Source organism: Pseudomonas sp. WHRI 8519, from assembly GCF_040224055.2.
GTDB lineage: Bacteria > Pseudomonadota > Gammaproteobacteria > Pseudomonadales > Pseudomonadaceae > Aquipseudomonas > Aquipseudomonas putida_X.
This window is the reverse complement of sequence record NZ_CP167996.1, coordinates 570,178-682,196: the sequence shown is the minus strand read 5'-3', so window position 1 is coordinate 682,196 and position 112,019 is coordinate 570,178. Positions and strand designations below refer to the sequence as shown.

The 112,019-nt window shown below is 63.1% G+C and carries 111 protein-coding genes, 1 tRNA gene, 3 pseudogenes and 1 riboswitch (2 of these 116 only partly in view); of the genes and pseudogenes, 54 read left to right on the top strand and 61 right to left on the bottom strand.

Features of this window, described 5'->3' with window-relative positions; translation table 11 throughout:
- The 3 genes from yedA to ABRP30_RS03160 form a co-directional block, all read right to left on the bottom strand.
- On the bottom strand, positions 1-230 hold the 5' portion of the coding sequence (yedA, locus tag ABRP30_RS03170) for a drug/metabolite exporter YedA (RefSeq protein WP_267820765.1). Its footprint begins 691 nt before the window's first position; only the first 230 of its 921 coding nucleotides appear in the window; its start codon is at positions 228-230; the stop codon falls past the left edge of the window.
- Between the two features lie 145 nt (positions 231-375).
- Positions 376-855 carry an NYN domain-containing protein gene (locus tag ABRP30_RS03165; RefSeq protein WP_012312588.1) on the bottom strand — a complete coding sequence of 160 codons (480 nt, stop codon included), beginning with the start codon at positions 853-855 and terminating at the stop codon, positions 376-378.
- Between the two features lie 63 nt (positions 856-918).
- Positions 919-1,671 carry a DUF2076 domain-containing protein gene (locus ABRP30_RS03160; protein WP_349975248.1) on the bottom strand — a complete coding sequence of 251 codons (753 nt, stop codon included), beginning with the start codon at positions 1,669-1,671 and terminating at the stop codon, positions 919-921.
- A 153-nt stretch (positions 1,672-1,824) separates the two neighbouring features.
- Between ABRP30_RS03160 and ABRP30_RS03155 the strand changes: the two genes are divergently transcribed.
- Both ABRP30_RS03155 and ABRP30_RS03150 read left to right on the top strand, forming a co-directional pair.
- Complete coding sequence (locus ABRP30_RS03155; protein WP_267820761.1) at positions 1,825-2,481, top strand: YciC family protein; 657 nt, start codon at positions 1,825-1,827, stop codon at positions 2,479-2,481.
- Between the two features lie 76 nt (positions 2,482-2,557).
- Positions 2,558-3,052: a hypothetical protein gene (locus tag ABRP30_RS03150; protein ID WP_267820759.1), complete on the top strand. Its 495-nt coding sequence runs from the start codon at positions 2,558-2,560 to the stop codon at positions 3,050-3,052.
- Positions 3,053-3,096: 44 nt separating this feature from the next.
- On the opposite strand, the pseudogene ABRP30_RS03145 reads toward ABRP30_RS03150, so the two are convergent.
- Positions 3,097-3,339 (bottom strand): annotated as a pseudogene (locus tag ABRP30_RS03145) (BrnA antitoxin family protein); the annotation flags it as partial.
- Positions 3,317-3,441 (bottom strand): annotated as a pseudogene (locus ABRP30_RS03140) (BrnT family toxin); the annotation flags it as partial. The pseudogenes ABRP30_RS03140 and ABRP30_RS03145, both read right to left, overlap by 23 nt.
- 253 nt (positions 3,442-3,694) lie before the next feature.
- On the opposite strand from ABRP30_RS03140, the gene ABRP30_RS03135 reads away from it, so the two are divergent.
- Together ABRP30_RS03135 and ABRP30_RS03130 are read left to right on the top strand one after the other, a co-directional pair.
- Positions 3,695-4,792 carry a type IV toxin-antitoxin system AbiEi family antitoxin gene (locus ABRP30_RS03135; RefSeq protein WP_349975247.1) on the top strand — a complete coding sequence of 366 codons (1,098 nt, stop codon included), beginning with the start codon at positions 3,695-3,697 and terminating at the stop codon, positions 4,790-4,792.
- Between the two features lies 1 nt (position 4,793).
- Positions 4,794-5,711, top strand: a complete 918-nt coding sequence (locus ABRP30_RS03130; RefSeq protein ID WP_349975246.1) for a hypothetical protein — start codon at positions 4,794-4,796, stop codon at positions 5,709-5,711.
- A gap of 175 nt (positions 5,712-5,886) precedes the next feature.
- On the opposite strand, the gene hrpB is transcribed toward ABRP30_RS03130, so the two are convergent.
- Positions 5,887-8,412, bottom strand: a complete 2,526-nt coding sequence (hrpB, locus tag ABRP30_RS03125; protein ID WP_349975245.1) for an ATP-dependent helicase HrpB — start codon at positions 8,410-8,412, stop codon at positions 5,887-5,889.
- A 116-nt stretch (positions 8,413-8,528) separates the two neighbouring features.
- Here hrpB and ABRP30_RS03120 point away from each other — a divergent pair, with 116 nt between their 5' ends.
- Together ABRP30_RS03120 and ABRP30_RS03115 are read left to right on the top strand one after the other, a co-directional pair.
- A complete protein-coding gene (locus ABRP30_RS03120) occupies positions 8,529-8,948 on the top strand; it encodes a polyribonucleotide nucleotidyltransferase (RefSeq protein WP_241803920.1) in 420 nt (139 codons plus the stop codon).
- Between the two features lie 25 nt (positions 8,949-8,973).
- Positions 8,974-9,843: a cation diffusion facilitator family transporter gene (locus ABRP30_RS03115; RefSeq protein WP_241803921.1), complete on the top strand. Its 870-nt coding sequence runs from the start codon at positions 8,974-8,976 to the stop codon at positions 9,841-9,843.
- A gap of 3 nt (positions 9,844-9,846) precedes the next feature.
- Here ABRP30_RS03115 and ABRP30_RS03110 read toward each other — a convergent pair whose 3' ends face one another.
- Positions 9,847-10,686 carry a DUF6515 family protein gene (locus ABRP30_RS03110; protein ID WP_267820749.1) on the bottom strand — a complete coding sequence of 280 codons (840 nt, stop codon included), beginning with the start codon at positions 10,684-10,686 and terminating at the stop codon, positions 9,847-9,849.
- Positions 10,687-11,080: 394 nt separating this feature from the next.
- Between ABRP30_RS03110 and ABRP30_RS03105 the strand changes: the two genes are divergently transcribed.
- Positions 11,081-11,557: an Lrp/AsnC family transcriptional regulator gene (locus ABRP30_RS03105; protein ID WP_003249795.1), complete on the top strand. Its 477-nt coding sequence runs from the start codon at positions 11,081-11,083 to the stop codon at positions 11,555-11,557.
- A gap of 30 nt (positions 11,558-11,587) precedes the next feature.
- The gene (locus ABRP30_RS03100; protein ID WP_241803924.1) at positions 11,588-11,791 is read left to right on the top strand and encodes a DUF2788 domain-containing protein; all 204 of its coding nucleotides are present in this window, start codon (positions 11,588-11,590) and stop codon (positions 11,789-11,791) included.
- A gap of 100 nt (positions 11,792-11,891) precedes the next feature.
- Here ABRP30_RS03100 and ABRP30_RS03095 read toward each other — a convergent pair whose 3' ends face one another.
- The 4 genes from ABRP30_RS03095 to ABRP30_RS03080 all read right to left on the bottom strand — a co-directional run bounded on the left by ABRP30_RS03095 (position 11,892) and on the right by ABRP30_RS03080 (position 17,888).
- On the bottom strand, positions 11,892-12,521 hold the full coding sequence (locus tag ABRP30_RS03095) for a pseudouridine synthase (RefSeq protein WP_267820747.1): 630 nt from the start codon (positions 12,519-12,521) through the stop codon (positions 11,892-11,894).
- 6 nt (positions 12,522-12,527) lie between these two features.
- The gene (gene amn / locus ABRP30_RS03090) at positions 12,528-13,991 is read right to left on the bottom strand and encodes an AMP nucleosidase (protein WP_267820745.1); all 1,464 of its coding nucleotides are present in this window, start codon (positions 13,989-13,991) and stop codon (positions 12,528-12,530) included.
- Positions 13,992-14,059: 68 nt separating this feature from the next.
- Positions 14,060-15,712, bottom strand: coding sequence for an acyl-CoA dehydrogenase family protein (locus tag ABRP30_RS03085; RefSeq protein WP_349975244.1), 1,653 nt, complete (start codon positions 15,710-15,712; stop codon positions 14,060-14,062).
- A gap of 184 nt (positions 15,713-15,896) precedes the next feature.
- Positions 15,897-17,888: a 7TM diverse intracellular signaling domain-containing protein gene (locus ABRP30_RS03080; protein WP_349975243.1), complete on the bottom strand. Its 1,992-nt coding sequence runs from the start codon at positions 17,886-17,888 to the stop codon at positions 15,897-15,899.
- 265 nt (positions 17,889-18,153) lie between these two features.
- On the opposite strand from ABRP30_RS03080, the gene ABRP30_RS03075 reads away from it, so the two are divergent.
- From ABRP30_RS03075 to ABRP30_RS03060, 4 genes are all read left to right on the top strand, one after another.
- Positions 18,154-18,951 carry a hydroxymethylpyrimidine/phosphomethylpyrimidine kinase gene (locus tag ABRP30_RS03075; RefSeq protein WP_241804121.1) on the top strand — a complete coding sequence of 266 codons (798 nt, stop codon included), beginning with the start codon at positions 18,154-18,156 and terminating at the stop codon, positions 18,949-18,951.
- A gap of 14 nt (positions 18,952-18,965) precedes the next feature.
- Positions 18,966-19,589 (top strand): thiamine phosphate synthase, encoded by a 624-nt coding sequence (thiE, locus tag ABRP30_RS03070; protein ID WP_241803929.1) that lies wholly within the window; start codon positions 18,966-18,968, stop codon positions 19,587-19,589.
- Between the two features lie 17 nt (positions 19,590-19,606).
- Positions 19,607-20,890: a glutamate-1-semialdehyde 2,1-aminomutase gene (gene hemL / locus ABRP30_RS03065; protein ID WP_012312573.1), complete on the top strand. Its 1,284-nt coding sequence runs from the start codon at positions 19,607-19,609 to the stop codon at positions 20,888-20,890.
- 185 nt (positions 20,891-21,075) lie between these two features.
- The gene (locus ABRP30_RS03060) at positions 21,076-21,621 is read left to right on the top strand and encodes a tetratricopeptide repeat protein (RefSeq protein WP_241803930.1); all 546 of its coding nucleotides are present in this window, start codon (positions 21,076-21,078) and stop codon (positions 21,619-21,621) included.
- Between the two features lie 6 nt (positions 21,622-21,627).
- On the opposite strand, the gene ABRP30_RS03055 is transcribed toward ABRP30_RS03060, so the two are convergent.
- On the bottom strand, positions 21,628-21,954 hold the full coding sequence (locus tag ABRP30_RS03055; RefSeq protein WP_241803931.1) for a DUF1820 family protein: 327 nt from the start codon (positions 21,952-21,954) through the stop codon (positions 21,628-21,630).
- A 163-nt stretch (positions 21,955-22,117) separates the two neighbouring features.
- Here ABRP30_RS03055 and ABRP30_RS03050 point away from each other — a divergent pair, with 163 nt between their 5' ends.
- From ABRP30_RS03050 to lnt, 4 genes are read left to right on the top strand one after another with little or no spacing between them, the layout of a single operon-like run.
- Complete coding sequence (locus tag ABRP30_RS03050; RefSeq protein ID WP_241803932.1) at positions 22,118-23,116, top strand: PhoH family protein; 999 nt, start codon at positions 22,118-22,120, stop codon at positions 23,114-23,116.
- The gene (gene ybeY, locus ABRP30_RS03045) at positions 23,109-23,582 is read left to right on the top strand and encodes an rRNA maturation RNase YbeY (protein WP_241803933.1); all 474 of its coding nucleotides are present in this window, start codon (positions 23,109-23,111) and stop codon (positions 23,580-23,582) included. The genes ABRP30_RS03050 and ybeY overlap by 8 nt, the downstream gene beginning before the upstream one ends.
- 25 nt (positions 23,583-23,607) lie before the next feature.
- Positions 23,608-24,447, top strand: coding sequence for an HlyC/CorC family transporter (locus tag ABRP30_RS03040; protein ID WP_241803934.1), 840 nt, complete (start codon positions 23,608-23,610; stop codon positions 24,445-24,447).
- Between the two features lie 8 nt (positions 24,448-24,455).
- Positions 24,456-25,973, top strand: a complete 1,518-nt coding sequence (gene lnt, locus ABRP30_RS03035) for an apolipoprotein N-acyltransferase (protein WP_349975242.1) — start codon at positions 24,456-24,458, stop codon at positions 25,971-25,973.
- A 47-nt stretch (positions 25,974-26,020) separates the two neighbouring features.
- On the opposite strand, the gene ABRP30_RS03030 is transcribed toward lnt, so the two are convergent.
- Positions 26,021-26,782 (bottom strand): YdcF family protein, encoded by a 762-nt coding sequence (locus ABRP30_RS03030; protein WP_349975241.1) that lies wholly within the window; start codon positions 26,780-26,782, stop codon positions 26,021-26,023.
- Between the two features lie 134 nt (positions 26,783-26,916).
- On the bottom strand, positions 26,917-27,231 hold the full coding sequence (locus tag ABRP30_RS03025) for a hypothetical protein (RefSeq protein ID WP_241803937.1): 315 nt from the start codon (positions 27,229-27,231) through the stop codon (positions 26,917-26,919).
- Between the two features lie 226 nt (positions 27,232-27,457).
- Between ABRP30_RS03025 and leuS the strand changes: the two genes are divergently transcribed.
- The 5 genes from leuS to ABRP30_RS03000 all read left to right on the top strand — a co-directional run bounded on the left by leuS (position 27,458) and on the right by ABRP30_RS03000 (position 33,467).
- On the top strand, positions 27,458-30,064 hold the full coding sequence (gene leuS, locus ABRP30_RS03020; protein WP_349975240.1) for a leucine--tRNA ligase: 2,607 nt from the start codon (positions 27,458-27,460) through the stop codon (positions 30,062-30,064).
- Between the two features lie 61 nt (positions 30,065-30,125).
- Positions 30,126-30,731, top strand: a complete 606-nt coding sequence (gene lptE, locus ABRP30_RS03015) for an LPS assembly lipoprotein LptE (RefSeq protein WP_349975239.1) — start codon at positions 30,126-30,128, stop codon at positions 30,729-30,731.
- Between the two features lie 37 nt (positions 30,732-30,768).
- The gene (gene holA / locus ABRP30_RS03010) at positions 30,769-31,806 is read left to right on the top strand and encodes a DNA polymerase III subunit delta (protein ID WP_241803940.1); all 1,038 of its coding nucleotides are present in this window, start codon (positions 30,769-30,771) and stop codon (positions 31,804-31,806) included.
- Positions 31,807-31,925: 119 nt separating this feature from the next.
- Positions 31,926-32,090, top strand: a complete 165-nt coding sequence (gene arfA, locus ABRP30_RS03005) for an alternative ribosome rescue factor ArfA (protein WP_241803941.1) — start codon at positions 31,926-31,928, stop codon at positions 32,088-32,090.
- Between the two features lie 60 nt (positions 32,091-32,150).
- Entirely contained in the window at positions 32,151-33,467 is a 1,317-nt protein-coding gene (locus ABRP30_RS03000; RefSeq protein ID WP_349975238.1) for a lytic murein transglycosylase, read from the top strand.
- Between the two features lie 32 nt (positions 33,468-33,499).
- On the opposite strand, the gene ABRP30_RS02995 is transcribed toward ABRP30_RS03000, so the two are convergent.
- The 13 genes from ABRP30_RS02995 to ABRP30_RS02935 form a co-directional block, all read right to left on the bottom strand.
- Positions 33,500-34,438, bottom strand: coding sequence for an LD-carboxypeptidase (locus tag ABRP30_RS02995; protein ID WP_349975237.1), 939 nt, complete (start codon positions 34,436-34,438; stop codon positions 33,500-33,502).
- A gap of 86 nt (positions 34,439-34,524) precedes the next feature.
- The gene (gene lipA, locus ABRP30_RS02990) at positions 34,525-35,541 is read right to left on the bottom strand and encodes a lipoyl synthase (RefSeq protein ID WP_027592615.1); all 1,017 of its coding nucleotides are present in this window, start codon (positions 35,539-35,541) and stop codon (positions 34,525-34,527) included.
- Positions 35,542-35,543: 2 nt separating this feature from the next.
- Positions 35,544-36,191 (bottom strand): lipoyl(octanoyl) transferase LipB, encoded by a 648-nt coding sequence (gene lipB / locus ABRP30_RS02985; protein ID WP_241803944.1) that lies wholly within the window; start codon positions 36,189-36,191, stop codon positions 35,544-35,546.
- The gene (locus tag ABRP30_RS02980; RefSeq protein ID WP_012312556.1) at positions 36,191-36,466 is read right to left on the bottom strand and encodes a DUF493 domain-containing protein; all 276 of its coding nucleotides are present in this window, start codon (positions 36,464-36,466) and stop codon (positions 36,191-36,193) included. Before ABRP30_RS02980 ends, lipB begins: the two co-directional genes overlap by 1 nt.
- 72 nt (positions 36,467-36,538) lie before the next feature.
- The gene (locus ABRP30_RS02975; protein WP_349975236.1) at positions 36,539-37,699 is read right to left on the bottom strand and encodes a D-alanyl-D-alanine carboxypeptidase family protein; all 1,161 of its coding nucleotides are present in this window, start codon (positions 37,697-37,699) and stop codon (positions 36,539-36,541) included.
- A gap of 309 nt (positions 37,700-38,008) precedes the next feature.
- Positions 38,009-39,007 (bottom strand): septal ring lytic transglycosylase RlpA family protein, encoded by a 999-nt coding sequence (locus ABRP30_RS02970; RefSeq protein ID WP_267820715.1) that lies wholly within the window; start codon positions 39,005-39,007, stop codon positions 38,009-38,011.
- The gene (mltB, locus tag ABRP30_RS02965) at positions 39,007-40,017 is read right to left on the bottom strand and encodes a lytic murein transglycosylase B (RefSeq protein WP_267820713.1); all 1,011 of its coding nucleotides are present in this window, start codon (positions 40,015-40,017) and stop codon (positions 39,007-39,009) included. Before mltB ends, ABRP30_RS02970 begins: the two co-directional genes overlap by 1 nt.
- 17 nt (positions 40,018-40,034) lie before the next feature.
- Complete coding sequence (gene rodA / locus ABRP30_RS02960) at positions 40,035-41,138, bottom strand: rod shape-determining protein RodA (protein WP_349975280.1); 1,104 nt, start codon at positions 41,136-41,138, stop codon at positions 40,035-40,037.
- Positions 41,139-41,176: 38 nt separating this feature from the next.
- Complete coding sequence (mrdA, locus tag ABRP30_RS02955) at positions 41,177-43,066, bottom strand: penicillin-binding protein 2 (protein WP_267820711.1); 1,890 nt, start codon at positions 43,064-43,066, stop codon at positions 41,177-41,179.
- A gap of 16 nt (positions 43,067-43,082) precedes the next feature.
- Positions 43,083-43,550 carry a 23S rRNA (pseudouridine(1915)-N(3))-methyltransferase RlmH gene (gene rlmH, locus ABRP30_RS02950; RefSeq protein WP_008090421.1) on the bottom strand — a complete coding sequence of 156 codons (468 nt, stop codon included), beginning with the start codon at positions 43,548-43,550 and terminating at the stop codon, positions 43,083-43,085.
- 9 nt (positions 43,551-43,559) lie between these two features.
- Positions 43,560-43,982, bottom strand: a complete 423-nt coding sequence (gene rsfS / locus ABRP30_RS02945) for a ribosome silencing factor (protein WP_267820707.1) — start codon at positions 43,980-43,982, stop codon at positions 43,560-43,562.
- 45 nt (positions 43,983-44,027) lie between these two features.
- A complete protein-coding gene (gene nadD / locus ABRP30_RS02940) occupies positions 44,028-44,720 on the bottom strand; it encodes a nicotinate-nucleotide adenylyltransferase (RefSeq protein WP_241803951.1) in 693 nt (230 codons plus the stop codon).
- Positions 44,689-45,960: a glutamate-5-semialdehyde dehydrogenase gene (locus tag ABRP30_RS02935; protein ID WP_267820703.1), complete on the bottom strand. Its 1,272-nt coding sequence runs from the start codon at positions 45,958-45,960 to the stop codon at positions 44,689-44,691. The genes nadD and ABRP30_RS02935 overlap by 32 nt, the downstream gene beginning before the upstream one ends.
- Before the next feature lie 204 nt (positions 45,961-46,164).
- Here ABRP30_RS02935 and ABRP30_RS02930 point away from each other — a divergent pair, with 204 nt between their 5' ends.
- Positions 46,165-46,857, top strand: coding sequence for a DNA-3-methyladenine glycosylase (locus ABRP30_RS02930; RefSeq protein ID WP_267820701.1), 693 nt, complete (start codon positions 46,165-46,167; stop codon positions 46,855-46,857).
- 3 nt (positions 46,858-46,860) lie between these two features.
- Positions 46,861-48,177 carry a bifunctional DedA family/phosphatase PAP2 family protein gene (locus ABRP30_RS02925; RefSeq protein WP_267820699.1) on the top strand — a complete coding sequence of 439 codons (1,317 nt, stop codon included), beginning with the start codon at positions 46,861-46,863 and terminating at the stop codon, positions 48,175-48,177.
- 173 nt (positions 48,178-48,350) lie between these two features.
- On the opposite strand, the gene ABRP30_RS02920 is transcribed toward ABRP30_RS02925, so the two are convergent.
- From ABRP30_RS02920 to ABRP30_RS02910, 3 genes are read right to left on the bottom strand one after another with little or no spacing between them, the layout of a single operon-like run.
- The gene (locus ABRP30_RS02920) at positions 48,351-48,941 is read right to left on the bottom strand and encodes an LON peptidase substrate-binding domain-containing protein (RefSeq protein WP_267820697.1); all 591 of its coding nucleotides are present in this window, start codon (positions 48,939-48,941) and stop codon (positions 48,351-48,353) included.
- Between the two features lie 9 nt (positions 48,942-48,950).
- Positions 48,951-49,667 carry an LrgB family protein gene (locus ABRP30_RS02915; RefSeq protein ID WP_349975235.1) on the bottom strand — a complete coding sequence of 239 codons (717 nt, stop codon included), beginning with the start codon at positions 49,665-49,667 and terminating at the stop codon, positions 48,951-48,953.
- Positions 49,664-50,026 carry a CidA/LrgA family protein gene (locus ABRP30_RS02910; RefSeq protein ID WP_267820693.1) on the bottom strand — a complete coding sequence of 121 codons (363 nt, stop codon included), beginning with the start codon at positions 50,024-50,026 and terminating at the stop codon, positions 49,664-49,666. The genes ABRP30_RS02915 and ABRP30_RS02910 overlap by 4 nt, the downstream gene beginning before the upstream one ends.
- A gap of 144 nt (positions 50,027-50,170) precedes the next feature.
- Here ABRP30_RS02910 and ABRP30_RS02905 point away from each other — a divergent pair, with 144 nt between their 5' ends.
- The 3 genes from ABRP30_RS02905 (at position 50,171) to ABRP30_RS02895 (ending at position 53,125) form a co-directional block, all read left to right on the top strand.
- On the top strand, positions 50,171-50,626 hold the full coding sequence (locus ABRP30_RS02905; RefSeq protein WP_241803958.1) for a MaoC family dehydratase: 456 nt from the start codon (positions 50,171-50,173) through the stop codon (positions 50,624-50,626).
- Between the two features lie 93 nt (positions 50,627-50,719).
- Complete coding sequence (locus ABRP30_RS02900; RefSeq protein WP_267820691.1) at positions 50,720-52,453, top strand: C13 family peptidase; 1,734 nt, start codon at positions 50,720-50,722, stop codon at positions 52,451-52,453.
- Positions 52,454-52,480: 27 nt separating this feature from the next.
- Positions 52,481-53,125, top strand: coding sequence for an oxidoreductase (locus tag ABRP30_RS02895; RefSeq protein ID WP_012312540.1), 645 nt, complete (start codon positions 52,481-52,483; stop codon positions 53,123-53,125).
- 46 nt (positions 53,126-53,171) lie between these two features.
- Here the strand turns inward: ABRP30_RS02895 and ABRP30_RS02890 are convergent, their stop codons facing one another.
- From ABRP30_RS02890 to ABRP30_RS02875, 4 genes are all read right to left on the bottom strand, one after another.
- Positions 53,172-53,459, bottom strand: coding sequence for a YceK/YidQ family lipoprotein (locus tag ABRP30_RS02890; protein WP_267820689.1), 288 nt, complete (start codon positions 53,457-53,459; stop codon positions 53,172-53,174).
- Positions 53,456-54,085: a flavin prenyltransferase UbiX gene (ubiX, locus tag ABRP30_RS02885; protein WP_039603651.1), complete on the bottom strand. Its 630-nt coding sequence runs from the start codon at positions 54,083-54,085 to the stop codon at positions 53,456-53,458. Before ubiX ends, ABRP30_RS02890 begins: the two co-directional genes overlap by 4 nt.
- Positions 54,082-55,431, bottom strand: coding sequence for a UDP-N-acetylmuramate:L-alanyl-gamma-D-glutamyl-meso-diaminopimelate ligase (gene mpl / locus ABRP30_RS02880; RefSeq protein WP_267820686.1), 1,350 nt, complete (start codon positions 55,429-55,431; stop codon positions 54,082-54,084). Before mpl ends, ubiX begins: the two co-directional genes overlap by 4 nt.
- A gap of 66 nt (positions 55,432-55,497) precedes the next feature.
- Positions 55,498-57,465, bottom strand: a complete 1,968-nt coding sequence (locus tag ABRP30_RS02875; RefSeq protein ID WP_349975234.1) for a sigma-54-dependent Fis family transcriptional regulator — start codon at positions 57,463-57,465, stop codon at positions 55,498-55,500.
- 256 nt (positions 57,466-57,721) lie between these two features.
- Between ABRP30_RS02875 and ABRP30_RS02870 the strand changes: the two genes are divergently transcribed.
- The 9 genes from ABRP30_RS02870 to ABRP30_RS02830 all read left to right on the top strand — a co-directional run bounded on the left by ABRP30_RS02870 (position 57,722) and on the right by ABRP30_RS02830 (position 66,926).
- A complete protein-coding gene (locus ABRP30_RS02870; protein WP_267820682.1) occupies positions 57,722-59,242 on the top strand; it encodes an aldehyde dehydrogenase family protein in 1,521 nt (506 codons plus the stop codon).
- A gap of 242 nt (positions 59,243-59,484) precedes the next feature.
- Complete coding sequence (gene eat, locus ABRP30_RS02865) at positions 59,485-60,933, top strand: ethanolamine permease (RefSeq protein ID WP_241803964.1); 1,449 nt, start codon at positions 59,485-59,487, stop codon at positions 60,931-60,933.
- Between the two features lie 48 nt (positions 60,934-60,981).
- Positions 60,982-62,376, top strand: a complete 1,395-nt coding sequence (locus ABRP30_RS02860; RefSeq protein ID WP_267820680.1) for an ethanolamine ammonia-lyase subunit EutB — start codon at positions 60,982-60,984, stop codon at positions 62,374-62,376.
- An 8-nt stretch (positions 62,377-62,384) separates the two neighbouring features.
- Positions 62,385-63,200 (top strand): ethanolamine ammonia-lyase subunit EutC, encoded by an 816-nt coding sequence (gene eutC / locus ABRP30_RS02855; RefSeq protein ID WP_349975233.1) that lies wholly within the window; start codon positions 62,385-62,387, stop codon positions 63,198-63,200.
- A gap of 107 nt (positions 63,201-63,307) precedes the next feature.
- A complete protein-coding gene (locus tag ABRP30_RS02850) occupies positions 63,308-63,766 on the top strand; it encodes an N-acetyltransferase (protein WP_012312531.1) in 459 nt (152 codons plus the stop codon).
- Positions 63,767-63,957: 191 nt separating this feature from the next.
- On the top strand, positions 63,958-64,605 hold the full coding sequence (locus ABRP30_RS02845; protein WP_267820676.1) for a DedA family protein: 648 nt from the start codon (positions 63,958-63,960) through the stop codon (positions 64,603-64,605).
- An 8-nt stretch (positions 64,606-64,613) separates the two neighbouring features.
- Positions 64,614-65,429 (top strand): zinc-dependent peptidase, encoded by an 816-nt coding sequence (locus ABRP30_RS02840; protein ID WP_267820674.1) that lies wholly within the window; start codon positions 64,614-64,616, stop codon positions 65,427-65,429.
- Positions 65,430-65,522: 93 nt separating this feature from the next.
- Positions 65,523-66,050 carry an inorganic diphosphatase gene (gene ppa / locus ABRP30_RS02835; protein WP_003255365.1) on the top strand — a complete coding sequence of 176 codons (528 nt, stop codon included), beginning with the start codon at positions 65,523-65,525 and terminating at the stop codon, positions 66,048-66,050.
- Between the two features lie 168 nt (positions 66,051-66,218).
- Entirely contained in the window at positions 66,219-66,926 is a 708-nt protein-coding gene (locus tag ABRP30_RS02830; protein WP_349975232.1) for a S24 family peptidase, read from the top strand.
- A 238-nt stretch (positions 66,927-67,164) separates the two neighbouring features.
- Here the strand turns inward: ABRP30_RS02830 and ABRP30_RS02825 are convergent.
- From ABRP30_RS02825 to ABRP30_RS02815, 3 genes and pseudogenes are all read right to left on the bottom strand, one after another.
- Positions 67,165-67,275 (bottom strand): annotated as a pseudogene (locus tag ABRP30_RS02825) (DUF3077 domain-containing protein); the annotation flags it as partial.
- Positions 67,276-67,489: 214 nt separating this feature from the next.
- Complete coding sequence (locus tag ABRP30_RS02820) at positions 67,490-67,732, bottom strand: hypothetical protein (protein WP_267820670.1); 243 nt, start codon at positions 67,730-67,732, stop codon at positions 67,490-67,492.
- A gap of 346 nt (positions 67,733-68,078) precedes the next feature.
- Entirely contained in the window at positions 68,079-70,253 is a 2,175-nt protein-coding gene (locus tag ABRP30_RS02815; RefSeq protein ID WP_267820668.1) for a TonB-dependent siderophore receptor, read from the bottom strand.
- A 192-nt stretch (positions 70,254-70,445) separates the two neighbouring features.
- Here ABRP30_RS02815 and ABRP30_RS02810 point away from each other — a divergent pair, with 192 nt between their 5' ends.
- From ABRP30_RS02810 to ABRP30_RS02775, 8 genes are all read left to right on the top strand, one after another.
- Positions 70,446-71,138 carry a response regulator transcription factor gene (locus tag ABRP30_RS02810; protein WP_241803972.1) on the top strand — a complete coding sequence of 231 codons (693 nt, stop codon included), beginning with the start codon at positions 70,446-70,448 and terminating at the stop codon, positions 71,136-71,138.
- Complete coding sequence (locus ABRP30_RS02805) at positions 71,138-72,484, top strand: sensor histidine kinase (protein WP_267820666.1); 1,347 nt, start codon at positions 71,138-71,140, stop codon at positions 72,482-72,484. The genes ABRP30_RS02810 and ABRP30_RS02805 overlap by 1 nt, the downstream gene beginning before the upstream one ends.
- Positions 72,485-72,566: 82 nt before the next feature.
- A complete protein-coding gene (locus tag ABRP30_RS02800) occupies positions 72,567-73,457 on the top strand; it encodes an alpha/beta hydrolase (protein WP_267820664.1) in 891 nt (296 codons plus the stop codon).
- 156 nt (positions 73,458-73,613) lie between these two features.
- A riboswitch (FMN riboswitch) is annotated at positions 73,614-73,755 on the top strand.
- Positions 73,756-73,835: 80 nt separating this feature from the next.
- The gene (gene ribB / locus ABRP30_RS02795) at positions 73,836-74,486 is read left to right on the top strand and encodes a 3,4-dihydroxy-2-butanone-4-phosphate synthase (protein WP_267820662.1); all 651 of its coding nucleotides are present in this window, start codon (positions 73,836-73,838) and stop codon (positions 74,484-74,486) included.
- 243 nt (positions 74,487-74,729) lie between these two features.
- The gene (locus ABRP30_RS02790) at positions 74,730-74,972 is read left to right on the top strand and encodes an exodeoxyribonuclease VII small subunit (protein ID WP_054900824.1); all 243 of its coding nucleotides are present in this window, start codon (positions 74,730-74,732) and stop codon (positions 74,970-74,972) included.
- Entirely contained in the window at positions 74,969-75,856 is an 888-nt protein-coding gene (ispA, locus tag ABRP30_RS02785; RefSeq protein WP_267820658.1) for a (2E,6E)-farnesyl diphosphate synthase, read from the top strand. The genes ABRP30_RS02790 and ispA overlap by 4 nt, the downstream gene beginning before the upstream one ends.
- 108 nt (positions 75,857-75,964) lie before the next feature.
- Positions 75,965-77,860: a 1-deoxy-D-xylulose-5-phosphate synthase gene (gene dxs / locus ABRP30_RS02780; protein WP_267820656.1), complete on the top strand. Its 1,896-nt coding sequence runs from the start codon at positions 75,965-75,967 to the stop codon at positions 77,858-77,860.
- A 120-nt stretch (positions 77,861-77,980) separates the two neighbouring features.
- Positions 77,981-79,855: a TonB-dependent receptor domain-containing protein gene (locus ABRP30_RS02775; RefSeq protein WP_267820654.1), complete on the top strand. Its 1,875-nt coding sequence runs from the start codon at positions 77,981-77,983 to the stop codon at positions 79,853-79,855.
- Here ABRP30_RS02775 and ABRP30_RS02770 read toward each other — a convergent pair.
- From ABRP30_RS02770 to nrdR, 12 genes are all read right to left on the bottom strand, one after another.
- Positions 79,833-80,645 (bottom strand): cobalamin-binding protein, encoded by an 813-nt coding sequence (locus ABRP30_RS02770; RefSeq protein WP_267820652.1) that lies wholly within the window; start codon positions 80,643-80,645, stop codon positions 79,833-79,835. The genes ABRP30_RS02775 and ABRP30_RS02770 overlap by 23 nt on opposite strands.
- Positions 80,645-81,064 (bottom strand): MFS transporter, encoded by a 420-nt coding sequence (locus ABRP30_RS02765; RefSeq protein WP_349975231.1) that lies wholly within the window; start codon positions 81,062-81,064, stop codon positions 80,645-80,647. Before ABRP30_RS02765 ends, ABRP30_RS02770 begins: the two co-directional genes overlap by 1 nt.
- The gene (gene ribA / locus ABRP30_RS02760) at positions 81,061-81,678 is read right to left on the bottom strand and encodes a GTP cyclohydrolase II (RefSeq protein ID WP_241803981.1); all 618 of its coding nucleotides are present in this window, start codon (positions 81,676-81,678) and stop codon (positions 81,061-81,063) included. Before ribA ends, ABRP30_RS02765 begins: the two co-directional genes overlap by 4 nt.
- Before the next feature lie 134 nt (positions 81,679-81,812).
- On the bottom strand, positions 81,813-82,556 hold the full coding sequence (locus ABRP30_RS02755; RefSeq protein WP_267820648.1) for an ABC transporter substrate-binding protein: 744 nt from the start codon (positions 82,554-82,556) through the stop codon (positions 81,813-81,815).
- 16 nt (positions 82,557-82,572) lie between these two features.
- Positions 82,573-83,076 (bottom strand): phosphatidylglycerophosphatase A, encoded by a 504-nt coding sequence (locus ABRP30_RS02750; protein ID WP_241803983.1) that lies wholly within the window; start codon positions 83,074-83,076, stop codon positions 82,573-82,575.
- A complete protein-coding gene (gene thiL / locus ABRP30_RS02745) occupies positions 83,073-84,032 on the bottom strand; it encodes a thiamine-phosphate kinase (protein ID WP_267820646.1) in 960 nt (319 codons plus the stop codon). The genes ABRP30_RS02750 and thiL overlap by 4 nt, the downstream gene beginning before the upstream one ends.
- A gap of 18 nt (positions 84,033-84,050) precedes the next feature.
- A complete protein-coding gene (gene nusB / locus ABRP30_RS02740; protein ID WP_012312511.1) occupies positions 84,051-84,551 on the bottom strand; it encodes a transcription antitermination factor NusB in 501 nt (166 codons plus the stop codon).
- The gene (ribE, locus tag ABRP30_RS02735) at positions 84,548-85,024 is read right to left on the bottom strand and encodes a 6,7-dimethyl-8-ribityllumazine synthase (protein ID WP_008092356.1); all 477 of its coding nucleotides are present in this window, start codon (positions 85,022-85,024) and stop codon (positions 84,548-84,550) included. Before ribE ends, nusB begins: the two co-directional genes overlap by 4 nt.
- 91 nt (positions 85,025-85,115) lie before the next feature.
- Complete coding sequence (gene ribBA / locus ABRP30_RS02730) at positions 85,116-86,207, bottom strand: bifunctional 3,4-dihydroxy-2-butanone-4-phosphate synthase/GTP cyclohydrolase II (RefSeq protein ID WP_241803985.1); 1,092 nt, start codon at positions 86,205-86,207, stop codon at positions 85,116-85,118.
- 18 nt (positions 86,208-86,225) lie between these two features.
- The gene (locus ABRP30_RS02725) at positions 86,226-86,891 is read right to left on the bottom strand and encodes a riboflavin synthase (RefSeq protein WP_349975230.1); all 666 of its coding nucleotides are present in this window, start codon (positions 86,889-86,891) and stop codon (positions 86,226-86,228) included.
- Positions 86,892-86,933: 42 nt separating this feature from the next.
- On the bottom strand, positions 86,934-88,064 hold the full coding sequence (gene ribD, locus ABRP30_RS02720) for a bifunctional diaminohydroxyphosphoribosylaminopyrimidine deaminase/5-amino-6-(5-phosphoribosylamino)uracil reductase RibD (RefSeq protein ID WP_267820641.1): 1,131 nt from the start codon (positions 88,062-88,064) through the stop codon (positions 86,934-86,936).
- Between the two features lie 2 nt (positions 88,065-88,066).
- Entirely contained in the window at positions 88,067-88,531 is a 465-nt protein-coding gene (gene nrdR / locus ABRP30_RS02715) for a transcriptional regulator NrdR (RefSeq protein WP_008092351.1), read from the bottom strand.
- Positions 88,532-88,637: 106 nt separating this feature from the next.
- Between nrdR and ABRP30_RS02710 the strand changes: the two genes are divergently transcribed.
- Genes ABRP30_RS02710 through trxA form a run of 3 tightly spaced genes read left to right on the top strand, consistent with a single transcriptional unit; the run spans position 88,638 to position 90,654 of the window.
- On the top strand, positions 88,638-89,090 hold the full coding sequence (locus ABRP30_RS02710; RefSeq protein WP_349975229.1) for a YbaY family lipoprotein: 453 nt from the start codon (positions 88,638-88,640) through the stop codon (positions 89,088-89,090).
- Positions 89,091-89,750: a 50S ribosomal protein L11 methyltransferase gene (locus ABRP30_RS02705; RefSeq protein ID WP_349975228.1), complete on the top strand. Its 660-nt coding sequence runs from the start codon at positions 89,091-89,093 to the stop codon at positions 89,748-89,750. It abuts the gene before it with no gap.
- Between the two features lie 31 nt (positions 89,751-89,781).
- Positions 89,782-90,654 carry a thioredoxin gene (gene trxA / locus ABRP30_RS02700; protein WP_241803990.1) on the top strand — a complete coding sequence of 291 codons (873 nt, stop codon included), beginning with the start codon at positions 89,782-89,784 and terminating at the stop codon, positions 90,652-90,654.
- Between the two features lie 57 nt (positions 90,655-90,711).
- Here the strand turns inward: trxA and ABRP30_RS02695 are convergent, their stop codons facing one another.
- Complete coding sequence (locus ABRP30_RS02695; RefSeq protein WP_349975227.1) at positions 90,712-91,056, bottom strand: hypothetical protein; 345 nt, start codon at positions 91,054-91,056, stop codon at positions 90,712-90,714.
- 132 nt (positions 91,057-91,188) lie between these two features.
- Here ABRP30_RS02695 and ABRP30_RS02690 point away from each other — a divergent pair, with 132 nt between their 5' ends.
- The 5 genes from ABRP30_RS02690 to ABRP30_RS02670 all read left to right on the top strand — a co-directional run bounded on the left by ABRP30_RS02690 (position 91,189) and on the right by ABRP30_RS02670 (position 95,055).
- Positions 91,189-91,764: a DUF2796 domain-containing protein gene (locus ABRP30_RS02690; protein WP_349975226.1), complete on the top strand. Its 576-nt coding sequence runs from the start codon at positions 91,189-91,191 to the stop codon at positions 91,762-91,764.
- Positions 91,765-92,475: an ABC transporter ATP-binding protein gene (locus ABRP30_RS02685; RefSeq protein WP_241803993.1), complete on the top strand. Its 711-nt coding sequence runs from the start codon at positions 91,765-91,767 to the stop codon at positions 92,473-92,475.
- Positions 92,475-93,740: an ABC transporter permease gene (locus tag ABRP30_RS02680; RefSeq protein ID WP_241803994.1), complete on the top strand. Its 1,266-nt coding sequence runs from the start codon at positions 92,475-92,477 to the stop codon at positions 93,738-93,740. The genes ABRP30_RS02685 and ABRP30_RS02680 overlap by 1 nt, the downstream gene beginning before the upstream one ends.
- 9 nt (positions 93,741-93,749) lie before the next feature.
- Complete coding sequence (locus tag ABRP30_RS02675; protein ID WP_349975225.1) at positions 93,750-94,265, top strand: DUF3299 domain-containing protein; 516 nt, start codon at positions 93,750-93,752, stop codon at positions 94,263-94,265.
- 109 nt (positions 94,266-94,374) lie between these two features.
- A complete protein-coding gene (locus ABRP30_RS02670) occupies positions 94,375-95,055 on the top strand; it encodes an OmpW family outer membrane protein (protein ID WP_349975224.1) in 681 nt (226 codons plus the stop codon).
- 357 nt (positions 95,056-95,412) lie between these two features.
- On the opposite strand, the gene ABRP30_RS02665 is transcribed toward ABRP30_RS02670, so the two are convergent.
- Together ABRP30_RS02665 and ABRP30_RS02660 are read right to left on the bottom strand one after the other, a co-directional pair.
- Positions 95,413-96,345, bottom strand: a complete 933-nt coding sequence (locus tag ABRP30_RS02665) for an NAD-dependent epimerase/dehydratase family protein (protein ID WP_349975223.1) — start codon at positions 96,343-96,345, stop codon at positions 95,413-95,415.
- Positions 96,338-97,222, bottom strand: coding sequence for a sugar nucleotide-binding protein (locus ABRP30_RS02660; protein ID WP_267820626.1), 885 nt, complete (start codon positions 97,220-97,222; stop codon positions 96,338-96,340). Before ABRP30_RS02660 ends, ABRP30_RS02665 begins: the two co-directional genes overlap by 8 nt.
- A 494-nt stretch (positions 97,223-97,716) precedes the next feature.
- On the opposite strand from ABRP30_RS02660, the gene ABRP30_RS02655 reads away from it, so the two are divergent.
- Positions 97,717-98,502 carry a TSUP family transporter gene (locus tag ABRP30_RS02655; protein ID WP_349975222.1) on the top strand — a complete coding sequence of 262 codons (786 nt, stop codon included), beginning with the start codon at positions 97,717-97,719 and terminating at the stop codon, positions 98,500-98,502.
- Positions 98,503-98,634: 132 nt separating this feature from the next.
- Here the strand turns inward: ABRP30_RS02655 and ABRP30_RS02650 are convergent, their stop codons facing one another.
- On the bottom strand, positions 98,635-99,444 hold the full coding sequence (locus ABRP30_RS02650) for an XRE family transcriptional regulator (protein WP_349975221.1): 810 nt from the start codon (positions 99,442-99,444) through the stop codon (positions 98,635-98,637).
- Between the two features lie 177 nt (positions 99,445-99,621).
- Between ABRP30_RS02650 and ABRP30_RS02645 the strand changes: the two genes are divergently transcribed.
- On the top strand, positions 99,622-101,064 hold the full coding sequence (locus ABRP30_RS02645; protein WP_267820621.1) for a sodium:alanine symporter family protein: 1,443 nt from the start codon (positions 99,622-99,624) through the stop codon (positions 101,062-101,064).
- Positions 101,065-101,136: 72 nt separating this feature from the next.
- On the top strand, positions 101,137-102,126 hold the full coding sequence (locus ABRP30_RS02640) for an asparaginase (RefSeq protein ID WP_349975220.1): 990 nt from the start codon (positions 101,137-101,139) through the stop codon (positions 102,124-102,126).
- Positions 102,127-102,135: 9 nt separating this feature from the next.
- Here the strand turns inward: ABRP30_RS02640 and ABRP30_RS02635 are convergent.
- The 8 genes from ABRP30_RS02635 to ABRP30_RS02600 all read right to left on the bottom strand — a co-directional run.
- Positions 102,136-102,231, bottom strand: a tRNA-Sec gene (locus ABRP30_RS02635).
- A gap of 6 nt (positions 102,232-102,237) precedes the next feature.
- Positions 102,238-104,160 carry a selenocysteine-specific translation elongation factor gene (selB, locus tag ABRP30_RS02630; RefSeq protein WP_349975219.1) on the bottom strand — a complete coding sequence of 641 codons (1,923 nt, stop codon included), beginning with the start codon at positions 104,158-104,160 and terminating at the stop codon, positions 102,238-102,240.
- A complete protein-coding gene (selA, locus tag ABRP30_RS02625) occupies positions 104,157-105,584 on the bottom strand; it encodes an L-seryl-tRNA(Sec) selenium transferase (RefSeq protein WP_349975218.1) in 1,428 nt (475 codons plus the stop codon). The genes selB and selA overlap by 4 nt, the downstream gene beginning before the upstream one ends.
- Positions 105,585-105,694: 110 nt before the next feature.
- The gene (gene fdhE, locus ABRP30_RS02620; protein ID WP_349975279.1) at positions 105,695-106,621 is read right to left on the bottom strand and encodes a formate dehydrogenase accessory protein FdhE; all 927 of its coding nucleotides are present in this window, start codon (positions 106,619-106,621) and stop codon (positions 105,695-105,697) included.
- Positions 106,622-106,625: 4 nt separating this feature from the next.
- Complete coding sequence (locus ABRP30_RS02615) at positions 106,626-107,282, bottom strand: formate dehydrogenase subunit gamma (RefSeq protein ID WP_349975217.1); 657 nt, start codon at positions 107,280-107,282, stop codon at positions 106,626-106,628.
- Complete coding sequence (fdxH, locus tag ABRP30_RS02610; protein WP_349975216.1) at positions 107,279-108,235, bottom strand: formate dehydrogenase subunit beta; 957 nt, start codon at positions 108,233-108,235, stop codon at positions 107,279-107,281. The genes ABRP30_RS02615 and fdxH overlap by 4 nt, the downstream gene beginning before the upstream one ends.
- A complete protein-coding gene (gene fdnG, locus ABRP30_RS02605; RefSeq protein ID WP_349975215.1) occupies positions 108,235-111,303 on the bottom strand; it encodes a formate dehydrogenase-N subunit alpha in 3,069 nt (1,022 codons plus the stop codon). The genes fdxH and fdnG overlap by 1 nt, the downstream gene beginning before the upstream one ends.
- A gap of 128 nt (positions 111,304-111,431) precedes the next feature.
- Positions 111,432-112,019, bottom strand: the 3' portion of a protein-coding gene (locus ABRP30_RS02600; protein WP_349975214.1) for an SDR family NAD(P)-dependent oxidoreductase. 174 nt of this gene lie beyond the right edge of the window; only the last 588 of its 762 coding nucleotides appear in the window; its start codon lies off the right edge, out of view; the stop codon is at positions 111,432-111,434.

Genomic DNA, 112,019 nt, shown 5'->3' with positions numbered 1-112,019 from the left:
CCCACCGCACCTGCCGCACGCCATTGCGGCCAGGTCGGCGCCGGCACCCCACGCCAGCGCAAAAACCCATAGAGCAGGCCCCCGGCGATAAGGAATCGCACCCCGGCCATCAGCATCGGCGGCCAGGACGCCACACCGATGCGGATGAAAAGGTAGGTGGAGCCCCAGACCAGGTACAAGGCCAGGAAAGCACCGATCAACACTATCGGGAAGCGGCGGGAGGCAGGCATGGCAAAACTCGAAATCCGTTTACGGGGGAATGAGTTTAGGGAGCCTCGCCGCCAAGATTAAGTTACAAAACAGGATTAATTGGGCGGCACAATTTGCGTCATGGCAGGGGCATGCGGCGCAATGGCGCTCAGGCGCCAGTAACCCTCAATGCTTCAACAGCAAACGCCCTTCGATCGGCACATAGCGGCTGGCCGCTCTTATCAGCGACATGGCGGTCAAACCCGGCACGCCGTAGACCACCGCCTCGGCGCCATGGCGCTGAATCACTCGCTCCAGCAGCAGGTCGAAATCACCATCACCCGAAGCCAGCACCACCTGGTCGACACGGCTGGCGGCATCGATCACATCCAGGGTTATCCCCACATCCCAGTCACCCTTGGCCGATCCATCGCTGCGCTGGATGAACGGCTTGAGGCGCACGTCGAAACCAAGGTTGCGCAGGATCTGCTGGAACTGCTGCTGTTTGCTGTCCCCCCGGTCGATGGCATAGGCCACCGCCTCGACGATCTCACCCTCGCGGCTGACTTCCGACCACAGCGCGGTGTAGTTGAAGTGGCAGCCATGGGCCTGGCGCACGGTGTAGTAGAGGTTTTGCACATCGGCGAACAGTGCGATTTTCTTCACTACATACCCTCGGCTGAGGAGGCGCAGTGCGCCCCCGGAAATGCCAGCAGTATGCCAGAGCGATCAGACGAAGGTGTCGTCGTCCGAGAAGAAGCCGCCATCATCGCTGCCGTAATCGGTATCGGCGTACCCACCTTGATCAGCGCCCCAGCCACCGTTGTCGGCCACCTGCTGCTGCGCGTCCTGGTCATTCCAGCCACCGGTATCACTGGCCGGCGCCGGCTCTTCCTTGATCACCTCGACCACCTCTTCAGGCTGCGAGTGGTGGTTGAACAGGCTGCTGATGCCTTGTGCCAGCAACACACCACCGGCCACCCCGGCAGCTGTCTGCATCGCACCGCCAAGGAAGCTGCTGGCACCACCCCGAGCCGGCGCGGCGCCAAAACCCGGTTGCGCAGCCTGCGGCTGGGAGAAACCCGGTGCATTCGGCTCACGCCAACCGCCTGCCGAAGCGACCGGCGCGGCAGGCCGCTGGGGCTGCTGCGATGCTTGGGCAGGCTGGGGGTCACGCCCGCTGTTGCCAAAGATGCTGGAGAGGAAGCCACCACTGCTGGCGCTGCTGTTGCGAGAAGCCTCTGCCTGGGCACGAGCCTGCTTGAGCTCGGCTTCCAGTTGCTTGTTCTGTTCATCCAGGCGCTTGAGCGCAGCCTCCTGAACCAAAATCGCCTGGGCCATGTAGTAAGGCGCCGCCGGTTGCTCGCGCAGGTGTTCCTCGATGCGCGCCTGGGCCTGGGCATCACGCGGCTGGCTGGGGTCTTCGGCTTGTTTGATGCGGCCAAACAGGCCATCGATCAGGGTTTGCTCTTCAGTGTTCATTGGCTACCTCATGGGAAGCGGGACATCGGACATGTCAAAGATGGGGCGCGCAGGCAGCGGATTCAATCACTGGCACGGTGAAACTTTTTTCAGCAAATGGCTGCTCTGGGCTAAAGTTAGGCCCCTGCTTTTACTGCCATGCGATGTTGACCGATGAATCCGCTGAGCGTTTTTCGCGACTCCCTGTACTTCTTCCGCCGCCACCTGGCAAACATCATTGCGCTGTGCTTGCCGCTGATCGTACTCGAAGCCCTGGTGACCCAACTGATGATGCGGCAGCTGGGCGACCAGGCCTCACTGTCCTACAGCATGCTGGTGAGCCTGCTGTTCTATCCGCTTTACAGTGCAGCGCTGATTCTTTACCTCGATACCCGCAGCAACGGCCAGGACATCCCCAAGCGTGAGCTGTTTGCCCGCGCCATGCAGCTATGGCCGCAGATGGCGCTGCTGATCATGATCAGCTCGCTACTGATCTTGGCGGGGCTGATGCTGCTGGTCTTCCCGGGGGTCTGGATCATGATCAACCTGGTGTTCGCCGAGTACCTGCTAGTGCTGCGCGGCCTGCCGGTGGTGCAATCGATGCGCGAAAGCGCACGCATGACCACTGGGCATTTCATGCGCATCATGCTCTGCGTGTTTGGCGTGCTGGCACCGATCTGGCTGATCGACGGGCTGCTGCTGATTGCCTTCCCCGAGCCAGCTCCCGCTCTGGAGCTGGCCACGGCCAGCCTGCTCGGCTTCCTGCAGTTGTTCAGCACGGTGGTGCTGTACCGCCTGTTCATGCTGCTGGAGAGCAAGAGCGACACCTGAAGGAAAGCGTTCAGACTCCAGCGTGGCCTGCCCGGGAGATTAAGGTGCCGATCCCACCCACCTTGGAGGTTCGCACATGGACCCGGAAATTCAGAGCAGGTACGCCAGGTCGTTCAGTGGCCATCTGTACGCAATGGCCACCGACAGGTATGTCCCCCTTCGCTTGAGCACCCGCCGCGACAAATGGCACTGGGGGATCACACCGCAGGACGACTGGCTCATGGCTGGAGGCGACCAGGCCTCCATACGCCTGGACTTCACCTTCGACTCGAGCACGCAAGACCGTCTGCACCATCACATCAGCCTCAGCGGCCCGGCGCAGCCCCCCAAAAAGCTTGGCCTGAGCCTGAACGGATACCTGGGCTTCTACCAGCGGGCAGAAGTCACCGATTACTGGAAGATCGAACCGCTGGAGCTCACGGAACATGGCTTGATCTGCTACCTGCGTGATCACCAGGGCTACCGTGCCGGCGCGATCGCGGACACCCCTCATCACAGCAGGCATCCCATGTACCTGATCAACACGAAAGAGGGCGAAACGCTCACGTTCCTCCTCCAGCAGGTTGCCTGAGCCTTGATCGTCAGGTACCAGGGGGGCGTCCGGTCCAGTAGGCTCTGTTGGGCCTGCATGTCGCGGTGTAGCAGTTGGTTGATGCGCGTCTGGTAGCCCGCGCCTTGCCCCTTGAACCACTCCAGCACATCGGCATCCAGGCGGATGGTCACCGCCTGTTTCACCGGCACGCGCAGCTCGGCGCGGCGAAAGAAATCATCGCCCAACTCGGGCATGTCGCCGGTGTCGATGTCCTGATCGTCCAGCTTGGCCAGGCGTTCCCAGTCAGTTTTCGATGCTTTCGACATAGCGTTTGGCCTCCTGTTTGGTGGCCTTCGGGCGGAGGTGATGCGGACCACATCGCCCCGCCGCTCGGTGTAAACAACCACGCCGATCACAAACGTTAACCATATCGTTCTTTAGATTTTCTTGATTTCCTGTACAGGAAAAATAGCCAATGCACGGAATCAAGACGTCATTTCACTTGATTTCCTGATCAGGAAAATAGGTAAAATGCCGAATCCAAGGCTCATTTCGCTTGATTTCCTGCTCAGGAAAAATGAGCCAAAAACCGAACCAAGCGTTGATTTTTTTAAAATCTAGAGTAGCTTTGAGCTAAGAAATGGACGGAGGCTCGTCCAAGCTTTCGGCGCAGGGGTAGCAATGAATTACGATTTCGAAAAGCATGAACCGCTGATGAGCGCCTTCGCTGAGGCATTTGAGGAGGCCACAGGATCAGCGCTGTCAGCTATCAAGATCAATCCCGAGGGCGAGCCTTGGGAGCCGGATGCCATGGGTCACCTTAATACCCCCGAGGGCGACTGGCGTCTAGTATTCGCCATCAAGAAAGAAGCGTATCCACGGGACATCAAGGATGCACTGTGGGATCTGCATGGGCATCAGAGCCGGACGAAGAATGCTTCTGACATGGTGCCCATTTTCCTTGCCGAACACATCAGCAAAGGAGCGCGGGACGAACTCAGAAACCGTGGAGTGAGCTTCTTTGATGCGAGTGGCACACTGTTCTTCAAGCATCGAAACTGGCTAGTCAACATCGAAAAAGGTAAGTCTGCGACCAAAGGCGCACTCCGAGAAGTGGATGTGTTCAAAGGTTCACGTGAGAAAATCATCCATACCCTCCTTCACATGGATAGGGATTGGTTTCATGGTCAGCAGGTAGTTGAGCTTTCCCAAACCTCTGGCGCTACCGTGTCTAATTTGCTCCAAGCGCTAGAGCGTCTTGGTTGGGTAGAATCCCAAGGAGAGGGGCGACATCGAGTTCGTCGGCTCATAAGACCTACAGAGCTGCTGGATGCCTGGGCCGAAGCATGGGCAAAACGCAGGCAACAAATTTCACGATGGTACTTTTTCTGCCAAAACCCTAAAAAGCTTGTCGAGGAATTGTCCTCAAACATGAGCTGGAATGGTCGTGACCAACGAGATGGTTTGTCGGTAGCGTTCACAGGCGCTATCGCTGCCAATCGTCTGTCCCCCCTACTCACTCATGTCGATATTGCAGAAATCATAGTACCGACAAAAGCTGAGCGAGTTGCTGAAAAGCTTGGTCTTAAACCAGCCGAAAAAGGTGCGAACGTTGTTTTGATCGAGCGCTCAGGAGCCAGCGAACTCTTCCAGGAGTATTCGCACACTGAACAAGCTTTTTTCGCGAGTCCTTTCATACAGTACCTTGACCTCCTAAATGGCCGTGGACGAAACGCAGAGCTTGCGGCCCAATTTCGTGAAGATATTTTAAAGGTGTAACGTGGCAGTAGGAGCCAAACCACAGTCGGCTGATGGATACAGTGCTGCACATACACATACCTGTGAGCAAGTCCTGGTCACCCTCCTCAGCGCCTTCGGTTCACTGAAGGATACTATCCGCCTGGTGGGCGGCTTGGTGCCGAGGTATTTGACGCCTGAACAGTACCCAGATGTACCGGCCCACTTTGGTACATCTGATGTCGACGTTGCGCTTAATCTCTCAGTGCTAGCATCCGGAAACTATACTTCTCTGTCCAAGCAACTGCTGGCTCGCGGATTCAAACGATGGGTTGATCCAAAAAATGGCTGGGACACAGCATGGCGGTGGGAGTATCAGATTTCTGCCAAGCAAGTCGTTTTGGTTGAATTCCTCAGAGGCTCAACCGATGACTGCCCACCAAGCAAAATTGCTGCACTCGACGGTGAGGATGTTTCAGCACTCTCAGTACAGCACATGGAAATTGTGCATGACTGGTACGAGTCGAGAAAAATTGAGGCGGAAATGCTCGGTGATCGAGGTGTTACCATCGAGACCGTACATTACGCTGACGTCCCGGCATTCATCATCCTCAAAGCCTTGGCATTTCACAGTCGCGCAGAGAAGAAAGACTCCGGCGACCTGATTCACGTGATGCGTTATGCCGGTCCTCTCGAAGATGTAGTGGGCCAGTTTGTTGCGCGAGCGAAGTCTGGCTTGCATGCAGAAGCCATCAAGGCATGTCGGATCGCACTGAAAGAGAGATTCTGCAGCACCTTGAAGACAGAGGGGCACGACCTGATTGGGCCTAAATCGTATGCTCAGTTTATGCTCGGAAAAGGCGCGGATGAAGAGGAGCTTGTATCAGAGGCACGTTATGCGTCAGGCCTCATCGAAATTTTCCTGAAGTTGCTTGAGCGTGATCTCGGGCCAGTCGAATAACTAGCCTGAAAACGCAGAAAAACAGGCAGCTAGGTCGTAACGGCTAGCGGCCTGGTCTAAGCACCATGCTGAAGAACAAGCGGAGCGCGCCAGGCGTGAGGATGGAAGCCCGTAAGGGTCGAGAAACGCAGTAGCTCGATTCACGACAGCCGCTCCCGCAGGGCACACCCAAACCTCAAGGTTTCCTAGGCTTCGCTCTGGCTGTCGCTTCAGCAACCAATGGATCTTCAGGCCAATAATGCTTGGGGTATCTACCTTTGAGATCTTTTTTCACCTCGACATAGGTGCTGCGCCAGAAGTTGGCGAGATCCTGGGTAACCTGCACTGGCCTACGAGCCGGCGACAGTAGATGGAGAATCAACGGCTGCTTGCCCTGGGCTATGCGTGGTGTCTCTGCCAGGCCAAACAGCTCCTGCAGCCGCACTGCGAGGATTGGCGGATGCTGCAAGTAGTCGATGCGGATATTCGAGCCGGACGGCACCTGAATCGCCTGAGGCGCCAGGCTCTCCAGCTCCTGTGGAAGCGGCCACGGCAGGAGATTTCTGACTATCGACGGCAGATCCAACTGGCTGAAGTGGCTGAGCCTCGTGACTTTGGCCAGGTACGGAGTGAGCCACTCTTCGAGTGTGTCGAGAAGATTGGCATCGCTGAGATCAGGCCATTTGCTCTCTGCCTGACCATTCTGGATGTCCAGCTGACGCAGTAGATCGACCCGCGCCTGCCACTGCCGAAGCTCCGGGTTCCACGGCAGGAGCTCGATGCCCTTGCGCCTCACCAGGTTGACCAGGGCCAGCGAACGGGTTTGCTCATCAAGACTCGGCAGGGCTTTCGTCGACAAGATCAGTTGCCCAACCTTCAACTGCCGCTCAGCCTTCAGAACACCTTCCCTCTCGTCCCAGTCGACCTCATCGACAGACCTCACAAGGTCAGCCAGCTCGTCATCGAACAAGGCCGGATCGAGATCACTCGCCAGGTAGATCCGCTCTTCGCGCTGCCCTTGCCGGCTACCCAGGTCGGCCACCACCAGCCACTCGTGCTTGGTGAGTGCATCGGGCTCTGAAAACACCGCAGCACGTCCGTTGGAGAGACGGTATTCGGATGCACTTGCACGCCTCTGCAGGCCGATTCGATCAGGGTATGCGAACGCCAGGAGACAACCTACCCATCTTGGGTGATCGGGCTCGCTGACAGGGCTGGAGGCCTTCCCACGCAGCAGGGATCGGTACTGCCGAGCAGACTGCTTTACCCGCTGGAGGGAACCGCCACTTCGACGTGAATGTTGCTCGCCTGAGAGGGCACTCAGCCTGGTGTGAAGGTCGGCACCTGCTCCACGCTGGATGTCCTTCTCACCCAGCAGCGCCGCGATGTTGCACGCTAGGTCATCCAGGCCCATCGCATTGCCTTTGATGAGCAGGTGAGCGATCCGTGGATGCGCCGGAAGCTCGCTCATGGCCGAACCGTGCGGTGTGAGCTGTCCTGCATCGTCGAGCGCGCCCAGGCGCTTCAACAGGTCTCTGGCTTGGCCGAAAGGAGCTGATGGAGGTTTGTCGAGCCAGGTCATCTCTTCCGGCTTCATTCCCCACCGGGCCAGCTGCAGAGCCAGGGCTGCGAGATCAGCTTGCAAGATCTCTGGGGTACTGTAGCCGGCCATTTGCTCGTGCTGCGATTCCGACCACAGGCGATAGCACACGCCTGGCTCCAAGCGCCCTGCCCGCCCCGCACGCTGGGTAGCACTGGCCTTCGAGATGCGCTGCGTGTCGAGTCGGGTCATGCCACTGCGAGGATCGAACTTCGGCACTCGCTCAAGACCACTGTCCACCACGACCCGGACGCCTTCGATGGTCAAGCTGGTCTCGGCGATGTTCGTGGCCAGTACGATCTTCCGGGAGTTCTTGGGTGCCGGGTCAATAGCAGCACGCTGGGCGTTCAGATCGAGGTCACCATACAGTGGGCATACGATCACATCTGGACGGCTGCTCAGCTGCTCCTTGAGGTCTTCTGCCACCCGCCGAATCTCTGCCTGCCCAGGAAGGAAAACCAGAACGCTTCCTCCCGACTGTTCATTGATGGCGGCCAAGCAGGTGTCTGTGACTCGCGCATCGATTCGCTCGCCCGGCTGATAGGGGCTACCCCAAACCGTCGAGACCGGATACATCCGCCCTTCACTGGTGACCACAGGCGCATCATTCAACACCTTTGAAAGGCGAGCACCCTCCAGTGTTGCGGACATCAGGAGCAGCTTCAGCGGGGGCTCATCACGCAGCAGTTCGCGGGCACTCAGGCACAGAGCCAGTGCAAGGTCAGAGTCAAGGTTTCGAAGGTGGTACTCATCGAAGATGACCAAGCCCACCCCGTCCAGTGCAGGGTCATCTTGGAGCCGGCGCGCCAGGATGCCTTCGGTGACCACCTCGATACGCGTACCGGGCCCGACCTTGCTGTCCAGGCGAATGCGGTAGCCCACGGTTTCGCCGACTTTTTCGCCCAGCTCGCTGGCCAGCCGTTCGGCCGCCGCGCGTGCGGCCAGGCGGCGGGGTTCCAGCATCACGATGGTCTGCCCGGCCAGCCAGGTTTCATTCAACAGCGCCAGCGGCACACGGGTGGTCTTGCCGGCGCCGGGCGGGGCCTCGAGCACCGCTTCGTGACGGTTTTCCAGGGCATGGCGCAAAGCTGGCAGGGCGGCATCGATTGGTAAAGAAATCATGGTGGTCCTCGAACAGTCTGGCGAGTATAACGGCGAACCCAGCCTGCTCTATCATGGTCTTAGCATCAGGTGCCGGCGTATCGTCCACCTTGTGGCAACTTTCTTCGGAGATTCAAATGCGCATCCCATCCCGCGTCATCGGTGGCGCCCTCATCGCCACCTTGCTGACCCAGCTGACGGCCTGTGGCACGCTGTTCTACCCTGATCGCCGCGGGCAGATCGAAGGCAAGGTCGACCCGGTAATCGTCGCCCTCGATGCCATCGGTATTCTGTTCTACGTGATCCCGGGCCTGATTGCCTTCGGTGTCGACTTCGCCACCGGCGCCATCTACTACCCCGGGGGCACCACGGCACAGGTAGCGCCAGAGAAACTGCGCGAGGCCATCAAGCCCGATGGCAAGGTCGACAACCTCAAGCTGCAAGCCATTCTCGAAAGCGAACTGGGCCAGCGCCTGCCGCTGGACGACCCACGGTTGATCCAGCATCGCGGCAGCGTCGAGCAACTGGCAGCGTTCGGCCTGGTGCCGGCAGCCTGATACCTGCAAGGAAGCCCCCCACGGCATGATCACCTCGGCTGAAAACGAGCGCCTGCTACGCCTGGCCACCCGCGCGTCGCTCGCGGTGGCCAGCATCCTGGTGCTGAGCAAGGCCGTGGCCTGGTGGTTAAGTGGCTCGGTCAGCTTGCTGGCCGGGCTGACCGATTCGGCGCTGGACGCGGTCGCCTCGTTCCTCAACCTGCTCGCGGTGCACTATGCGCTGCGCCCGGCTGACGATGACCATCGCTTCGGCCACGGCAAGGCAGAGGCCTTGGCAGGCATGGCCCAGGCCGTGTTCATCGGTGTGAGTGCGGTACTGATCGGGGTTCAGGCCGTCGAGCGTCTGCAATCGCCACAACCCTTGGGTGATACCGCCATCGGCATCGGCGTGATGCTGCTGTCGTTGGTACTGACGCTCGCTTTGCTGGCGCTGCAACGCAAGGTCATTCGCGTGACAGGCTCAACGGCGGTGCGTGCTGACTCGCTGCATTATCGCTCTGACCTGCTGCTCAATGGCAGCATCCTGCTGGCCTTGCTGCTGGCGCGTTACGGCTGGCCGCAACTGGACGCGCTGTTTGGCCTGGGTATCGCGCTGTACATCCTGTGGAGTGCACTGCAGATCGCCCGGGAAAGCACGGCAATCCTGATGGACAAGGAACTGCCCGGCGACATCGGCGAGGGCATGGTCGAACTGGTGCTGGGCATTGCCGGGGTCAAAGGTGTACATGACCTGCGCACCAGGGTGTCGGGCAATCAGTGGTTCGTGCAACTGCATCTGGAACTACCAGGGCAGTTGCCGTTGCACGAAGCACATGCCCTGTGCGTACAGGCTTCTGAGGTCATCCGCCAGCGTTATCCACAGGCGGATGTGATGGTGCATGCCGACCCCGTTTGAAGGTCAGTTGATGCTGTAGCCCCGGCCACTGAAACAGGCCCCCAGCGCCCGCCGATAGTGGTCTGCAACGTTGGCCGGGGGTGCGCTGGGTGCGGTGGCGGGGTCGAAGTTGGACTCGCTCACCGCCCACCGGTGACACTGGTAGCGGTCCTGGTCCTGTTGCTCCTGGCCTTGCCCGTGCATCGGGTAGGCCACCACATCGTATGCAGTGCTTGAAGGGGCTTGCGCCACCGGGGCCGGTGCGACGGCAGGTGGGCTGACCACCACGTACTCGCGGCTGTCTGCCAGGTACTGGTAATACGTATCGGCAACCAGGAAAAGCAGGGCACCCCCGACCCACACTTCACGTGCATAGGAGGGCAGGTAGCCGACCCGCACCCCGTAAGGCGGGGCGACCACGATGTAGCTGCCGCCCTGCGGCCGGTACCAGTAACCGCCTGAGTAGAAATAGTCCTGCCCACGGTACGGCACTTTCCAGTAGCGGTCCGGGAAACGGTCGACTCTGTGCCCAGGGCGGTACTGCGGCCCCGGCCCCCAACCATTGCCATGGCCATCCGGCCGCCCCTGCCAGTCGCCGCCCGGCCGTTGCCCAGGGCCGCCGGCCTCCCAGTGCCGGTAATCGGCATTGCGCCGGGGAATATCCTGATAGTAGCCCTGGCGGGCGGGCTGGGTCTGATGCACTTCATCGCGCGAGTTGAGCGGCGAGCGGCCTTCGTAACTGCCGTTGGGATCCTGCCGGCCATTGCCACCATGCCCATCGTCAGGGCCTTGGGCCTGCGCCCCCAGACAGATGCTCACGCCAAGCAAACCAACACCTGCCAACTGCCAGATGCGCGACTTCATGTTGTTCCTCACGGTAAAGATAACGGCACGCTGCCAGTCTACCGCGCCTGTACCGGACAAACAGATGAAATCGCGGCCATGAAAAAAGGGAGGCCTTGTGGCCTCCCTTTGAGAATTGTCGTCCGTGCTCGGCACTTGTGGCGCCGGCTCACCTCATACGCTCTTGTGGAGGTACGTAGCCCGGGGGCCTGGCGGATCCTGTTGGATGGCTGGCCGCGACCGCCCGCCTAGGGCGCGTCGCCGTGGACTGATGTCCGGGCAGTGATTCTGTTGATAAAGATACGTGACAGGGGGCGGCAGCGGATTGCGAAGATTGCTCAGATAAATAGCACTTGCGCAATTTTTAACCCTGGATCGATAATTCACCGCAATCCGATCAGAAAAGGCCTTTTCCATGAGCAAGCTTGACCGCTACGACCTGAGCATCCTCGCCGAATTGCAGCGCGATGCGCGCATTTCCAACCAGGAGCTGGCCGAACGTATTGGCCTGTCGCCCTCCCCCTGCTCGCGTCGGGTCAAGCAACTGGAAGACGACGGCTATATCTCGCGGCAAGTCGCCCTGCTAGACCGCAAAAAGCTCGGCCTGAGCCTGACGGCTTACGTGCTGATCGGCATGGACCGGCACACCCCGGAGCGTTTCGAGACCTTCGAGGCGGCCATCCGCAACTTGCCACAGGTGCTCGAATGCAGCCTTGTCACCGGCATGGACGCCGACTATCAGCTAAAGGTGGTGGTACCGGACATGGATCACTACCAGAAGCTGCTCCTGGGCAGCCTGACCCGCATCGAAGGCGTCACCAGCGTGCGCTCGAGCTTCGTGCTCAATCAGGTGCTGGCGAGCACCGAACTGCCCCTGACCCACCTTCGTTGATTGGCTGCTGAGCCTGCCTGGAGAACACTGATGGATCCGGCTGTATTCGAAGAGTGGATGATGATCACCCTGGTCACCGTGTTGATCGGTTTCATGGGTTTCATCGTTTGGGACCTGGCAAAAAAATCCAAGGCCGGGCGCTTTGGCACGATGATCCTGTTCTTCGTGCTGGGGCTTGGGGTGCTGGCCTTTATCATCAAGACCGTGGTCGTGGGGATTCTGGAAGGGGTGTAGCGCCCTCCCAAGCCTGATCACCGGCAAGCTGGCGCCCATGGATGCCAAGGCCTGCGCATGTTCTGCAGGGCCCTCTTGCCGGCGATGACGCCAGCGAGCGTTACAGCTTGGCCGGCACCTCGCGCCAACACCCCTGCTCCAGCCCATCCAGCGCCCAGTCACCGATCCGCACACGCACCAGGCGCAAAGTCGGCAAGCCGACCGCCGCGGTCATGCGCCGCACCTGGCGGTTACGCCCCTCGCGAATCACCAGCTCCAGCCAACTTGTGGGCACGCTCTTGCGAAAGCGGACCGGCGGGTTGCGCGGCCACAGTTCGGGCTCCTCCAGGCGTCGAGCTTCGGCCGGCAAGGTCGGCCCGTCATTGAGCTCTACACCCTCGCGCAACCGCTTTAGCTGCTCGTCGCTGGGCTCGCCTTCCACCTGCACCCAGTACGTCTTGGCCAGCTTGTGCTTGGGGTCGGCGATGCGGGCCTGCAAACCGCCGTCGTTGGTCAGCAGCAGCAAACCTTCGCTGTCACGGTCCAGCCGACCGGCCGGGTAAATGCCAGGGATATCGATGTAATCCTTGAGCGTGGCACGGCCATCGCCGTCGCTGAACTGGGTCAGCACATCGAACGGCTTGTTGAACAGCACCAGGCGCGGCTCGGCCGGCGGTGCCTTGGGCTGGCGCCTTGGGCCGGCGGGCCGCGCCTTGGGCTGGCGCGGCTTGGAACGGGGTGGCAGTGGCATGGATCCTCAGCGGAACGGCGGCTCATCGAAGCTGCGCAGTTTACGCGAGTGCAGCGAGTTGAGCTCGGTGCGCAGCAGGTCGAGGGCGGCAATGCCGATCTTCAAGTGCTGGCTGACCGCGCGGTTATAGAAGGCATTGGCCGAACCGGGCAGCTTGATTTCGCTGTGCAGCGGTTTGTCGGACACGCACAGCAAGGTGCCGTATGGCACCCGCAAGCGATACCCCTGGGCGGCGATGGTACCGCTCTCCATGTCTACCGCCACCGCTCGCGACAGGTTGATCAGTGGCCGTTCCTGGGCCCAGCGCAGCTCCCAGTTACGATCGTCGTAGGTGAGTACGGTGCCGGTGCGCAGGCGCTTCTTCAACTCCTCGCCACGCTCGCCGGTCACCTGGGCTGCCGCCTCCTGCAGCGCCAGCTGCACCTCGGCCAGGGCCGGGATGGGGATGTTCGGCGGCACCACCCGGTCAAGAATACCGTCGCGGCGCATGTAAGCGTGCGCCAGCACGTAGTCGCCGATGGTCTGCGACTGGCGCAGGCCCCCGCAGTGGCCGATCATCAGCCAGCAGTGTGGACGCAGCACGGCTAGGTGGTCGGTGATGTTCTTGGCGTTGGACGGGCCGACACCGATGTTGACCAGGGTGACGCCGTCACCGTCAGCGGCGATCAGGTGATACGCCGGCATCTGATAGCGGTGCCAGACCACGCTGGCCACCAAGGCCTGCGCCTCACCGTGGTCCATGCCTTTTTCGATCGACACGTTGCCCGGCAGCACCATGCGCACGAAGCGCGGGTCGTCACGCAGCTGTTCAAGGCCGTGGCTGATGAACTGGTCGACATAACGGTGGTAGTTGGTCAGCAGGATCCACGGCTGCACATGGCGCCAGTCGCTGCCGGTGTAGTGCACCAGGCGGCGCAGCGAGAAGTCCACGCGGGCAGCGTCGAACAGCGCCAGCGGCAGGGTTTCGGCACTGCCCCAGTCGCACAACCCGTCGGCGATGTCGTCAGTGGCGGCAGACAGGTCGGTGCTGGGGAATACCCGCGCCAGCTCGGCGGCAGTGATGCCGCTGCCCGCCAGCTCATCGCCCTGGTCGACCACGTAGGGGTACGGGATGTTCTGTTCGCTGACACCGACCTCGACGGTCACGGTGTAGTCCTGCATCAAGGGGCGCAACTGCTCGAGCAGATAACCCCGAAATGCCGCAGGCTGGGTGACCGTGACGCTGTAAGTACCCGCTACCTGCACCTTGGCATAGGCACGGGTGGTGGCGGCGACTTCGCCGTGGCTGTAGTAGGTCAGGCGCAACGCCGGGTAGCGGTAGACGGCGCGCTCGTCGGCGTCCGGCTCGGTGCGGTCTTTCAGGTAACGCTTGAGGGCCTGGCTGAGGGCCCCGGTGGCCTGTTCATGCAAGGCCGCCAGACGGTCGACGGCCTGTTCGGGGGTATCAACGACTACAAAGGCTTGGCTCACACTGTGCTTCCTGTCTGGACATGCATGTCAGCCATCTTGCCTGCCTTCGCCAGTAAAAACATCCCCTGTCAGACGGGCCAGCCAGGCGTGGCCCGTGCAACCAGCGCCTGAACATCGACGCCCCGCGGCAACGCCCCGTAAACGCGGCCGCCGCCGGCCAGCCGGCTGCCGATGAAGGCATCGCTGACAGAGCTGTTACCCGCCTCCAGCAACAGCTTGGCCTGCAGCGCCAGGGCGATGTCCTCGGTCAGCTGCCGGGCACGATACTGGATGTCACTCGTATCGGTGAACGCACCCTTGAGGTTGCCGATGTGCGCGGCAAGCCGTGGATCGCCATGGCCATCGCCCAGTTCAGCGAACAGCGCATCGAGCACACCCGGCTCTTTGGACAGTGCCCGCAGCACATCCAGGCACTGGACGTTGCCTGAGCCCTCCCAGGTGGAATTGACCGGTGCTTCGCGGTACAGGCGCGGCAGGATGCTGTCTTCGACATAACCGGCACCGCCCAGGCACTCGGCAGCTTCGTTGATCATCGCCGGCGCGCGCTTGCAGATCCAGTACTTGCCCACCGCCGTGACCAACCGGGCGAAGTGCGCCTGCTGCGGGTCATCGAGTTGCTCCAGCGCTTGCCCCATGCGCAGGCTCAGGGCCAGGGCCGCTTCGCTTTCCAGCGCCAAGTCGGCCAGCACGTTCTGCATCAGTGGCTGCTCGCTCAGCACCCGGCCGCCGACCTTGCGGTGTGCGCAGTGGTGGGTGGCCTGGGTCAAGGCCTGGCGCATCAGGGCGCTTGAGCCGACCATGCAGTCGAAGCGGGTCATGGCCACCATCTCGATGATGGTCGGCACGCCCCGCCCCTCCTCGCCGACCATCCAGGCCAGCGCGCCACGGAACTCCACTTCGCTGGAAGCATTGGAGCTGTTGCCAAGCTTGTTCTTCAGGCGCTGGATGTAGAACTGGTTGCGGCTGTCATCCGGGCGATGGCGTGGCAACAGGAAACAGCTCAAGCCTTTGTCGGTCTGCGCCAGTGTCAGGAAGGCGTCGCACATTGGCGCCGAGCAGAACCATTTATGCCCAACCAGCTCGTAGGCCTGCCCCGGCCCCGGGCTGCCGACAGGATAGGCGCGGGTGGTGTTGGCGCGCACATCGGTACCGCCCTGCTTTTCTGTCATGGCCATGCCGATGGTCACGCCCGCCTTGTGGCGATCGCCGACGTTGCGCGGGTCGTATTCGCGGGCGAGAACCTTCGGCAACCAGTACTCGGCCAGCTCAGGCTGCAGCCTGAGCGCCGGCACAGCGGCAAAGGTCATGGTCAGCGGGCAACCGGTACCGGCCTCTGCCTGGCTGTGCAGGTAAGTCATCGATGCCCGGGCTACATGGGCACCGGGGCGCGGCTCGGCCCAGGGTAACGAGGGCAGGCCGTGCTCGACGGCCGTGCGCATCAGCTCGTGGTAGGCGGGGTGGAACTCCACCAGGTCGATGCGGTGACCGTAGCGGTCATGGCTGCTGAACACGGGTTTGTTCGCGTTGGCCAGAAAGCCCGCGGCCATCAGCGGGCCACCGGCCAAGGCACCATAGGCATCGATCCGCGATTCGGCCCAGCCGGCCCCGAAACGCCGCGACCACTCCTGCAGTGGCAGGTCCAGGCGGTACAGGTTGGCACCGTCGAGCGATGGCGGCTGGTTGGTGACTTCGTGGGTTTCAGCGTACTGGTGCAGGTTCATGGGGAGCTCCTGGAGGCCGTGTAGGGCTGAGAAGTCCAGTGAAGCACTCACTGCTGGGCAGACAAAGTGACAATAGTGACTAAACGTGTGATTTGAATTGCCCGCAGGGGTCACCCGGTCAACTGTGGGCGGGCCGAGCAGAGGGCGCAGTGCAACCCCTGGCAGGGGCTACACCGTTGTGCCATCAGAGCCGTGAACTGCCCGACACCGCCCTCCCCGCCGGGATCTGCACCTGCGCTATCGCCACTTCCAGGCTCAACTCGAACCGGCTACCCAGCCCCCGCGTAGACTCATGCACCAGCTGGCCGCCCAGCACCTCGCCCATCTGCCGGCAGATCGACAGGCCAATGCCCAACCCGCCATATCGACGGGTCATCGAGCCATCGACCTGGAAGAAGCGCTGATACAGGATCGCCTGGTCCAGGTCATCGAAGCCGATACCGCTGTCACTGACGGTGAAGGTCAGTGCCAGGCTGCCCGGCCCAAGACGATGGCCGCGCACCTGGATCATCACCCCACCCTGGTGGGTGAACTTGAGGCCGTTGTCCACCAGGCACCCCAGGCAACGCGCGAGTTTGTGCGCATCGCCCAGCAGTTCGTCCGGCAGCTCGGCGGGGATGTCCAGGCTCAGGTACAGCCCCTTGCCCAGCGCCGTTCCGGCATAGCCGGCCCGCAGCTCCTGGAGCATGCGCCGCAAGCTGAACGGCGCCGCCTGCACGCGCAGGCGGCCGGCCTGCAACTCGGTGAGGGTGAGAATATCGTCGACCATGTCCATCATGTTCTGCGCAGAGCCCACCGCCGTGCGGTGGTACTGGGCCATCTCGGCGCTCAGCGGCAAGGTGTGCATCAGCTCCAGCGAGCCGATCACACCGTTCATCGGGGTGCGCAGTTCGTGGGTGATCGTGGCGAGGAACTCATCCTTCAGATGGTTGCTCCTGGCCAACTGCTGGTTCAGTTGTTCCAGCGTGCGCCCGGTATCACGCAGGGTCTGAGCCTGCTGCTCGCGCATGCTGTTGATACGATCGGCCAGCGCCAGGGACAGCAACGCCACTTCCAGCGCCGCACCGAGCTGGCTGGCATACATGGTCAGGAACACATTGGGCAGGTAACCCAGCACCATCAGGGTATTGACCAGCCCGCCCAGCAGGAACGCCGTCCAGGCAATGATGAACCAGCGCGCGACCCGCAGGCCGCGCACCCAGGCATAGAGCCCCGCGGCGAAAATGCTGACGGTGAACAGCAGGGCCAGTACCGTGGCCATACGCAAGGCGATGCCATAGGGCATGCTCACCGCCAGCAGCATCACCAGCACTGCGCCAAGCATCAATAACTGCAGCAGGCGGTCGAACCCTCGGCTGATCGTGCCCAGGCGCAGGAAGTGGCGGGCGAACTGGCAACCGAACAAGCCGGCCGCACCGATGAACAACGGCGTGGCGGCATTCGCCCACCAGGGGCTGTCCGGCCAGAAGTACGCCACCCCTGCGCCGTTGACCGACACCTGGTAGAGGCCGAAGGAGGCAATATAGAGGATGTAATAGAGGTAACTGACGTCCCGCACGCTGAGGAAGATGAACAGGTTGTACACCAGCATCACCAGCAAGACCCCGTAGATCATCCCCAGCATATACAGGCGAGTGGGCTGCTCTTCCATGTAGGCCTCGGCAGACCACAACGCCAATGGCGCCTGTACTGAGCCCTGGCTGTGCAGGCGCAGGTACAGGGTGGTTGCCTGGTTGGGCTGCAGCGGCAGTTCGAACAGGTAGTTGTTCTGGAGAATCTGACGGCTGGCGTAGGGCAAGGCATCGCCGGTACGCTGTGCCAGGCGGTAGGTACCATCGGCACCCGGCAGATAGAGCTCGAGGTGATCCAGCGGCGGGTACGCCAGCTCCAGCAACCATTGGCGCGGTGCGGCGTTCGCCGAGGCCAGGTAGCGTAAATCGACCTTGAGCCAGAACACCGAAGTCGAATAGCCGGCGTTCAGCACGTGTTCATGGTGTGGGCGAAAACGGTTGGCGAAGGTGGGCGCGGTGACCTGAACGATGCTGGCGCTGCCATTGCGGTCTTCATAGACCTGCATGGTGCTGCCCAGCGGCAGGTACCGGGTGGAGTCGTCGAAATCGACCGCAGTGGCCATCACGGGCAAGCAGCCCAGAAGCAAAATCAGCAAATAGCGCATACGGCCCCAGCATGGCGTGTCCGGACACGTCGCAATGGCCCCCTATCCCTATGAGACGACGAATTCCGGCAAAGCCCGTTTATCGAGTTATCCGAGCACTCTAGCATAGCTTTGAAGGCTGGCAACGGGCCATCTTGATTTAGGCTAAAAAGGCTCTAGATCGATACTTTCAGGCCATGAAGAAGCCGAAAGCTGACCAATCGATCAACAAAAACCGTTTGTAGGACGATCCGTACAAATGGGTTTGGTGGTAAGCTCGCCGACCATGAATACCTACAGCTCCCGCCCCGTTGTCCTCTGTCTCTCCGGCCACGACCCAAGTGGGGGTGCCGGCTTGCAGGCAGATATCGAAGCCCTGATCGCCCAAGGCTGTCATGCCGCACCCGCGGTAACCGCCCTGACCGTACAGGATACCGTCAACGTTTCCGACTTCCGCGTGCTCGACCGTGAGTGGGTGCTGGCCCAGGCCAATGCCGTACTGGCCGACTCCACGGTCGCCGCGGTCAAGCTGGGCATGCTCGGCTCGATCGAAATGGTCGATACCGTCGCCGAACTGCTCATTGCCCACCCACACCTGCCGGTGGTCTGCGACCCGGTGCTGCGCGCCGGTGGCGGTGGCCGGCTGGGCAAGGACGAGGTCGGCTATGCCGTGCGCGAGCGCCTGTTGCCGCTGGCCGCCATTGCCACACCGAACCTGCCCGAGGCACGCATCCTTGCCGAGCTGCCTGACGGTAGCGCAGACGAGTGCGCCGAAAAATTGCTGCCGTTCTGTAAACACCTGCTGATCACCGGTGGCCACGGCGACGAAGAAGAAATCCACAACCGCCTGTACAGCCGCGATGGCCAGCGGCATACCTGGACCTGCCAGCGCCTGCCTGGCAGCTACCACGGCTCGGGCTGTACCCTGGCCAGCACGTTGGCCGGCCGCCTGGCCTTGGGCGAACACCTGCAAAGCGCAGTGCGCAGTGCCCTCGACTACACCTGGCGCACCCTGCGTGACGCCGAGCAGCTGGGCAAGGGCCAGTTCGTCCCGCGCCGCCTGCCCCTGGATTTCTGCTCCTGATACGAGGCTTTCTGATGAAGCTACGCGGTCTGTATGCAATCACCGACAGCCAGCTGCTCGCCGGCCGTTTCCTGTCCCATGTCGAGGCGGCACTGGAAGGCGGCGTGCGCCTGCTGCAGTACCGCGATAAAAGCGATGATGACGGCCGCCGACTGCGTGAAGCCCAAGCATTGCTCAAGCTCTGCGAACGCTACGGCACCGAGCTGGTCATCAACGACGATGCCGAACTGGCGGCGCGCCTGGGCGTCGGTGTGCACCTGGGGCAGACCGACGGCCCCTTGACCCCGGCCCGTGCCCTGCTGGGCCGCCAGGCCATCATTGGCTCGACCTGCCACGCCAGCCTCGACCTGGCCGCCCAGGCCGCCAGCGAAGGCGCCAGTTACGTTGCCTTTGGCCGTTTCTTCAATTCCGTGACCAAGCCCGGTGCACCCGCCGCCGATGTTGGCCTGCTGGCGCAGGCCCGGGCCCAGGTCAAACTGCCGATCGCCGTGATCGGCGGCATCACCCTCGACAACGCCGCCCCTCTGGTCGCCCACGGTGCCGACCTGCTGGCGGTGATCCATGGCCTGTTCGGTGCCGACAGCGCGCAGGAAGTCACCCGCCGCGCCCGCGCCTTCAACGCCCTGTTCGCTTCCTGATTTCAAGAGAAGATCCCATGTCCCGTTCCGAATCCCTGTTCGCCCAAGCCCAGAAGCACATCCCAGGTGGCGTCAATTCGCCGGTCCGCGCCTTCAAGAGCGTCGGCGGCACCCCGCTGTTCTTCAAGCATGCCGAAGGCGCCTATGTCGTCGACGAAGACGACAAGCGCTATGTTGACTACGTGGGTTCGTGGGGGCCGATGATCCTCGGCCACGGCCACCCACAGGTGCTCGACGCGGTGCGCAACCAGCTGCAGCATGGCTTGTCCTACGGCGCGCCGACCGCCATGGAAACCGAGATGGCAGATCTTGTCTGCTCGCTGGTGCCCTCCATGGAAATGGTGCGCATGGTCAGCTCCGGCACCGAAGCCACCATGAGCGCGATCCGCCTGGCCCGTGGTTACACCGGCCGCGACGCCATCATCAAGTTCGAAGGCTGCTACCACGGCCACTCCGACAGCTTGCTGGTCAAGGCCGGCTCCGGCTTGCTGACCCAGGGCGTGCCAAGCTCGGCAGGCGTGCCAGCGGACTTCGCCAAGCACACCCTGACCCTGCCGTTCAACGACATCGCTGCTGTCGAGAAGACCTTGGCCGAGGTCGGCCAGACCGTAGCCTGCATCATCGTCGAGCCCGTGGCCGGCAACATGAATTGCGTACCGCCAGCGCCTGGCTTCCTCGAAGGCCTGCGCGAGCAGTGCGACAAGCACGGCGTGGTGTTGATCTTCGACGAAGTGATGACGGGCTTCCGGGTCTCGCTGGGCGGCGCCCAAGGCTACTACGGCATCACCCCGGACCTGTCGACCTTCGGCAAGATCGTCGGCGGTGGCATGCCGGTCGGCTGCTTCGGCGGCAAGCGCGAGATCATGGGCTGCATCGCCCCGCTGGGCCCTGTGTATCAGGCCGGTACCCTGTCGGGTAACCCGCTGGCCATGGCCGCAGGCCTGACCACGCTGAAACTGATCAGCCGCCCAGGCTTCCACGACGAGCTGAGCGACTTCACCAGCCGCATGCTCGACGGCCTGCAGCAGCGCGCAGATGCCGCTGGCGTGCCGTTCGTGACGACCCAGGCAGGTGCCATGTTCGGCCTGTACTTCAGCGGCGCCGACGATATCGTCACCTTCGATGACGTGATGGCCAGCGATGCCGAGCGCTTCAAGCGCTTCTTCCACCTGATGCTCGACGGTGGCGTCTACCTGGCACCTAGCGCCTTCGAGGCCGGCTTCACCTCCATCGCACACGGTGACAAGGAGCTGCAGATCACCCTGGACGCGGCTGAGCGGGCATTTGCCGCACTGAAGTAAAGCGCAGCCAGAGCGCTTCGCCGGGCAATCGGGCGAAGCGCTCTGGCAATAAATGCCCGGCCACACCCGCAACTTTCCCCACCGGCACATAAATTCGAGTAAAACTTTGTAAGGTTGGCGCTGCTTATCCCATAATGTGCCACCAGAGACATTGGCCGTAGCTTTGCAGAGGTATGTCGATCCCCATGAACCGCACCGGCCGCGCCCTTGCCCTGGGCTGCCTGTTGCTTCTTCAGCCCCTGCTGGCACTGGCGGAGGGCGGTAACTCGTTGCTGATTCCTGCAACGGGGCGCTGCACGCTCAATGTCCAGCCAGAGGACCAGCAAAACGCCCTCAAGGCTTGCGAGCAGATGGCGGCGACCGGGGACGCCCAGGCGCAGTACGAACTGGGTGAGTACTATTACACGCAAACCCCCAAAGACCTGAAACTGGCCCTGGACTGGTTCGAAAAAGCCTCGCTGCAAGGCCATGCACAGGCCCAGTACCGCCTTGGCGGCATGTTCTTTCATGGGGAAGGGGTCGAGGCCAACAACGTACAGGCCTACATCCTGCTGAAAATGGCAGCGGTCAACGGTGCAGAGGATGCGCTGGACATGGCCGACGAAGTCACCGAGCAGATGCCCCGCGATGAACTGGAGCATGCCACCCAGGTACTCGGCCAGATCTTCCGCAAATACCTGCTGGAACTGCAAAGCGCCGAAGGGCGCACGCCGTTCTCGCCGCTCCCCTGATCCGCGTTACTTCTCTGGCATCGGCACAGGGAACGGCATCACATTGCCAGTTCCTTTGGCTTCGCTGATCTTGGCCGTGCCCAGGCGCTCCACCTCGTCGATGCGCACGATCGAGTGCATCGGCACGAAGCTGCGGATCACACCTTCGAACTGGTTCTTGAGCTTTTCTTCACTCGGATCGACGACGATCTGGGTGCGCTCACCAAAAACGAATTCCTCGATTTCCAGGAAGCCCCACAGGTCGCTCTGATAGATCTGTTTGGCATACATCTCGAAGACCTGCCCCTGGTTGAGGAAGATCACTTTATAGATGGCGGGTTCGCGTTTGCTCATGTTTGCCGGGATAACACATGCGTAAGAAAAGGCGCGCATCATAACAGACAGGCCCGTTGATCTGTGCTGCCGATACCGTTGAACGTTTCAGTGCTTTCGCCCCTGCCCTTCAAGGGTTATTCTTGGGTTCACCATCATTGCCGTCGAGCGGCCAAAAACGACCTTGAACGCACCCATACAACCTCATCGCTTCATCCTCGAACCCTTCGAGGCCCACCGTTTCGCCAACCTGTGCGGCCAGTTCGACGAGCACTTGCGCCTGATCGAACAACGCCTGGCCATCGAGATCCGTAACCGCGGCAATCAATTCGAGCTGATCGGCGAACCCAAGACCACCTCTGCTGCCGAGCAACTGCTGCGCCGCCTCTATCGCGAGGCCAAGGCCACCGAGCTGTCGCCGGAAACCGTGCACCTGTACCTGCAGGAATCGACCGTCGAGAACATCGAAAACCCGGCAGTCAACGAGGTCAGCGTTTCCCTGCGCACGCGCAAGGGCAACATTCGCCCGCGCGGCGTCAACCAGCAGCGCTACGTCAAGGAAATCCTGGGCAACGACATCAACTTCGGCGTAGGCCCGGCCGGTACCGGCAAGACCTACCTGGCCGTGGCCTGCGCCGTCGATGCGCTGGAGCGCGAGCAGGTGCGCCGCATCCTGCTGGTGCGCCCGGCGGTCGAGGCCGGCGAAAAGCTCGGCTTCCTGCCTGGCGACCTGGCCCAGAAGATCGACCCGTACCTGCGCCCGCTGTACGACGCCCTGTACGAAATGCTCGGCTTCGAGCACGTGGCCAAGCTGATCGAGCGCCAGGTGATCGAGATCGCCCCGCTGGCCTACATGCGCGGCCGTACCCTGAACAACAGTTTCATCATCCTCGACGAGAGCCAGAACACCACGCTCGAACAGATGAAAATGTTCCTGACCCGTATCGGCTTCGGCTCCACTGCGGTGATCACCGGCGACATCACTCAGGTCGACCTGCCACGTGGCACCAAGTCGGGCCTGGCGCATGTGATCGAGGTACTCAAGGACGTTCCGGGTATCAGCTTTACCCACTTCCAACCCAAAGATGTGGTTCGTCACCCACTGGTGCAGCGCATTGTCGAGGCCTATGACCGCTTCGATGCCCGCCAGGCCAAGCCCGAGGCGCCCGGCAAAGATGCTTGAACTTGACCTGCAACGCGCCACGGATGCCGCCACGCCTGACGATGCCGCTTTGCGCGCCTGGTGCGAACTGGCCTTGCGCCAGCGCAGCGCCGACTCGGAAATGACCATCCGTCTGGTCGACGAAGCCGAAGGCCGCGAGCTCAACCATACCTACCGGCACAAAGACTACGCGACCAACGTGCTGTCGTTCCCGGCCGATGTGCCCGATGAACTGCTCGATATCCCGCTTTTGGGCGACCTGGTGATCTGCGTGCCAGTGGTCGAGCGTGAGGCTGCCGAACAGGGCAAGTCGCTGCAAGCGCATTGGGCGCACCTGGTCATCCACGGCTGCCTGCATCTGCTGGGCTACGACCACATCGAAGACGATGAGGCCGAGGAAATGGAAGCGCTGGAACGGGAATTGCTGGCAGAACTGGGTCACCCCGACCCGTATGCCGATGATGAAAACGAATCAATCACACACTGATACTGCAAGGATCACGAGAACCGCCATGAGCGAAGATCGATCGAGCAACGGGCAGAAGTCCTGGCTGGGTAAACTGACCCAGGCTTTTGCCCATGAGCCGAAAAACCGCCAGGAGCTCCTTGAGCTGCTGCGCGAAGCCCATCAGAACAAGCTGCTCGACAGCGAAGCGCTGACCATCGTCGAAGGCGCCATCCAGGTCGCCGACCTGCAGGTACGCGACATCATGGTACCGCGTTCGCAGATGATCAGCATCAAGGCTACCCAGTCGCCTCGCGAATTCCTGCCCGCCGTCATCGACGCCGCGCACTCGCGTTACCCGGTGATCGGCGAAAGCCATGACGATGTGCTCGGGATCCTGCTGGCCAAGGACCTGCTGCCGCTGATCCTCAAGGAGAACGGCGACAGCTTCAACATCAAGGACCTGCTGCGCCCGGCCACGTTCGTGCCCGAGTCCAAGCGCCTGAACGTGCTGCTGCGCGAGTTCCGCGCCAACCACAACCACATGGCCGTCGTCATCGACGAATACGGCGGCGTGGCGGGGCTGGTCACCATCGAGGACGTGCTCGAACAGATCGTCGGCGACATCGAAGACGAGCATGACGTCGAAGAAGACAGCTACATCAAGCCCCTGCCCAGCGGCGACTTCCTGGTCAAGGCGCTGACCCCGATCGAGAACTTCAACGAGTTCTTCGACAGCGAGTTCTCCGATGATGAATTCGACACGGTTGGCGGCCTGGTGATGAGCGCTTTCGGCCACCTGCCCAAGCGCAACGAGACCACCGAGATCGGTACCTACAAGTTCCGTATTCTCAATGCCGACAGCCGGCGGATACACTTGCTGCGCCTGACCCCGATCACCCGCTAAGGACAAACATGCGTTGGATCACCCGCCCCGGCTGGCCCGGTAACCTGCTGGCCTTGGCGGCCGGCGCCTCTACCCTTCTGGCCCTGGCGCCATTCGACATCTGGCCGCTGGCGCTGCTGTCCATCGCGGTGCTCTACCTCGGCCTGCGCGAGCTGACCCCGCGCCAGGCCATGTGGCGCGGCTGGTGGTTCGGGTTCGGCCTGTATGGCGCCGGCACCTGGTGGATCTACGTCAGCATGAACACCTACGGCGGCGCCTCGCCGCTGCTGGCGATCGTGCTGCTGCTGGCGTTCTTCGCCGCCCTCGCCTGGTTCTTTGCCCTGCCCACCTGGCTGTGGGCCCGCTGGCTGCGCCGCAATGAAGCCCCCTTGGCCGATGCGCTGTGCTTTGCCGCCTTATGGCTGCTGCAAGAGGCCTTCCGTGGCTGGTTCCTGACCGGCTTCCCTTGGCTGTATGCCGGTTACAGCCAACTGGACGGGCCGTTGGCCGGCCTGGCGCCGCTGGGCGGCGTGTGGCTGATCTCGTTCGCCCTGGCCCTGAGCGCGGCGCTGCTGTGCAACCTGCCACGTCTGCGGGCGCGCCCTTCGTTCCTCGCTGTCGGCGTCGTGTTGCTGCTGGCGCCTTGGGTCGTCGGCATGGCCCTCAAAGGCCACGCGTGGACCAAGCCTGCGGGTGACCCACTCAAGGTCGCGGCCTTGCAGGGCAACGTCGAACAAGAGCTGAAATGGGACCCGGCCCACATCGACGCCCAGCTGGCGCTGTACCGCGACATGAGCTTCAGCTCCAAGCCGGTGGATCTACTGGTTTGGCCAGAGACAGCGGTGCCGATCCTCAAGGACCAGGCCCAAGGCTACATCGATGTGATGGGGCGTTTTGCAGCCGACCGGCATTCGGCGCTCATCACCGGCGTGCCTGTACGCGAGGTGGTGCATCAGCAGCGCCGCTACTACAACGGCGTGACCGTGACGGGCGAAGGCGACGGCACCTACCTCAAGCAGAAGCTGGTGCCTTTCGGCGAGTACGTGCCACTGCAGGACATGCTGCGCGGGCTGATCGAGTTCTTCAACCTGCCCATGTCGGACTTCGCGCGCGGCCCAGAAGACCAGCCACTGCTCCAGGCCAAGGGTTACCAGATTGCCCCGTACATCTGCTACGAGGTGGTCTACCCCGAATTCGCGGCGGGCTTGGCCGCGCGCAGTGACCTGTTGCTGACCATCAGTAACGACACCTGGTTCGGCACCTCGATCGGCCCGCTGCAGCACCTGCAGATGGCGCAGATGCGCGCGCTGGAAGCAGGCCGCTGGATGATCCGCGCCACCAACAACGGCGTCACCGCCCTGATCGACCCGTTTGGCAAAATTACGGCGCAGGTTCCGCAGTTCCAACGGGCCGTGCTGTATGGCGACGTGGTGCCGATGCAGCAACTGACGCCGTATCTGCAGTGGCGTTCGTGGCCGCTGGCGATTGTTTGTGCCTTGCTGCTGGGTTGGGCACTGCTGGCCGGGCGCATAGCCAAAACCGTCTGATCAGCTGATACAAGGCCGCTCCCGGAAATGCCCGGGAGCGCCTTGGTTCAGTAGAACAACCGGTACCCCGCCAAGCCTGCCGCTTCATTGAGCAACTGCCCGCTCTGCCACATTGCCCGGCTTTCCGGCAGCAACCCGGCGAACGGCCGCGCATGGTCCCGCCCCAGGAACCCCACCGGTGCCGGCACCACCTCGAACCCCGCCTGCTCGAAGCTCCAGCGCGAACGCTGCATGTGCCACGCCTGGGTCACCAGCACCACACGCCCAATGCCCAGAGGCTTGAGTAATTGCGCGCTGAATTGGGCATTTTCCCAGGTGGTCCGGCTGGCCTCTTCCTTCCATTTGACCTCGATAGCGAAATCTTCACGCAGCCGGTCTGCCATCAACCGCGCCTCGCTCGGCGGCGTACCGTAGTGCAAACCGCCGCTGGTCAGCACCGGCAGTCCCGACGCCTTGGCCAGCCGCGCGGCAAAACGCATGCGCTCGAGCGCCGTTGCCGAGGGCTGGTCCTCACCGCCCCACGCCGGATCGCCACGTTCACGCCCCGCGCCCAGCACGACGATGGCATCGGCCCGCTGGGCCAGGCGGGCCCAATCGCCGGGTGCCAGGGCAGGCTCGGTTTCCAGCAGCCGCGCACCTTGCTGCACCACCAGTGGCAGGCTCATCAGCCACAACCCGCCCAGCCCCAGCACGAAGCACAGTGCGGCCAACCGCGGGCGCCTGGCGCGCAGCCACCAGGCCGCGAGCAACAGCAGGAACAGGACGCCCGGCGGCATCAACCATTGTTTGATGAAAAATCGAATCGGCATTGGCTACACCTCCTTGGCAGGCGTGCAGCCTATGAGGATCGGCGCCGGTCAACAAGTGCGCTGCCGGCGTCGATCAGGTGGAGTGTTTATTGAATTACCGGGGCGCGATGGCCTGCGCCGGGCGTCCTGAACGGCTAGCGATGTGGCAGCGTCCGGGGTGTCGCCGTCTTGGCGGGGCGTTTCTTGTCCTTGAGCCAGATGATCTTCGCCGATGTCGGCTCCGCCTGCGGGTAACTACCGGCGCAGGCATTACGGCGTCCCGGGACTGAGTCCAGGTAAGCCTTGATCACTTCGAACTCTGCATGGCTCAGGCCACGCAACTCCAGTTCGGCTGGCATCTCGTCGCGCAATCGTACCGATGTTCTGGCCACTTCCAGGGCCAGGCCAAGACGGTCGATCAGGCGTTCGTAAAGCTCCGGTTTGGTTGCGGGTAGCTGCGTCTCTCCCATCCGTTCACCTCATTGAAGGTAAGAATATCTCCCCCCACACCTGAGCTTAGCGCTGCTTCCGAAAGCAGCCGGATGCAGCGACCAGCGGCCATTCTCAATCAGGGTTTCCCACGATGCGCGGCGCTACTGTATGCTACGGCGTTCACTCTCACGACACCGGAGTGCCGGACGCAGCGAGGTTCCGCTGCCTGGAACAAGGTCTCTTCTCTCTCAGCCAAAAGTAGCCATGCACGAACAATACACGCCCCGTGATATCGAAGCCGCCGCCCAGCATTTCTGGGACGAGCAACAGTCGTTCGCTGTTACCGAACAGCCAGGCAAAGACACCTACTATTGCCTATCGATGTTCCCGTACCCGAGCGGCAAGCTACACATGGGCCACGTGCGCAACTACACCATCGGCGACGTGATTGCCCGCTACCAGCGCATGCTGGGCAAGAACGTCCTGCAACCGATGGGCTGGGACGCTTTCGGCATGCCCGCGGAAAACGCGGCGATGAAAAACAATGTCGCCCCGGCCAAGTGGACATACGAAAACATCGACTACATGAAGACCCAGCTCAAAAGCCTGGGCCTTGCCATCGACTGGGCACGTGAAGTCACCACCTGCAAGCCGGACTACTACCGCTGGGAACAGTGGCTGTTCACCCGCCTGTTCGAAAAAGGCATCATCTACCGCAAGAACGGCACCGTGAACTGGGACCCGGCCGACCAGACCGTGCTCGCCAACGAGCAGGTCATCGACGGCCGCGGCTGGCGTTCGGGCGCGCTGATCGAAAAGCGCGAAATCCCCATGTACTACTTCCGCATCACCGACTACGCCGACGAGTTGCTCGAAAGCCTCGACGAACTGCCGGGCTGGCCTGAACAGGTCAAGACCATGCAGCGCAACTGGATCGGCAAGTCGCGCGGCATGGAGGTGCAGTTCCCGTACGATCAGGCCAGCATCGGCCACGAAGGTGCGCTGAAGGTCTTCACCACCCGTCCAGACACCCTGATGGGCGCGACTTACGTCGCCGTTGCCGCCGAGCACCCGCTGGCTACCCAGGCCGCCCAGGGCAACCCGGCGCTGCAGGCATTCATCGACGAGTGCAAGAGCGGCAGCGTTGCCGAGGCCGACATGGCCACCCAGGAGAAGAAGGGCATGCCCACTTCCCTGCTGGTCGAGCACCCCCTGACCGGTGAAAAACTGCCGGTATGGGTCGCCAACTACGTGCTGATGCATTACGGCGACGGCGCCGTGATGGCCGTGCCGGCCCACGACGAGCGCGACTTCGAGTTCGCCCGCAAGTACAACCTGCCGGTCAAGGCTGTGGTGCGCACCAGCGCTGGCGATGAAGTCGGCGGCGAATGGCAGGCTGCCTACGGCGAGCACGGGCAACTGATCAACTCCGGCGAGTTCGACGGCCTGGACTTCGCCGGTGCCTTCGACGCCATCGAGGCGGCCCTGATCCGCAAGGAACTGGGCAAATCCCGCACCCAGTTCCGCCTGCGCGACTGGGGCATCAGCCGCCAGCGTTACTGGGGCTGCCCGATCCCGATCATCCACTGCCCGTCCTGCGGCGACGTGCCGGTGCCGGAAGACCAACTGCCGGTCACCCTGCCCGAGAACGTGGTACCGGACGGCGCCGGCTCGCCGCTGGCGCGCATGCCCGAGTTCTACGAATGCAGCTGCCCGAAATGCGGTACCGCGGCAAAGCGTGAAACCGACACCATGGACACGTTCGTCGAGTCGTCCTGGTACTTCGCCCGCTACGCCTCGCCGAACTACGACCAGGGCATGGTCGATCCGAAAGCGGCCAACCACTGGTTGCCGGTCGATCAGTACATCGGTGGTATCGAACACGCCATCCTGCACCTGCTTTATGCGCGCTTCTTCCACAAGCTGATGCGTGACGAAGGCTTGGTCACCTCCAATGAACCGTTCAAGAACCTGCTGACCCAGGGCATGGTGGTCGCCGAGACCTACTACCGCGTGGCCAGCAACGGTGGAAAAGACTGGTTCAACCCGGCCGACGTCGAAATCGAGCGCGATGCCAAGGCCAAGATCATTGGCGCACGCCTGAAGACCGACGGCCTGCCGGTAGAAATCGGCGGCACCGAGAAGATGTCGAAGTCGAAGAACAACGGCGTCGACCCGCAGTCGATGATCGACGCCTACGGCGCCGACACCTGCCGCCTGTTCATGATGTTCGCCTCGCCGCCTGACATGAGCCTGGAATGGTCGGACTCCGGCGTCGAAGGTGCAAGCCGCTTCCTGCGCCGTGTCTGGCGCCTGGCCCAGGGCCACGTCAACCAGGGCCTGCCGGGTAAACTGGACCTCGCCGCGCTGAACGACGAGCAGAAGGTCATCCGCCGTGCCATCCACGCCGCGATCAAGCAGGCCAGCACCGATGTGGGCCAATACCACAAGTTCAACACCGCCATCGCCCAGGTGATGACCGTGATGAACGTTCTGGAGAAGGCCCCCCAGGCCACCGAGCAAGACCGTGCGCTGCTGCAGGAAGGCCTGGAGGCCGTCACCTTGCTGCTGGCACCGATCACTCCGCACATTTCCCACGCGCTGTGGAACGCGCTGGGCCATGAGCAAGCCGTGATCGATGCTGGCTGGCCGGTGGTCGATGAAAGCGCTCTGGTACAGGACACCGTAACCCTGGTGGTCCAGGTCAACGGCAAACTGCGTGGCCAGGTAGAAATGCCTGCGGCCGCCAGCCGCGAAGAAATCGAAACCGCCGCCCGCAACAACGAAAATGTCCTGCGCTTCATCGATGGCCTGACCATCCGCAAGGTCATCGTAGTGCCAGGCAAGCTGGTCAACATCGTCGCCAACTGATGGCAACGCTCACCTGCAGCCAGTGCGGGTGGGCGGTATCAGCCCACAAGGGAGCAACAACATGATCAAACGCAATCTGCTGGTATTGGGCCTGGCCATCATGCTCAGCGCCTGCGGTTTCCAGCTGCGCGGCACCGGCACCTCCGAGCTCAGCGTCAAGGAAATGGACGTCAGCGCACGTGATGCCTACGGCCCGACCGTGACGCAACTGCGCGACGTTCTGGAGCGCAGCGGCGTCAATGTGCACACCGGCGCGCCGTATCGCCTGGTACTGACCAACGAACAGCAGACCCAGCGCGCAGCGTCCTACGCCAGCAGCAACCAATCTGCCGAGTACGAACTGACCACCGTGCTCAGCTACAGCATCCTGGGCCTGAACAACCTGGAGCTGATGAGCGACAAGCTGGAAGTGCGCAAAATCTATGTGCGCGACGGCGGCAACATCACCGGCTCCGACCAGGAAGCCTCCATTGCCCGCGAAGAAATGCGCCGCGACCTGGTCAACGCCATGGTCGTGCGCCTGCAGATGCTGACGCCGACGCAGCTGGACCAGTTGCAGCGCGATGCCGACGAACGCGCCAGGGCCGAAGCCGCTGCGCTGGAGGCCGCGCGCAGCCAGCAGGCAGAAACGCCGCAGCAATCGCCTCTGGAAATTCCGGGCAAATAAGCCCGTGCGGGGCACCCCGGTGCCCCGCCTGTTTCCGATGAAACTCGCCCCCGCCCAACTCAACAAGCACCTGCAAGGCGCATTGGCCCCGGTCTATGTCGTCAGTGGCGATGATCCGCTGCTGTGTCAGGAAGCTGCCGACGCCATACGCAATGCCGCGCGTCAGCAGGGTTTTGACGAGCGCCAGGTGTTCAGCGCCGACGCCAGTTTCGACTGGGGCACCTTGCTTCAGGCCGGTGCCAGCCTGTCCCTGTTCGCCCAACGCCGGCTGCTGGAGCTGCGCCTGCCCTCGGGCAAGCCTGGTGACAAAGGCGCTGCGGCGTTGATGGAATACTGCGCCAACCCTGCCGAGGACACGCTGCTGCTGGTCAGCCTGCCCAAACTCGATGGCAGTGCGCAGAAGACCAAGTGGGGCAAGGCCCTGATCGAGGGCAACCATTGCCAGTTCATCCAGATCTGGCCGGTGGATGCCCAGCAGTTGCCGCAATGGATCAACCAGCGTTTGGCACAGGCCGGTCTTTCGGCCCAGCGTGATGCGGTCGACCTTATCGCGGCACGTGTCGAGGGCAACCTGCTGGCTGCCGCTCAAGAAATCGAAAAGCTCAAATTGCTCGCCGACGGCAGCCAGGTCACCGTCGAGACGGTGCAGGCAGCCGTTGCCGACAGCGCGCGTTTCGACGTGTTCGGCCTGGTCGATGCCATTCTCAATGGCGACGCTGTGCATGCCCTGCGGATGCTCGAAGGCCTGCGCGGCGAAGGGGTAGAGCCACCCGTGATTCTTTGGGCGCTGGCGCGCGAACTGCGTCTGCTGGTAGGGCTTTCGCAACAGTTCAGCCAAGGCGTGCCCTTGGACAAGGCCTTCAGCCAGGCCCGCCCACCGGTGTGGGACAAACGCCGGCCGCTGGTCAGCAAAGCCCTGCAGCGCCTGTCGGCGCAGCGCTGGGCGCAGCTGCTGCAGGATGCCCAGCGCATCGATGCGCAGATCAAGGGCCAAGCCGAGGGTTCACCCTGGACCGGGCTGTCACGCTTGTCATTGCTCATGGCCGGGCAGCGATTGGCTCTACCGCCTGAGTGACGCCAGGATTGGCGCTGCTTTGCAGGCCTGTCTCTCAAACCATTGACACAATCAATTGGCCCCGGCTGCTGCACAGGCCTAGAGTCCGCCCGAAACCCAACCGGCCCGGGAACCCCGCCATGAGCAAAAAGCCGAAGAAACAAGGCCACAACAAGGCCAAATCCATCGTTGCCCAACCCTTGTTCCGCTGCCGTCAGGAACGACCAGACAAGGGCAAAGGCAGCTACCGCCGCGAAGCCTTCCAGTCGAAAGATTGGGAGGCTTCTTACTTTTTGGCCGCATGAAAGCATCGAAAGCGCAGGCATGATATGGTCGACACCTGACCTGAAATTCTGGATCTGTGCATGCCCTTCAGTCTTACCCCCCGCCGGAAATCCCGCCAACTGCTCGCGGCCTCCAGCTTGATCCTGCTCGTCGCCTGCGCGGAAAAGCCCACCGCCGCCGACGCCCTGCCGCTGGCCCCCGCCCAGCCTGCGCCGGTAGTGACTTTGCCCAGCGCCACGCCCGACGTCAGCACTGAAATTCAGCCGCTGCAAACATTTGCCCAGTGGCAGGCCGGCTTCCGCCAGCAAGCCCTGCAGGCGGGCATCTCGGCCAGCACGTTCGATCGTGCGTTCCTTGGCGTGACGCCTGACATGGACGTGATCAAGGCAGACCGCAGCCAGCCCGAATTCACCCGCCCAGTGTGGGAATACCTGGAAGGTGCGCTGTCACCCCTGCGAGTGCGCAACGGCAAGAAGCTGCTTGAGCAGAATGCCGAACTACTTGCCAGCCTCGAACAGCGCTATGGCGTAGACCGTCAGGTCCTGGTCTCGGTCTGGGGCATGGAGAGCAACTTTGGCCAGTTCCAGGGCAGCAAGTCGGTCATCCGCTCGCTGGCTACCCTGGCGTATGAAGGCCGCCGCCCGCAATTTGCCCAGGATCAGCTGATTGCCGCGCTGCAGATCATCCAGCACGGGGACATCCAGCCGGAGGCCATGCGTGGCTCCTGGGCCGGCGCCATGGGCCAGACCCAGTTCATCCCCACCACCTACAACACCCATGCAGTGGACTTCGACGGTGACGGCCGCCGCGATATCTGGAACAGCACCCCGGATGCCTTGGCATCGACTGCGCATTACCTGCAGAGCTCCGGCTGGAAGCGCGGTCAGCCATGGGGCTTCGAGGTTCAGGTACCGGCAGGCTTCGACTTCTGGTTAGCCGATGGCGCGTTGCGCAAACCCGTCAGTGAGTGGTTGCAATTGGGTGTGAAACTGCCGGCGGGCACAAAACTGCCGATGGGCAGCAACGACCTTTCCGCGGCCTTGTTACTGCCGGCCGGCGCCCGTGGCCCGGCCTTCCTGGTGCTGGACAACTTCCGCGCCATTCTCAAGTACAACAACTCATCGTCCTATGCGTTGGCCGTGAGCTTGCTGGGCGATCGGTTCTCGGGCTGGGGCTTCATCGCTGGCAGCTGGCCGAAGGATGATATGCCGCTGAGCCGTAGCGAGCGCATGGAATTGCAGAACCTGCTGAACGCCAACGGCCATGATGCGGGCAACCCCGATGGCATCATCGGCGCCAATACCCGCAAGGCCATTCGCAATGCGCAGCAGGGTTTTGGCTGGCCAGCGGATGGGTACCCGACGCATAAGTTGCTCGATAGCCTGCGTCAACGCTGATTAACCAGGGGGCGCTTTGCGCCCCTACAACCTCACGCTTTGAACAGGTCCTGCGCCAATACCAGGCGCTGCGCCTCGCTGTCCAGCACCACCTCTGCCCCCAGCGGCAGGCACACATTCGGATCACAATGCCCGCTGCGCCACCCTGCCAGCACCGGCACGCCCAATGGCCGGAAAGTATCTTGCAAAAGGGGCGTCAGCGCCGCCACGGTGATCCCGGCGAAATCCCCTACCAGCACCCCTTTGACGCCCGCCAGCTTGCCTGCCAGGCGCAGTTGGGTCAGCAGCCGGTCCACCCGGTAAAGCGGCTCGTTGACATCCTCGATGAACAAGATGCAGCCATTCGTATCGATCTCCGCCAGCGTTCCCAGGGTCGCGCCCAGAATCGACAGGTTGCCGCCCAGCAGACGCCCACGGGCAACGCCAGGCACCACGCAACTCAAGGCAAATTCGGCCGGGTGCACGATGGCGTCGCCCTCCCCTAACGCGCCACTCAGTTGCGCGATCAGCGACGCCTCGGTCGGCGCCAGCTTCGCGCCGAGCAGGTCAGCGTTGAGCATCGCCCCATGAAAGCTGATCAAGCCGCTATGGCGGTAGATAGCCGTGTGCAGCGCGGTGATATCGCTGTAGCCGATCAGCGGCTTGGGGTTGCGCCGGATCAGATCGAAGTCGAGCCGATCGAGCAGCCGCATGCTGCCGTAGCCACCGCGCATGCACAGGACCGCGTCGATGCTCGGGTCAGTGAAGGCATCGTGCAGATCCTGTAACCGCTGCTGGTCAGAGCCCGCCAGATAGCCCTCGGCCTGCCCAACTCCAGGGTAGATACGGCAGCGATAGCCGCGTTCGGCAAACCACTGGCCAGCCTTTTGCGCATCCAGCCTTGCCGGCCCGGCCGGAGCGACAATGGCAAAGCAGGCGTTGCCCGGCAGTGCGGCGGGCAGGCGGTGTTCAGACGTTTCGGCGCAATTCATCGCAACTCCTTGCAGCGCGGGGCACAAAAACAAAAATGCCGATGCCGCCTTTCAGCGTGCATCGGCATGTACGGCTCAAACCAGGATCAGAGCTTGATCTTGGCTTCGTGAGCCTGCTGGTCGGCATGGTAGGACGAACGCACCAACGGGCCCGATGCGACGTTCTTGAAGCCCATCTTGTAGCCTTCCTCGGCAAACCAGGCAAAGGTGTCTGGGTGCACGAAACGCTGCACTGGCAGGTGGCTGCGCGACGGCTGCAGGTACTGGCCGAGGGTGAGCATGTCGATGTCATGCTCACGCATGCGGTGCATCACTTCGATCACTTCTTCGTCCGTCTCGCCCAGGCCGAGCATCAGCCCCGACTTGGTCGGTACGTGCGGCACCATCTGCTTGAACTTCTGCAGCAGGTCCAGCGACCAGTCGTAGTCCGAACCAGGGCGTGCGGCCTTGTACAGGCGCGGGACGGTTTCAAGGTTGTGGTTGAACACATCCGGCGGCTCTTGCGCGGTGATCTCCAGCGCCACATCCATCCGGCCACGGTAATCCGGCACCAGGGTTTCCAGCTGTACGCCCGGCGACAGCGCGCGGATCTCGCGGATGCAGTCGGCGAAATGCTGAGCACCACCGTCACGCAGGTCATCGCGGTCCACCGAGGTGATCACGACGTACTTCAGGCGCAGGTCGGCGATGGCGACAGCCAGGTTTTTTGGTTCATCGAGGTCCAGCGGTTTCGGCCGGCCGTGGCCGACATCGCAGAACGGGCAGCGCCGGGTGCAGATGTCGCCCATGATCATGAAGGTGGCAGTACCACCGGAGAAGCACTCACCCAGGTTCGGGCAAGAGGCCTCTTCGCAGACGCTGTGCAGCTTGTGCTTGCGCAGCAGTTGCTTGATGCGGTCTACCTCGGGGGAAACCGGGATACGCACGCGGATCCAGTCGGGTTTCTTCGGCAGCTCATCGGTAGGGATGATCTTCACAGGGATGCGCGCCACCTTGTCGGCACCACGCAGCTTGACCCCAGCTTCCACCTTCTTCGGCGCGGGGCGCGGGGTGGCATCCTGGGTGGGTATCAGGTTCGGCACGGCTTCTTGCACAGTTGTCATATTCAGTCGATTCCGCCCGTCAGGGTCGTCTGCTCAGCATAGTCGAGGTGCTTGACCAGCTGTCCGCGCAGCCTTGTCCTGACCTCGTCGAGTTCGATCGGGCCTGCCAGGTCACGCAGCTGGGTCATGGCCAGCCCCGCATACCCGCAGGGGTTGATTCGGCGGAATGGCGCAAGGTCCATGTCCACGTTCAGAGCAAGGCCGTGAAAAGAACGGCCATTGCGGATTCGCAGGCCGAGGGAGGCGATTTTCGCTCCGTCGACATAGACACCCGGCGCATCGGGCTTGGCCGCCGCGTTGACACCGTAACTGGCAAGCAGCTCGATCAGCGTCTGCTCGATGCGGCTGACCAGTTCGCGTACACCAAAGCCCAGGCGGCGCACATCGAGCAGCAGGTAGGCCACCAGTTGCCCGGGGCCGTGGTAGGTCACCTGGCCCCCTCGATCGGTCTGCACCACCGGAATATCGCCCGGTACCAGCAGGTGCTCGGCCTTGCCGGCCTGGCCCTGGGTGAACACCGCGGGGTGCTCTACCAGCCAGACTTCGTCCTGGCTGTCTGGGCTACGCTGCTCGGTGAAGCGACGCATGGCTTGCAGCACCGGTTCATAGGGCTGCAGGCCAAGCTCGCGAAAACCGAGGCGAAGGGACATCAGAGCACCATTTTCACGATGCCGGTCGCACGCAGGGCGCTGTTTATATCGTGCAGCTGATTTTCGCTCTCGGCAACGATATGCAACTGGACCGTGGTGTACTTGCCTTCCTTGCTCTGGCGCTCGGCCAGCGTGGCAAGGTCGACTTTGGCATGCTTGCTCAGTACCTCGATCACCATGTCCTTGAAGCCGACAACGGTGTCGCCGATGACCTTGATCGGGTAATCGGCGCAGGGGAATTCGATCTTGTGCGACTTGACGTCAGGTTCGCTCATGGCGGAAACGGCCTCGTAAGCCGTGGCAACAACAACGCCCCCGCAGGATTGCGGGGGCGTGCAGGTCACGTATCAGTTGAACAACCCGTAGAAGAATAGACGGATGCTATCCCACATACGACGGATGAAACCACCTTCCTCGAGGCCATCGAGGGCGATCAGGTCGGCGCTGTGAACCACGTTCTCGTCCAGTTTGACTTCCACTTTACCGATCACGTCACCTTTGGCGATCGGTGCGGTGAGCTGTGGGTTCATGGTCATCGAAGCCTGCAGGCGCTTCATCTGGCCTTTAGGCATGGTCAGGGTCAGGTCGTCGGCCAGGCCGGCTTTGACGATGCTGGTGGCGCCTTTCCAGACCGGGGCCTGGGTCAGTTCGGTGCCTTTCTGATAGAAGGTCTGGGTTTCGAAGAAGCGGAAGCCGTAAGTCAGCAGCTTCTGGGTTTCGGCAGCACGGGACTGCTCGCTGTTGGTGCCGAACACCACCGCAATCAGGCGCTGACCGTCGCGTACGGCCGAAGCCACCATGCAGTAGCCGGCTTCTTCGGTGTGGCCAGTCTTCAGGCCATCGACCGTCTTGTCACGCCACAGCAGCAGGTTGCGGTTTGGCTGCTTGATGTTGTTCCAGAAGAACTCTTTCTGCGAGTAGATCGCGTAGTGGGCCGGGTCGACGTTGATGATCGCGCGCGCCAGGATGGCCATGTCGTGGGCCGAGGAGTAGTGGTCCGGGTGCGGCAGGCCGGTCGGGTTCATGAAGTGGCTGTTGGACATGCCCAGCTCGGCGCCGGTCTTGTTCATCATGTCGGCGAAGGCATCTTCGCTGCCAGCGATGTGCTCGGCCAAGGCGACCGATGCGTCGTTGCCGGACTGGATGATGATGCCATGCAGCAGGTCACTGACGGTGACCTGGCTACCGACCTTGATGAACATGCGCGAACCACCGGTGCGCCAGGCGTTCTCGCTGACGGTGACCGGGTCGTTCTCGCCGATCTGACCACGGCGGATGTCCAGGGTGGCGATGTAGGCGGTCATCAGCTTGGTCAGGCTGGCCGGCGGCAGGCGCTCGTCGCCGTTGTTTTCGACCAGCACATTGCCGCTGGACGCGTCCATGAGTACGTAGGACTTGGCTGCCAGTTGCGGTGGTGCCGGCATCATCTGCTCTACCGCAAAGGCAGCAGGCGTGATCATCAGCAGTACGGGCAGGCAAAGTCGTTTGGCAAGGTTGGTGATGTTCATCCGTCTCTCGAAAATCGCTAATGGTCTGAGATGTTCCCTGGGCCACATCGTGTGCCCAGCGCCAGTCAGTCTAGTTTTTGCGGCTCAGGGCCGAGCCCTCGACGTGCGGCTTTATGTCGCTGCGGGCAAAAGCCGACATTGTACATGGCCGCGCGCGGCAATTCATGACAAAACAGACAGCTAGAGCTGCAAGCTGCAAGCTCCAAGCTCCAAGCTGTAAGCTGTGAGCCAGGGCGACGCGCACCGGGCTTCTTCTTGCAGCTTGCAGCTTAAAGCTTGCAGCTCGAAGCTTGCAGCTCGCACCCGCGGTCAGTCTGTGACCAGCTTGGCCTGGCCAAGGTTCGCCAGGCGAATGCTGTCCTGCGCCTGTTGGATTTCGCCCTGGCTGCTGATCGGCCCGAGGCGTACGCGGTGCAGGGTCTGCTGGTTACGCACGATGGAGCTGATGAACACCGGCGCGCTGACCATGGTGCTCAGCTTCGAGCGCAACAGCTCGGCGGCGTCCGGGTTGGCGAAAGCGCCCACCTGCAAGAAGCTGCCACCGTTGCCTGCCGGCACATTGTTGCCACCCACCTGCACAGGCACTACCGGCGCCGCGTGTTGCTGCGCCGGCGGCGACCATTGCTCGACACGCCCGGTGCTGGCGGCAATCGCCTGAGTCGGGGCTGCCTGAGGCTCTTTGAGCATCAAGGGCGGCTGCTGGCCACGCTCGGCCCACCATTTCTGCGGGTCGATGCCTTCGACCCGCACGTGCGCGGTACCGTTCTCGGCATAGCCGAGCTTCTTGGCAGCGGCATAGGACAGGTCGATGATGCGGTCGGAGTAGAACGGGCCACGGTCATTGACCCGCAAGATCACGCTGCGCCCGTTGGCAAGGTTGGTCACCCGCACGTAGGCCGGCAGCGGCAGGGTCTTGTGGGCTGCGCTCATGCCATAAAGGTCATAAAGCTCACCGTTGGCGGTGTTCTGCCCGTGGAACTTGGTGCCGTACCACGAGGCAGTACCTTCGGCGCGGTAGTTGCGGAAGTCCTGCATGGGGTAGTAGGTCTTGCCCAGCACCGTGTAAGGGTTAGCCTTGTAGTTGCCGGTGTGCACGGTCGGCGTCGCGTCCGGGATCTTGTTCACATCCACGTCCCACCACGGCGCACCGTCCTTGTGAGCACGGTTGATATCCAGGCCGGGCTGCGCACGAACCACATTGCCGCTTTTCTGTGGGGTCGGCCGGCTGGAGGAGCAACTGACCAGCAGCATGCCGACGGCCATGCAGGCCAGCAACTTGAAGGTATTGGCAGATTTCATTGCGCGCATTACTTGACGCCCCGTGCTTGGACCAGCTGTTCCGAAAGCTGATGCACCGCCATGGCATACATCACGCTGCGGTTGTAGCGAGTGATCGCGTAGAAATTCTTCAGGCCCATCCAGTATTCAGGGCCGTTTGCGCCTTCCAGCCGGAAGGCGGTCACTGGCAGATCACCGCGCAACGCATCATGACTCGACCAGCCAAGCGCCTGCAACTGTGCGACGGTCTTCACCGGCTCGATGCCCGTGGTCAGGCCTTCGTCCGCGCGCGCGCCACTGACCTGGGCCCGGCTGACCACGCCCTGCCCGGCCACCCAGCCGTGCTCTTTGAAATAGCTGGCGACACTGCCGATGGCATCGTCGGGGTTGTTCCAGATATTGATGTGGCCATCGCCATCGAAGTCCACCGCGTAGTTGCGAAAGCTGCTCGGCATGAACTGCGGCAGGCCCATGGCACCGGCGTATGAGCCTTTGAGTGTCAGCGGGTCGAGCTGCTCTTCGCGCGCCAGCAGCAGGTATTCACGCAGCTCCTTGCGGAAGAACTCGGCGCGCGGCGGGTAATCGAAGCCCAGGGTCGACAAGGCATCGATCACACGGTAGTTACCAGTGTTGCGGCCAAAAAAGGTTTCCACGCCGATGATCGCGACAATGTACTGCGCCGGTACGCCGTACACCTGCTCCGCCCGGGCCAGCACCGCTTCATGCTGGCGCCAGAAGTCCACACCGCGGGCGATGCGCGCGTCGGTGATGAACATCGGCCGGTAATCCTTCCACGGTTTTACCCGCTCGGCCGGCCGCGATATGGCGTCGAGGATCGATTGCTTGCGCTGCACCTCGCGGAACACGCCCATCAACTGCTCGCTGGCAAAGCCGTAGTCGCGGCTCATCTGGCCGACGAATTCGGCCACCTCAGGCGAGCCGTCGTAATCGCCGGCATGGGCCTGCTGGACAGCGGCGAACAGGCCCACCGCGCCGACCCACGGCGCAAAACGGGCAGCCCAGTTACGCACTGCTTGCATCAAATTCTTCACCTTTTTCAAACCTGTGCGATCCATTTACGGTGCGTATGGATCGACATCAAAACGCCAAACGCTGACAGCAGCGTCACCAACGAAGTTCCGCCATAGCTGATAAAGGGCAGCGGCACGCCCACCACGGGCAAGAGGCCGCTGACCATACCGATATTGACGAACACATAGACAAAGAAGGTCATGGTCAGGCTGCCTGCCAGCAGCTTGCCGAACAGAGTCTGCGCCTGAGCGGTGATCATCAGCCCACGCCCGATCAGCAAGAGGTAAACGATCAGCAGCAGGCAGATGCCGACCAACCCGAATTCTTCGCCGAGCACGGCGATGATGAAGTCGGTATGGCTCTCTGGAAGGAAGTCCAGGTGCGACTGGGTGCCCAGTAGCCACCCCTTGCCGAACACACCACCTGAGCCGATGGCGGCCTTGGACTGGATGATGTTCCAGCCGGTGCCCAGCGGGTCGCTTTCAGGGTCGAGGAACGTCAGCACGCGCTGTTTCTGGTAGTCGTGCATGACGAAGAACCACATGGCCACCGCCACAGGCACGGTCGCCGCCAGCACGCTCAGGATCCAGCGCCAGCGCAGGCCGCCCATGAACAACACGAAGGCGCCGGAGGCAAGGATCAGCAACGCCGTACCCAAGTCCGGCTGGCGGACGATGAGAATGAACGGTACGCCAATCAGCACCAGGCTGATGGCCACGTGTTTCAGATGAGGCGGCAAGGTGCGTTTGGACAGGTACCAGGCGATGGTCGCGGGCATGATGATCTTCATGAACTCCGAGGGCTGGAAGCGGATTACCCCGGGTATGTTGATCCAGCGTGTGGCCCCCATGGCGTTATGGCCCATGACGTCCACCACGACCAACAGCAGCACGCCTGTGAGATAGGCAAGAGGCACCCAGCGCGCCATGAAGCGTGGTTCAAGCTGGGCGATGACGAACATCGACACCAGCCCGATACCGAATGAAGTGGCCTGCTTGACCAGCAAGTCCCAGTTCTTGCCGCTGGCAGAATAGAGCACGAACAGGCTGCCGGCGGCGAGGGCCAACAGGATGACCAGCAAGGGGCCGTCGATGTGGATGCGCTGCAGGAAGCTGGCGCGTCGACGCATCACGTCCTCGCTGGAGAGCATGCGATCGAAATTGTTCTTCACGGGGCCGTTTCCTGGGCGACAGTGGCAGGAGCGAACTCGGACTTGAGCCGGCCGTTCTCGTCGAGCAGCCAGGCGTCCATGATCTGCCGCACCACGGGTGCGGCGACACCGGAGCCGGACTCGCCGTTCTCGACCATCACCGACACCACGATCTTAGGATCGTCGGCCGGGGCGAAGGCGACGAACAACGCGTGGTCGCGGTGGCGCTCCTGAATTTTGTTGCGGTCGTATTTCTCGCCCTGCCTGATCGCGACCACCTGCGCGGTACCGCTCTTGCCGGCAATGCGGTACTGGGCACCGGCCGCAGCCTTGCGCGCGGTACCGCGGGCGTTGTGCATCACCTGCTCCATGCCGTGGGTGACCTTGGCCCAGTCGGACTTGTCACGCAGGATGATGTTTTCCATCGGGTTCGGGTCCACGGGCGGCTGACCTTCGATGGTCTTGGCCAGGTGCGGACGGTTCCAGACGCCCTTGTTGGCGATCAGCGCGGTGGCCTGGGCCAGTTGCAGCGGTGTTGCCTGCATATAGCCCTGGCCGATGCCCAGAATCAGGGTTTCACCGGGGAACCAGGCTTGGCGGCGGGTGGCGCGTTTCCATTCACGCGACGGCATCAGCCCGGCCGACTCCTCGAACATGTCCAGGGCAACCTTCTGCCCGATGCCGAACTTGTTCATGTAGGTAGACAGCCGATCGATGCCCATCTTGTGGGCAAGATCGTAGAAATAGGTGTCATTGGAGCGCATGATTGCGGTATCCAGGTCGACCCAGCCATCACCACTGCGGTTCCAGTTACGGTACTTGTGATCGTAGTTGGGCAGTTGGTAGTAGCCCGGGTCGAACACCCGACTGCCGGCATTGACCACACCGCTGTCCAGGCCGGCAATGGCAACCGCCGGCTTGATGGTCGAGCCGGGCGGGTACAAGCCGCGCAGCACGCGGTTGAACAGCGGCCGGTCGATCGAGTCGCGCAACTCGGCGTAGGCCTTGAAACTGATGCCGGTGACGAACAGGTTGGGGTCGAAGCTCGGCTGACTGACCATTGCCAACACTTCGCCGCTACGCGGGTCGAGCGCTACCACCGCACCACGGCGCCCACCCAAGGCGGCTTCGGCAGCTTCCTGCAACTTGATGTCCAGGCTCAGCACGATGTCCTTGCCAGGTTTTGGGTCGGTACGCTTGAGCACCCGCAGCACGCGCCCGCGGGCGTTGGTCTCGACTTCCTCGTAACCGACCTGGCCATGCAGCTCGTCTTCGTAAAAGCGCTCGATGCCGGTCTTGCCGATATGGTGGGTGCCGCTGTAGTTCACCGGGTCGAGGCTTTTAAGCTCTTTCTCGTTGATCCGCCCGACATACCCTACCGAATGGGCGAAATGCGCGCCTTGCGGATAATGCCGCACCAACTGGGCGACCACTTCGACGCCAGGCAAGCGGAACTGGTTGACCGCCACGCGGGCAATCTGCTCTTCGTTCAGCTCGAACAGGATCGGCACGGGCTCGAAGGGGCGTCGCCCCTGCCTCATGCGCTTCTCGAACAGCGCACGATCGTCGGCCGTCAGCTCCAGCACTTCGACGATCGTATCCAGCACTTGCTGCCAATTGCCGGCCCGTTCGCGGGTCATCGACAAGCTGAAGCTGGGCCTGTTGTCGGCGATGATCACCCCATTGCGATCGAAAATCAGCCCGCGGGTCGGCGGGATCGGTTGCACGTGCACCCGGTTGTTTTCCGACAGCGTCGAGTGGTAGTCGTACTGGATGATCTGCAGGTAGTACAGGCGTGCGATCAACACGCAGACAAGCAGCATGACCGCGACGGCGCCGACCACGACGCGGTTACGCACCAGGCGGGCGTCTTTCTCGTGGTCCTTGAGGCGGATCGGCTGCGACATCGGACTGCTTAATGGCTCATTTGTGGTAAGGGTGCCCGGACAACACGGTCCAGGCGCGGTAGATCTGCTCGCCGATGAGTATCCTTACCAACGGGTGCGGCAAGGTCAGCGGCGACAGCGACCAGCGTTGCTCGGCGCGCGCACAAACCTCAGGCGCCAGCCCTTCCGGGCCGCCCACCATCAAATTCACCGTACGCGAGTCCAGCCGCCAGCGGTCCAGCTCGGTAGCCAGTTGCTCGGTACTCCAGGGCTTGCCGTGAACCTCGAGGGTGACGATGCGCTCCCCCGGCTGCACCTTGCTCAGCATGGCCTCACCCTCCTGACGAATCAGGCGGGCGACGTCGGCATTCTTGCCTCGGGTATTGAGCGGAATTTCCACCAGCTCCAGCGACAGCTCCTGGGGCAGGCGCTTGGCATATTCATGCCAGCCTTCCTCGACCCACTTGGGCATGCGCGAGCCGACCGCGATCAGGCGCAGACGCACGACGCTTCCTTATTCCCGGTCTTTGAGCTTGTCGGTGAAGTAGTCGCTGGCGTTTTCCGGGCTGTGGTGCTTGGCATCGGCGGCACGGCTCTGCTCGGCACCCAGCCACAGGCGCTCCAGGTCGTAGAACTGGCGGGCAGCGGCGGTCATCATATGCACGATGACGTCGTTCAGGTCCAGCAGTACCCAGTCGCTGTCGCCCTTGCCTTCTTCGCCCAGCGGCTGTGCACCTTCTTTCTTGACCGCTTCACGGACCTTTTCCAGCATCGCGTTGATCTGGCGATTGGAGGTACCCGTGGCAATGATCATGTAGTCGGTCAGGCTGTGCTTGTCGCGAACGTCGATGACCTGGATATCCTGGGCCTTGACGTCTTCCAGCGCGCTGATGGTCAGTTTGACCAGGTCTTCGCCGTTGATTTTCTGCTTGCTCATATAAAACTCGTTCAACTCGTTGGATGAGGCGCCCACAGGGCACCGTCAGTTAGGCGCACGATACAGTTCATGCGCCTCGATGTAGGCCAGTACGGCGTCCGGCACCAGGAACCTCACCGACCTGCCGCTGGCCAGCAGCTGTCGGATCTGTGTAGCCGACACCGCAAGCGGTGTCTGCCAGACGAACGAAATACTACCCGCCGGGCCGGACATGGCGGTGGGATCGCTCTCCGAGCGCGCGGCCAACAGGTTGCGCAGCTCGTCAGGGGGTTCAACGTCGGCATCCGGGCGTTGCAGCACCAGGATGTGACAGTGTTGCAGCAGCTCTTCCCAGCGGTGCCAGCCAGGCAAGCCGCAGAAGGCATCCCAGCCCAGCACCAGAAACAGCTGGTCATCCGCGCCCAGTTCGGCGCGGACCGACTCCAGCGTATCGATGGTGTAGGACGGTTTATCGCGCTCAAGCTCACGGGCATCGACGCTCAGGCGCTCGACACCTTGCACGGCCTCACGCACCATCGCCAAGCGGTCTTCGGCGGCCACTTGCGGGGTGTCGCGGTGCGGCGGCCGCGCATTGGGCAACAGGCGCAGCTCTTCCAGCCCCATGAACTCGGCCACCTCGAGCGCGCTGCGCAGGTGGCCGATGTGCACGGGGTCGAAAGTACCGCCAAGAATGCCGATGCGCCGGACTGCCTGGGCCTTGCTCAACTCAGCAGGACTCCTGGCCGCGCAGCTGGCCATCGCCGATCACTACGTACTTCTCGCACGTCAGGCCTTCCAGGCCGACCGGCCCGCGGGCATGCAGCTTGTCGGTGGAAATGCCGATTTCCGCGCCCAAACCGTACTCGAAGCCGTCGGCAAAGCAGGTCGGGGTGTTGAGCATCACCGAAGCCGAGTCCACCTCGGCCATGAACTGGCGGGCCTGGCCCTGGTGTTCGGTAATGATCGAATCTGTGTGGTGCGAGCCATAGTGGTTGATGTGCTCGATCGCCTGCTCCAGCCCGTCGACCACCCGAATCGACAACACGGCGTCGAGGTACTCGGTGTGCCAGTCGTCTTCGCTGGCCGGCTTGGCCGCGATCAGCTCACAGGTACGCGCGCAGCCGCGCAGTTCGACGCCTTTTTCCTGGAAGCGGCGGGCCATTTCCGGCAAGAAGCCTTGAGCCACACGCTGGTCGACCAGCAGGGTTTCCATCGCACCGCAAATACCGTAACGGTACGTCTTGGCGTTGAAAGCGACACGCCAGCCCTTGTCCAGGTCGGCATGCTCGGCGACGTAGACGTGGCAGATACCGTCCAGGTGCTTGATCACGGGCACGCGGGCATCGCGGCTGATGCGTTCAATCAGGCCGCGGCCACCCCGGGGCACGATGACATCGACGAACTCAGGCATGCTGATCAGCGCGCCAACCGCCTCACGGTCGGTGGTCTCGACCACCTGCACCACGGCGGCCGGCAGGCCGGCCTCTGCCAGGCCACGCTGAATGCAGGTGGCGATGGCGCGGTTGGAGTGAATGGCCTCGGAGCCGCCGCGCAGGATGGTGGCGTTGCCGGACTTCAGGCACAGGCTGGCGGCGTCGATGGTCACATTGGGGCGCGACTCATAGATGATTCCGATCACCCCCAGTGGCACGCGCATCTTGCCGACCTGGATACCCGACGGGCGATAGCTCATGTCGCGGATGGCGCCGACCGGGTCCGGCAGGTTGGCCACCTGGCGCAGGCCGGTGATCATGCCGTCGATACGCGCAGAGGTCAGGGCCAGGCGGTCGAGCAGGGCAGGCTCCAGGCCATTGGCACGGCCGGCGGCCAGGTCCTGTTCGTTGGCTGCGGCAAGCTCGGCACGCGCGGCGTCCAGTGCATCGGCAGCAGCCTGCAGGGCGCGGTTTTTCTGCGCAGTGCTGGCGCGGGCGATCACCCGGGAGGCCTGGCGAGCGGCGCGACCCAAACGGGTCATGTAGTCAAGAACGGACTCAGTCATGGGTTCGGTGTCTTGGCGAAGGGGAAATCGGCTGATTATAACTGCCGCGCAGGTATACGCCCAGCGGCGGGTGGCGGATGGTAGAAAATGGCAGACAAGAATCTGTAGGAAAGATGTAACCGCTCTTATCGAACTGTCTTGGTTCAGCCTCGATTAAGCCAATCATTGCTATCATCCGCGCCTACACCACCACGAATCGCCAGCATGCCAGACACGCCTCCCTGCCCTGCCCGCGCCTTGCCCGACAGCTTCTTCGACCGGGACGCCCAGGTCTTGGCCAAAGCCCTGCTCGGCAAAGTCATCCGCCATCGGCACGGCGACCTGTGGCTGGCCGCTCGGATCATTGAAACCGAGGCCTATTACCTGACCGACAAGGGCAGCCATGCCTCGCTTGGCTACACAGAGAAACGCCGGGCGCTGTTTCTAGATGGCGGGCATATCTACATGTATTACGCCCGCGGAGGCGACTCGCTCAATTTCAGCGCACACGGCCCGGGCAATGCAGTGCTCATCAAGTCGGCCTACCCCTGGGTGGACGCCCTTTCCGATGCCAACAGCCTGGCGCAAATGCAGTTGAACAACCCCGACGCCAGCGGCAAGCTGCGCCCAGCCGAACGCCTGTGTGCCGGCCAGACACTGCTCTGCCGGGCGTTGGGCCTGAAGGTGCCGCAGTGGGATGGCCAGCGCTTCGACCCTGAACGCCTGTACGTGGAGGATTGTGCGATCGCCGTACCCAAAGTGGTCCAGGCCGCGCGCCTGGGTATCCCCCATGGCCGCGATGAGCACCTGCCGTACCGTTTCATCGACGCCGAATACGCCCGCTTCTGCACCCGGAACCCGCTGCGCCGGGGCCAAGTCGAAGGGCAAGACTATTTCATTCTCGAACAAGGAAGCTGAACCATGGGCCAATGGCTCGACAGCCTGACCGGCTGGCTCAGCGCTAACCCGCAGTGGCTTGGCGTGGCAATTTTCCTGGTGGCCTGCATCGAATGCCTGGCCATCGCGGGCATCATCGTGCCGGGTACGGTACTGCTGTTCGCCGTCGCGGTATTGGCCGGCAGCGGGACTTTCAGCCTGGGCGAAACATTGCTGCTGGGGTTCCTCGGTGGCCTGCTCGGTGACGCCCTGTCGTACACGATCGGCAAGTACTTCCACCAGAACATCCGCCGCCTACCCCTGTTACGCCACCACCCGGAATGGATCGGCAGCGCTGAAACGTACTTCCAGCGCTACGGCATCGCCAGCTTGCTGGTTGGCCGTTTCATCGGCCCGCTGCGGCCGATGCTGCCGATGGTCGCGGGCATGTTCGACATGCCGTTGCCGCGTTTCATCGCGGTCAGCGTGCTGGCCGGTGCCGGCTGGTCGGTCGCCTACCTGTTGCCGGGCTGGGCTACCGGGGCGGCCATGCGCCTGCCATTGCCGGAAGGGTTCTGGCTGGATGCAGGCATCATCGCTGGCTCGTTGGCAGTGCTGATCGGGCTGAGCCTGAACAGCAGCGTGCGCGACCAGCGCCACGGGACGCGGCTGATCGCCGGCTTGAGCTTTGTGGCGTTGGCCGGTGTGTTTCTGGGGTGGCCGTATTTTCACGAGTTCGACCAGGGCGTGATGACCCTGGTGCAGGAGCATCGCAGCCAAGCGGTGGACGGCACCATGGTGCTGGTGACCCGCTTGGGCGATTTCCGCACCCAGTTTTTCCTGGGCGGGCTGCTCACCGGCCTGCTGCTGCTCGCCCGGCAGTGGCGGCACGCACTGTTCGCCGGCGGCGCCTTGATGGGTACGGCCATTGCCAATGGCTCGCTGAAATGGCTGTTCGCCCGGGCGCGACCGGAAATACTGACTGACCCCTTGACCAGTTACAGCATGCCCAGCGGGCACAGCTCGGCGTCGTTTGCGTTCTTTCTGGTAATAGCCGTGCTGGCCGGGCGGGGCCAGCCGCCACGCTTGCGCCTGACCTGGATCATGCTGGGGTGCATTCCGGCACTGGCGATTGCCCTGTCGCGCGTGTACCTGGGAGCGCATTGGCCGACCGACATTCTGGCCGGGGCCTTGCTGGCCTGCTGCGTCTGCGCGCTCAGCCTGACGCTGGTGCAACATCGCCAGCCGCTCAATGCATTGCCACAGCGGGTGTGGTGGCTGGTACTACCGGCGTGTATCGCGCTGTTGGCCTTTTTTGCCCTGTACGCGCTGCCGCTGGCCCTGGAGCGTTATCAATACTGAGGTTGGCTGGGCGGCCCCATCGCCGGCAAGCCGGCTCCCACCGGGATCGCGCCAGCTCTTGGAAGTTGAGCAAGCCAGTCGCTGCCACAGGTAAAGCGCAGGCCCGAAGAGCTGCGCGGTCGTGGTGGGAGCCGGCTTGCCGGCGATAGGGCCATGAAAGCAACCCGCCTCGATCAGGCAAACAACTCACCCTGAATCCGCTCCAGCAGCCTCTGGATTTCCGCCAGCCGCTCCGACGGCGAGTCGATCGCCAGCAAGTCCAGCTTGTCCTCCTCCATGAACGGCAGCAGATAAGCCAGCTGGTTGGCCAGTGCCTGGCGCCCCGCGACATCACGAGGCATGTCCAGTGCCTCGACCATCGGGTGCTCACCCAACGCCACCAGCAGGGCCAGCAGGTCATCGTCCTGATCGGTCAGCGGGCTGTCCGCCTGCTCCGCCAGCCAACTCACCTCACCCAGCAGCAACTGGTCTTTCTGCACTTCGGTCTGGCTCAGTTCGAAGCGCCGCACACCTTCGACCCGAATACCCAGCAGACCATTGTCCTGCTGAACAAAATCACGGATCAGCGCCTCGCACCCGATCGATGCCACCACAGGTGGCGCCTTACCGACCTGCTCGCCTTCGACGATGCACACCACACCAAAGCCTGTGCCCTGCTTCATGCAGCGGCCAATCATGTCCAGGTAGCGGGCTTCGAATATCTGCAAATCCAGCAGGCAACCGGGAAACAACACAGTATTGAGGGGAAACAGCGGTAGCGTCATCACAACTCCTCAAGCCACCAGGCTGACCGCCAACGGCAGGAACACCGCCGTGGCCACCCCCATCAGGCTCATCGCCAGTGCGGCAAAAGCGCCACACTCGTCACTTTCCTGCAAGGCCACCGAGGTACCCACCGCATGCGCGGTCACCCCCAGGGACATGCCGCGCGCCTCGGGGCTATGCACGCCAAAACGGCTCAACAACGCCGGGCCGAAGATGGCCCCGATCACCCCGGTGATCAACACGAACACCGCCGCCAGCGCCGCCACACCACCCATTTGCTCGGCCACGAGCATGGCAATCGGTGAGGTCACCGATTTCGGCGCCATGGTCATCAGGATCATATGTTCAGCGCCGAACCACCAGCCCAGCAACAGGCAGCAGAGCGTAGCGAACAGGCCTCCGATTACCAGCGTAGTAAATGTCGGCCAGAACAGCTGACGGATACGCCGCAGGTTCAGGTAGAGCGGCACGGCCAACGCCACCGTGGCCGGCCCCAGCAGGATGTTCATGATCTCGGTGCTCTTGCGGTACTCGCGGTAGTCGATACCACAGACCAGCAATACACCGATCACCAAGATCATCGACACGAGTACCGGCTGCAGGAAAATCCAGCGTGTTTTCTCGTAGGCGGCCAGCACGAGCTGGTAGGCCCCCAGCGTGATACCAATGCCAAACAGCGGATGGTGGACAACCGCATCGAGCGCGCCCTGCCAGTCGAGGATCATGGCTGCTCCCCGCGCTTGCCCTGGCGATGCATGAGTTTCTGCATCAGTACACCAACAAACACTATGGTGGCCAGGCAGGAGATCAGAAGAGCGCCGGCGATCGCCCAGAAGTCTGCAGCGATAGCCTTGGCATACACCATCACACCGACGGCTGGCGGTACCAACAGTAGCGGCAGGTAGCGCAACAGGCTGCTCGCTGCCTCGTTCAAGGGCTTGCCGACCTCACCGCGGGCCATGAGGAACAACAACAAGAGCAACAGACCAATGATCGGCCCGGGCAGTATCGGCACCAACAGATGATTGAGCGCCGTACCCAGCAGCTGGAACAGCACCAGCCAGGTCAAACCACGCAGCAGCATAAGGATCTCCTTTGGGCATGCCGGCCATTATAAGCACGCGCAAGCCTATGGGCAGGCATTCGCCACGATGCTGGCAACTTGACTGTCATTGCGCACCGTGCTGATCTTGCACTCTCGTACCAAATGACAACCTGGAGAGTCGCGATGCCCTATGTACCGGTTACCGAGCTTTCGCAGTACGTTGGAAAGGAACTGGGACGTTCCGACTGGCTGAAGATCGACCAGCAACGCATCAACCTGTTCGCCGAAGCCACGGGCGATTTTCAATTCATCCATGTCGACCCTGACAAAGCGGCCAAGACACCGTTTGGCTGCACCATTGCCCACGGTTTCCTGACCTTGTCGCTGATTCCGAAGCTGATGGAAGACATCCTGGTGCTGCCTGAAGGCCTGAAGATGGTGGTCAACTACGGGCTCGACAGCGTGCGGTTCATTCAGCCGGTGAAAGTCGACAGCAAGGTGCGCCTGAAGGTGGACCTGGGTGAGGTGATCGAGAAGAAACCTGGGCAGTGGTTGCTCAAGGCTACCGCGACACTGGAGATCGAAGGTGAGGACAAGCCGGCCTATATCGCCGAGCCGCTTTCGCTCTGCTTCGTCTGATCGTTTTCGGGGCCGCCACGCGGCCCCTGCCATGGCTGTCTCATCCGCCCCATTGTGCGGCATACTCGGCATAACTTTTGCCCGGATTCGGCCATGCGTGCTCTGTTACCTCTCACCCTTACCCTGATGCTCGCTGCCTGTGGCGATGGCGAATCGCTGTTGCCACCGGACGCGCGCCTGCCCGACGGCGGTCGCTACAGGGGCCAGGTAGTCGACGGCCTGCTGCAAGGCGAAGGGCGCATCGACTACCCCAACGGCAGCTGGTACGCCGGCGGGTTCAAGGATGGCCAGTGGCAGGGTCAGGGCGAGTGGCATGGCAGCAATGGCGAAATCTATCGTGGCCAGTTCGCTGCCGGCCTGTTCCAGGGCATGGGCGATCTGACCACCCCCGGCAGCCATTATGCCGGCACCTTCAGCCACGGCCGACGTGACGGCGAAGGCACGCTCAAGCAGGCCGACCAGACCTACCGCGGCCAATTCAAGGACGATCAGTACCATGGCGCGGGCGAACTCGAACTCGCCGATGGCAGCCGTTACCAGGGCGAGTTCGCCAGAGGCAAGCCCAACGGTGCCGGCGTACGCAGCGATGCCAGCGGCAATCAGTTCAGCGGCCGCTTCGTCGACGGTCTGTTGCAGGGCAGCGGCACCTACGAAAGCGTCGATGGCGAGCAATATATCGGCGAGTTCAAGGACAATCGCCTGGAAGGTCGTGGCCGCTATGAAAACGCCGAAGGCGATGTGTGGATTGGCGAGTTCAAGGACGGTTCGCTGCTTGGCGAAGGGGAAATGCTCGGCAGCGATGGCAGCCACTACAAGGGCAGCTTCGTCGACTGGCGCCTGGCCGGCCAGGGCAGCCTGCAACTGCCCGATGGCAGCCACTATGTCGGCGGCTTCGAAAACGATGCCTACCAGGGCCGGGGCAAACTGACCCTGGCCAGTGGCAAGGTGCAAAGCGGTTACTGGGTCAATGGTGTGCGGGTTCGCGACCACAACGGCAAATTGCTTCCCGACCCGCTGGAACTGGCGCTGCTCAATCAGGGCAAGCTGCTGGAGCAGGCGCTGGCCCGCGTACCGCGCTCCACGCCGCCGATTGAGCTGTATAGCCTGGTGGTCGCGGGTGACGGCCAACAGAGTGTGTTTCTGCGCGAGGCCGACTACGTTAGCAATCTGTTGAAGGTGCGGTTCGGCGCCCATGGCCAGATCACCCTGGTCAACCACCGCGACCAGATGTCCTCAAGGCCCATGGCAACCCGCGAGAACCTTACCCGCGCCGCCCGCACACTGGCCGAGCGCACCGGCCCGCAGGACCTGGTGTTCATCTACCTGACCAGCCATGGCAGCCAGGACCACCAGTTGGTCTTCGACCAGCCACGCCTGCAGCTGGCCGACCTGTCCGCCGACGAACTGGCCGGCGCCCTGGCGCCGCTCAAGGAACGCGACAAGGTAATCGTCATCTCCGCCTGCTATTCCGGGGGCTACATCGCCCCGCTCAAAGATGAGCGGACAATCATCATGACGGCCGCTCGGGCCGACAGGGTGTCATTCGGCTGCTCGGAAGAGGCTGATTTCACCTATTTCGGCGAGGCTCTGTTCGCCCAGGCGCTGAACCAGACCGACGACCTCGAACAAGCGTTTGAACTGGCGCGCAGCAGTGTTGCCGAACGGGAGAAGCGGGAAGGTTTCGAAGCCTCCGAGCCACAGATCTGGGCACCGCCAACCGTACTGGCACATTGGCAACGCCTGCGCCAGCAGCAAGCTGAAAAAGCCTTACGCAATGCCGCACAAGCGACTTCGCAGGGGCAGGAAAAAAGGCCCACCCCGCACTAGACTTGTGTGTAACACAGGAGAGACATCATGTACTTGACGCCTCAGCATGTCCTGCTTGCCGGAGCCACGGGCCTGACGGGTGAACACCTGCTTGACCGCCTGCTCAACGAGCCCACCATCAGCCGCGTTCTGGCACCCACCCGCCGCCCCTTGGCCGAACATCCACACCTGGAAAACCCGGTCGGCGACCCTGCGGTGTTTTTACCGCAGTTGGCCGGGCGCGTGGACATCGCTTACTGCTGCCTGGGGACTACCCTCAAGCAGGCCGGCTCCGAACAGGCGTTTCGCGCCGTCGACCTGGACATGGTGGTGGCCTTCAGCAAGCGGGCCCGGGAGATGGGGGCGCGCCACCTGCTGGTGGTCAGCGCGATCGGCGCCGACCCCAAATCGTCGATCTTCTACAACCGGGTCAAAGGCGAGATGGAAGAGGCACTCAAAGCGCAGGATTGGCCACAACTGACGATTGTCAGGCCTTCGCTGTTGCTGGGCGAGCGTATCGCACCGCGCTTGGGAGAGCGCCTGGCGTCGCCGTTTGCGCGGTTGATGCCGGGCAAGTATCGGGGGATCGAAGCCTGCACATTGGCGCGGGCGCTGTGGCGCCTGGCGCTGGAAGAAGAGGACGGGATTCGGGTTGTCGAGTCGGATGAACTGCGTAGATTGGGCAAGAAATAGCGCCCGCCTGTAAGGCCCTGTCACCGGCAAGCCGGTGCTGGGGCCATTACAGACCGCCAGTGGCCTGGAAACCGATCCCGGCAGCCGTCAGCAACGATAATGGCAGGAGCAGGGTATCGAGCAGCATGCTGCCTGGCAGGTCCAACCGCGGATACGCCGGCGCATGCGCCCCGAAATGGTCCTCTGAGCAACACCCGCCATTGATCACGTACAAGTCCAGCCGGGTGCCGGCATACACCACCGGGGCGCCCGGCTTGTTGGCATCCAGCGTCCGCACCGTGGCACAGCCGTCGAGCAGCAGGACGGCCAGCACGGCAGGCAGAGCCCGCCTCAATCGTCCGCCCCAAGATGATGTTCGCCCCAGCGCGGCAGCATGTCCTGTGGAATGTTCAGCAGGTTGAGAATGCGCGCCACGACGAAGTCGACCAGGTCATCGATGGTTTGTGGCTGGTGATAGAAGCCCGGCGCCGCCGGCAAGATCACTGCCCCCATCTGCGAGAGCTTGAGCATGTTCTCCAGATGGATGGTCGAAAATGGCGCCTCCCGCGGCACCAGGATCAGTTGGCGACGTTCCTTGAGGGTTACGTCGGCGGCACGTTCGATCAGGTTGTTGCAGGCCCCGGTGGCGATGGCCGACAGGGTACCGGTCGAGCACGGCACCACCACCATGGCCGCCGGTGCGCCGGAGCCCGAGGCCACCGGCGACATCCAGTCCTCCTTGCCATACACGCGGATCTGCCCATCGGCAGCGCCGGTGTACTCGGTGAGAAAGGCCTGCATGGCCTGCGGCTTGGGTGGCAGCAGTACGTCAGTCTCGGTGGACATCACCAATTGCGCGGCCTTGGAGATGAGAAAATGCACCTCACGGTCTTCGCGCACCAGGCAATCGAGCAGGCGCAAGCCATACTGCGCACCGGAGGCGCCGGTCATGGCCAGGGTGATGCGTTCCGGCCCGCTCATTTCAGGGCCTCGGCCAGCTTGCCGTGCAGGCCGCCAAAGCCGCCGTTGCTCATGATCACCACATGTGTGCCCGGCCGCGCCTGGCCCTTGACCCGCTCGATGATCGCCTCGAGGCTGTCGGCGACCACGCTTGGCACCTTGCACTGCGCTGCGGTCGCTGCCAAGTCCCAGCCCAGGTTGGCTGGCGCATACCAGACTACCTGGTCGGCATCATTGACGCTTTCTGGCAGGCCGTCACGGTGCGCGCCGAGCTTCATGGAGTTGGAACGAGGCTCGATGATGGCGATTACCGGCGCCTCGCCCACCCGCTTGCGCAGCCCGTCCAGGGTGGTGGCGATGGCCGTCGGATGGTGAGCGAAGTCGTCGTAGATGGTCACGCCCTGCACTTCTGCGACCTTCTCCATGCGCCGCTTGACGCTCTTGAACGCGCTCAGGCCATCAATGCCCATGGCCGGCACGACCCCCACATGACGGGCAGCGGCCAAGGTTGCCAACGCGTTGGCAACGTTGTGCTGGCCAGTCAGGCCCCAGTCCACGATGCCTTGTGCTTGCCCCTCGAACAGCACTTCGAAGCGCGAGCCGTCGGCACTGAGCAGGCGCGCCTGCCATTGGCCACCCTCGCCGGTGGTCTGTACTGGCGTCCAGCAGCCCATGCCGATTACCCGCTCCAGCGCCTGCTCTGTGGTCGGGTGGATCACCAAGCCTTCGCTCGGGATGGTGCGCACCAGATGATGGAACTGCCGCTCGATGGAGGCCAGGTCCGGGAAAATGTCCGCGTGGTCGAACTCTAGGTTGTTGAGAATGGCTGTGCGCGGATGGTAGTGCACGAATTTCGAGCGTTTGTCGAAGAAGGCGCTGTCGTATTCATCGGCTTCCACCACGAAGAACGGCGTATCGCCCAAACGTGCCGAGACCGAGAAGTTCTGCGGCACGCCGCCGATCAGGAAGCCAGGGCTCATGCCGGCATGCTCCAGGACCCAGGCCAGCATGCTGCTGGTAGTGGTCTTGCCGTGAGTACCGGCCACGGCCAGCACCCAACGCCCCTGCAGCACATGGTCGGCCAGCCACTGGGGGCCGGAGACGTAAGGCAGGCCTTTGTTGAGCACGTACTCCACTGCAGGGTTGCCCCGCGACATGGCGTTGCCGATCACTACCAGGTCAGGTGCCGGGTCCAGCTGGGCCGGGTCGTAGCCCTGAGTCAGCTCGATGCCCTGGGCCTGGAGCTGGGTACTCATCGGTGGATAGACGTTGGCGTCCGAACCGGTCACACGGTGGCCAAGCTCCTTGGCCAGCACCGCCAGCGAACCCATGAAAGTGCCGCAAATACCGAGAATATGAATATGCATGGTCGACCTCGCAAAACTTCGAGGCAGGGTAGCCCAGGGCGCGGGAAATCGCACCCGCTGTTTCGCTCAGACGCCCCTGGCGATGCCGTGTTTGCGCAGTTTTCGATACAAGGTATTGCGGCTGATATTCAAATGCTCGGCGACACGGGTGAGGTGCCAGCGGTTTGCCTCCAGTGTGGATAACAGGGCTTGGCGCTCGGCATCCTCCAACCGTGCCGGCCTCATCGCCGGCAAGCCGGCTTCCACAGGGGGAGCGCCAGCTTCTTGGGTGGTGCCAGCCTCTTGGGGGGCGCTGCAGCTTTTGCCTGCCTTTTTGAGGATCACGGCAGGAAGCTCGCCACACTCGATACGCCCGTGCTCACACAATGCCACCAGCGTACGCAGCACATTGCGCATCTGGCGCACATTGCCCGGCCAGGCATAATCCAGCAGCGCCTGGCGGGCGCTTGGGTCGATTTCGATGGCTTGGCCTTGCGCTTCCTGGCGCAACAGGAAATCCAGCAACTGAGCCTTGTCACTGCGTTCACGCACCGCCGGCATTGCCACTTCCAGGCCGTTGAGCCGGTAATACAGATCCTCGCGGAAGGTGCCTTGCTCCACCCGCTCCAGCAAATCTCGGTGGGTAGCACTGACGATGCGCACATCGACCGCTTGCGGCTCACCACCGATCGGCACCACCTGACGTTCTTCCAGCACCCGTAGCAGACGGGTCTGCAGCGCCAGCGGCATGTCACCGATCTCGTCGAGCAACAAGGTGCCGCCATCGGCCTGCAGCAGCTTGCCGCGCATGCCTTCCTTGCGCGCTCCGGTAAAACTGCCGCCGCGGTAACCGAACAGCTCACTCTCTATCAGGCTTTCGGGAATCGATGCGCAGTTGACTGCCACGAACGGTTTGCCGCGCCGTTGGCTAGCCTGGTGCACGGCCTGGGCAAAGGCTTCCTTGCCACAACCGGTCTCGCCCGACACCAGCAGTGGCACATCACGCTCGAACACCCGCAGCGCCCGCTGGAAATCACCCTGCAGCGCCGGGTCCATCAGGCAAATGCCCGGGGCCGCCTCGGGCCGGGCTTCGGGCAAACCAGCCGGCACCGCCCATACCGGCGCCTTAGCCTGCCCGCGCAAGCTGGCAAATACCTGGCGACCATCTCGTGCATACAGCGGCCAGGCCGGGCTGCCAGTGGGCATGGCGCGGCTGAAGAGCTCATCAGGGTTACAGGCAAAGAACATGTCCAGCGGCTTGCCCAGTACCCCGCCCCGGACGGTGCCCAACAGGTTGAGGGCGCTCTGGTTGGCCGCGCAGATACGGCCATCGGCGCCGAACGCCAGCAGCCCTTCGCTGAACAACCCCACCGACTCGGCCTGCAGGTGAAAGCGCAGCAGCCATTGCTGCTCGAAGTGGCGCAGGAAGTAACAACTCTCGATCATCTTTGCCGAAAGGTTGACCAGCGCCATGGTATGGAACTGGCTTTGACGCGAAACATCCGGCCTCGCCGAGGACACATCGAGCACTGCCAGCAGTTCGCCGTGAGGGTCGAATACCGGGCTGGCCGAACAGGTCAGCCCGGTGTGCCGGCCGCGAAAGTGTTCGTTCTGATGGATGGTCAGGGCCTGGCGCTCCACCAGGCAGGTGCCGATGCCGTTGGTGCCCTCGCGGGCTTCGCTCCAGTCAGCGCCCAACCACAACCCCGCACGTTCGAAGATGCGCCGTTCGCTGGGTGCAGTGACACAGTTGAGGATGACACCGCGCGCATCGGTCAGCAGCACCGCATGCCCGGCACCGGATAACTGCTGGTGCAGGCTGTTCATTTCACTGTCGGCGATTTTCAGCACCTGGTTCAGGCGCTCACGGCTTTCGAGCAGGCGGCCGTGCTCCAGCACAACCGGCGCGGCAAGCACCTCGGGATCCAGATGGTAGTCCTCCAGGCATCGCAGCCAGGATCGGGCAATGGACGGATCGCTGCCGGCCCCCCCGGCTTCGCCGTGGGCAACGGTATGCACTTGCTGGGCATGACGACTGAGGTGGTGGCTCTGCATTGGTTTTTGTTCTCCGCAGATAGAGCGTCCTGCCAGCATCCTCCACCCGCCCGGGCTTTGCAATCCACCGCAATCAAGCGTGTCGCAAACGGTACAAAGTGTCACCCAGCACGTGCCGTTCCCGGTACAGCGCCCGCTGCAGGCCCATCAAGAAATCGCGCAAGCCATTAATTCAACTAGCCCTCCCCACGCTGGCCCAACCTTTGCTCTACGCTTTCCAACTCCTCAACAAACACAATTAACCAGGAGACACACCATGCGTTATGCACATCCCGGTACCGAGGGCGCGAAGGTTTCCTTCAAGAGCCGCTACGGCAACTACATCGGTGGTGAATTCGTAGCTCCGGTCAAGGGGCAGTATTTCGACAACACCTCCCCGGTCAATGGCAAGCTGATCGCTGAATTCCCCCGCTCCACTGCCGAAGACATCGACAAGGCCCTGGACGCTGCCCACGCTGCCGCCGATGCCTGGGGCCGTACGTCGGTACAGGACCGCTCCAACGTTTTGCTGAAGATCGCCGACCGCATCGAGCAAAACCTCGAAGTGCTGGCCATCACCGAAACCTGGGACAACGGCAAGCCGGTCCGCGAAACCCTCAACGCCGACATCCCGCTGGCGGTCGATCATTTCCGCTATTTCGCCGGCTGCATACGCGCCCAGGAGGGCGGTGCCGCCGAGATCAACGAAAACACCGTGGCCTATCACATTCATGAGCCACTGGGCGTGGTCGGGCAGATCATCCCGTGGAACTTCCCGATCCTGATGGCCGCCTGGAAACTGGCACCGGCCCTGGCCGCTGGCAACTGCGTGGTGCTCAAACCAGCCGAGCAGACGCCGCTGGGCATCACCGTGCTGGTCGAGCTGATTGGCGACCTGCTGCCGCCCGGCGTGCTCAACGTAGTCCAGGGCTATGGCCGCGAGGCCGGCGAGGCGCTGGCCACCAGCAAGCGCATCGCCAAGATCGCCTTCACCGGCTCTACCCCGGTTGGCTCGCACATCATGAAGTGCGCCGCCGAGAACATCATCCCATCGACTGTCGAGCTGGGCGGCAAATCGCCGAACGTGTACTTCGAAGACATCATGCAGGCTGAGCCGAGCTTCATCGACAAGGCTGCCGAAGGCATGGTGCTGGCGTTCTTCAACCAGGGCGAGGTATGCACCTGCCCGTCACGCGCACTGGTGCAAGAGTCGATTTACCCGCAGTTCATGGAAGTGGTGATGAAGAAGGTGCTGCAGATCAAACGCGGCGACCCGCTCGACACCGACACCATGGTCGGCGCCCAGGCGTCGCAACAGCAGTTCGAGAAAATCCTGTCGTACCTGCAGATTGCCCAGGACGAGGGCGCCGAGCTGCTGACCGGCGGCAAGGTGGAGAAGCTGGAGGGGGCGTTGGCCACGGGTTACTACATCCAGCCGACGCTGCTCAAAGGCACCAACAAGATGCGCGTGTTCCAGGAAGAAATCTTCGGCCCGGTGGTCAGCGTCACCACTTTCAAGGACGAAGCTGAAGCACTGGCCATCGCCAACGACACCGAGTTCGGCCTTGGCGCCGGTGTATGGACCCGCGACATCAACCGCGCCTACCGCATGGGCCGCGGCATCAAGGCGGGCCGCGTATGGACCAATTGCTACCACCTGTACCCGGCACACGCCGCGTTCGGCGGTTACAAGAAGTCCGGCGTAGGCCGTGAAACCCACAAAATGATGCTCGACCACTACCAGCAAACCAAGAACCTGCTGGTGAGCTACGACATCAACCCGCTGGGCTTCTTCTAAGCGGCAAGCTGCAAGCTGCAAGCGGCAAGAAAAAGCGAGTACACCGCCGACCCGCTTTTTCTGAGCCGCAAGCTGCAAGCTGCAAGCTACAAGAAAAAGCGAGTACACCGCCGACCTGCTTTTTCTTGAGGCTTGCAGCTTGAAGCTTGAAGCTGCTTGAAGCCCCATGGCTCGCTTCCTGCAGTACCCATCACCAAGGGCCGGAACCCTTCCGGCCACCAAGAAAAAGAACAGGTGAAACTATGCCAAGCGATCAATCTTCCGGCACACCGGCAGGTGCTTCCGTCGATTTTGAAAAAGTCGGTTCGGACTACTTCCAGCAGCGTGAACTGAAAAAAGGGGCTGCCGGCTGGGTCCTGCTGGTGGGCCTGGGCGTCGCCTACGTGATCTCCGGCGACTATGCCGGCTGGAACTTCGGTCTTGCCCAAGGCGGCTGGGGTGGCATGTTCCTGGCCACCCTGCTGATGGCCACCATGTACTTGTGCATGTGCTTCTCGCTCGCCGAACTGTCCTCGATGATCCCAACCGCCGGAGGCGGCTACGGCTTTGCCCGTAGCGCCTTCGGCCCGTGGGGCGGCTTTCTGACAGGCACGGCGATCCTCATCGAGTACGCCATCGCGCCGGCAGCCATCGCGGTGTTCATCGGCGCCTACTGCCAGTCCCTGTTCGGCATCGGCGGCTGGATGATCTACCTGGCGTTCTACATCGTCTTTATCGGCATCCACATCTTCGGTGTGGGTGAAGCGCTGAAACTGATGTTCATCATCACCGCCATCGCCGCCATCGCCCTGGCTGTCTTCCTTGTGGGCATGGTGCCCCATTTTGATGCAGCGAACCTGTTCGACATCGCCCAGACCGACGCGGTTGGCGCCAGCAGCTTCCTGCCGTTCGGTTATGTCGGCGTGTGGGCGGCAATCCCGTACGCGATCTGGTTCTTCCTGGCGGTAGAAGGCGTGCCGCTGGCAGCCGAGGAAACCAAGAACCCGAAACGTGACCTGCCCCGTGGCCTGATTGGCGCCATGCTGGTGTTGCTGGCCTTTGCCCTGCTGATCCTCGTGGTAGGCCCGGGCGGTGCGGGCTCCGAAGCGCTCAAAGCCTCCGGTAACCCACTGGTAGAAGCGCTGTCCAAGGCGTATGGCGGCTCCACCTGGATGGGCGGCTTCGTCAACCTGGTTGGCCTGGCCGGCCTGATTGCCAGCTTCTTCTCCATCATCTATGCCTATTCGCGGCAGATCTTCGCACTTTCCCGCGCGGGCTACCTGCCGCGCAAACTGTCTGAAACCAACAAGAGCAAGGCACCGGTACTGGCCCTGATCATCCCCGGCATCATTGGCTTCGCCCTGTCACTGACCGGCCAGGGCGACCTGCTGATCCTGGTTGCGGTGTTCGGCGCGACGCTGTCTTATGTACTGATGATGGCCGCGCACATCACCCTGCGCATCCGCCGGCCCAAGATGGAACGCCCCTATCGCACCCCGGGTGGCATCTTCACCTCAGGCGTAGCCCTGGTGCTGGCCTGTATCGCCGTGGTCGCAGGCTTCCTGGTCGACCCACGGGTGGTGATTGGCGCTGCAGTGATCTATGCAGTATTGATTGCCTACTTTGCGTTCTACAGCCGCCACCACCTGGTGGCGGGCACGCCGGAAGAGGAATTCGCCGCGATCCAGAAGGCCGAAGAGGCCCTGCACTGATCGCCGACACCTGCCGCGGGTACGCCCGCGGCACTCTGGAGATTCTGTATGGCAAGTTTCGTACACACGGTAGGCCACCTGGTCTACCGTTTCGACAGCCTCAAGGACGTGATGGCCAAAGCCAGCCCCGCACGCTCCGGGGATTACCTGGCTGGCGTTGCCGCCGCCAACGATGGCGAGCGGGTGGCGGCGCAGATGGCACTGGCCAATATCCCACTCAGCCACTTCCTCAGCGAAGCGCTGATCCCTTACGAGCAGGATGAAGTGACCCGTCTGATCATCGACACTCACGACGCCCAGGCCTTCGCCCCGGTCAGCCACCTCACCGTCGGTGGCCTGCGTGACTGGCTGCTCAGCGACGAAGCCAACGAAGACAGCCTGCGCGCCCTTGCGCCAGGCCTGACCCCGGAAATGGCCGCTGCAGTCTCGAAGATCATGCGCGTACAGGACCTGGTGCTGGTGGCACAGAAGATCCGTGTGGTCACCCGTTTTCGCGGCACCATGGGCTTGCGCGGGCGCCTGTCGACCCGCTTGCAGCCCAACCACCCCACCGACGAGCCGGCCGGGATTGCCGCCAGCATTCTCGATGGTTTGCTGTACGGCAACGGCGACGCCATGATCGGCATCAACCCGGCCACCGACAGCACCGCCTCGATCTGCGCGATGCTGGAAATGCTCGACGCCATCATCCAGCGCTATGACATTCCCACCCAGGCCTGTGTACTGACCCACGTCACCACCTCCATAGAGGCAATCAACCGCGGCGTACCGCTGGACCTGGTGTTCCAGTCGATTGCCGGCACCGAGGCGGCCAACGCCGGCTTTGGCATCAACCTCAACGTGCTTCAGGAAGGTTACGAAGCCGGGCTGTCGCTCAAGCGCGGCACCCTCGGGCAGAACCTCATGTATTTCGAAACCGGCCAGGGCAGCGCCCTGTCGGCCAACGCTCACCACGGCGTCGATCAGCAAACCTGTGAAACCCGCGCTTATGCCGTGGCCCGTCATTTCAAGCCGTTTCTGGTCAACACCGTGGTCGGTTTCATCGGCCCCGAGTACCTGTACAACGGCAAGCAGATCATCCGTGCCGGCCTGGAGGACCACTTCTGCGGCAAACTGCTGGGCGTGCCGATGGGGTGCGACATCTGCTACACCAACCATGCCGAGGCCGATCAGGACGACATGGACACCCTGCTGACCCTGCTGGGAGTGGCCGGGATCAACTTCATCATGGGCATCCCCGGTTCCGACGACATCATGCTCAATTACCAGACCACCTCGTTCCATGACGCGCTGTATGCGCGCCAGACCCTGGGCCTCAAACCTGGGCCTGAGTTCGAGGCATGGTTGCAGCGCACCGGTATCTTCACTCAGGCCGATGGCCGGGTGCGCTTTGGCGACAACCTGCCACCGGCGTTCCGCCAGGCCTTGGCGCAACTGTCATAGAGGTGACCATGGATCAGACACCCACCCCCGAAAACCCTTGGCTGGCCCTGCGCAACCTGACCCCGGCGCGTATCGCCCTGGGCCGCAGCGGCATCAGCCTGCCAACCGGCGCCCAGCTGGACTTCCAGTTCGCCCACGCCCAGGCCCGCGATGCCGTGCACCTGGCGTTCGACCACCGTTCCCTGGCCGAACAATTGAAGCAGCGCGGCCGTGACAGCCTGGTACTGCACAGCGCTGCCAGCGACCGCCACCAGTACCTGCAACGCCCCGACCTGGGGCGGCGCCTGAACGAGCACTCGGTGGAGCACCTGCGCCAGCACGCCCAGGCCAACCCTGGCGGCTGCGACCTTGCCATCGTGGTGGCCGACGGCCTCTCGGCACTGGCCGTGCATCGCCATACCTTGCCGTTCCTGGCCCGTTTCGAGGAGCAGGCCGCCAGCGATGGCTGGACCAGCGCACCGGTGGTGCTGGTGGAGCAAGGCCGGGTGGCCGTGGCCGACGAAGTGGGCCAACTGCTGGGGGCGCGCATGACCGTGGTGCTGATCGGTGAGCGCCCCGGGCTCAGTTCACCCGACAGCCTGGGCTTGTATTTCACCTACGGGCCAAAGGTGGGCCTGACCGACGCTTACCGCAACTGCATCTCCAACGTTCGCCTCGAAGGCCTGAGCTACGGCATGGCCGCCCACCGCCTGCTATACCTGATGCGCGAGGCCTGCCGCAGGCAGCTGTCTGGCGTGAATTTAAAGGACGAAGCGCAGGTCCATACCCTCGACAGTGAAAACACCCCTGGCCAAAAAGGTAATTTCCTACTCGGTGAAGGGTAAAAAACATGTCACGGACGGCGGATTGCGCTTCTAGCCTGCATTGGGCAGCATGCTATTGAAAGCTGCTGGCATTCCGCTGTTTCCCAAATGGACTCTGAGGGCCGCACATGCGCATCATCAAGGCAACCCTGGAACACCTCGACCTGCTCACCCCGCTGTTCGTCCGATACCGTGAGTTCTATGGGCAACTGCCCTACCCGGACAGCTCGCGCAAATTCCTGGAAACGCGCCTCAAACGCGACGAATCGGTCATCTACCTGGCACTGCCGGACGATGACGACGCCAAACTGCTGGGCTTTTGCCAGTTGTACCCGAGCTTCTCGTCGCTGTCGCTCAAGCGCGTGTGGATTCTCAACGACATCTATGTGGCCGAAGACTCACGGCGCATGCTGGTGGCCGACCATCTGATCCGTGAGGCCAAGAAGATGGCCAAGGACACCCAGGCCGTGCGCATGCGGGTTTCGACCAGCGCCAACAACGAGGTAGCGCAGAGGACCTATGAATCCATCGGTTTTCGCAAAGATACCGAGTTCGAAAGCTACATTTTGCCAATCAGCCAAGACTGACCCGTACTGGCCCGAGCGCCGGCTGGCCGGCGATCGGGCCAGCAAAGACACCCTCAGTAACCCCCCGCTACAAACTCTCCGGGCATCCTCGCCACTTGGCCGTATAATGCCCGCTCCTGGCATGTCTGAAAATTTACCCTACCGCTCGTCCGCTCGCCCGTCGCTGCGGGTCAAGAACACAGGTGCTGTACATGGATTTCAACCCGCTGGACCTCATCCTGCATCTCGATGCCTACCTTGATCTGCTGGTCACCAATTACGGCCCCTGGATCTACGCGATCCTGTTCACCGTGATTTTCTGCGAGACCGGGCTGGTGGTGATGCCCTTCCTGCCGGGTGATTCCCTGCTGTTCATCGCCGGCGCCGTGGCCGCCGGTGGCGGCATGGACCCGGTACTGCTGGCCGGCCTGCTGATGGCCGCCGCAATCATGGGTGACAGTACCAACTACGTGATCGGGCGAACGGCAGGTGAACGGCTGTTCAACAAACCCAATTCGAAAATCTTCCGCCGCGACTACCTGCAGCGCACCCATGAGTTCTATGAACGCCATGGTGGCAAAACCGTGACCCTCGCACGCTTCTTGCCAATCCTGCGTACCTTCGCACCGTTCGTCGCTGGCATCGCCCACATGCACTACCCGCGTTTCCTGGCCTTCAGCGTTGCAGGCTCGCTGCTGTGGGTCGGCGGCCTGGTGACCCTCGGCTACTTCTTCGGCAACGTGCCGTTCATCAAGCAGCACCTCTCGCTGATGGTGGTCGGCATCATCTTCCTGTCGCTGGTGCCGATGGTCCTGGGCCTGCTGCGCGGGCGCCTGGGCCGCACCGCCAAGGCACACTGACGAACGCCATGTGGTCCTTCAGCGCCTGGCGGCGCAAGCGAACCCTGGCGCGCTACCCGGTCGACCCACAGCAATGGCAGGCGATCCGTGAACGCCTGCCGATGCTCGATGGCATCAGCGACGACGAAGATCGTCGGCTCCGTGATGCGTGCATCCTGTTCCTGCTCGACAAGCACCTGACCACCCTGCCCGGCGTCGAGCTGGATGATCAGCAACGCCTGTTCCTGGCTGCCCAGGCTCAACTACCGCTGTTGCACCTGGGGGACCTCAACTGGTACCAGGGCTTTCACGAGATCATCCTCTACCCGGACGACTTCAAAAGCCCCCAGCGCCACCGCGACGCCAGTGGCGTGGAGCATGTCTGGGATGGTGAACACAGCGGCGAGGCGTGGCAGCAGGGCCCGGTGATCATGGCCTGGGCCGGGGTGCTGGCCAGCGGCGGCTGGGAAGCCTACAACCTGGTGATCCACGAACTGGCGCACAAGCTCGACATGCTCAATGGCGATGCCAATGGCCTGCCACCGCTGCACAGCGACATGCAGGTCGAAGCCTGGGCCACGGCCATGCAGCAGGCGTATGACGACCTCAACCGCCAGCTGGACGCCGACCCTGAAGCGCAAACGGCCATCGACCCTTATGCGGCCGAAAACCCGGCAGAGTTCTTCGCCGTCACCAGCGAGTACTTCTTCAGCGCACCCGACCTCTTGCAGCAAGCTTATCCGCAGGTGTACCGGCAACTGTCGCTGTTCTACCGCCAGGACCCTCTGGCGCGCCTGACGCGGTTGCAGGACGAACACCCTGACTACCGCCAAAGCCCCACCTGATGCGCCCGCGCATCAGGTGGGGCGTGGCATGCCCTGCTCGAATGTGCCTATAATCGCCGCCACTTTTTTGATCAAACACGGGGGCACTGCCCAATGAGCTACAGCAAGATTCCGGCTGGCAAAGACCTGCCGAACGACATCTACGTCGCCATCGAGATCCCGGCCAACCACGCGCCGATCAAGTACGAAATCGACAAGGACAGCGATACCCTGTTCGTCGATCGCTTCATGGCCACCCCGATGTTCTACCCGGCCAACTACGGCTTCATTCCAAACACCCTGGCCGACGACGGTGATCCGCTGGACGTGCTGGTGGTTACCCCTTACCCGGTCGCCCCAGGTTCGGTCATCCGTGCCCGCCCGGTCGGCGTTCTGAACATGACCGACGACGGCGGCGGCGACGCCAAGGTCATCGCTGTGCCGCACGACAAGCTGTCGCAGCTGTACGTCGACGTCAAGGAATACACCGACCTGCCAGCGCTGCTGATCCAGCAGATCGAGCACTTCTTCGCGAACTACAAAGATCTCGAGAAGGGCAAGTGGGTCAAGATCGAGGGCTGGGAAGGCGCCGACGCCGCCCGCGCCGCGATCACCAAATCGGTTGCTGCCTACAAGGGCTGATACCGTTTGCACCAAGCCCCGCTTCGGCGGGGTTTTTTGTGCCTGCCGCAGTGGCAAAAAATCCTACAAGGTCCTAATCCAGGGTCCTACACCTAGGCGATTTTCGTACACGTCACGTCAACACCTGGTTCGTATCCCTACTGGCACACCGCCGGTACACTCCGGTGCATGAAAACCTCCGGTGACCGCCTCAAGGCCCTCCTCCACGAGTGTGGCTTGACCCCTGCCGATCTCGCCGCCCAGCGTGGTTTGACGGCCCAGCACGTGAACAACTGGTTCAAGCGCGGCATTCCCCTGGCTCGCCTGGACGAACTTGCCGACCTGTTCTGCGTACACCGGCGCTGGCTGCGCTGTGGCGAAGGCCCCAAACACCCCAGTTCGATCCTGCGCAGCCGCGCCCTGCAGCCCACCTCTGATACTGGTAATGTGCTCTCCTTGCTGTCGACCCGGGCGACCCGGCTATTGCAGGTGCCATTTCAACAAGTGCACGACGGCAAGCTCGTCGCGCTGGAGGGCAAGTACCTGCAACTGCCGATTGAAGCGCTGCAGGCCTTGGGCGTTGCAATGGATAATGTCGTTTGCCTGGCCATGCCAAGCCAAAACATGGCGCCGTGGGTTCCATCCGACGCGATAGTGGCCATTGACGTCAGCCAGACCCGGGTCAAGGACGGTGAAACCTATGCCCTGCTGCACAATGGCACCCTCCGGGTGAACAGCCTCAGCCTCGGCCACAACGGCACCTTGTGCCTGCACAGTCACGACAGGCGCAACTACACCGTGGAACGCTTCACCCCGGCCCAGCGCCAGGCACAGCACTTGGAGATACTCGGCTGGGTGTTCCACTGGTCGCATTTTTGCCGGCAACGCCCTGAATGAAACACCCTGTGCCATTTTTTGCTGGGCATCCTGAGCAGGCCCTTGTATGCTACGCGCCACATTCAGCCCCGACCGGCGCAAGCCGCAGGCCAGAGGGCTCGGCAACGTTTCACACGAACGTTCGCCATCTTTTTCAGGCCTTTGATGGCCACCCAGTTAAGGCGGTTGCGGCTTACCATAAATTAGCCGGAAGCGTCCCCGAGAAGCCGGCCACAAGCCGGCTTTTTAATGCCTGCTCTTAATGCTTCATGCCCAGCTCGGCACCATCCATCAGCGCCTTGGCCATGGCACTGAGGTAATGCGAAGCCCAGATCATCATGGGTTTCTCATCCATCAGGCCGTTTATGGTCGAACCTGGTTGTGTCAGTGGTCATTGTTCAATCTCCTTGAAATTTGCGCTGGCCGGCCTGGCCTCTCGCCGGCAAGCCGGCTCCCACAGGGATGGCGCCAGCTTTTAGAAGTTGAGCAAGACTGTTGGGCTCCAGTGCCCGCACCGCCGCTGAAACCTGTGGGAGCCGGCTTGCCGGCGATAGGGCCGGTATAGGCGGCAAATCTTCCAAGCCCTAATGCAAGGTCCGAGGGCCTGTGGGCATCTGCACCTGGATCAGCGCCGACTCGAGCAAAACCCGTAACGCCTCCATTTCATGCAGCGAGGTCATCATCAAAACCGATGCCGGTGACTTGGGATGCAGCAGCAGTGCCTGGTGCACAACGGTCGTGGCGCACAGCGCATAGTCCGTGGCCTGGATCAGGGTGTCTTCAAGGGAATGATTATCATGGGGTGGGTCAGGGACAATTTTAAGCATGGTGTAGCCCTCTGTGGATTCACTAGAGCCGCACACTCATGACTTGCAGTGTGATGGGTGGCGGCCACGTACAGGTCTGCAAGACCGGACAGAGAACGAAAACCGGCAGGTTCGAAAACCTCCCGTACGCAGCCACCGTCAAGCGCGCTCAATGGCAAACCATTGGCTTTCGGTGATAAGCATGCGTTTTCTGTGCGGGCTTGCAGGCCCGGTCGCTGATTTGGCAACGACGGGCCCAGACTAGGCCGCAGAGAAAAGCACCGCAATGCCGAAAAGGCGGGAACAAGCTATTTCAGAAATGGACTACAAGCAACGGTAAAAATCTGACAATTTCCTGGAAAATACGTCAGAAATCATAACGCGCGCCAACCATCATGCTGCGCGAAGGCCCATAGAAGTTGAACGTCGACGTCGACCCCACCCGCGACAGGTAATCACGGTCCAACAGGTTGTTGACGTTAAAGGTGGCCGTCAGCTTCGAGGTAACCGGGTACGACAGCATCGCATCCACCGTGGCGTACCCCGGCGCATCGATGCGCACGCCGCCGTTCTCGGAATGGAAGTTGCTCATCGCCGAGACGCCACCACCAATGGCCAGCCCGGTCAAAGGCCCTTGGCTGATGGTGTACTTGCTCCACAGCGACGCCTGGTGGCGCGGCATGATGAAGAAGGTGGTTTCGGCATCACCGTCGAGGGTTTCGGTTTCCATCCAGGTGTAGCCCGCCAGCACCTCCCAGTTCGGCGTCAGCTTGCCGCTGACTTCCACTTCGGCACCCTTCACGCGCGTCTTGCCCGATGCAACCGAAAACCCGGTGTCTACGCCATCCTCGTCATAGTCGGTGCTGGCGCGGTTCTCGTCGGTCAAACGGAATACCGAGAGGCGGGTATTGAGGTCGCCGCCAAAGTAACTGCTCTTGAGGCCAAACTCATACTGCTCGCCTTCACGCGGCTTGAGCACCCGGCCATTGCTGTCGGTGTCTGACTGCGGCTTGAATACCTGCGAATAGCTGGCATACAGCGCATGGGTATCGGTCAGGTCGTAGACGACGCCACCGTACGGCGTGAAGCGCCCATCCACGCGCTTGTTGTCATCGACAGTCGAACCCGTGCTCAGGGTAGTGGTGTAGAAATCACCGCGATACCAACTGAATCGGCCACCAGCAATCAGCGCCAAACGCTCGACCGGGCGGAAGGTGACCTTGGAGTACAGCCCGTACTCTTCCTCCTGCATGCCGGTTTCGGTGCTGTAGTTCGGCGACGGTTTGGCGAACTGGGTCGGCGAGTAGCTGCCGACGTTGATGCCCCCCAGGTTGGTGGTGCCGTTGAGGTACTCGGTGTCGTAGTTCTTGTAGTCGGTACCCACCACGAATTCGCTGACCTGGCCGAAGGTTTCGAACGGCTGGCTGTAGCTGGCGTCCAGCGAGTAGGTGTCCTGGGTGAAGTCGCGGGCACTGGCACGCTCGGAGTTGGCACCGGTGGTGGCATTGGTGGCGGTAAAGGCATAGAGGTAGTCGGTGTCGCGGTGCGAGCCACGGGCGGCGATACGGCCATAACCACCGTTGTCGAAGCGGTGCGTCAACTCGGCAACCAGGTCGGTGGTCTTGCCGTCGAAGTAGTTCCAGTCAGCGCCGAGGAACTTCGAATGGCTGAAATCCGGCACCTCACCAGACAGGGTTGCCGGGTAGCCGTTGTGCGGGGTGATGTTCTTCACTTCGTGAATCAGGCCGAATGACAGCTGGGTGTCGTCATCAAGGTCGATATCCAGCGCGCCGTAGTAGCTGTTGCTGGTGTTGGCGTTGTAGTCCACCTCCCCATTGGTGTCATCACGCGAGGCCACGAAGCGCCCACGCACCCGGCCTGCATCATCCAGCGGCCCGCCCAGGTCGATTTCTTCGTGGTTGGTGTCCCAGGTGCCGTACCTGGCCTCGACGTGGCCCTGGAATTCGGCGGTCGGGCGCTTGCGCACCATGTTGACGATACCGCCAAGCTCGCTGGTGCTGCTGAACAACCCCGCCGGGCCGCGCATGATCTCCACACGATCGAAGGCCGCCAGCGACGGCACGGTGCCGAAAATACTGGCCATGGGCGCCGGCAGGCCATCGATGTTGAACTCGCTGTACTCGTAGCCACGGGCATAGATCGACGAGCGCCCGCTGTCGTTTGTCAGGGTGCGCAGCCCAGCGGTGTACTTGGCCAGGTCATCGAGGTGCACGAACTGGCGGTCTTTGACGTAGTCCTGGGTGTAGACAGTGACCGACTGCGGTATTTCCTTGAGCGACGCGGGGGTCTTGGTGCCGACGGTGGCAGCGTCGACGCTGTAACCGCCGGTTTCTTCCGAAGGCAGCATGTCGTACAGGCGGTTGCCTTCGATGGTCAATGCCGGCAGGTCGAGCGAGGTGTCCGCAGCGACCTCATTGGCTACCGTTTCGGCCAATGCCGAGAATGAAAACGGCGCCAACAACCCCAGCATCAGCCAGCCCCGCGCCCGTCGCGGGCTCCCCACACCTTTGAAACTGCTCATGGCACACCTTCGCCCAAATGATATTTAATCGCAAACGACATACGTTGCTTTTTGCGAACGATACCGGACGAAAACGGGGGGTGCAGCAGGATTAACCTTCTTAACACATGCACCCGCCACGGGGTGATTGCCCTTAGCCTGCATGCAATGGGATGATCGCCAACTGATACGAATTCTCATTAAAGACCGCCAATGCCAACCTCACTCCTGCTCGTCGAAGATGACCCACGCCTGCGTGAGGACCTCCAGCGCCACTTCCTGAAGCGGGGCTTTCTGGTCAACGCCTGCGCCACCGGCCCGCAGGCGTTGAACGCGGTGCAACACGATGGCTTCGATCTGGTGTTGCTGGACATCATGCTGCCTGGCCTGGACGGCCTTAGCCTGCTCGACGAATTGCGCCGCCAGCAGGCAGTGCCGGTGATGCTGATGTCGGCACTGGGCGCCGAGCAGGACCGCATCAGTGGCTTTACCCGGGGCGCGGACGACTACCTGCCCAAACCCTTCAGCCTGGCGGAGCTGGACGCGCGGGTCGATGCCCTGATGCGCCGGGTGGCCTTTGACCGCAGGCCGGTAGCGGCAACCGACGCCGGCGAGGTGATGCTCGACCATGACCATCAGGATGTCGTTCACCACGGCAAGGCTGCCGGCCTCACGGGCTCTGAGTTTCGCTTGCTGGCCACCTTGAGCGCCCACCCCGGCGAGGCCTTGAGCAAAGCCTTTCTCTACCAGACCGTACTGCACCGCGCCTACACCCGCCTGGACCGCGGGCTGGACGTGCATGTGTGCAACCTGCGCCGCAAGCTGGCAGATATCGGTGCCCAGCATGTACAGATACAGGCCGTACGTGGCCAAGGGTACATCCTGGTCGATACGGAACGCCTGTGATGCGCCGCCACCCCTTGCTGTGGAAGCTGGCCGCGCTGCAAGTCAGCTTCTGCCTGTTACTGACCTGGCTCATCTGGACCTGGGGCCTGTCGGTGGAGCGCAGCAGTTATTTTCTGTCCCAGGCCGACCAGGATTATCTGGCGCGTTATGCGCAGCAGGCTGAACAGGCCTGGCAGCAAGGGGGGGCGAGCGGGGCCGAAGCCTTTCGCCAACACCTGCAGCACGCCGAGAACACCTGGGCGGCACTGATCGGGCCGCACCTGCAAAGCCTCGGCACCACGCCGTTGGATGCCGACGAGGCCAGCCGCCTGACCTTCATGCGCAAGCCTGACTGGCCGATGAGCCGGCGCCTGCAGGATGAGCTGCCCTACGTCAGCATCGAGTTCCCGCTGCATCCAGCGCGCGGCCGCCTGGTAATGCAACTGCCCGAGCGCCTGTTACCCACAGGCCTGACCCCCTGGACCCACGTCATCACTCACGGCGTAGCACCCACACTGCTGGCGCTGTTACTGGGCCTGGCGATCTATCGGCATCTGGTGGCACCGCTCAACCGCTTGCGCGACCGCGCCGACGCCTTGCGCGCAGACGACCTGGACAGCCCCGGCCTGCCCCTGCAGGATCGCCGCGATGAATTGGGCGAACTGGCGCAGGCCTTTGAACACATGGCCGGGCGCCTGCGGCAAAGCCTGGAGCAGCAACGCCTGCTGCTGCGTACCCTGTCCCACGAACTGCGTACGCCCCTGGCGCGGCTGCGCATCGCCCATGACAGTGATCTGTCGCCCGCCCAGTTGCGGGCGCGCCTGGGGCACGAGGTCAACGACATGCAGAAGCTGCTCGAGGACACCCTGGACCTCGCCTGGATGGACACTGAGCAACCACAGTTACGCACCGAACCGGTACTGATGCTTTCCGTGTGGGAAGCCTTATGCCAGGACGCCTGCTTCGAAAGCGGCTGGGACCGTGCTCGGCTACCCTGCTCGCTCGGCGTCGAATGCGTGGTGCAGGCCCATCTGGACAGCCTGGCCCAGGCACTGGAAAACCTCATGCGCAATGCCATCCGCCATTCGCCTGCCGATGGCCGGGTCAGCCTCGATGGCTGGCGTGAGGGCGACTGCTGGCACCTGCGCCTGAGTGACCAAGGCCCCGGCGTGCCTCACGCTGAACTCGAACGCATCTTCAAGCCTTACCAGCGCTTGCCCGACAGCGGCGCAGGTTTCGGCCTGGGGCTTGCCATCGCCCGCCGCGCGGTCGAACTGCAAGGCGGCAGGCTGTGGGCCAGCAATGGTCACCCCGGGCTTTGCCTGCACCTGTTGCTGCCGGCTGCTTCGCAATGTTTAGAAAGTTAATGCGCTTTACGCTCAATCAGGACTGATTATCATCTGAGCTCTTCCGCCTTGCGCTCCTTGCAAAGCATTGATGAGGCGCCTGATGAGCAAGATCACCCTGTCCCTGGCATTGGCGCTGGCCCTTACCGCCCCGGTTGCCCTGGCACAGCCGCAACGCGAGCAGCAGATGGACACTTCACTGCTGCAGCGCCAAGACCTGGCCTACCGCTTCAGCCACCTGGACCTGGACTCGGCCGATGGCCAGCGCCATTACCGCTTATGGATCGGCAAGCCGCAGCGCCCGGCACCCGCCGCAGGTTACCCGGTGTTGTGGATGCTCGACGGCAATGCCGCACTCGGTGCCCTGGACAGTGCGTTACTGGGCAGACTCGCAGCGGGCCAGGCACCGCTACTGGTGGCGGTTGGGTACCAGACCGAGCAGCGCATCGAGCGAACAGGCCGTACCTACGACTACACACCGGCAATCCCCGGGCTTGCAGAACAGCGCGACCCGCTGACCCACCTGCCCAGCGGTGGCGCGGATGCATTCCTGGATTTGCTTACCGAACGCATGCGGCCGATGGTGGCCGGCGTGGCGCCCATCGACCTGCAACGGCAGACCCTGTGGGGGCACTCGTATGGCGGCTTGGCAGTGTTGCATGCAGTGTTCACCCGGCCTGGAGCGTTCAGCCACTATGTGGCAGCCAGCCCATCGTTATGGTGGCACGACGGGGCGATCGTTCGCCAAGCGCAGACATTGCAGGAGCGCATGGGTGATAACCACCCGACGCTCTTGCTGATGCGTGGCAGCGAGGAGCCGGTGAGCCCGCGGGCACCGCTGCAAGGCGATGTGGAGCGGCCGATGCGAGAGCTGGCGGCGGACCTGGCCAAGGTGCCGGGGTTGCAGGTGCGTTTCGAGCGATTGACGGGGATTGGGCATGGGCCGATGCTGCCAGCTTCATTGCAACGCGTAATCGAGGATATGTCGCGCTAAGCCTGCACGGCACCCTCGCCGCATCACTAATGGCGGGCTTGCCGCCGGCAATCTGGGGCATATCCTCGAAGCCGTTGCATGAGCCGATCACCCCTGATACGCCGAAGGTCGCAGATCATCGGCTTGTCAGCAGGGTAGCACTGTGCGGTATGCTTGCCCGGTCTTCAGGGCGGGGTGAAAGTCCCCACCGGCGGTAAATCGAAAGATGAGCCCGCGAGCGCCCCGGCCATGCCGGGGGTCAGCAGATCTGGTGCAACTCCAGAGCCGACGGTCATAGTCCGGATGAAAGAAGGCGTCAGGCAAGGGCCATCAGGGCGCCCTTGCGCGCGCATTTTGTTCGCCCCGAGACGTTCATCGATCATTCACGAGGAGCGTTTCATGTCCCCCAAGCATCACCAGCAATTCCCCAATGTGTCCGCTGCCGTCGCCGCCTTCCAGGCCGGCCGTCCCGTACTGCTGCTCGACGATGACGACCGCGAGGACGAAGCAGACATCGTTGCCGCCGCCGAAAACCTGTCGCTGCAGACCATGGCCATGATGATTCGCGATTGCAGCGGCATCGTCTGCCTGTGCCTGGACGAAGCCACGGTCGATGCCCTGCAACTGGCACCGATGGTGCCGAACAACCAGGCTCGCCACGGTACTGGCTTCACCGTGACCATCGAAGCGGCTGAGGGTGTGAGCACCGGCGTCAGCGCGCAGGACCGTATCACCACCATCGAAGCAGCCTTGCGCTCGACGGCCGAGCAACGGCATATCGTCAGCCCCGGCCACGTATTCCCGCTGCGGGCGCGTGATGGCGGGGTGCTGACCCGTCGCGGCCATACCGAGGGCTCGGTGGACCTGGCTCGCCTGGCGGGCCTGCGCCCGGCAGCGGTGCTGTGCGAGCTGATGAACCCCGATGGCAGCATGGCCCGCGGCGAACAGGTGGCGGTGTATGCCCGCCAGTACAACCTGCCAGTGCTGACCATCGCAGAGCTGGCCCGTTGCCGCGAAGCGATGCTGGAGCGGGAAGCTGTGCCAGCCTGATCGATCGACGGGGCCGCCTTGCGGCCCAATCGCCGGCAAGCCGGCTCCCACCGCGACCGCGCAGCTCTTCAGGCCTGCGCCCTGTCTCTGGGAGCTAGGCTTCGGCAATTCTTGAGGCTTGCGCCATATTTGTGGGCGCCGGCTTGCCGGCGATCGGGCCGGCAAATTCACCCTCAAGTTTGCTCCCCCCGCCCCGCTCTGCTAGTGTCGCGCCGTTCTGTACAGCCTCCGAGACCCGTCGCCATGGCCCGCAAAAAAGCCTCCATCGATTTCGAGCAATCCCTCGCCGACCTGCAAACCCTGGTCGAACGCTTGGAGAACGGCGAGCTGTCGCTGGAAGACTCGCTGGCCGCCTTCGAGCAAGGTATCGCCCTGACCCGCGATTGCCAGGGCGCCCTGGCCCAGGCCGAGCAGAAAGTACAGATACTGCTCGAACGCGACGGCGAGCTCGCCGCTCAGCCCTTCGATGCGGAGCCAGAGGCATGATCGGTGCCTACCAGGCCAGTAGCCAGGCGCGCGTCGATGCGGCCCTCGAACCCCTGTTCATCGCGCCCACCAAGGAGCTTGAGCGGCTATACGCCGCGATGCGCTACAGCGTGATGAACGGCGGCAAGCGCGTGCGCCCGCTGCTCGCCTATGCCGCCTGCCAAGCGCTGGGTGCAGCGGCCGAGCAGGCCAACGGCGCCGCCTGCGCAGTGGAGCTGATCCACGCTTATTCGCTGGTGCATGACGACCTGCCCGCCATGGACGATGACGACCTGCGCCGCGGCCAGCCGACCACCCATAAAGCCTTCGATGAAGCCTGCGCGATCCTCGCCGGCGACGGCCTGCAGAGCCTGGCCTTCAGTGCCCTGCTCGACCCACGGCTGAGCCCGCAGCCCGACGCCATCCGCCTGGCCATGGTCCAGGCCCTGGCCAAGGCTGCAGGCCCTGCCGGCATGGTCGGAGGCCAGGCCATCGACCTTGGCGCCGTAGGCGTGAAGCTGGACCAGCAGGCCCTCGAGTTCATGCATCGGCACAAGACCGGCGCACTGATCGAAGCCAGCGTGCGCCTGGGTGCCTTGGCCAGCGGCCGCGCCGAGCAGGCGCAGCTGGACGCCTTGCAGGTTTATGCTCAGGCCATTGGCCTGGCATTCCAGGTGCAGGACGACATCCTCGACGTGGAAAGCGACACCGCCACCCTCGGCAAACGCCAGGGTGCCGACATCGCCCGTGACAAACCGACCTACCCGGCCCTGCTTGGCCTGGAAGCGGCCAAGGCCTATGCGATCGAACTGCGCGACCAGGCGCTGGTCGCACTTGAAGGGTTTGGTGAAAACGCAGAACCCCTGCGAGCGTTGGCGCGCTACATCGTCGAACGCCGCCATTAAGCACGGATTCGAACCCGCACCCAGGGGGCGCGCCACCTCTGGTTGAATGGGCACTTTACCCACAATGGGGTAAACTGCCGCGTCTTAACATCTATAACGACTCGCCTGATGCCCACGACGTTTCAAGAGATCCCCCGCGAACGCCCGGTCACGCCGTTGCTCGACCGCGCTGACACGCCAGCCGGCCTGCGCCGGCTGGCCGAAGCCGACCTCGAGCACCTGGCCGACGAGTTGCGCCAGGAGCTGCTCTACACCGTGGGTCAGACCGGTGGGCATTTTGGCGCCGGCCTGGGCGTGATCGAACTGACGATCGCCCTGCACTACGTCTTCGACACCCCGGATGACCGGCTGGTGTGGGACGTCGGCCATCAAGCCTACCCGCACAAGATCCTCACCGGCCGGCGTAACCGCATGCTGAGTCTGCGCCAGAAGGACGGTATCGCCGCCTTCCCGCGCCGCAGCGAGAGTGAGTACGACACCTTTGGCGTCGGCCACTCCAGCACCTCGATCAGCGCCGCACTGGGCATGGCCATTGCCGCCCGCCTGCAGAACAGCGCGCGCAAGTCGATTGCCGTGATCGGCGACGGTGCCCTGACGGCCGGCATGGCGTTCGAGGCGTTGAACCATGCCCAGGAAGTCGACGCCGACATGCTGGTCATCCTCAACGACAACGACATGTCGATCTCGCGCAACGTTGGCGGGCTGTCCAACTACCTGGCCAAGATTCTTTCCAGCCGCACCTACGCAAGCATGCGCGAGGGCAGCAAGAAGGTGCTGTCGCGCCTGCCCGGTGCCTGGGAGATTGCCCGTCGCACCGAGGAATACGCCAAAGGCATGCTGGTGCCCGGCACCCTGTTCGAGGAGCTGGGGTGGAACTACATCGGCCCGATCGATGGCCACGACCTGCCGACCATGATCGCCACCCTGCGTAACATGCGTGACCTCAAAGGCCCGCAGTTCCTGCACGTGGTGACCAAAAAAGGCAAAGGCTTCGCGCCGGCCGAGATCGACCCGATCGGCTACCACGCCATCACCAAGCTCGAGCCTGCCGACAAGCCGGCCGCACCGAAGAAGGCCATCGGGCCGAAGTACTCGGCGGTGTTCGGCCAATGGCTATGCGACATGGCCGCTGCCGACAACCGCCTGGTGGGCATCACCCCGGCAATGAAGGAAGGCTCGGACCTGGTGGCCTTCAGTGAACGGTATCCCGAGCGCTACTTCGATGTGGCCATCGCCGAGCAGCATGCCGTCACGCTGGCGGCGGGCATGGCCTGCGAAGGCAGCAAGCCGGTGGTCGCGATCTACTCGACCTTCCTGCAGCGCGCCTACGACCAGTTGATCCACGACGTGGCGGTACAGAACCTCGACGTGCTGTTCGCCATCGACCGCGCCGGCCTGGTCGGCGAAGACGGCCCAACCCACGCAGGCAGCTACGACCTGTCGTACCTGCGCTGCATCCCGGGCATGCTGGTAATGACCCCCAGCGACGAAAACGAACTGCGCAAGATGCTCAGCACCGGCCACCTGTACAACGGTCCGGCCGCCGTGCGCTACCCACGCGGTACCGGCTCCAACGCGCCGATCAGTGGCGACCTGGACCCGCTGGAAATCGGCAAGGGTGTCGTCCGTCGCCAGGGCGAGAAGGTCGCTTTGCTGGTGTTTGGCGTGCAATTGGCCGAGGCCCTGCAGGTCGCCGAGCAAATCAACGCCACCGTGGTCGACATGCGCTTCGTCAAGCCGCTGGACGAAGCGCTGGTGCTGGAGATGGCAGGCAGTCATGACCTGCTGGTAACCCTCGAAGAGAACGCCATCATGGGCGGCGCCGGGGCTGCCGTGGGTGAGTTCCTGGCCAGTCAGGGGGTGGTCAAGCCGCTGCTGCACCTGGGCCTGCCGGATCTCTATGTCGAGCACGCCAAGCCTGCGCAGATGCTGGCTGAATGTGGGCTGGATGCAGCCGGCATCGAGGCGTCTGTGAAGGCGCGCATGGCCAGGCTCGGCCTGTAATTCCCGCGGCCGCCTTGCGGCCCATCGCCGGCAAGCCAGCTCCACAGGTATTGCGCTGAACCGAAGAACAGCGGGGTACGCGTGGCAGCCGGCTTGCCGGCGATTGCTATGGTAATGCCAATGAAATTCCCAACCCTTACCGCTACCCTGCTCTGTCTTCCGGTCCAGCTGCTGGCCGCCGAACGCGACGACGCCCTGAAGCTCCCCGACATGCTGATCAGCGCCAACCGCCAGGCCGAATCACGCACCGCCACCAGCGCAGCCAATACCGTCTTCACCCGCAGCGACATCGACCGCCTGCAACCGGCCAGTGTCACCGACCTGCTCGCCCGCGTGCCCGGCGTGCAAGTCGCGCCCACCGGTGGCCGCGGCAGCCTGCCGGGTATCTTCATCCGCGGCACCAAAACCGCGCAGAGCCTGGTACTGGTCGACGGTGTGCGTATTGCCAATGCCACCTCCGGCGACAGCGGCCTGCAGTTTATCGACGTCGACCAGATCGAACGTGTCGAAGTGCTGCGCGGCTCACGCTCGGCGATCTACGGCAGCGATGCCATTGGCGGCGTGATTCAGATCTTCACCCGGCGCAGCAACGGCCAGGGCCTGCAGCCGCGCCTGCGCATGGCGGCAGGCACCGACCAGACCTGGCAACGCAGCCTGGGCCTGTCCGGCGGCGACGGCGCGACCCGCTTCAACCTGGGCGCCAGCCTGGACGAAACGGCAGGCATCGACTCGACCGGCCCGTCCTTCGCCAGCGACGGCGATCATGACGCCTACCGCAACACGTCGTTCAACCTGAGCCTGAGCCACACGTTTGGTGAACGTTTCGAAGCCGGCTTGAACCTGCTCGACAGCCAAGGCCGCAGCGAGTACGACAATCCATTCGGCGGCTTCGACCCGGTCACCTTCGAAAGCTTCGGGCAAAAGCCCTACACCGAGTTCAGCGTCAGCAGCTTGGGCACGTACTTCGACGCTCAGTTCAATGACCTGTGGCATTCGCGCCTGGAGCTGGGCCATAGCGAAAATCGCGACGACAAGCGCGACAAACTCAGTGATGAGCGCTCGGTGTTCAACACCTATCGCGACCAGGTCACTTGGCAGAACGACCTGGCCCTGAGCGAGCGGCAGAACCTGTTGATCGGTGGCGACTGGTACGAAGACCGCGTGCACGCCAGCACCGATTTCAGTGAAGACAGCCGCTGGAACCGCGCCGCCTTCATCCAGCATCGCTTCCACGGCGAGCACCTGTCTACCGAACTGGGCGTGCGCCGCGACCAGAACCAGCAGTTTGGCGGCCAGACCACGTGGAGCGGTAGCCTTACCGTGCCGCTGAATACCCACAACGATGTGCTGCTGTCCTACAGCGAAGGCTTTCGGGCCCCGACCTTCAACGACCTGTACTACCCACAGTACAGCAACCCGCAGCTGGACCCGGAGCACTCCAGAAGCTACGAGCTGCAATGGCGCAGCCAGCTCAGCCGCGACAGCCGCCTGGAAACGTCGCTGTACCGTACTGACCTGCGTGATGCGATTATCTTTGGCCAGGACTCGATCCCGCGTAATGTCGCCTCGGCGCGCATCAACGGGGTGGAAATGGCGTTGGAGCAACAGTGGGGCGAATGGCGCAGCCAGCTGGGCCTGGCATTGATCGATCCGCGTGATCGCGACAGCGGCCACACCCTCGCCCGCCGCGCACGGCGCACCTTGAGCCTGGACCTGGACCGTCAATTCGAGCGCTTCACGGTAGGGGGCAGCTGGCAGGCTGTCAGCGCCAGTTACGACGATGAGGCCAACCGCAACCGCCTCGGCGGCTATGGCCTACTGGGCCTGCGCGGCAGCTGGGCAGCGACCGACGAGCTAAAGCTGGAAATTAAGCTGGATAACGTGCTGGACAAGGGCTACAGCCGTGCGCTGTACAGCTACGATGGCGCCAGCTACGGCTACCGCGAAGAGGGCCGCACGGCACTGTTCAGCGTCACCTGGACGCCGGCGCTTTAGCTTCGAGCAGCGCACACAAGCGGGCGGTGGCTTCGATCATCTGCCCGCTGGGCCGCTCCAGGCCCTTGTCTGGCACCACCAGCAGACGGCCATCGGCCACAGCGCTCAAACCTGGCCAAGCCTTCCAGCTTGCCAACTGCCCCTGGTCGCCAGCCAGGATCACCTGCGGATCGCGCAGCAGCACTGATTCCACATTCACTTGCGGTGCCGGCTGGCTCAGGTCGGCAAAGATATTGCGCGCCCCACACACCGCCAAAGCATCACTCACCACCTGTCGCCCACCCAAGGTGTAGAGGGGCCGGTCCCAGACCTGATAGAACACCCGTAGCGGCTGCTCACGCCGATAGTGCTGACGCAGGTGCTGCAAGCGTTCACGCAGGCCGCCCACATACTGCCGCCCCTGTTCTGCCCGCCCTACACGCACGGCAATGGCCTCGATCTGTTCGAGCAGTTGCTCAAGGTCGTGAGGTTCAGCACTGAAGGTGGCGATACCCAGGCGCGTGAGCTGGTCGCGCTGGGCCGCTGCCACGCTGCCGGGCCAGAGCAACAGCAGGTCGGGCCTGAGGCTGAGCAGGCGTTCCATGTCCAGTTGCCCCTGGCGCCCCACCGAAGGCAGATTACCCAGCGCCGCCGGGCGCTCGCCGCCGTCGAGTACGCCCACCAGCAGGTCGTCGGCCTGCAGCTCGAGCATGATTTCGCTCATCGATGGGGCAAGGCTGACCACGCGCAGGGGCTCGCCAGCCTGGACAGTGCAGGCCAGCAGCGCCAGCAGGCAGAGCAGGCCGCGCATCACCCCAGCTGACGCGGGATGCGGTAGAGGTAAAGCACCACCACGGTGGATAACGCCAGAAGGATTTGCGGCACTGCTTCGAGCCCTACCAGCACCGACAGTGCGGCGACCCAGGCAGGGAAGCAGGCGAACAGCATGGCCATGCGCCGCACCCGAGCCAGCTCGATCCAGGCGGCCGGCTCTTCAGCCGTGCCAAGTGACTTGGAAGTGGCGATCAAGGCACGCTTGTAGGCGCCAAAACGCGGCAGGCTGAGGAACAGGGTTGCCGCACCGGCGATGAACAGCGGCATGGCCAGCACCGGGATCAGCGCATCGCCACCGCCAAAGGCCCAGGCCATCACCGGCAGCGGCACCAGGCCGACCGCCAGGTATTGCCACCAGGCCAGCGCCAGGCGCCGCTTCACCTCGCTGCGGGTCACGCCTGGGGAACCTCCCCCTGGTGTTCGTTACCCAGCATGTGGCCAAGCTTGTCGGCCTTGGTCGCCAGGTAGTAGCGGTTGTGCGGGTTATGCCCGGTATGCAGTGGCACACGCTCGGCAACCTTGATGCTCATATCGGTCAGCGCCTTGACCTTGCGCGGGTTGTTGGTCATCAGGCGCAGCGACTTCACACCCAGGTGCTCGAGCATCGGCAGGCAGATCGCGTAATCACGCTGGTCGGCAGCGAAGCCCAGGCGCTCGTTGGCCTCTACAGTGTCGGCACCGCCGTCCTGCAGCTCATAGGCGCGGATCTTGTTCAGCAGGCCAATGCCACGGCCCTCCTGACGCAGGTACAGCAGCACGCCACGGCCTTCACGGGCAATGGCCTGCAGGGCCGCTTCCAACTGCGAGCCACAGTCGCAACGCTGGCTGAACAGGGCATCGCCAGTCAGGCACTCGGAATGCAGGCGCCCCAACACCGGCTCACCGTCGGCGATGTCACCCAGGCTGAGCACCACGTGCTCACGGCCGGTGGCTTCGTCGAGGAAACCATGCATGGTGAAAGTCGCGAAGGGAGTCGGGAGTTTAGAGGCGGCAACAAAGACGACGGGCACGTTGTGCTCCTGGATAAGTAGGAAAATTCTCGTGAAGCGATTGTATCAGCAGGTCAGCGCCTGTGCGCTGGCTGAATACCGTGGGTTAAGATCGAAAAGTTCGATATTCGGTTAGCCTGCGACAGCCTTGGGTGCTATTGGGGCTTGCTGTCGGCAGTGAAGGGATACGGCTGCTTCCAGTGCTGGAAGATAGGCTTCAACTCGCCGCTGCGTACCAGTTCAGCCATGCGTCGGTCGAACAGCTCACTCAGGGCCTTGCCGTGTTCGTTGCGGGCAAAGGCCAGGTACAACGGCAGTTCGGCGACATGGGTGCGACGGAACCGCTCTGGCTGGGAGGTTTGGCCAAGGACGTAGTCAACCTCGGTCAGCGCATCGATGTAGAAGTCCACGCGATCATGCTCAAGCATTGGCAGGATGCCTTCGCGCCGCTGGATCTCACGCGCCTCCTTCACGTTCGGCAGGTAGCTGCCGTAGTCGTAGCCACGCACCCAGGCCAGGCGATACTGACCCACGGTGTCCAAGGTCGGCACCGGCTTGCTGGCAAGCCCCAGCGCATAGATGTGGTCCATGTCGAAGTGCCAGCGCGGGTAGAGGTTATCCTCGTTCTCATCCTTGTAGGAACCGACCCAGGCATCGGCCTCGCCGCGTTTGACCAGCCCGACGGCCCGGCTGTAAGGGGCACTTTTTGCCACGACCTTGACGCCAGCAGGCTCGAACACCTTGCGCAAGACATCCCAGGCCACGCCGGTACCATCGGCATTGGTGTAATCCAGCCACTCTTCACTGACCAGATGGACCTGTTTCGGGACGCCTTCGGCTGCCAGCGCCCCATGGGCACAGCAGAGCAGTATTGCCAGCAGCACAGTCCGAATGGCCATAAAAGCGCTCCCTGTCTCAGCCAACCGCCCACACCAGAACCTGCATACCCAACCAGGCGAACGCCCCAGCCAGGACATCATCGAGCATGATGCCGACACCGCCGTGCACATGGCGGTCGATCCAGCGAATCGGCCATGGCTTGAGGATGTCGAAGAAGCGGAACATCAGGAACCCCGCCAGAATCCACTGCCACCCTTCCGGCACCAGCCAGAGGGTAATCCACATGCCGACCATTTCATCCCAGACAATGCCTTCATGGTCGTGCACGCGCAAGTCATTGGCGACTTTACCGCACAGCCAGAAACCGAACAGCATGGTGATGCCCAGCAGCAGCCAGTACCCCCAATCGGGCAGCATCTGCCACAGAGGGATGAACGGAATGGCCACCATCGAGCCCCAGGTACCGGGCGCCTTGGGCAGCGTGCCCGAACCGAAGCCGAACGCGATGAAGTGCCATGGGTTGCGCCAGACCGAGGGCGGAACGAACTCCGCAGGCACCTGGTTGGGGTGGTCGGTCACGGTGTCTCCCTAAAGTGTTGATAGCCCCGCTGTACGGGGGTGATGTCCTGGCCTTGGCGGTCACGCAGGGTGACACCCTGCCCTTGGAGCACCCGGCCGATGACATGTATGCCAGCGTCCGCCAGGGACGAAAGCGCCTCAGGCGGCAGGGTGAACGCCAATACGTAGTCGTCGCCACCGGTGAGCGCCGCCTGCACCGCCGCATCGTGCCCGAGAAAGGCCTCTAGTGCAGGAGACACTGGCACCTGCGCCAGGTTCACCTCGAGGGCGACGCCGGAGGCCTTGGCGATATGCCCACAATCGGCGAGCAGGCCGTCGGAAATATCCAGCGCCGCCGTCGCTCGCCCGCGCAAGCGACGGCCCAGGCCCAATTGAGGCAGCGGCGACCAGTAGTGGGCCAGCAGGGGCTCGCTCTGCTCGGCAGGGGCCTCTCGCTCGCCCAGCACCAACGGTAGCGCACCGGCTGCCTTGCCCAGCACGCCACCCACACACAGCAGGTCACCCGGCCGGGCACCGCTGCGGCACAGGGCCTGCCCAGCCGGGACGCTGCCGAAAACCGTGACGGTGATGCTCAAAGGGCCGCGCGTGGTGTCGCCACCGATCAGGCTCATGCGGCAACGCTGGGCCATGCGGCTGAGCCCGTCGGCAAAGGCGGCAAGCCAGTCGGGGCCGACGTCGGGCAGGGTGAGGGCAAGGGTGAAGCCGATGGCATTGGCGCCCATGGCTGCAAGGTCGCTGGCCGCCACGGCCAGTGAGCGCTGGCCGAGCAGACGCGGGTCACAGACCGTCGGGAAGTGCACCCCGGCAACCAGGGTGTCGGTAGACACCGCCAACTGCTCGCCCGAGGCAAGCTCGAGCAAGGCGCAGTCGTCGCCAATACCCAGTGCCACGCCCTCACCGCCCTGCGCACAGGGCGCGGCGGCGAAGTAATGGTTGATCAGCTCGAACTCACCCATGGCTCGACAGCGCCAGGATCAGCGCTTGTTCGCCTTGACTTCTGCTTCGCGCAGCGAAGGTGCCAGCTTGTCCAGCACGCCGTTGACGAACTTGTGACCGTCAGTGGCGCCGAAGACCTTGGCCAGCTCTACGCCTTCGTTGATCACCACGCGATACGGTACATCGACGCGCTTGATGAACTCCCAGGTGGACAGGCGCAACACGGCCAGTTCGACCGGGTCGAGCTCTTCCAGGGCGATGTCCATGCACGGTTTCAGCGCGCTGTCGATTTCGCTCTTGATTGCCGGGACCCCATGCAGGATCTCGCGGAAATAGGCGCCATCGACATCGGTAAAATCGTTATCGACCCGGAACTGCGCTTCGATCTCGTTCAGCGAATGCTGAGCCATGTGCCATTGGTACAGGGCCTGGGTCGCGAGCTTGCGGGCTTCGCGGCGCTTGGCGCTCTTCGATGGCTTGCCGGCATCCGCAGGTTTGGGATCGCGCGGGTTGAAACGATCGCTTTCGTCGCTAATCACTTGGCCTCCAACTGCGCCAGCAGGCTGACCATTTCCAGAGCGGACAGGGCAGCTTCAGCACCTTTGTTACCGGCCTTGGTGCCGGAACGCTCGATGGCTTGCTCGATGGAGTCGACGGTCAGGACACCGAAGGCCACCGGCACACCGAACTCCATGGACACCTGGGCCAGGCCCTTGGTGCATTCGCCCGCCACGTATTCGAAGTGCGGGGTACCGCCACGGATCACTGCACCCAGGGCGATGATCGCGTCGTATTCACCTTGCTGGGCGACCTTCTGGGCAACCAGCGGGATTTCGAACGCGCCAGGGGCACGAATGATGGTGATGTCGCTTTCGCTGACACCGTGGCGTACCAGGGCATCAACGGCACCGCTTACCAGGCTTTCTACGACGAAGCTGTTGAAGCGGCCAACCACCAAAGCATAGCGACCTTTGGGGGCAATGAAGGTACCTTCGATGGTCTTCAGGGTCATTCCGATGTTCTCATCTTCAAGAGCGAGGCCGCGCACTGGCGGCCTCGGGAGGGTTTGGACTCGAGCGTGAGGGCGCAGGCGCCGCCTCAAGTCACTCGGAGGGCACGTATTCTACAACTTCCAGATCGAATCCGGATATCGCATTGAATTTCATCGGCGAACTCATCAGGCGCATCTTGCGCACGCCAAGGTCACGCAAGATCTGCGAACCGGCACCCACGGTGCTGTAGGTGGTCGGTGCCTTGGTCGGTGCATCGCCTGCGCTTTCGCGGATATGCGCCAGCAGCACGTCGCCATCCAGGGGGTGGCCCAGCAACAGCACCACGCCGCTGCCGGCCTCGGCAACTGCGGCCATGGCGGCGCGAAGGCTCCAGCGGCCAGGCTGCTTGACCAGCAGCAGGTCGCGCAGCGGGTCCATGTTGTGCACACGCACCAGGGTCGGTTCTTCGGCGCAGACCTTGCCCAGGGTCAGGGCCATGTGCACATCGCCTTCCACTGCGTCGCGGTAGGTGACCAGGTTGAACTCACCCAGCTCACTTTCGATCAGCTGCTCGGAAACGCGCTGCACGGTGCGCTCGTGGATCATGCGGTAGTGGATCAGGTCAGCGATGGTGCCGATCTTCAGGCCATGCTCGGCGGCGAACACTTCGAGCTCGGCGCGACGCGACATGGTGCCGTCATCGTTCATTACCTCACAGATCACGCCACTAGGCTCGAAGCCGGCCATGCGTGCCAGGTCGCAGGCGGCCTCGGTGTGGCCGGCCCTTGCCAGGGTACCGCCAGGCTGCGCCATCAGCGGGAAAATGTGGCCCGGGCTGACGATGTCTTCGGCCTTGGCATCCTTGGCGGCTGCGGCCTGCACGGTGCGCGCGCGGTCGGCCGCCGAGATGCCGGTGGTAACGCCTTCGGCCGCTTCGATCGAAACGGTGAACTTGGTACCGAAGCCTGAACCGTTGCGCGGCGCCATCAGCGGCAGCTTGAGCGTTTCGCAACGTTCGCGGGTCATCGGCATGCAGATCAGGCCACGGGCGTGCTTGGCCATGAAGTTGATGTGCTCAGGCAGGCAGCACTCGGCCGCCATGATGATGTCGCCTTCGTTTTCACGGTCTTCGTCATCCATGAGGATGACCATTTTGCCCTGGCGGATGTCTTCGACCAGTTCTTCGATGCTGTTGAGCGCCACGCGGCACCCCCTTCTCAATCAGGATTTCAAGAAGCCGTTGGCGGCCAGGAAGCTTTCGGTAATGCCACTGCCCTTGCTCGGTTCGGCAGCCTTGTCGCCCAGCAGCAAGCGCTCCAGGTAACGGGCCAGCAAATCGACCTCAAGGTTTACCCGACGCCCTGCGCGGTAGTCGGCCATGATGGTTTCGGACAGGGTGTGCGGGACGATGGTCAGCTCGAACTCGGCGCCATTGACCTCGTTGACCGTCAGGCTGGTGCCGTCGACGGTGATCGAACCCTTGTGGGCGATGTACTTGGCCAGTTCCTTGGGTGCACGCACGCGGAACTGGATGGCGCGAGCGCTATCGCTGCGCGAGATGATTTCACCGACACCGTCGACGTGGCCGCTGACCAGGTGGCCGCCCAGGCGGGTGGTCGGGGTCAGGGCCTTCTCCAGGTTGACCTTGCTGCCACTCTTGAGGTCGAGGAAAGCGGTGCGCTTGAGGGTCTCGACGCTGACGTCGGCCCAGAAACCATCACCTGGCAGCTCAACGGCGGTCAGGCACACACCGTTGACGGCGATGCTGTCGCCGAGCTTGACGTCACCCAGGTCGAGCTTGCCGGTCTCGACGTAGACGCGCACGTCACCGCCCTTTGGGGTCAGGCTGCGGATGGTGCCGATGGATTCGATGATGCCGGTGAACATGGGGTCTTCCTCAAAAACGGGTTGCGCGGGGCAAGCCCGGCATTATACGCCGGGGGCCGGCAGAGGGATGGCCGTGACCCGCCAGTCATCGCCCACTGCACGCATTTCGGTGATTTTCAGCCGTGGCGCTTCGCTCATCTTCGACAGGGGCCAGTCCAGCAACGGGCGGGCCTGGGAGCCAAGGAAAGTGCCGGCGACGAACAGCTGGTACTCGTCGATCAGACCACGTTGGGCAAAAGCGCCGACCAGGCCAGGGCCAGCTTCCAGCAGGATGTCGTTGACGCCCCGCGCAGCCAGCGTTTGCATCAAGGCGAGCAGGTCGACCTGGCCATTGCTGCCCGGCAGGCTGAGCAGCTCATGGCCCGCCTGGGCGTAACGCGGGTCGTCACCCAGGGCGGTTACCACCAGCGCAGGGCCGGCCTGGAAGAACGGCGCGTCCAGTGGCAGGCGCAGGCGGCCATCGATCAGTACGCGCAAGGGGGGGCGGCTGAGCGCCAGCGCGGTGGTGTCGGGGTCCAGGCCCAGCTCGGCAGCGCGCACGGTCATCCGTGCGTTGTCGGCCAGCACGCTGGCGGCGCTGGTCAGCACCACACTGGCGCGGGCGCGCAGGCGCTGCACTGCAGAGCGGGCGGCAGGCCCGGTGATCCATTGGCTTTCGCCGCTGGCCATGGCGGTGCGGCCATCCAGGCTCATGGCCAGCTTGGCCCGCACGAACGGCAAGCCGTGCTCCATGCGCTTGAGGAAACCGGGGTTCAGGGCACGGGCCTGGGCTTCGAGCACGCCGCTGGCGACTTCGATGCCTGCGTCGGCCAGGCGGCGCAGGCCCTGCCCGGCGACTTGCGGGTTGGGGTCCTGCATGGCTGCCACCACCCGCGCCACACCTGCCTGTACCAGCGCCTCGGCGCACGGTGGGGTGCGGCCATGGTGGCTGCACGGCTCCAGCGTCACGTATGCACAGGCACCGCGGGCACGCTCACCGGCCTGGCGCAGGGCATGCACTTCGGCATGGGGTTCACCGGCGCGCACATGCCACCCCTCACCCACCACTTCACCGTCACGGACGATCACACAACCCACACGCGGGTTGGGGTGCGTGGTGTAGATGCCCTTGCGGGCAAGCTCCAGGGCACGGGCCATGTAATGGGCGTCGAGGATTGCGGTCTGGCTCGGCATGCTCACTCTTTAGCCGGCTCGCGGGCCAGGCGGTCGATTTCTTCACGGAACTCATCGAGGTCCTGGAAGCGCCGGTACACCGAAGCGAAACGGATGTAGGCCACTTCATCGAGCTTGCGCAATTCGGCCATCACCAGCTCACCCACCACCAGCGACTTGACTTCGCGCTCACCCGTAGCGCGCAGGCGGCTCTTGATATGCGCCAGGGCCGCCTCAAGGCGTTCGACGCTGACCGGGCGCTTCTCCAACGCACGCTGCATGCCGGCACGCAGCTTTTCTTCGTCGAAAGGCTGGCGTGTGCCGTCCTGCTTGATCAGCCGGGGCAATACCAACTCGGCGGTTTCGAAGGTGGTGAAACGCTCGCCGCAGGCCACGCATTCGCGACGGCGGCGCACTTGTTCGCCCTCGGCGACCAGGCGCGAGTCGATGACCTTGGTGTCGTTGGCACCGCAAAAGGGACAGTGCATGGTGGCAGGCAACAAAAAAAGGGAGGGCCATGGTAGCGCATCCCACTGGCAAGACAAGCCAAAGGGGTTAACATCCAAGGTAAATCTGCCCCTGAAGGATTACCCCATGCATTATCGAGCGCTCGTCGTGCTGGGCTGCGCCGCCCTGCTCGCCGCCTGTGGCAGCGACCGGCCGAAGACCGAGACAGCCCCGGCACCTGCGCCCGCCAAGGTGGCGAAAAAGGCCGAACCGCTGGGCCCGCTGCCCGCCTATCAACGCGAATTGAGCGGTACCTTGCTGGAAATCCCCCGCGGTGCCGACGTGGAACTGGCCTTGCTGGTCATCGACGAGCGCGACCGCCCGCAACAGCTTCTGGCCAGCAGTACCCTGACCGGCACCGGCCAGGCGCTGCCCTACCGCCTGCGCTTCAACCCCGAGGTCTTCCCGGCCGGCGGTCGGGTCGAGCTGCGTGGGCGCGCCAGCCAATCGGGCCAACTGATCATGCACCTGCCGCCCGTGCGCATCACCCAGGCCCAGACTCAGGCCACTGGCCCGCTGCGCTTCAAAAAGGCGCCTTAGGTGGCGACGCTTGCCCTGCAACAGGCCCTCAGCGGCCTGATCGGCGAAGCGCGGCTGGTCGTCACTGAGCTGCCCGGGTGCGCGCTCAAACTCTGGTTGATCGACGATCAGAACATGGACCGCGCCTTCAGCAGCGAAGAAACCCGGCGCATTCTCGAAGACCCACCGTACTGGAGCTTTTGCTGGGCCAGCGGCCTGGCCATGGCCCGTTACCTGGCAGCGCACCCGCAGTGGGTGGCCGGCAAGCGCGTGCTGGACTTCGGCGCCGGTTCCGGTATCGCCGGCATTGCCGCGGCGCGCGCCGGCGCATCGGAAGTGGTGGCCTGCGATCTCGACCCGCTGGCACTCGATGCCAGCCGCGCCAATGCCGAGCTGAACGGGGTCGAGCTCAGCTACAGCAACGACTTCTTTGCCGAAGACGACCGTTTCGACCTGATTCTGGTGGCGGATGTGCTTTACGACCGTGCCAATCTGCCGTTGCTGGATGCCTTCCTCGGCCGTGGCCGTCAGGCCCTGGTGGCCGATTCCCGAGTACGCGATTTCAGCCACCCGCTATACCAGCAGCTGGGCGTGCTTGAGGCACTGACCCTCCCGGACCTGGCCGAGCCGCACGAATTCCGCCGGGTCAGCCTGTACCACGCCAGCCGCGAGCCTTTATAGTGGTGCCATTCACGGATTTGCGAGAGTCACGATGAGCCAGGAAACACCGTTTATCTTCGATGCCACCGACGCCAACTTCCAGCAACTGGTGATCGAGAACTCCTTTCACAAGCCGGTCCTCGTGGACTTCTGGGCAGAGTGGTGCGCGCCCTGCAAGGCGCTGATGCCACTGCTGGCGAAGATCGCCGAGGGTTATCAGGGCGAGCTGCTGCTGGCCAAGATCAACTGCGACGTTGAGCAGCAAGTCGTTGCCCAGTTCGGTATTCGCAGCCTGCCCACGGTGGTGCTGTTCAAGGATGGCCAGCCGGTCGACGGCTTTGCCGGGGCACAGCCGGAGTCGGCGATCCGCGCCATGCTTGAGCCGCATGTGCAGATGCCTGCCGCGCCGGCAGCATCCCCCTTGGAACAGGCCAAAGCCTTGTTCGCCGAGAGCCGTTTCGCCGAGGCGGAGGCACTGCTGCAGGCGCTGCTGGGGGAAGACAACAGCAATGCCGAGGCGCTGATCCTGTATGCCCGCTGCCTGGCCGAGCGCGGCGAGCTGGGCGAAGCGCAGGTCGTGCTGGACGCGGTCAAGACCGATGAGCACAAGGCTGCCCTGGCCGGGGCCAAAGCGCAGCTGACCTTCCTGCGCCAGGCCGCCAGCCTGCCGGAAGTCGCCGACCTGAAAAGCCGCCTGGCGCAGAACCCCCAGGATGATGAGGCGGCCTACCAGCTGTGCATCCAGCAGCTGGCACGCCAGCAGTATGAAGCGGCGCTGGATGGGCTGCTGAAACTGTTCCAGCGTAACCGCGCCTATGAAAACGGCTTGCCGCAGAAGGCGATGCTGCAGGTGTTCGACTTGCTCGGTGGCGACCATCCGCTGGTCGCGGTTTACCGCCGCAGACTGTCTTCGGCGATGTTCTGATTCGCCCAGCAGGCGAGGGCTATGCCCTCGCTTGCGCGGCCGCACAGGGCAATCGCCTCAACCGATCCAGTGATACACCGGCGCATCCGCGCCACTTTCCACCTTCACCTCACTGCTGTGGCGCAACCGCACCAACAGCCGCTTACCCGCCGCCGTACTGCCCGCCAGCCCTTCCAAGCGGTCCAGCAATTCAGGCCCGCTCATCTGCCCCTCCTTACGAAGCACCTCGCGCGCGGCCGTCAACTGCCCGTCATCCTGGCGCGGCGCTGCCGCCATGGCCTGCGGTGTGACGTCGGCCGCCACAGGCACCTCAAGCTGCCGCCCCAACTGCGCCCACTCCGCGGGCTCCAGTTCGATGGTCAGGTCCACCGGCCAGTCTCCAATCTGTCCCCGAATTCTCACGATGCATTCCTTCAAGCGCTCCAATGCCCCCATGCTACAACAACATGAAACCTGCAGAACGCAGGCTGGCGGCACAGATAGAAGCTGTTATAACATCACCAATTCATTCCCAGCCCGCTTCTGGAGTCGTCCATGCGTCGCCTGCTGCTCGCCCTGCCCTTCGCCCTGCTGCCCCTGGCCGTGGCTCATGCCCACGACCATGACCATGATCACGCCCACGGCACGCTCGGCGCGCATGAGCACGGGGTGGCCAAGCTCAACGTGGTACTCGACGGCAATGCCCTCGAGCTGGAGCTGGACAGCCCGGCAATGAACCTGGTGGGCTTTGAACACAGCGCCAGCAGCGATGCCGACAAAGCCAAGGTCGCCGCCGTGCGCCAACAGCTCGAGCAACCCCTGAAGCTGTTTGGTCTGCCAGCGGCTGCTGGCTGCACGGAAGATGCTCAGGAACTGGAGAGCCCACTGTTCGGTGATGCGGCAAAAGATGACGACGGTGATGAGCATGAGCATGAGCATGGCCACCAGCACAGCGATATCGATGCGCACTATCAGCTCAAATGCTCCGCCCCGGAGAAGATCGCTGAGCTCGACCTCGCACCGCTGTTCAAGGCCTTCCCTGCTACGCAAAAAATCAATGTGCAGTTGATCGGCCCGAACGGCCAGAAAGGCCTGGAAACCTCGCCTGCCAGTGCCGTGGTTCGGTTCTGAATGAGCCTGCCGCTGATCGCGCTGCAAGACCTGGTGTTTGCCTGGCCGGGGCAGCCGCCATTGCTGGATATCCCCGCGTTTCGCCTGGAAGCAGGCGAAGCCCTGTTCCTCAAGGGCCCCAGCGGCAGTGGCAAGACCACGCTACTGGGGCTGTTGGGCGGGGTGAACGTGCCGGCCCAGGGCCGCATCCAGTTGCTCGGCCAGGATCTCGGCGGCTTGGGCCAGAGCGCTCGCGACCGCTTTCGGGTCGATCACACCGGCTATATCTTCCAGCAGTTCAACCTGCTGCCATTCCTTTCGGTACGGGAAAACGTCGAACTGCCTTGTCGCTTCTCCAGCAGCCGCAAGGCTCGGGCCGAGCAGCGTCATGGCAGTGTCCACCAGGCGGCCAGCGCACTGCTGGCCCACCTCGGCCTGGACGAGCCCGCACTGCTTGCCCGCCGCGCCGACAGCCTATCGATTGGCCAGCAACAACGAGTTGCCGCGGCCCGTGCATTGATCGGCCAACCCGAGCTGGTCATTGCCGACGAACCCACCTCGGCACTGGATGCCGACACCCGGGAAGCGTTCATCCGCCTGCTGTTCGATGAATGCCGTGCTGCCGGCGCCAGCCTGCTGTTCGTCAGCCATGACCAGAGCCTTGCACCGCTGTTCGACCGTCATCTGTCACTGGCCGAGCTGAACCGCGCAGCCAAGCCCCGGGAGGCCTGATGTACCTGCTTCGCCTTGCCCTGGCCAGCCTGGCCAATCGCCGTTTCACCGCGTTCCTCACCGCCTTCGCCATCGCCTTGTCGGTGTGCCTGCTGCTGGCTGTCGAGCGCGTGCGCACCGAAGCCCGTGCCAGTTTCGCCAGCACCATCAGCGGCACCGACCTGATCGTTGGCGCCCGCTCGGGCTCGGTAAACCTGCTGCTGTATTCCGTATTCCGCATTGGCAATGCCACCAACAATATCCGTTGGGACAGTTACCAGCATTACGCCCAGGATCCACGGGTGAAGTGGGCGATCCCTATTTCACTGGGCGACTCGCACCGCGGGTATCGGGTGATGGGCACCACCGGTGAGTACTTCAGCCATTACCAGTATGGTCGCCGGCAGCATCTGGAGCTGAGCCAGGGGCGTGAGTTTGCCAGCGATCCGTTCGAGGTGGTGCTGGGCGCCGAGGTGGCCGAGGCCCTGCACTACAGGCTTGGCGACAAGCTGGTGCTGGCTCACGGTGTGGCGGCGATAAGCCTGGTCAAGCATGACGACAAGCCGTTCACCGTGGTCGGCGTGCTGAAACGCACCGGCACGCCGGTCGACCGCACACTGCACATCAGCCTGGCGGGGATGGAGGCGATCCATATCGACTGGCATAACGGCGTGCCTGCACGTGGCGCCGGGCGCATCAGCGCCGAGCAGGCCCGAACCATGGACTTGCAGCCGGCCGCCATCACCGCGTTCATGCTCGGCCTGAACAGCAAGATCGCCACCTTCAGCCTGCAGCGCGAGATCAATGAATACCGCAGCGAGCCGCTGCTGGCGATCTTGCCCGGGGTAGCGCTGCAGGAGCTGTGGAGCCTGATGGGCACGGCCGAACAAGCGTTGTTCGTGGTTTCGCTGTTTGTCGTACTGACCGGTTTGATCGGCATGCTCACGGCGATTCTCACCAGCCTCAACGAACGTCGCCGGGAGATGGCGATTCTACGCTCGGTGGGCGCCCGGCCTTGGCACATTGCCGGGTTGCTGGTGCTTGAAGCGCTGGCGCTGGCCAGTGCGGGTATCGTTGCCGGGCTTGGCCTGCTGTATGCCGGCATCGCGCTGGCCCAAGGCTACGTTCAGGCCAATTACGGCCTGTACCTGCCGCTGGCCTGGCCCAGCACGCACGAGTGGACGCTGCTTGCTATCATCCTCGGCGCAGCGCTGCTGATGGGCAGCGTGCCGGCCTGGCGCGCCTATCGGCAATCGCTGGCCGATGGCCTGTCGATTCACCTTTGAGAAAACGCCATGCTTCGCGCGCTGTTGTTATCCCTACTGATGCTCGCCACCCCGACCTGGGCGGCCGAGCCCCGCGAACTCGACTGGCCTGCACTGATCCCCGAAGGCGCGCCGATCATCCCGCCGCAGCTGGCCCCACTGCACGACATGTCGCAGCTGAGCAATGCCCTGTCCGCGGAATCAGCCCCAGCGGCGCGCCAGCAAGCGCCCGATGCGCCGGTGGTGCAGGAACTGGACGGCCAGCAGATCAAACTTCCCGGCTATATCGTGCCGCTGGAGGTCAGCGAAGAAGGTCGCACTACCGAGTTTCTGTTGGTGCCCTACTACGGCGCCTGCATCCATGTTCCGCCACCGCCCTCCAACCAGATCGTGCATATTTTCAGCGAAATGGGGGTACGCGTCGAAGACCTGTACCAGCCTTACTGGATTGAAGGAAAGCTGCATGTCAAAGCCTCCAGCAGCGAGCTGGCCGACGCCGGTTACCAGATGGACGCCGAGAAAATATACGCTTATGAGCTGAAGTGAGAACTGTTTCTGATTCATGAATGCAGTTCTTTGAGCTGGGTCAAACATTACGTTTAGACGGCTCCGTACCATTGGACAACTCGATTACTCACGTCCTTTCGGAGCTTCCATGAACAAGTCCTTGCTCGGCGCCTCACTTGTGGCCCTTGCGCTCGCCGCCCCTGCCGCCCACGCCTACCAGGCGGGAGACATGATCCTTCGTGCAGGCGCGATCACCACCGCCCCGAACGAAAGCAGCGGCGACCTGAAGTTCGACGGCAACAAGGTGTCGGGCACCAAGGCGACACTGGACAGCGACACCCAACTGGGCCTGACCTTCGCCTACATGCTCACCGACCACATCGGCCTCGAACTGCTGGCCGCCACGCCGTTCCAGCACACCGTTGGCGTCAAAGGCCTGGGCGGCGGCCTGGACGGCAAGCTGGCCGACATCAAGCAGCTGCCACCAACCCTGTCGCTGCAGTACTACCCGATGGCGCCCAACTCGCGCTTCCAGCCCTACGCTGGCATCGGTATCAACTACACCTTCTTCGACGAAGACCTGAGCAGCGAGCGCAAGCAACAAGGCTTCAGCAACCTCGAGCTGCAGGACTCGGTCGGTATCGCCGGCCAACTGGGCATGGACTACATGCTCACGGACAACCTGCTGGTCAACGCCTCGGTCTGGTACGTCGATATCGACACCAAGGCCAGCGTCGACGGCCCGAGCGCGCTGGGCTACAGCAAGACCAAGGTCAACGTGGAAGTCGACCCATGGGTCTACATGGTCGGCCTTGGCTACAAGTTCTGACCACTGCGGTGCAAGCCGGTCAAGGCTTGATGGCAGTCAGTTAGCGTTATCAGGGCTGCTACGCAGCCCATCGCCGGCAAGCCGGCTCCCACCGGTACGGCGCAGGCCCCAAGAACTGGCGTAGGCCAGCGGCGCAAGCCTCAAGAACTGCCGCAGCCCCCCAGGTCCGGCGCAGTCTCAAGAACTGCCGCAGTCCTGTGGGAGCCGGCTTGCCGGCGATAGGGCCGGCACAGACGCCGGAATTCCAGCGCCGAGCGCGCTAACAAGCCAACCCCCACAGATACGGCGCAAGCCACAAGAACTGCCCCAGCCCTGTGGAAGCCGGCTAGCCGGCGATGGGCCTCACCCCCCCCTGAGTCAGGCCTTGCCGAGCAAACGAGCCAGGCCTTCTTCCATCGATGTCGGCTGCGGGAAGTCGAACCGGGCCAGCAAGCGCTGGTTATCCGCGCGCGAATGGCGGATATCACCCGAGCGCGCGGGGCCATGGCTGATCGCCGGCAGGCTGCCCACCACCGTTTCCAGTGCCTTGAGCAACTGATTGAGCGAGGTTGCCTGGTTCAGGCCGATGTTCACCGCGCCCTCTTCCACCTGCGCCATCTCCAGCGCTTGCACCATCACCTGCACCAGATCGCCGACATAAAGGAAATCGCGGGTCTGCTCGCCGTCGCCAAACACGGTGATCGGCAGCCCCTGGGTCGCTCGCTCGCTGAAGATGCTGATCACCCCGGAGTACGGCGAGGATGGGTCCTGGCGCGGCCCGAAGATGTTGAAGAAGCGGAACACCACCGGCTCCAGCCCATGCTGGCGACGGTAGAAGTCCAGATACTGCTCGCTGGCCAGCTTGTCCACCGCATAGGGGGTCAGCGGCGCCTTGGGCGTCTCCTCGGCAATCGACTGGCCTTCGCCGTTGTTGCCATACACGGCCGCGCTGGAGGCGAACAGCACCCGGCGCACACCCTGCAGGCGCATGGCCTCACAGATATTCAGGGTGCCGATGAAATTGCTCTGGTGGGTCTTTACCGGGTCTTCGACCGAGGCCTGCACCGAAGCCACCGCAGCCAAGTGGACCACTGCGCTGCAACCGGTCGCGGCGCGCTGAACCAGTGCGGCATCGGCAACATCGCCTTCGACCAGCTCGAGGCGCGGGTTGCCCAGTTGCAGGTTGTCGCGCTTGCCAGTGGACAGGTCGTCGAGCACACGCACCGCGTAGCCTTTAGCCAGCAACGCATCGCACAGGTGGGAGCCAATGAAGCCGGCACCGCCGGTGATCAGGATGGGGGCGTCAGCCATGGCGGTAGAATCGGTCCAGTAAAGGCGGCAGGCCGGCGCGCCAGGCACGCGGCTTGATGCCGAAGGTATGAAGGATTTTCTTGCAGGCCAGCACTGCGTTCTGTGGTTCTTCACTGGCATCCGGGCGGGCGGCATGGGCCTGCGCGGTCGGCGCCTGCACGGCCAGCTGGCGGTGCTGCCCGGCCTCTGCAAGGATCGCCTGGCCCAGCGCCAGCGGCGTGGTCGCCTCGTTACCGGCGTAGTGGTAAGTACCCCACAGCGGCGCGGTGCAATCGAGCTGCTTGAGCACCGACAGGATCACCCGTGCAGCATCGTCGACCGGCGTCGGGTTGCCGCGCCGGTCATCGGCCAGCAGCAGTTCCTGTGGCTGCTCGGCGCGGGTCAGGAAGCGGCCCAAGGCACCGTCGATGCTCTCGTCCAGCAGCCAGCCAAAGCGCAGCAACACATGCTGCGGGCACGCCGCACGCACGCTCTGCTCGATGCGCCACAACGCCTGACCACGCAGGCCCAACGGCACCGGCTCATCCTTTTCGCTATAGGCCGTGGCACGCGAGCCATCGAACACCCGGTAGCTGGAAGGCTGCACCAGGGTGATCTGGTGGTGCTGGCACAGCTCCGCCAGCCGCTCCACCGCCCGCTCCTGCTGAGCCAGGCGCTGTTCGCTGACCGACTCGGCCTGGAACCAGTCGAAGTAGTAAGCCAGGTTGACCAAGGCGTCGGGGCGATGATCGTCGAGCAGCTGGGTCAGGCTGGCCGGCGTCCAGCCGTCTTCCGGCGGGCGCGGCGCCAGAAATGCGATGTCCTCCTCGGCCCCGAGACGAATCAGCGCTTGCCCAAGGGCATTGCCACCACCCAACAGCATCAGGCGCATACGCATAGAGTCAGCAGATCCGAACAGGTTGATGAGGGAAAGGGGTCATTTTGCGGTTTCCAGGCGGGGAAGTCCAACCCTGAGGCTGACAGCACTGCCTGCGTAAGACGATTCCTACCATAGCAACGGACATTCCCCACGAATCGCAAGAGCGCGGCCCTACATCCGCGGTAAAAAATATCGAGTTAGATAGTCAGCACCCTAAAAACAAGTTCCACCTTCCCCTACATACAAAGAAATAACAATGACAGGGTTAAACTCAAAGTCCAGATCTCAGATCCTCAATCTCACACTCAACAAACCGCCAGCCAGCATCGACTTCTTACCAAGCTCTTACTCCGCACTATTGATCAACAATAGTCAGGCACCTCATGCTCGCGACATTTTCAAGGGCAACCGAAGACTGCTGGTTCGACTATTCGGGTATTCACCGGATGCAAGGCCAGTGACTTTACAACAAGATCCACTGATCGTACGCGGCTAAGGCGGGGGAGATATAAATGGAGATTGAAGTTTCATTACTCTTACCGCTGGCCTCGATCGCATTGCTCGCCGGTTTTTTTGATGCGATAGCAGGAGGCGGAGGGTTACTCAAGTTGCCGGCCTTTTTCATCGCAGGTGTCGATCCGGTGGCGGCAATGGCTACCAATAAATTTCAGGCCTCTTCAGCCAGTGTTTCAGCCGTATGGGCGTTCGCGCGCAAGCGAATGATCGAGTGGCGAACTGGCTGGCCCATGGCCGCTTTGTCATTCGTCGGTGGCGCTACAGGCGCATTGTCGATCAGCATGCTCGACAAAGCCCTCCTGGAATCAGTTGTACCCATCTTGCTGATTACAGTGGCCCTCTATTTCGCGCTCAGCCCCAAGCTTGATACCAAGGCGCGCAGGCAGAGGGTCTCGTATCTGGTCTTCACGCTGGCAGTTGCTCCAGTCATTGGGTTCTACGACGGTATATTCGGGCCAGGCACGGGGTCATTTTTCATGGTGGCCTTCACGTTACTCTTGGGGCAACACCTGATGCAGGCGATCTGCAGCAGCAAATTGCTCAATGCATCCTGCAACCTCGGCGCCCTTTCGGTGTTTGCTTTCAGCGGCGCAATCATCTGGCCCCTGGCACTGGCCATGGCAGTTTGCGCCATTGTCGGTGCGCAACTCGGCGCACGTTGTGCACTGTACTTCGGGCCACGGCTGATCAAGCCATTGCTGATCACTATTTGCTGCCTGATGTCGTTGAAGCTGCTACTCAGCGAGGGGCATCCGGTTGGGGAGTGGTTGCGACAACTTTAAGCCTTCATTGAACAGGCAATGAGCCGGGAGTCCGCCCCCTTTCCAACCGGTGCGGCCTCGGCAAAGTTGGCCCACCCACTGGCCATGTACTTCTCAGAGGTCACCGGCGGCAATACGTGTACAAGCGCTCATCTATTCGATTTCGAACAACCCGTTACTGAGCGGGCCCACGCTCAACCGCTCACGCACATCGTCATCGATGCGCGGATCATCCGGCTGATACAGCTTCACCTGCCGGTAGGCATTGATGCGATTGATCTCCTCACCCAGGTACTCCCACACCACGCGGGTACAGGCCGGGTTGCGCCGGTCGCCGCTGGAGACGCCGGTCTTCAGGCCATTCAAGCGGGTGATGCGGCTTTTGAAGCTGGGGATGAGGATGGTCTGGCTCATCTCGTTCAGGGTCAGCGACTCGTAGTCGATGAGAAACATCCGGTCCTGCAGCTGAAACGCCGCGCCCAGGTAGCGGCAACGCACCTCGGCATGCAGGTCGGTAGCGCTCGAGCGCTCCTGGCGCTCCTGGCGTTCGAACAGGAAGCGGCCGCGCTCCTCGCGCAGGTGCACCAGCGACACCAGGATCGTGCCGGGTACCGACATGCAGTTGGAGTACTCGAAGTAGTAGCCGCAATAGCGCGACAGGTTGCCGGCGTGCTCGTGCAGCGGGCGGAACAGCTCGCTGATCGGGTCGCTGGGCTGGTCGGCCAAAGCCGATACCCGGGCGCCGATCAAGCGGGCGAACTGTTCGGGTGGCAAATTCAGCTCGTAATCCTCGACACCGAAGAAATCACCGATGCGTTTGAGGTTGAACGCTGTCGGACGGCTCTGCCCGCTCAGGTACTTGTTGAACTGCGCGCGGTTGATCGACAGCTGGCGGCAAACTTCGGAGATAGAGCGGTAGTGGCTGCAGGCCAATTTGAGGTTGCTAGCGAAATGATCGCTCATTTTAGGCATCCAGGGTGACGCGAATGGCGCAAGTGTAGCATCAAGTCGCATCAACTCAGAGCAACCAGCGAAATTGTAACCACTCTTGTCATGGCCAACCATGCGCCCCAACGATAGCGGTGCGCCTGCCGTCCGCTGGTCTTTCACGCGAAGAATAAGAATCGAGGTCATTTTCCAATGCTCGAAGCACTCAACGATTTCCTTTCGGGGAAGCTTCTCATCGTGCTGATCGTCGGTCTCGGCGGTTACTTCACCATCCGCTCGCGGTTCGTACAGTTCCGCCATTTCGCCCACATGTTCAGTGTGTTCAAGGAATCGCTGCGTGGCCAGGCAGGCCAGTTGAGCTCCTTCCAGGCCCTGATGCTGAGCCTGGCCGGCCGCGTCGGCGCCGGTAACATCGCCGGTGTCGGCATCGCCGTGACCCTGGGTGGCCCGGGCGCCGTGTTCTGGATGTGGGTCACCGCCTTGGTGGGCATGGCCAGCAGCTTCTTCGAATGCACCCTGGCCCAGGTATACAAGCGCGCCGATGGCGATGGCCTGTACCGTGGTGGCCCGGCCTACTACATCCTGCACGGCCTGAAGCTCAGGAGCATGGCCATCGTGTTCTCGATCCTGCTGCTGGTCACCTACGGCTTCGCCTTCATGGGCCTGCAGTCGTACACCGTGACACACTCGCTACAGAACGCTTTCGGCTTTGACCCAAGCCACACCGGTATCGCCCTGGCGGTGCTGCTGGCCATCGTGTTCCTGGGCGGCATCAAGCGTATCGCTGCGGTCTCCGACCTGCTGGTACCGGTCAAGACCCTGGCCTACATCGCCGTAACCCTGTACGTGATCGGCACCCAGATCGAACACGTGCCGGCCATGCTGGAAACCATCTTCAAGAGCGCCTTCGGTCTGGACCCTGCATTCGCCGGCCTGCTCGGCAGCGCCATCGTCATGGGCGTGAAGCGCGGCGTGTTCGCCAACGAAGCAGGCTTGGGCAGTGCGCCCAACGTTGCTGCCGTGGCAGCTGTGAAACACCCGGGCGCACAAGGCGTGGTCCAGGCATTCAGCGTGTTCCTCGACACCTTCCTGATCTGCACCTGCACCGCCCTGCTGATCCTGCTGTCTGGCTTCTATACCCCGGGCTTCGAAGGTGACGGTATCGTCCTGACCCAGAACTCGCTGGCCGCGGTGGTCGGTGACTGGGGCCGCCTGTTCGTCAGCGTCGCGCTGTCGCTGTTCGTCTTCACCTGCATCCTCTACAACTACTACCTGGGTGAAAACAGCCTGCAGTTCCTCAGCCGCAACCGCATGGTATTGCTGGTGTTCCGTGGCCTGGTGCTGGCGCTGGTGGTATGGGGCTCGGTACAGGACCTGACGACCGTGTTCGCATTCGCCGACATCACCATGACCTGCCTGGCCTTCGTCAACCTGGTCGCCCTGGCCCTGCTGTTCAAGGTCGGCTTGCGCGTGATGCGCGATTACGATGACCAGCGCAAAGCCGGCATCAAGCAGCCTGTGTTCGACTCGAGCAAATTCGCCGACCTGGACCTGGACCGCGACGCCTGGCCGGCCAATCCTCAGGCCGAAACTGCCGCTGACACGACCGTCGGCCAAGTTCAGCCGCAGCGCTGATATCCTCGCCTGCCCAGCCGCCCCATTCGCGGGCGGCTGCCTACTCTCCGCTCACCGCTACGGATGCTTTCCATGCGTGCAGTCAAGAATCTTCTCGTCCTCTACACCGGGGGCACCATCGGCATGCTCGAAACCGCCGAAGGGCTGGCACCGGCCGGTGGTTTCGATGCGCGAATGCGCGAACACTTCGCCCAACTGAGCGATGCACCCCAGCTGCAGTGGACGCTGCAGGAAATGAACCCACTGCTCGACAGTGCCAACATGCAGCAGCACAACTGGCTGGCAATGCGTGATGCCATCGTCGATGCAGTGGACAATGACGGCCACGATGGCGTGCTGGTGCTGCATGGCACCGATACCCTCGCCCACAGCGCGGCGGCGTTGTCGTTCCTGCTGCTGGGCCTGCCGGTACCCGTACTGCTGACCGGGTCTATGTTGCCGGCCGGTGCACCGGGCAGTGATGCCTGGGACAACCTGTGCGGTGCCCTGCACCAGTTCGAACAAGGCCTTGAGGATGGCGTACAGCTGTACTTCCATGGCCAGCTGCTGCCGGGCTGCCGCGCCTCGAAGCTTCGCAGCGAAGCGTTCGACGCCTTCGCCGCGTTGCCGCGTCATCGTGAAGGCGAGCGGGCGAGCGACGTACCGGCCAAGTTGGGTTATCGCCAGCAGCGCCAGCCGGTGAACCTCGCGGTGATGCCGGTATTCCCGGGGTTGCAGGCCGAACACCTGCGTGCGCTGCTCGACACCGGGGTGCAAGGGCTGCTGCTGGAGTGTTACGGCAGCGGCACCGGGCCATCGGATGACCAGGCTCTGCTCGACGTGCTGCGCTCTGCGCGCCAACGTGGGGTGATGCTGGTTGCCATCAGCCAGTGCCCAGAGGGTTCGGTGGTGTTCGATACCTATGCGGCGGGCAACCGCCTGCGTGGTGCCGGCCTGGTCAGTGGCGGTGGCATGACCCGTGAGGCGGCGCTGGGCAAGCTGTTTGCGCTGCTGGGCGCGGGGCTGGATGCAGAGGCTGCAGAGCCGTGGTTTGCGCTGGACCTGTGCGGCGAGCGCGCGTGACCAGGAAATTGGCGGAAGGCAGCGGGAGTCGAACCTGCCCGGGAACGGCTGCCGTCCCCAACCGGGTTTGAAGCCCGGCCGCGCCACCGGGCGCGATTGCCTTCCTTGAACTCAGTGCCTGGCCTGCTGCTGGGCCAGGGCGCTGTCGGCGCGGATGTGACGCTGATCGGCAACCCTGCGGGTCAGGCCGATACGGTCGAAGTATTCCAGAATCTGCACACTGCGCTTGCGACCGATGCCCAACATATCGCGAAATGCGGCCACCTGCACTACCGGCGTTTCATTCGCTTGCCCAAGCAGCAGCTCTGCCATGCGCTGTAGCGTCGCCTCGGGGTAGAACAGGTCACGTACCACCTGATGCACGACGCCAAGCCTGGCCAACTTTCGGAGCAACAGGCGCACATCCGCCTCGGCACACTGTTCTTCGCTGGCCAGCGTCCGCACCCATGGCGGATCGAACTGCCCTTCCAGCAACCTTGGCTGCAGCCGCGACCATAGCGCGCTGTCGGCGTCGCTCAACTGCACCTTGTGATCGGGCAGATGCAACCACGGCCCGCTGCTGGCAATGGCGCCTTCGCCGAGCATTTCCTCGAGCAGGCTGACGAAGGCGGGACGCTCGACGGGCAAAGCGGCGAAGCGGCGCAGGCGGTCACGGTCCGGGCCGAGCTGGTCGGGCTCCTGCTCGTGGAACGACACCAGTTGTTCGCGCAGCTGGTGTTTGAGCGCCTGCCACTGGGTCTTGGCGAACAACAACTGGCCCTGCCTTGTGGCGACCACCTGCACATCAGCAGGCAACTGCCAGCCCTCACGCAAGCGGTTGAACTGGCGCTCCAGCCGCTGCGGGTCAAGCCCGCCCGGCGCGTTGTGGAGCAAGGCCATCAGGGCCTGCTCCAGCCCCTCGGCATCACGCAGCACCTTCAACTGGCGCAAGCGCGCCTCGCTGCGACGCTGCCGGCTCGGGGCGAACGGGTCCAGCACCGTACCGCCGCCAAGCGTGCGCTGGGCACGCTGGTCGCGCAGCACCAGGCGGTCGCCGTGCACGGCTTGCAGCGGCGCATTGAGCAACAATTGGGCGAACATACGCTGCCCTGCAGGCAGGCGCTCGCCTTCGAGCAGGGCGACCCGCGCGGTGACGTCCTGGGTGCCCAGATGTACGTGCACGGCACTGAAATGTTCGAAGGGACGGGCTTCCCCGGCGAGCAGTTGCAGTTCGATGTCCACCCGTGTGCTGGGCGCGTGCAGCCACTGCGATACCAGCCAGTCGCCACGGCGCACCTGCTCCATGGCGAGCCGCTCGGCTGCAATGTTCAGTGCCACACGCTGCCCGGCTTCAGCCACCAGCGCGGCCTGGTTCTGCGCATGCAGACCGCGTACGCGCACGGCTTTACCGGCCTTGCCCAGCAACAACGTATCACCCGCGCTCACACGCCCGGCCAGCGCCGTACCGGTGACCACCAGGCCAGCCCCGGTGACCGCGAAGACGCGGTCGATAGCCAGGCGAAAGCCCCCACGCACGCTGCGCCGCTTCAAGCGCTCGCCCGCCGCCAGCAAAGCATCACGCAGCGCTTCGACCCCCTCGCCGGTGACACTCGACAGCGGGAACGGCGCCGCCCCGGCATAAGGCCCGGGCGCCAGCAGTTGCGCAATCTGCGCCTGTACCTCGGCCACGCGCGCCGGCGCGACCCGGTCGCACTTGCTGATTGCCACCAGTGCCTGGGGAATGCCCAGCAACTCGATGATCGCCAGGTGCTCACAGGTCTGTGGCATGACGCCGTCATCGGCAGCCACCACCAGCAACACCAGATCGATACCATGGGCGCCGGCAAGCATGTTGTGGATGAAACGCTCGTGGCCGGGCACATCGATGAAGCCCGTCAGTGGCGCGCCTTCGGCGAGGGCGGCATAGCGATAGCCCAGGTCGATGGTCATGCCGCGCTCGCGTTCTTCCTGGCGGTGATCGCCGGCCTGCCCGGTCAGGGCCTGGAGCAATGCGGTCTTGCCGTGGTCGATGTGGCCGGCAGTCCCAACGATCACTGCACCGGCCCCAGCTGCAGGGAAGGTAACTGCGCCAACCACTGGGCTTCGTCGTCCAGTTGGCGCAGGTCGAGCCACAACGCATCATCGTCGATACGGCCAAGTACCGGCACCGCAAGGTCGCGCAAGGCGCGTTCCAGCACATGCAGGCTGCGCCCGCGCAATTTCTTCGACACCTGTGGGCGCAGGCACAGCGCGGCGCTGGGCAGGCGGGCGACCGGCTGGCTGCCGCTGCCGATCATGCCGAGCGCAGGCTCGACGCTGACCGCCCATTGCGCCCCTAGACGGGCTTTGAGCTCGGGGGCCAGGCGCTCGGCCTGGGCGTGGATCTCAGCCTGGCTGCGGGTCAACAGGCGCAGGCTGGGCAAGCGTTCGGCCAGCCTGTCCGGGTTGCGGTACAACGCCAGCACGGCTTCGAGGGCCGCGAGGGTGATCTTGTCGACGCGCAGGGCACGTTTGAGCGGGTTTTTCTTGATCCTGGCGATCAGGTCCTTGCGCCCGACGATGATCCCGGCCTGCGGGCCGCCCAGCAGCTTGTCACCGCTGAAGGTCACGATATCCGCGCCATCGGCCAGGGCCTGGCGCACAGTCGGTTCGGCGGGCAGGCCCCAGCGGGTCAGGTCGAGCAGACTGCCGCTGCCCAGGTCTTCGAGCAGTGGCAGCTCATGCAGATGGGCGATACGTGCAAGCTCTGCGGTGGGCACCTGGGTGGTGAAGCCCTGGATGCTGTAGTTGCTGCAATGCACCCGCATCAACAAGCCGGTACGCGGGCCGATGGCAGCTTCGTAGTCGCGGGCATGGGTGCGGTTGGTGGTGCCGACCTCGTGCAGGCGTACACCGGCACGGGCCATGATGTCGGGAATGCGAAAGGCGCCACCGATCTCGATCAGCTCCCCGCGGGAGATGATGCCCTCCTTGCGCGCGCCCAGGCTGTTGAGTGCAAGCAGCACGGCGGCAGCATTGTTGTTGACCACGGTGACCGCTTCGGCGCCGGTCAGCTCGCGGATCAGCCCTTCGATGAGATCGTCTCGGTCGCCACGCTTGCCGGTGGCAAGGTCGAACTCCAGGTTGAGCGGATGGCGGGCGGCGGTCTGCATGGCTTCAACGGCTTCCTCCGGCAACAGGGCACGACCCAGGTTGGTGTGCAGTACCGTGCCGGTGAGGTTGAAGACGCGGCGTACCTGGCTGCGCTGCTGGGCCGCCAGGCGCTCGCCGCTGCGGCCCAGGAGGATTTCAGCGCCCAGTTCGGCAGTGCCGAGTTGGCCGTTGCGAACAGGTTCGCGTAGGTCGTCGAGCAGTTGGCGCAGGGTGGCGAGCACCGCGTCGCGGCCATGGCGCTCGATCAGCGGGAGGCAGGCCGGGTGGCGTAGCAGGGTGTCGATGGACGGGAGCCGTGGCGTGTTGCTGGCGAGGCTTGAAGACATCAGGTACTACCTTATCCATTGTCTGTTCGGCCCTCATCGCCGGCAAGCCAGCGCTTGGTGGGAGCCGGCTTGCCGGCGATGAGGGCAACTCAATTGTGCAGTGTAGACACTCACCCACCACCCGGCGCCAGCATCAGGTTGGGTGCCAGCCGATGAAAGCCCTCCTCGTCCAAGCGAATATCCAGTGCCAGGCTGGCCAGATCATCGGCCAACGGCTCGGCAGCAGCGTCGTTCTCAAGATAATTCTGCTTCAGGTAGGTATTGCACCCCGGGCAGCATTCAGCCCGCAGCGGCGCCTTGCCCGGCGCATGGCGGTCATCCTCCAGGCTGGTGTAGCGCAAACCCTTGCTCGCCTCGCAGTACACGCACTTGACCCGCACCACATGCCATTCGCAGGCACACAACGAGCACGCCAGATAACGCAGGCCGTTGTGCTTGCCACGGTTACGTACCACCCCGGCCATGGCCGGCGAACCACAGGCCGGGCACTGGGCCTGGCTGCCCGACGGCTTGAGCTCAGGTGACGGTAGCCCCAGCAACCAGCTGGACCACGCCGCCTGCAGCGCGGCCCCCAGAAACGGCACCAAAGCTACGGGCACAGCGTCGTACTGCCCTGCCAGTAATGCGGCACCCCAGCCTTTGCGCTGGCTGTCGTCACTGCCGCGCAGTGCCTGCAAGGCTGCCGCCAAAGGGCCATCGGCCTCATCGTCGAACCGGTCGAGCAGCGCCTGCAACCACACCAGCCACGCCCCCTCGCGCACCAGGCCATCGGCTGCCAGGGGTGGCAAGCCATGACTTATGCACAGGCGCTGCCGGTCATCGGCCACTGGCAAACCACCAGGCGGGTTATCCACAAGCTGCTGCTGAATGCGGCACAGCCGTGCGACCAGACGCAAATAGTCGCCAAGGGCATGCCCTGCAGCGAGCTGCTCGAGGCGCACGGCGCGCAGTTCGAACAGGTTGGCGGGCGGCAGGTGCAAGAACGGCGGCATCACCGCCGACGCTTCGATCTGCCCCGGTTCGAGTATCGTGCTCAAGCCTTCATCCTTCTTTACGTCCATGATCACTCGGCGTCTTGTCGCCGGTCACTTCGCGATACCACAACTGATGGTGCTTGCGTGCCCAGGCGCGGCTGACCCAGCCATGCAGCATGGCGCCGATCGAGCCCTTGATCCAGATACCGGCGTAGATGTGCACGATGATGCTGAGTATCAGCACGAAGCCCGCCAGCGCATGGGCCAACGACGCCAGGCGGATCGAACCGATGTCGAAGAAATGGCTGAAATACGCGCGCCAGATCACCAGGCCGCTGAGCAGCAACACCAGCATGCACACCAACAGCGTCCAGAACAGCAGCTTCTGGCCAGCGTTGTACTTGCCGATCGGCGGCACGCCCTCCTCTTTGTTGAGCATCACCCGGTCGATGCGGCGCAGCCACAGGCGGTCGTTGGCAGTGATGAAGTTGGCGCGCCAGAAACGCACCACCAGGAACAGAAAGAACACGAACATGGCCACCCCGATGAAGGGGTGCAAGATCCGTGTCCACGGCCCCCCGCCGAACAGATGGCTGAGCCAGAACAGCGCCGGATGGAACAGCGCCAGCCCAGAAAGCCCGGCCAGCACGAACAGGATGGCGACGATCCAGTGGTTGGTACGCTCGTTGGCGTTGTAACGCAATATGGGTTTTTCGTCGTTCATGGCCGCTGCTCCCCTTGCCCACCGGGCTGCTTCGGATCATAGACATGCACCGCGGGGTCCACCTGGTGCACGCTGTCATCAGGTGGCGCGGGGTTGCGGTGTTCGTCCTCCTCGACCCGCTGCGGGCCAACCCGCACATAGTGGAAGAACCCGGCCAGCACCGCCGCGCCCATCGCCAGCAGCGCCAGGGGCTTGGTGATGCCCTTCCACAAGCCTACCAGTGGGCTGATCACCGGCTGGTCGGGCAGGCCGGCATACAGCCTGGGCGTATCGGCATGGTGCAATACATACATGACGTGCGTGCCGCCGACGCCGTCCGGGTCGTAGAGCCCGGCGTTGTCGTAGCCACGCGATTTGAGGTCGACGATGCGTTCGCCAGCATGCACCTTCATTTCGTCCTTGCTGCCGAAGACGATCGCGCCGGTCGGGCAGGTTTTCACGCAGGCAGGCTCCAGGCCCACGCTCACGCGGTCGGAACACAGCGAGCACTTGTAGGCCTTGTGGTCTTTCTGCGAGATGCGCGGAATGTTGAACGGGCAGCCAGTGATGCAATAGCCACAGCCGATGCAGTGGTCCTGGTTGAAATCGACGATGCCGTTGGCGTGCTTGATGATCGCTCCCGGGCTGGGGCAGGCCTTCAGGCAACCTGGCTCTGCGCAGTGCATGCAGCCGTCCTTGCGGATCAGCCACTCCAGGTTGCCATCGTCGCGCTCGTGTTCGGTGAAGCGCATCAGGGTCCAGGTCTCGGCCGTGAGGTCCTGGGGGTTGTCGTAGGTGCCGTGGTTATGGCCCACCTCGTCACGCAGCTCGTTCCACTCCGAACACGCCACCTGGCACGCTTTGCAGCCGATGCATTTGGTGGTGTCGATCAGCTTGGCGACTTCCTCTTGTTGGCGTACCGAAGGGGGTACGGTGGTGGTGGCCGAGCGGGCAATGATGTCTTGGCTGGCCATCAGATTTTCTCCACTTTGACGAGGAACGACTTGGACTCCGGCGTCTGCGTGTTGCCGTCACCGAGGAAGGGCACCAAGGTGTTGGTCAGATAACCGTGCCGCGTCGCGCCGGTGAAGCCCCAGTGCAAGGGGATGCCGATCTGGTGCACGGTCTGGTTGTTGACCTGCAGCGGGCGAATCCGCTTGGTCACCACCGCCACCGCTTCGATATGCCCGCGCTTGCTCGACACCCGCACCCGGTCCCCCGCCTTGATGCCCTTCTCGTTGGCCAGCACCTCACCGATCTCGACGAACTGCTCGGGCTGGGCAATGGCGTTGAGCCGGCAATGCTTGCTCCAGAAGTGGAAGTGCTCGGTCAAACGGTAGGTCGTTGCCGCATAGGGGAATTCGTCGTGCTTGCCGAGGGTGTCCCACACCGAATCGAAGATCCGCCCGGCCGGGTTGCTGGTGGCCTTGTTGTTCTTCGGGTGCAGTGGGTTGATGCCGATCGGCGTCTCGAACGGCTCATAGTGCTCGGGGAATGGCCCTTCGGCCATCTTGTCGATGGCAAAGAACCGTGCGACGCCCTCGGGGTTCATGATGAACGGGTTCATGCCCGCTTCCGGTGGCGAATCGACCTTGAAGTCGGGCACGTCGGTGCCGGTCCAGGCCTTGCCGTTCCACCATACCAGGCGCTTTTTCTCCGGGTCCCAGGGCTTGCCTTGCAGGTCGCTGGAGGCACGGTTGTAGAGGATGCGGCGGTTGGCCGGCCAGGCCCAGGCCCAGTTCTGCACCTGATGCATGCCGTAGGGGTCGCTGTTGTCACGCCGGGCCATCTGGTTGCCCTGCTCGGTCCAGCAGCCGGCGAAGATCCAGCAGCCGGACGCTGTGCTGCCGTCGTCCTTGAGCTGGCCGAAGCCTGCCAACTGTTGCCCGGCCTTGATCAGCGTACCGGTCGGATCGGTCACATCAGTGACCGCCCAGCCGTTCATTTCCTTGGCCAGTTCCTCCGGGGACGGCTCGTCTGCCAGCTTGTAGGGCCAACTGATGTTCATGATCGGGTCAGGGTAAGTGCCGCCCTCGGTCTGGTAGCGCTGGCGCAGGCGCAGGAACAACTCGCTCATGATCTGCACGTCGGTGCGGGTCTCGCCCGGGCCGTCGGCGCCCTTCCAGTGCCACTGCAGCCAGCGGCTGCTGTTGACCAGCGATCCATCTTCCTCGGCGAAACAGGTCGTGGGCAGGCGGATCACTTCGGTCTGGATAGTGGCCGTGTCGACGTCATTGAAGGGCCCGGCATTACGCCAGAACTCCGAGGTCTCGGTGGCCAGCGGGTCCATGACTACCAGCCACTTAAGCTTGCCCAAAGCCGCGGTCACGCGGTTCTTGTCGGGCAATGCGGCGATCGGGTTGAAACCTTGGCAGAGGTAACCGTTGACCTTGCCTTGGCCCATCATTTCGAACATGCGCAGCACGTCATAGGCCGGCACATCGAGCTTGGGCAACCAGTCGTAACCCCAGTTGTTGTCTGCCGTGGCATTGGCGCCATACCAGGCCTTCATCAGGCTGACATGGAACTTGCCGTAGTTCTGCCAGTAGGACAGCTGCCCAGGGCGCAGCGGCTTGGAAGCCCGCTTGTCGATGTAGGCGGCATAGTCCTGCTCGGCATCGCCAGGCAGGCTCAAGTAGCCCGGTAGCGAGTTGGAGAGCAAGCCAAGGTCGGTCAGCCCCTGGATGTTGGAATGCCCGCGCAAGGCATTGACCCCGCCACCCGGCATGCCGACGTTGCCCAGCAGCAACTGGACCATGGCCGCACTGCGGATGATCTGAGCGCCGATCGAATGCTGCGTCCAGCCCAGTGCATAGAGAATCGTCATGGTCTTGCCCGGTACCGAGCAGGTGGCGATTTCTTCCCAGATCTTCATCATGGCGTCCTGCGGCATGCCACAGGTCATGCTCGCCAGTTCCGGGGTATAGCGGCTGTAATGCTGCTTCATCAACTGGAACACGCAACGCGGGTGCTGCAGGGTCGGGTCGACCTTGGCGAAACCGTCTTCGCCCAGTTCGTAACCCCAGCCGGACTTGTCGGCATACACGCGCTTGGCGGCGTCGTAGCCACTGAACAGCCCGTCTTCGAAGCCATAGCTTTCTTTGACGATGAACGACACGTCGGTGTAGTTGCGCACGTACTCGTGCTGGATCTTGTCAGTGCTTAGCAGGTAATTGATCAGCCCGCCCATGAAGGCGATATCGCTGCCGGTGCGAATCGGCGCGTAGTAGTCCGCCACCGAGGCGGTACGGGTAAACCGCGGGTCGACCACGATCAGCCGCGCCTTGTTGTGCGCCTTGGCCTCGGTCACCCACTTGAAGCCGCACGGGTGCGCTTCTGCTGCGTTGCCACCCATCACCAGGACCAGATTCGCGTTGGCGATATCTGACCAGTGGTTGGTCATGGCGCCACGGCCGTACGTCGGGGCAAGACTTGCCACCGTCGGGCCATGTCAGACACGTGCCTGGTTATCGAACCCCAGCATGCCAGTTGCGCGGATGACCTTGTGGGTCAGGTAGCCGGCCTCGCTGGAGGCGGCGGAGGCAGCGAGAAAACCGGTGGTAAGCCAGCGGTTGACGGTTTGCCCTTGGTCGTTCTTTTCGATGAAGTTGGCGTCGCGGTCCTGCTTCATCAGTTCGGCAACGCGGTCGAGTGCCTCGTCCCAGCTCACCCGCACCCACTCCTTGCTACCCGGCTTGCGCACTTCGGGGTACTTGAGGCGGCTCTCGCTGTGGATGAAGTCCAGCAGACCGGCGCCTTTCGGGCACAGGGTGCCGCGGTTGACCGGATGGTCGGCGTCGCCTTCGATGTGGATGATGTTCTGTTTGACGTTCTTGCCCGCATCGCCCTGGCTGTAAAGGATCAGGCCGCAGCCGACCGAGCAGTAGGGGCAGGTGTTGCGGGTTTCCTTGGTGTGCGCCAGCTTGAAGTGGCGCACCTGCTCGGCGAAGGCCGGCGTCGGGGCCATGCCCAACGCCGCCAGGCTCGAGCCTCCAAGGCCGACAGCGGCGACCTTGAAGAACTGCCGACGGTTGAGGTCCATCGTGCACTCCTGATCAGGTTTCGGGCGCTCGGGGCTTTGCCGGCGCCTCGGGTCATCACGGTAGCGGCAAAGTGATGCCGCCAACCGTTAAGACTAGCCAATAATGCCAAAAGTGCGATTGACCCTAATCAGCAAGGCGGCAGATTGCGCGCCACATTCAAGGCCGCACTGCTCTGCGCCACCGGCATGATTTCGAGGGCGTTGATGTTCACGTGTGGCGGCTGCTCAGCGATCCACGCAACCGTGGCAGCAATGTCTTCGGGCAGGATCGCTTGCACGTCGCGGTACAAGGCATCCACCGCATTGAGGTCGCCGTTCAGGCGCACCACGGAAAAATCGGTCCCGGAACACAGCCCTGGCTCGATGTTGCTGACACGCACGCGGGTCCCTGCCAGATCGGCGCGCAGGTTCAGGCTGAACTGCCGCACGAACGCCTTGCTCGCACCATAGACGTTGCCGCCCGGGTAGGGATAGGTGCCGGCAATCGAACCGATGTTGATGATCATGCCGCTGTCGGCCTGCACCATCTGCGGCAGTACCGCATGGGTGACCATGGCCAGGCCGGTGATGTTGGTATCGATCATGCGCTGCCAGTTCTCGGTGCTGCAGGCCTGGGCCCGCTCGATACCCAGCGCCAATCCCGCGTTGTTGACCAGCACATCGATGCCCGGTGCAGCTTCGTTGATCTGCGCCACCGCTGCGCTGATCGACTGCCC

Excerpts from the sequence above, each read along its gene's own strand:
- ABRP30_RS03160 (WP_349975248.1), bottom strand. The coding sequence starts at position 1,671 with ATGAACACTGAAGAGCAAACCCTGATCGATGGCCTGTTTGGCCGCATC.
- ABRP30_RS03155 (WP_267820761.1), top strand. The coding sequence starts at position 1,825 with ATGAATCCGCTGAGCGTTTTTCGCGACTCCCTGTACTTCTTCCGCCGC.
- ABRP30_RS03150 (WP_267820759.1), top strand. The coding sequence starts at position 2,558 with ATGGACCCGGAAATTCAGAGCAGGTACGCCAGGTCGTTCAGTGGCCAT.
- ABRP30_RS03135 (WP_349975247.1), top strand. The coding sequence starts at position 3,695 with ATGAATTACGATTTCGAAAAGCATGAACCGCTGATGAGCGCCTTCGCT.
- hrpB (WP_349975245.1), bottom strand. The coding sequence starts at position 8,412 with ATGATTTCTTTACCAATCGATGCCGCCCTGCCAGCTTTGCGCCATGCC.
- ABRP30_RS03120 (WP_241803920.1), top strand. The coding sequence starts at position 8,529 with ATGCGCATCCCATCCCGCGTCATCGGTGGCGCCCTCATCGCCACCTTG.
- ABRP30_RS03115 (WP_241803921.1), top strand. The coding sequence starts at position 8,974 with ATGATCACCTCGGCTGAAAACGAGCGCCTGCTACGCCTGGCCACCCGC.
- ABRP30_RS03110 (WP_267820749.1), bottom strand. The coding sequence starts at position 10,686 with ATGAAGTCGCGCATCTGGCAGTTGGCAGGTGTTGGTTTGCTTGGCGTG.
- ABRP30_RS03105 (WP_003249795.1), top strand. The coding sequence starts at position 11,081 with ATGAGCAAGCTTGACCGCTACGACCTGAGCATCCTCGCCGAATTGCAG.
- ABRP30_RS03100 (WP_241803924.1), top strand. The coding sequence starts at position 11,588 with ATGGATCCGGCTGTATTCGAAGAGTGGATGATGATCACCCTGGTCACC.
- ABRP30_RS03095 (WP_267820747.1), bottom strand. The coding sequence starts at position 12,521 with ATGCCACTGCCACCCCGTTCCAAGCCGCGCCAGCCCAAGGCGCGGCCC.
- ABRP30_RS03085 (WP_349975244.1), bottom strand. The coding sequence starts at position 15,712 with ATGAACCTGCACCAGTACGCTGAAACCCACGAAGTCACCAACCAGCCG.
- ABRP30_RS03080 (WP_349975243.1), bottom strand. The coding sequence starts at position 17,888 with ATGCGCTATTTGCTGATTTTGCTTCTGGGCTGCTTGCCCGTGATGGCC.
- ABRP30_RS03075 (WP_241804121.1), top strand. The coding sequence starts at position 18,154 with ATGAATACCTACAGCTCCCGCCCCGTTGTCCTCTGTCTCTCCGGCCAC.
- thiE (WP_241803929.1), top strand. The coding sequence starts at position 18,966 with ATGAAGCTACGCGGTCTGTATGCAATCACCGACAGCCAGCTGCTCGCC.
- hemL (WP_012312573.1), top strand. The coding sequence starts at position 19,607 with ATGTCCCGTTCCGAATCCCTGTTCGCCCAAGCCCAGAAGCACATCCCA.
- ABRP30_RS03060 (WP_241803930.1), top strand. The coding sequence starts at position 21,076 with ATGAACCGCACCGGCCGCGCCCTTGCCCTGGGCTGCCTGTTGCTTCTT.
- ABRP30_RS03055 (WP_241803931.1), bottom strand. The coding sequence starts at position 21,954 with ATGAGCAAACGCGAACCCGCCATCTATAAAGTGATCTTCCTCAACCAG.
- ybeY (WP_241803933.1), top strand. The coding sequence starts at position 23,109 with ATGCTTGAACTTGACCTGCAACGCGCCACGGATGCCGCCACGCCTGAC.
- ABRP30_RS03040 (WP_241803934.1), top strand. The coding sequence starts at position 23,608 with ATGAGCGAAGATCGATCGAGCAACGGGCAGAAGTCCTGGCTGGGTAAA.
- lnt (WP_349975242.1), top strand. The coding sequence starts at position 24,456 with ATGCGTTGGATCACCCGCCCCGGCTGGCCCGGTAACCTGCTGGCCTTG.
- ABRP30_RS03030 (WP_349975241.1), bottom strand. The coding sequence starts at position 26,782 with ATGCCGATTCGATTTTTCATCAAACAATGGTTGATGCCGCCGGGCGTC.
- ABRP30_RS03025 (WP_241803937.1), bottom strand. The coding sequence starts at position 27,231 with ATGGGAGAGACGCAGCTACCCGCAACCAAACCGGAGCTTTACGAACGC.
- leuS (WP_349975240.1), top strand. The coding sequence starts at position 27,458 with ATGCACGAACAATACACGCCCCGTGATATCGAAGCCGCCGCCCAGCAT.
- lptE (WP_349975239.1), top strand. The coding sequence starts at position 30,126 with ATGATCAAACGCAATCTGCTGGTATTGGGCCTGGCCATCATGCTCAGC.
- holA (WP_241803940.1), top strand. The coding sequence starts at position 30,769 with ATGAAACTCGCCCCCGCCCAACTCAACAAGCACCTGCAAGGCGCATTG.
- arfA (WP_241803941.1), top strand. The coding sequence starts at position 31,926 with ATGAGCAAAAAGCCGAAGAAACAAGGCCACAACAAGGCCAAATCCATC.
- ABRP30_RS03000 (WP_349975238.1), top strand. The coding sequence starts at position 32,151 with ATGCCCTTCAGTCTTACCCCCCGCCGGAAATCCCGCCAACTGCTCGCG.
- ABRP30_RS02995 (WP_349975237.1), bottom strand. The coding sequence starts at position 34,438 with ATGAATTGCGCCGAAACGTCTGAACACCGCCTGCCCGCCGCACTGCCG.
- lipA (WP_027592615.1), bottom strand. The coding sequence starts at position 35,541 with ATGACAACTGTGCAAGAAGCCGTGCCGAACCTGATACCCACCCAGGAT.
- lipB (WP_241803944.1), bottom strand. The coding sequence starts at position 36,191 with ATGTCCCTTCGCCTCGGTTTTCGCGAGCTTGGCCTGCAGCCCTATGAA.
- ABRP30_RS02980 (WP_012312556.1), bottom strand. The coding sequence starts at position 36,466 with ATGAGCGAACCTGACGTCAAGTCGCACAAGATCGAATTCCCCTGCGCC.
- ABRP30_RS02975 (WP_349975236.1), bottom strand. The coding sequence starts at position 37,699 with ATGAACATCACCAACCTTGCCAAACGACTTTGCCTGCCCGTACTGCTG.
- ABRP30_RS02970 (WP_267820715.1), bottom strand. The coding sequence starts at position 39,007 with ATGCGCGCAATGAAATCTGCCAATACCTTCAAGTTGCTGGCCTGCATG.
- mltB (WP_267820713.1), bottom strand. The coding sequence starts at position 40,017 with ATGCAAGCAGTGCGTAACTGGGCTGCCCGTTTTGCGCCGTGGGTCGGC.
- rodA (WP_349975280.1), bottom strand. The coding sequence starts at position 41,138 with ATGCGTCGACGCGCCAGCTTCCTGCAGCGCATCCACATCGACGGCCCC.
- mrdA (WP_267820711.1), bottom strand. The coding sequence starts at position 43,066 with ATGTCGCAGCCGATCCGCCTCAAGGACCACGAGAAAGACGCCCGCCTG.
- rsfS (WP_267820707.1), bottom strand. The coding sequence starts at position 43,982 with ATGAGCAAGCAGAAAATCAACGGCGAAGACCTGGTCAAACTGACCATC.
- nadD (WP_241803951.1), bottom strand. The coding sequence starts at position 44,720 with ATGGCCAGCTGCGCGGCCAGGAGTCCTGCTGAGTTGAGCAAGGCCCAG.
- ABRP30_RS02935 (WP_267820703.1), bottom strand. The coding sequence starts at position 45,960 with ATGACTGAGTCCGTTCTTGACTACATGACCCGTTTGGGTCGCGCCGCT.
- ABRP30_RS02930 (WP_267820701.1), top strand. The coding sequence starts at position 46,165 with ATGCCAGACACGCCTCCCTGCCCTGCCCGCGCCTTGCCCGACAGCTTC.
- ABRP30_RS02925 (WP_267820699.1), top strand. The coding sequence starts at position 46,861 with ATGGGCCAATGGCTCGACAGCCTGACCGGCTGGCTCAGCGCTAACCCG.
- ABRP30_RS02920 (WP_267820697.1), bottom strand. The coding sequence starts at position 48,941 with ATGACGCTACCGCTGTTTCCCCTCAATACTGTGTTGTTTCCCGGTTGC.
- ABRP30_RS02915 (WP_349975235.1), bottom strand. The coding sequence starts at position 49,667 with ATGATCCTCGACTGGCAGGGCGCGCTCGATGCGGTTGTCCACCATCCG.
- ABRP30_RS02910 (WP_267820693.1), bottom strand. The coding sequence starts at position 50,026 with ATGCTGCTGCGTGGTTTGACCTGGCTGGTGCTGTTCCAGCTGCTGGGT.
- ABRP30_RS02905 (WP_241803958.1), top strand. The coding sequence starts at position 50,171 with ATGCCCTATGTACCGGTTACCGAGCTTTCGCAGTACGTTGGAAAGGAA.
- ABRP30_RS02900 (WP_267820691.1), top strand. The coding sequence starts at position 50,720 with ATGCGTGCTCTGTTACCTCTCACCCTTACCCTGATGCTCGCTGCCTGT.
- ABRP30_RS02895 (WP_012312540.1), top strand. The coding sequence starts at position 52,481 with ATGTACTTGACGCCTCAGCATGTCCTGCTTGCCGGAGCCACGGGCCTG.
- ubiX (WP_039603651.1), bottom strand. The coding sequence starts at position 54,085 with ATGAGCGGGCCGGAACGCATCACCCTGGCCATGACCGGCGCCTCCGGT.
- mpl (WP_267820686.1), bottom strand. The coding sequence starts at position 55,431 with ATGCATATTCATATTCTCGGTATTTGCGGCACTTTCATGGGTTCGCTG.
- ABRP30_RS02875 (WP_349975234.1), bottom strand. The coding sequence starts at position 57,465 with ATGCAGAGCCACCACCTCAGTCGTCATGCCCAGCAAGTGCATACCGTT.
- ABRP30_RS02870 (WP_267820682.1), top strand. The coding sequence starts at position 57,722 with ATGCGTTATGCACATCCCGGTACCGAGGGCGCGAAGGTTTCCTTCAAG.
- eat (WP_241803964.1), top strand. The coding sequence starts at position 59,485 with ATGCCAAGCGATCAATCTTCCGGCACACCGGCAGGTGCTTCCGTCGAT.
- ABRP30_RS02860 (WP_267820680.1), top strand. The coding sequence starts at position 60,982 with ATGGCAAGTTTCGTACACACGGTAGGCCACCTGGTCTACCGTTTCGAC.
- eutC (WP_349975233.1), top strand. The coding sequence starts at position 62,385 with ATGGATCAGACACCCACCCCCGAAAACCCTTGGCTGGCCCTGCGCAAC.
- ABRP30_RS02850 (WP_012312531.1), top strand. The coding sequence starts at position 63,308 with ATGCGCATCATCAAGGCAACCCTGGAACACCTCGACCTGCTCACCCCG.
- ABRP30_RS02845 (WP_267820676.1), top strand. The coding sequence starts at position 63,958 with ATGGATTTCAACCCGCTGGACCTCATCCTGCATCTCGATGCCTACCTT.
- ABRP30_RS02840 (WP_267820674.1), top strand. The coding sequence starts at position 64,614 with ATGTGGTCCTTCAGCGCCTGGCGGCGCAAGCGAACCCTGGCGCGCTAC.
- ppa (WP_003255365.1), top strand. The coding sequence starts at position 65,523 with ATGAGCTACAGCAAGATTCCGGCTGGCAAAGACCTGCCGAACGACATC.
- ABRP30_RS02830 (WP_349975232.1), top strand. The coding sequence starts at position 66,219 with ATGAAAACCTCCGGTGACCGCCTCAAGGCCCTCCTCCACGAGTGTGGC.
- ABRP30_RS02820 (WP_267820670.1), bottom strand. The coding sequence starts at position 67,732 with ATGCTTAAAATTGTCCCTGACCCACCCCATGATAATCATTCCCTTGAA.
- ABRP30_RS02815 (WP_267820668.1), bottom strand. The coding sequence starts at position 70,253 with ATGAGCAGTTTCAAAGGTGTGGGGAGCCCGCGACGGGCGCGGGGCTGG.
- ABRP30_RS02810 (WP_241803972.1), top strand. The coding sequence starts at position 70,446 with ATGCCAACCTCACTCCTGCTCGTCGAAGATGACCCACGCCTGCGTGAG.
- ABRP30_RS02805 (WP_267820666.1), top strand. The coding sequence starts at position 71,138 with ATGCGCCGCCACCCCTTGCTGTGGAAGCTGGCCGCGCTGCAAGTCAGC.
- ABRP30_RS02800 (WP_267820664.1), top strand. The coding sequence starts at position 72,567 with ATGAGCAAGATCACCCTGTCCCTGGCATTGGCGCTGGCCCTTACCGCC.
- ribB (WP_267820662.1), top strand. The coding sequence starts at position 73,836 with ATGTCCCCCAAGCATCACCAGCAATTCCCCAATGTGTCCGCTGCCGTC.
- ABRP30_RS02790 (WP_054900824.1), top strand. The coding sequence starts at position 74,730 with ATGGCCCGCAAAAAAGCCTCCATCGATTTCGAGCAATCCCTCGCCGAC.
- ispA (WP_267820658.1), top strand. The coding sequence starts at position 74,969 with ATGATCGGTGCCTACCAGGCCAGTAGCCAGGCGCGCGTCGATGCGGCC.
- dxs (WP_267820656.1), top strand. The coding sequence starts at position 75,965 with ATGCCCACGACGTTTCAAGAGATCCCCCGCGAACGCCCGGTCACGCCG.
- ABRP30_RS02775 (WP_267820654.1), top strand. The coding sequence starts at position 77,981 with ATGAAATTCCCAACCCTTACCGCTACCCTGCTCTGTCTTCCGGTCCAG.
- ABRP30_RS02770 (WP_267820652.1), bottom strand. The coding sequence starts at position 80,645 with ATGCGCGGCCTGCTCTGCCTGCTGGCGCTGCTGGCCTGCACTGTCCAG.
- ABRP30_RS02755 (WP_267820648.1), bottom strand. The coding sequence starts at position 82,556 with ATGGCCATTCGGACTGTGCTGCTGGCAATACTGCTCTGCTGTGCCCAT.
- thiL (WP_267820646.1), bottom strand. The coding sequence starts at position 84,032 with ATGGGTGAGTTCGAGCTGATCAACCATTACTTCGCCGCCGCGCCCTGT.
- ribE (WP_008092356.1), bottom strand. The coding sequence starts at position 85,024 with ATGACCCTGAAGACCATCGAAGGTACCTTCATTGCCCCCAAAGGTCGC.
- ABRP30_RS02725 (WP_349975230.1), bottom strand. The coding sequence starts at position 86,891 with ATGTTCACCGGCATCATCGAATCCATCGGCACCATCCGCAGCCTGACC.
- ribD (WP_267820641.1), bottom strand. The coding sequence starts at position 88,064 with ATGCCGAGCCAGACCGCAATCCTCGACGCCCATTACATGGCCCGTGCC.
- nrdR (WP_008092351.1), bottom strand. The coding sequence starts at position 88,531 with ATGCACTGTCCCTTTTGCGGTGCCAACGACACCAAGGTCATCGACTCG.
- ABRP30_RS02710 (WP_349975229.1), top strand. The coding sequence starts at position 88,638 with ATGCATTATCGAGCGCTCGTCGTGCTGGGCTGCGCCGCCCTGCTCGCC.
- trxA (WP_241803990.1), top strand. The coding sequence starts at position 89,782 with ATGAGCCAGGAAACACCGTTTATCTTCGATGCCACCGACGCCAACTTC.
- ABRP30_RS02690 (WP_349975226.1), top strand. The coding sequence starts at position 91,189 with ATGCGTCGCCTGCTGCTCGCCCTGCCCTTCGCCCTGCTGCCCCTGGCC.
- ABRP30_RS02685 (WP_241803993.1), top strand. The coding sequence starts at position 91,765 with ATGAGCCTGCCGCTGATCGCGCTGCAAGACCTGGTGTTTGCCTGGCCG.
- ABRP30_RS02680 (WP_241803994.1), top strand. The coding sequence starts at position 92,475 with ATGTACCTGCTTCGCCTTGCCCTGGCCAGCCTGGCCAATCGCCGTTTC.
- ABRP30_RS02675 (WP_349975225.1), top strand. The coding sequence starts at position 93,750 with ATGCTTCGCGCGCTGTTGTTATCCCTACTGATGCTCGCCACCCCGACC.
- ABRP30_RS02670 (WP_349975224.1), top strand. The coding sequence starts at position 94,375 with ATGAACAAGTCCTTGCTCGGCGCCTCACTTGTGGCCCTTGCGCTCGCC.
- ABRP30_RS02665 (WP_349975223.1), bottom strand. The coding sequence starts at position 96,345 with ATGGCTGACGCCCCCATCCTGATCACCGGCGGTGCCGGCTTCATTGGC.
- ABRP30_RS02660 (WP_267820626.1), bottom strand. The coding sequence starts at position 97,222 with ATGCGTATGCGCCTGATGCTGTTGGGTGGTGGCAATGCCCTTGGGCAA.
- ABRP30_RS02655 (WP_349975222.1), top strand. The coding sequence starts at position 97,717 with ATGGAGATTGAAGTTTCATTACTCTTACCGCTGGCCTCGATCGCATTG.
- ABRP30_RS02650 (WP_349975221.1), bottom strand. The coding sequence starts at position 99,444 with ATGAGCGATCATTTCGCTAGCAACCTCAAATTGGCCTGCAGCCACTAC.
- ABRP30_RS02645 (WP_267820621.1), top strand. The coding sequence starts at position 99,622 with ATGCTCGAAGCACTCAACGATTTCCTTTCGGGGAAGCTTCTCATCGTG.
- ABRP30_RS02640 (WP_349975220.1), top strand. The coding sequence starts at position 101,137 with ATGCGTGCAGTCAAGAATCTTCTCGTCCTCTACACCGGGGGCACCATC.
- selA (WP_349975218.1), bottom strand. The coding sequence starts at position 105,584 with ATGTCTTCAAGCCTCGCCAGCAACACGCCACGGCTCCCGTCCATCGAC.
- ABRP30_RS02615 (WP_349975217.1), bottom strand. The coding sequence starts at position 107,282 with ATGAACGACGAAAAACCCATATTGCGTTACAACGCCAACGAGCGTACC.
- fdxH (WP_349975216.1), bottom strand. The coding sequence starts at position 108,235 with ATGGCCAGCCAAGACATCATTGCCCGCTCGGCCACCACCACCGTACCC.